This is a genomic window from Halomonas sp. HL-93 (genome assembly GCF_900086985.1).
Taxonomy (GTDB): Bacteria; Pseudomonadota; Gammaproteobacteria; order Pseudomonadales; family Halomonadaceae; genus Vreelandella.
Genome location: NZ_LT593974.1, coordinates 1 through 112,964 on the forward strand (window position 1 = coordinate 1; position 112,964 = coordinate 112,964).

Genomic DNA, 112,964 nt, shown 5'->3' on the forward strand with positions numbered 1-112,964 from the left:
CGGCCAACGCCATTACCGCCGTGGGCGGGCTAGGCACCATGGTGTCGGCGTTTTTCAATCTGCACAGCACTTGCATTGCTGCGCCAATGACAGGCGTATGTTCCTCGCCAGAAGCGGGGACCCATGATAAGCGTTGGGTAGCGGCGGTGATCGCCGGGGCCATCTTTATCGTTGCCGCGCCTTTTTATGGCTATGTGGTGAGCTTGCTGGAGGCAACGCCGGGCTACTTTATTGCCATTATTGCGGGCTTGGCGCTAATGCGTGTAATTACCTCGGCAATGGCCATCGCCTTTTCCGGCAGGAAGCATGAAGTGGGTGCGCTGTTTGCTTTTTTGATCGCCGCCTCAGAGATTCAAATTTTTGAAATTGGCGCAACCTTCTGGGCATTGGTGCTAGGCGTGGTGGTGTCGATGATGTTTGAAACGAAAGACTTTGATTTTGTGCTGAACCGTGGTGTCGTCAAGAAAGCGAGTGACACACCCTGACCTGCCGCTATTGATGGTGGTTATCCTCCTTGGCCCGCGACTAGTGATAGCGAGCGGGTCTTTTTTGTGCGCCCTTACCCTCTTCGCGTCCTGTCGCGGTGTTACCCAATAAAATATCCGCGACCGATGAGCACCGCTTGCCAGCTTGGGTGATGGGCAAATAGTAAACTCAATGTTATTGGGGAATTTGTTGCATGCAGCTTTACAAGGACGCTTCGATACCCGCGATTACGGCTGGCTTCGTGGCGGTTCTCGTGTCTTACTCGGGTCCGCTGGCTATCTTTTTTCAGGCGGCCCACAGTGCGGAAATTTCGAGTGCCATGATGACGTCTTGGGTTTGGGCGATCTCCATTGGCGCAGCTATTTCAGGAATTTTACTCAGTCTGTGGCTCAAGGTGCCGGTGGTGACCGCTTGGTCGGCCCCCGGTACGGCACTGCTGGTGACCTTATTTCCAGGACTTTCGCTCAACGAAGCGATAGGTGCTTATTTAACCGCTTCGGCGGTGATTTTCGTGATTGGTATTACCGGTTCTTTTGACCGGATTATTCAGATGATTCCGCCGGGTATTGCCAGTGCAATGATGGCGGGCATCCTGTTTCAGTTTGGGGTAGGGGTGTTTGATTCATTGGAAAGCGTGCCCGCGCTGGCGATTAGCATGATCATTGCCTATCTGGTCTTCAAACGTTTGACCCCGCGCTACAGCTTGGTGCTACTGCTGGTGGTGGGCGTTGTGTTGGCGGTGGGGTTGGAGGGAGCCAGTTTGCAGGGTGTCTCTATCCAACTGGCCGAGCCACAATTCATCCGCCCCGAATGGACCTGGAATGCCACCTTGAGCTTGGCCATACCGCTGGTACTGGTGAGCTTGACGGGACAATTCTTGCCCGGCATGGCGATCCTGCGTACCTCTGGCTACTCAACTTCGGCCAAGCCGATTGTCACCGTCGCCAGTATGACCTCCTTTATGACCGCTTTTTTTGGTGGCATCACAACAGTGATTGCGGCGATTACAGCGGCGATATGTACCAGTAAAGAAGCCCATGAAGACCCGGATAAACGCTATGTAGCTGGCGTCGCCAACGGCGTTTTCTATTTGGTGGGTGGGTCCTTTGCAGGGACGATTGTAGCGCTGTTCACCTCATTGCCAGGCGAGTTCGTCGCGGTGCTGGCGGGCCTGGCACTGATTGGCGCGATTACCAGTAACCTGAGCGCCTTTGCTGCCCATAAGGACCATCTGGAGGCCTCGGTTATTACCTTTATTGCCACGGCCTCCGGCATCAGCTTTTTAGGGCTTGGCTCGGCCTTCTGGGGTGTCATTGTTGGGGTTCTTGCTTACAACGTACTGCATCGTCGCTTTACATCTGGTTGAAAGTGCAAAAGAGGTAACACCTTTCTGACAGTCGAAGATACGAGGTATTTTGCCCCACTGGGTGACGCGGTCGAAGCGAGGACCTTCAACAGCGATTAGGGATAGCGTCCGGAGCGGCGATTTTCGACCAGCACTTCTAAAATCGCGTTGGCCTCCTTCATAAGAGGCGAGGGTTTTTCACCGCGTCGGCGGCTACAGATCACTGGGGTTACAAGGGTTTTGTCTGCCAGCGTAATATAAGTAATGCCCTCGCGCTGAACGCGCTTGACCTGCTCGGGCACCAGGGTGATGCCGATGCCGGAGGCCACCAGGCTGAGCGCTGTCTGCAGTTCGTTGGCCTCTTGCACGACCTCTACCTTTAATCCCTGTCGGCGGAAAATGCCAAGTATCATGTCCGCCATGCTCGGGCGAGGCTTGGCCGGGAAGAGAATTAGCGGGTAGCGCGCGAGTTCTTCACAGCTCGGGGACGTGCCTTCTAAAGGGTGACCATTAGGTAACGCTGCAATTAACGGCTCATCAAAAAGAATCTCTTGTTCGACGTCAGGGTCATCGAGTCGTAAACGGCCAAACCCGATATCAATACGGCCAGCTTTGAGGGCCTGAATTTGCTGGACAGTGGTGAGCTCTGCTAAAGAAAGCTCGACATTATCCTTTTGGCGCAGGTCGCGCACCATCATCGGCAACTGGCCATAAAACACGGAGGGTACAAAACCAATGCCAAAGAGCATACGTTTGCTGCGTGCCATGCGGCGCGTAGCATCAATGGTTACGTCGACTTTTTCTAATATTTGTAGCGCATGCTGCTGAAAAAATACGCCAGCGGGGGTCAAGCGCAGGCCCCTCGTGCTGCGCTCAAATAGTTCAGCGCCTACTTCTTGTTCCAGTTGTTTGATTTGGCGAGATAAAGGCGGCTGCGACATGTGCAGGCGCTCGGCTGCGCAGGTGAGGTTAAGCTCCTCAGCAACGATACAAAAATACCTCAAATGGCGCAGTTCCATGATACCTCCAGGGTATGAGCGGCTGCTTAAACAATATTGGTTTTATCATTTTGTTGGCAGCAGGCTATTTATCGTTGGATGGCAAGACAACGCCGCTGTTGCGTCAGATTCACTTGCTGGTCTTATCATACAATTTTTCGACCGTTAGCGATGAAATGCTGTCTAGCGAAAAAACGTACTGACAAAACAAACCTACTAAGAAGGTAATTTCATTATGTATAACCGTATTCTCGTTCCCATTGATGGTTCGGAAAATGCAAAGCAAGCACTATCCGTCGCTTGCAGGCTGTTGGGCCAAAACGATGCAACGCTTTATTTGCTGCATATACCCCAAGCGCTGGCCTACGAGGCTACCTTGGTATGGGGGGTAGGCGCACTTAATGCTGAAACCTCCCTTGACGAACGCCGGAAGGCAGGCGAGCAGTTACTTGAGCAAGCGCTCGCGTCAGCGCGCGAGCAAGGTGCTCAGCAGGCTGAAAAGCATCTTGTACAAGGTGACCCGGTGAGAGTGATTTTGGATACTGCCAACGAACTGAGAGTCGATACGATTGTTATGGGAAGCCGTGGCCTAAGCGATTTGGCTGGTGTCATGATTGGCAGCGTTTCCCACAAGGTAAGCCATTCCGCGAAGTGTCGGGTCATCACCGTCAGCCAGTAGGGCCATGCTGGTATTAAGCCAACAGCTCTCCTGCATATTGAAGTGTGCCTGAGTCCACGCCACCGCTTGGTGCTTTGTTCATGCACCAGGAAAAAATTGCGTTTAATGAAATAAACGTTGATAAATTCGCTGGATGAGGTAGTTGTGACGGCCTGAATGGGCATTTTTAAAGGGCATCGCAATGGCAAAGATTTTCAAGGAATTCCGTGAGTTTGCTGTGAGAGGCAACGTCGTGGATATGGCCGTGGGTATTATCATTGGCGGGGCATTTACACTGATCGTGCAAAGCCTGGTGGCCGACGTGATGAATCCGCTAATCGGTTTGCTGGTGGGCGGTATTGATTTTTCGAACCTGTTTATTGTTCTGCGCGAGGGGGTTACCGATGGCCCTTATGCAACGCTTGCCGAGGCCCAGGCCGCGGGGGCCGTGACCTTGAACGTCGGGCTATTTGTCAACGCGGTGGTCAGTTTTACGATTGTTGCTTTTGTGGTGTTTCTACTGGTGCGTACCATCAATCGCTTAAAACGTGAAGAAGCAGTGGCGCCAGCAAGCCCTACGGAGCAGCCCTGCCCTTATTGCTTGATGATCGTGCCCATCAAGGCAACGCGCTGCGGTCATTGCACGGCGATGTTGCCGGGGAGTGACGCCGCTGGGCACCAGGCAGACAGCTGAGCGTTTTACAAGCCATAAAAAAGGTGCCGGGGGGCACCTTTTTTAGTGGCAACGGGCCGTCACTAAGCGCGCTTGGCGGCTTTTTTGTCGCCCGGCTGGCTGTCGCTTGCATCGCTGGGTTGGGGTAGCGAAGGCAGCGATTTCGCCAGCATTTCCACGCTGTGGCGGTAGTAAAGCTGGCTCTTGTTATGCTCGCCTAGGCTTGCATAGAGGCGGGCAAGTTCGGCACACACCACGCCGCTGGGGCGCTGGCGCTGGCTGGCCTCAAAGTACTCTTGTGCTTTGGTCCATTTGCCGGTGCGTAGCGACAGTCGACCGCAGGCAAGCAGCAACTCAGGGTCGTTGGGCCGCTCCTGAAGCCACTTTTCGGCCTTGGCAAGCTGGCGCCCTGGATCAACATTCAACAGCCCATAGCGTTTCACAAGGCGGGCATCCCAGTGGTGGTCGAGGGAATGGTTGAGTAACCGCTCGGCAATGGTGTCTTCGTTGGCCTGCAGCAGTGCTTCGGTGTAAAGCACGATGAGCTCGGTCTTGCCGCGCAGGTAGTCGGGCATGTCGGCCCATAGGCTGCGTACGCGTTCGATATCGCTGGGGTTTTTGGCCTCGAAGATAATCAATTCGCGATAGGCCTTAAACTCAAGCTCCTCGCGTTCCTGCGGTGAAATCAGCTTTTGCGCCGCTAAACGGGGGATCAATCGACGTAGCCCTTCCCAGTCGTTGACGCTCAGGTACACCTGTTTAAGCAGCTTGAGCACCTGCGGGTGATTGGAAAGTTGCTTATCCAGTCGGTTAAGAATCGCAAGCGCTTCTTCGGGCTGTTGGCGGTCGATTAATAGCTGGGCTTGCATTAAGCCAATTGCCGTATCGGCGCCCTCGGTGGTCAGTTGGGCCTGATTGATGTGTTCCTGCGACTGGGTATAGCGTCCTTGGTAGTGTGCCGCCAAGGCAGCCGATAGGTAGTTGACCAGCGGGGTGCTGGAGTCGTCGGCGGCTTTGACCAGGGTTTTTTCGGCGCGCTTCCAGCGTCCTTCGGTCATGGCCACTAGGCCGCGAACGGTACGTTTCATGGCGCGACGGTTGCGGGCGCGGCTATTCCAGGTGCGAAAACGGCCGACCGGGCGAATCATGCCGCTTAGCAGACGCAGCACAAAATGCACCACCAGGAAGGCGGCTAACAGCAGTACCAGACCGAACCAAAAGGACGTTTGTACGGAGGTATCGCCGACGCGGATCAACCAATAGCCGGGTACCGACATCATCAGGTGTCCGAACAGCGCGCCAATGGCGAGCCCGGCAACAATTAGCAGGATGAGCTTTCTCATGACTCACCTCCCTCTTGTTGACGCGACTCGTGACGGTTCTCGATAAACTCCGCCATGGCCTGTTGTGAGGCGCTGATATCCGGCAGTTCGGGTTCAACGGTCACCTCTTTGAGCTCTTCAAGGCGTTCGATAACCCGCTGGGCTTCTTCGCGAGAGGTATCGTAGTAGCCATCGATCAGATCTAACGCCTTATCGATACTTGCTTCATAGAGCGACTGCTCTTCTTTGAGCAGGGCTAACTGTGACTGTTCGAGGATCAAGCGTAGGCTTTGGCGCAGATAAGACTCTTGTTCCGGCGTGACGAGCGCTTCAAGGGCTTCGTCATGGTGACGGATCATTACCAAGTCTTTCAGCTCTTCGCCTAAGCGAGCCAGCTGGCGTTGGAAGGTGCCCGTGGGAGGTTCTTCAATGCTCGATGTGACGGCACTCTCTTCCACGTCTTGGGAAAGCCGCAATCCAGCCACGCGCTCTTGCTGGGCATTGAGAGCCAGGTAAACCCCGGTGCGGTCCAGGCGGGGAACGGCGTCAAGCGCGGCCAGCTCGTTGGCGATTTCACGCCGAACGGGGGTCAGCGCGGGATTATCGGCATCTACTAAGCGTGCATCGGCAGTGCGCAGCAGTGCAGCGGCACCTTCAACGTCACCCTCTAACTGTAAACGTTGATTGGCAAGGCGCAGCAAATAGGCGGCCTCGGCATGCAGCCAGTCACGCTCATCGGTTTCCTGCTCTTGAGAGAGCTGGTCCAGTACGTCGTCAAGGGTGTCGTCGACGTTGCTACGGTAGTCGGTGAACTCATCGCGCAGGTCGCTCACGGTGTTATCGAGCGCTTGCTCGCGCTCGGCTTCGCCGCTTTCAAGCTGTGAGGCAAGGTCGTCGACGGACTGCTGTGAGGCGCTGCTTTCGGCGCGCTCGGTGAGCTCATTGAGGCGTTGCTGCTGGGCTTCCAAACGCAGCCAGCCCTGCCAAGCGATCACGCCCACGGCGATGGCCAGTAACACCACCAGGACTATCGCGAAACCGCCTTTCCCCTTGCCGCCGCCAGTGGTCGTGGTGGTTTGGGGGGGAGGGCTTTGCTTGCTGCCCGATGAGGACGTTGAGGATGAAGCCGCTGCACTGTTGGAAGACTTATCCTGTGTGGAGGACGTCGTCTTGGGCTTGCTGGCAGGTGGCGTAGTTTTCGTCCCATTGCTTGACTGGCTCGCCGTTGATTCGTTTTGCTGGGCGGAGCTTGTGGGCGTACTTTGTTTTTTTGCCTGTGTTGTGTCCTGGGCCGCGTTTTTGGCGCTTTTTTGACGTCGCCGTGAGCGCTGGCCATTGGATGAGGAAGCAGGCGTCTGCGGCGACGTTGAGGCGGACGTTTCTGTCGTGGGGCTGGAATCGTCGCCCCTACTATCAGAGGGGCTGGTAGCCGGGGAATCGGTCGTGGAAGATGACGGCGGGGTCGCCTTGTGCTCATCGACGTTATTCGCCGCGTTTTTCTGGGTGTCGTCCTGATCGCTTGTTTGTTTGCTCATCTGTCGCTAGCCCTTGTTAAGTTCCTTGATCGACATCGGCACCCGCTGGGTCTAGGTCCGAGCCAACGCGGCGATTAACGCCGGTGGTGTGGCTCCTGACGCCACGATGGGGGCACAAAACCCCAGTCTTTCAGCCAGTGTAGCCAAACGGCGACTGGAAACGATTAGCGGTTGGTTCAACGCTGCCGGTTGGCACCATTTTGCCAGATGTTCTAAGAGTTCGCCGCTGGTGACGATCAACGCCCGGTAATTGCCTGCGGCAAGACGGGCTTGCATGGGTCCCGTGGGTGCCAGCAAGCGGCGTCGATACACGGCCAAGGGCGTTACCCGGGCGCCCCGCTCGGCAAGCGTATCGGCCAGCAGCGAACGCCCGCCTTCCCCTGCCACGATTAGGACGCGTTGTTGGCTTAGCGCTTGAAGCGAAGCTAGACGAAGCAGGGATTCGCTGGTGTCCTCGCCATCGCTCGACGGTGGAACATGTACCCGAACCCCTAGCTGTTCGTAAAGCATCGCCGCAGTACTTTGCCCCACGCTGTAGTAGTCAATGCCAATCGGTAACTGTGGCCAGTAGCGATCAAGCGCCTCGCTCAAACAGTCAGCCGCAAAGGGGCTGATGACGACTATCTTATGGTACTGATCAATATCTAGCCAAACTTGGCGCATGGCGGCGTCTTCAGGCAACGCCTGGAGCTGCATCACGTCAAGCACTTCAACGTTGCTGCCCTCGCGGCGCAGCGCTTCGGCAAGGGCCGCCCCGCGTGACCCCGGGCGGGTGATAAGCACCGGTAGCGTCATACGTTGTTGCCGTACACCTCGGCCAAAATCTTACCTGCCCCTTGATCCAGCAGTTCTTCGGCAATTCGGATACCCAGCGCTTCTGGCTCATGCATTGAACCGCTACCTTCCGCGCGAAGCACCTCAGTGCCTTCCGGGTTGCCCACAAGGCCGCGTAGCCACATCGTTTCGTGCTCGAGGTTAAGCACCGCATGGCCGGCAATGGGCACCTGGCAGCCGCCTTCAAGGCGCGTATTCATCGCTCTTTCCGCGCGAACGCGTGTTGCGGTATCAGCATCGTCTAACGGCGCTAGGAGTGCAATTAATTCAGGATCATGAAGACGGCATTCAATGCCCAGTGCGCCCTGACCGCAGGCAGGTAAGCATATTTCAGGTGGCAGGGCTTGAGTAATGCGGGCGTCAAGGCCTAGCCGTTTGAGGCCCGAGGTCGCCAGGATAATCGCATCGAATTCGCCGCTATCCAGCTTGCCCAGACGGGTTTGCACATTGCCGCGCAGGTTCAGGATGCTGAGGTCGGGTCGTGCCTCACGCATCTGCAGGCCACGGCGTAGGCTGGCTGTACCCACGCGCGCGCCTTCCGGTAGCTCGTCTATACTGTGGTAATGGTTTGAGACAAACGCATCGGTGGGGTCGGCGCCTTCTAAAATTACCGACAGGCCCAAGCCTTCGGGAAAATGCATGGGCACGTCTTTCATGGAATGAACGGCAATATCGGCACGCCCATCCAGCATGGCGTCTTCCAGTTCTTTAACAAATAATCCCTTGCCGCCAATTTTGGAGAGTGGCGTGTCGGTGATCTTGTCACCCTTGGTTGATAGTGGCACAAGCTCCACCTCAAGCCCGCTGTGCACCGCCATCAGGCGGTCGCGAACATGCTCTGCTTGCCACATCGCCAGTTGGCTTTTCCGCGTGGCGATGCGTAATTTGGTGATAGATGCCACGTTATTCTCCTTATTGCCGCTTACACGGCGCGTCAAACTATGATAATTCTCATCATAAAGCACCCGGCGACACAGTAAAAATAGCCAACGCCGTAGGCGGCCTTATATGCGCCCCACGTTGCTTACCCTAGGATACCCTATGACGCCCGCCGCACCGCATGGACAGCTGGATCAGTTTTTCTTGCTCTCTCATGATTTATTTTGTTGCATCGACCTGGAAGGGCGGTTGCTGCAGGTAAACCCTGCTTTTGAGACCCTACTGGGGTATTCAGCCGACGCGTTGTTGGGCAAGCGATGCGGCAAGGTGATTGATGAGCGTGACCATGGCGTCATTGAGGCAATGCTTGAGCGCTTAACTCAGGGGCAGGAGGTTGCCACCTTCGAAGTGCGGGCGCGTTCGGCCTCGCAGGTGCTGCACTGGCTGGAGGTCGCCCCGTCCCTGGGCGAGGGGGTTGTTTACGTGGTGGCACGGGTGGTGACGGATCGCAACGCCACTGAACATCAGTTAAAACTGTTGGAACGAAGCGTTCAGTCAAGCACCAACGGCATGATGATCGTGGATGCGGTACATGCCGACCTGCCTATTGTATATGTTAATACTGCCTTTGAGCGAATCACCGGCTTTAGTCGCGCCGAGGCGCTGGGCCGTAACTGTCGGTTTTTACAAGGCGAGGGCACCGATCCCAACACAATCAAACAGCTTCGTCAGGGCATAGCGGCCGAGTCCGAAGTGCATGTTGTGATTCGCAATTACCGGCGTAGCGGCGCGCCGTTTTGGAACGACCTTTACATCTCCCCAGTGCGTGATGAGATGGGTCAATTGACCCATTTTATTGGCGTACAAAACGATATTTCCGAGCAGCGCGAGTACCAAGCTCAGCTTGCGTATAACGCTAGTCACGATGCCCTCACAGGGCTACCGAATCGCATGCTGTTGACGCAACGCCTAGAGCAAGGGTGCTTGGTAGCGCGCCGCTATAAGCGCCATATGGCGGTTCTATTTATCGACTTGGATGACTTTAAGCCCATCAACGATACCCTCGGGCACGATGTAGGCGACTTCATCCTGGTGGAGGTCGCCAAGCGGCTGGAGGAGGAACTGCGCCCCTGGGATACCGTGGCCCGCTTCGGTGGCGATGAATTCGTGGTGCTGCTGCCGGATCTGGCCGCCCCAAATGATGTCATTCAGGTGGTGGAGCGGATCCTCAAGCGTCTAGCGACTCCCTACTGGCAGCGCGGCAGTGAATTGCGAATTACCGCGAGTATCGGCGTGGCGATCAACGATGGCTCGATCAGCGACCCGCCCCAGCTCATTCAACAGGCCGATTTGGCGATGTTCAAAGCCAAGCGGCGCGGGCGTAATACCTGTCAATGGTATACCGAGGATCTCAACCGCAAAGTCAGCGAGCGGGTTAGCCTGCGTAACTCGCTGCAGCAAGCGATTGAGCAGCAGCAGTTTGAGCTTTATTTTCAGCCGCAAATGCATGGGCCCAGCGGTAAGGTGGTGGGCGTGGAAGCGCTGATCCGCTGGTCGCTCCCCGAGCGCGGTTTCGTTCCGCCGGGCGATTTTATTGGCCTGGCAGAAGACACCGGGCAAATCATCCCGATTAGTGACTGGGTACTCGACACCGCCTGCCGCGTCGCCAAACAGCTCAATGAGCTGGGCCTTGGGCGCATTACCATGGCAGTGAACGTCTCGCCGATGCATTTCCAACGCCCGGGCTTTCTGGAAACGATTGAACGAGTGCTGGAGGAAAGCGGCCTGGCCCCGGACCTGCTTGAGCTTGAGCTGACCGAAGGCGTGCTGATGGATAGCGCGGAGCAGGCCATTCAAGCCCTGCAGAACATACGGCAGTTGGGCGTGCACATCGCGTTGGATGATTTTGGCACCGGTTTTTCTAGCCTGAGTTACCTGAAGCGCCTGCCCATTAACAGAATCAAAATTGACCGTTCATTTGTGCGGGATGTGATTACCGATCGCTACGATGCTGCCATTATTGACGGCGTTGTTGCCATGGCGGGAAAAATGGGGCTAGAGGTGCTGGTCGAGGGCGTGGAAACCGCTGATCAGTTTGCCTATCTTGCTCAACACCAGTGTGACTATTTTCAAGGCTACTACTTCGCTTACCCCATGCCATTAAACGTTCTGCTGGCTTTTTTAGCGTCACCCCCTGCGGTGACTACACCATAGGCTTGGATGCCATCGTTATAAAAACGGCGTGCCGCTCCCCACGGCGACTCTGTTACACTTTCCGCTATCGACTTTAATTGTTTTGTCAGCAGGATATGCCTCCGATGAGCCAAGCTACGAACCAGTCTTGGGGCGGTCGCTTCAGCGAGCCCACCGACGCCTTTGTTGAACGCTTTACCGCGTCCGTCAATTTTGATCAGCGCCTGGCGCGCCAGGATATCCAGGGCTCTATTGCCCACGCGACCATGCTGGCCCGCGTCGGTGTACTCACCGATGACGAACGCGACGCCATTATTAATGGCCTGAGTGAGATTAAAGGCGAGATCGAGCGTGGCGAGTTTGAATGGTCGGTGCCGCTGGAAGACGTGCACATGAACATCGAAGCGCGGCTGACAGACAAAATCGGCATTACCGGCAAAAAGCTGCACACTGGCCGTTCGCGCAATGACCAGGTGGCCACCGACATTCGCCTGTTCATGCGCGACGAAATCGATGTGATTGAAGCCGAACTGATCCGCCTGCGTGAGGGCATGATTGAGCTTGCCGACCGCGAGGCCGAGACCATCATGCCGGGCTTTACCCACTTGCAAACTGCCCAGCCGGTAACCTTTGGCCACCATCTGCTTGCCTGGCATGAGATGATCGCCCGCGATCACGAGCGCTTGCTGGACTGCCGCAAGCGCATCAACGTGATGCCGCTGGGCGCCGCCGCGTTGGCTGGCACCACCTACCCGATCGACCGCCATGTCACGGCAGAACTGTTGGGCTTTGATCGCCCGGCGGAAAATTCGTTGGACGCGGTCTCCGATCGTGACTTCGCCATCGAATTCACCAGCTTTGCCAGCATCCTGCTGATGCACCTGTCGCGCATGAGTGAAGAGCTGGTGCTGTGGACCAGCGCCCAGTTTGACTTCATCGACCTGCCCGACCGCTTCTGCACTGGCTCGTCGATCATGCCGCAAAAGAAAAACCCAGACGTGCCCGAGTTGGTGCGCGGCAAGACGGGCCGCGTGTATGGCCACCTGATGAGCCTGCTGACGCTGATGAAGTCCCAGCCGCTGGCCTACAACAAAGATAACCAGGAAGATAAAGAGCCACTGTTTGATGCTGTGGACACCGTGCGTGACTGCTTGAAAGCCTTTGCCGATATGGTGCCCGCCATCGAGCCCAAAAAAGCCAGCATGTTCGAAGCGGCGCGCAAGGGCTTTTCCACGGCCACTGACTTGGCCGACTACCTGGTGCGCAAGGGTGTGGCCTTTCGTGATGCCCATGAAATCGTCGGCCAGTCAGTGGCCTACGGCCTAAAGACTGAAAAAGACCTGTCAGAAATGACGCTTGATGAACTCAAGCAGTTCTCGGCGACCATTGAGCAGGACGTGTTCGAGGTGTTGACGCTTGAAGGCTCTGTGGCCGCGCGTAATCACATCGGCGGTACCGCCCCCGACCAGGTGCGCGCTGCTGCCCAACGCGCCCGTGAAGCCTTGGCGTCGGTGAAGGAGAATACACAATGAAAAAAATCGCCTTACTCGCCGTGGTCGCGCTGCTGCTCGTGGGTTGCGGGCAAAAGGGGCCGCTCTATCTGCCCGATGACGATAATGTCGATCAGCAGGAGGGTTAAGTGGATCATTTTAACGACCGTGACGGCCTGCTTTTCGCTGAGGATGTCCCGCTTGACCGTATCGCCGAAACCTACGGCACGCCATGTTACGTCTATTCAAAAGCGACGTTAACGCGCCATTTTCGCGCCTACACCGAAGCGCTGGGCAGCCACCCGCATTTGATTTGTTACGCGGTGAAGGCCAACTCCAATATCGCCGTGCTGGGGCTTTTAGCCAAGCTTGGGGCGGGTTTCGATATTGTCTCGCTGGGCGAGCTTGAGCGTGTACTCAAGGCCGGAGGTGATCCGGCTAAAGTGGTGTTTTCCGGGGTCGCCAAGCAGCCCCAGGAAATGGCCCGTGCGCTTGAGGTGGGCATCAAATGCTTCAACGTCGAATCACGCCCCGAACTTGAGCGGCTTAACGCTGTGGCGGGCGAGCTGGGCAAGGTGGCGCCGGTGTCGTTGCGGGTCAATCCCGATGTGGATGCCGGCACCCATCCGTATATTTCCACCGGCCTTAAAGACAACAAGTTCGGTATTCCCGTTGATGACGCCCTGGCGGTCTACGAACTGGCGGCGAGCCTGCCCAACCTCAAGGTCAAGGGCCTGGATTGCCATATTGGTTCGCAGCTCACCGAAACCGCGCCATTTCTGGACGCCCTGGAGCGGTTGCTGGTGCTCATGGAGCGACTGCGCGAGCGCGGCATTGAGATCGACCATCTGGACCTGGGCGGCGGTCTTGGCGTGCCCTACCGCGATGAAACGCCGCCCCACCCGTTTGACTACGCCAGCCAATTGCTTAACCGGCTATCGCGCTGGGAAGGCGGCGGGCAACTGACATTGTTGTTCGAACCGGGTCGTTCGATTGCCGCCAACGCCGGGGTGATGCTGACCCGCGTAGAGTTTTTAAAGCCCGGCGAAACCAAGAGCTTTGCCATCGTTGACGCCGCCATGAACGACTTGATTCGCCCGGCGCTTTATCAGGCGTGGCAGGCCATTGTGCCGGTGGACACGCGCCATCAGCGCGAAACTGCCACCTACGACGTTGTGGGCCCGGTGTGTGAAACGGGGGACTTCCTCGGCCAAGAGCGCGAATTGGCGATTGCGGCGGGCGATTTGCTTGCCGTGCGTTCCGCCGGTGCCTACGGGTTTGTCATGGCCTCCAACTACAACAGCCGCCCGCGCCCCGCCGAAGTGATGGTGGACGGTGAGCACTGTCACCTGGTGCGTGCCCGTGAAACGCTGGAAAGCTTGTGGGCCGGCGAAGCGCTGCTGCCCGAAGGAGCCTACTAATGCTGTTGCACTTCACCAAAATGCACGGTTTGGGCAACGACTTTATGGTGGTCGACTTGGTCACCCAGCGGGCTAGTCTGCGCAATGAGCAAATCCGTCAGTTGGCGGATCGGCGCTTTGGTGTCGGCTTTGATCAACTGCTAGTGGTGGAGCCGCCCCGCGACCCAGATATGGACTTTCGTTACCGGATTTACAACGCCGACGGCAGCGAAGTCGAAAACTGCGGTAACGGCGCACGCTGTTTTGCGCGCTTTGTGCGCGAGCAGCGCCTGACCCACAAGCATGAAATCTGTGTGGAAACCGCGGGTGGCCCGCTGGTGTTGAATGTACAGCACGACGGTATGGTGCGAGTCGACATGGGCCAGCCGCGTTTTAACCCGGCGACTGTGCCGTTCGACGCGCCTGGTGATCAACCGTTACACGACGTTGAGGTAGACGGGGAAACGCTGGCGATGAGTGTTGTATCGATGGGCAATCCTCACGCGGTGATACAGGTTGAAAGCGTTGATGCCGCGCCGGTGGCGCGCCTCGGTCCGTTGATTGAAGCGCATCCGCGCTTCCCCAGCCGAGTGAACGTAGGCTTTATGCAGGTGCTGTCCGCCAGTGAAATTCGTCTGCGGGTATTTGAACGCGGCAGTGGTGAAACGCTAGCCTGTGGGACGGGTGCCTGCGCCGCAGTCGCCAGCGGTATTCGCCAGGGGATATTAAAAAGCCCGGTACGGGTGCATTTGCTTGGCGGTGAACTAAGCATCGAGTGGCCGTCACCCGAGTCACCGTTGATCATGGTAGGCCCGGCAACCCGTGTTTTCGACGGCCGGGTGGTGATTAACTAAGCTGCCACAGCGCTTGCTAACCGGCGATAAAGCGAACAGTCTTTCATTAACCCAAGGAGAACGGCGATGTCTCAAGCCCCCGAACCTCGCAAAACGCTCGACCCGGATCAAGTCGCGTTTTGGCTGGCTCGTCATCCCGATTTTTTTGTGGGTCGGGAAGGGTTATTGCAGCAATTGCAAGTTCCCCATCCGCATATCGACGGGGCGGTGTCGCTGCTTGAACGGTTAGTGATCGATTTACGCCAACGCGCTGAAACCGCCGAAGGGCGTCTTGAACATTTGCTGGAAACCGCCCGCCATAACGAGGCCCAGTACCGCCGGCTGCGCGAAACACTGCTGGCGCTGGTGGAAGCCGATACCCGTGATGCTCTGGCCCAGGCGCTGGCCACGCAGCTTAGTGAGCGCTTCAACACACCCGCCATGGCGCTATGGTGCCCCGCCACCTTGAGCGATAGCGAACCCTCGCCGCCGCAGCCGCCGCGCCACGTTCTGGACCAGCACGCGGGCGCACGACTGTCGGCGCTGCTGGATGGGCGCACAAGCCGTTGCGCCAAGCTCAGCGTGAGCGACTGGAAGTGTTTATTGCCCCACATCAAGGCACCTCGTAAAGCAGGCTCGTGCGCGATCTCCCGGCTTTCGGCGGGTGAACCGTTGGGCTATCTGCTGCTCGCAAGCCCCGATGCGGAGCAGTACCGCGCCAGCATGGATACGCTGTTTACCGAGTATCTGGGCGACATCGTCGCGCGGCTGCTGATTCGCCTAACCCCGCATGAATGACACCGCAGTACGCCATTACGCGGAGGCGTTTCTGGCCTCGCTGGCGCGCCACTCAAGCCCGGCGACCGTTGCCGCGTATCGTCAGGATATCGCCTCGCTCGTGGCATTTATTGATCGCCAAGCGGATGAGGCGCCTGGGCTATTTGATCAGCACTTATTGCGTGCGTTTCTGGGTGCGGAGCGACGCCGGGGACTCGCGCCGCGCAGCTTAGCGAGGCGACGGGCGGCGCTATCGCGCTTCGCCGGTTACTTGGTGACGCAAGGGGTCATCGACGATAATCCGCTGGACTTGGTGCGTACCCCCAAGCAACCCAAACACCTACCCCGCCCGGTGGATGTGGATACGCTGGCGCGCTTTCTGGATACGCCACACGATGACTCGCCATTGGCGCGTCGTGATCAGGCGATGCTGGAGCTGCTGTATTCAAGTGGGCTACGCTTGGCGGAGCTAGCCGGGCTAGACATCGACGCCTTGCAGGAGCGCCGCGTGCGCGTGCTGGGTAAGGGCGGCAAGCCGCGTCAAGTGCCAGTGGGCCGCCGAGCCCAGCAGGCGCTGGCGGCGTGGCTGAGTGCTCGGCCGAGTCTGGCGCGTGACGATGAAGCGGCGCTGTTTGTCGGCCAGCGCGGTGCACGCCTAGGCCACCGGGCGATCCAAAAGCGCTTGGCGCAGCTTTCCATCGAGCGGGGGTTGCCCGAACACTTGCATCCCCATCGACTGCGCCACTCATTTGCCAGCCATTTGCTGGAATCTAGCCAGGACCTGCGCGCGGTGCAGGAGTTGCTTGGCCATGCCAACCTGTCGACCACCCAGGTCTATACGCGGCTTGACTGGCAACACTTGGCGACCAGCTACGATGCCGCGCATCCTCGGGCGAAACGCCGCCCCTCACGGAGCGAGCCATGACCCCTCTCAAGGCGATTACCTTCGATTTAGATGATACGTTATGGGATAACAGCGGCGTGATGGCACGCACGGAAACCGGGCATTACGGCTGGTTGCTGGAAGCCCTTGAGACGTGGTTGGCCGAGCGCCGCTGGTCACCCGTGGTGTTACGCTTTGAAGACGGGTTACAGGACTACCTAAAGCGCCGCCAGCAGTTGGCGGTTGAGGTGCCCGAGCGGCGCGGAGACTTCACTTGGTTGCGTTTGCGCGCACTGGAAGGCCAGTTAGAAGCCCAGGGCCTGCCGCGCAGTGCTGCCCAGCTGTGGGCGGCAGCGGCAATGAACGAATTCCATCGCCTGCGCGTGCAGGTGACGCCCCACCCAGAGGCCGCCGAGCTATTGGCAGCCTTGAGGCAACGCTATCAGCTAGCGGCAATTACCAACGGCAATATCCATCTCAAACGCCAACCTTTAGCCAGCTACTTTCATGTGGCGATTGCTGCCGGCGAGCTTTTGACCCCTAAGCCCGACCCTTCGGCGTTTCTCACCGCACTGGCACGTCTTAACGTCGCGCCGCAAAACGCCATGCACGTGGGCGATTCGTGGGAAGAAGACATAGTACCGGCACAGCGGCTGGGTATGCAGGCGGTGTGGGTTAGCGAGACGCGCTTTGATGCGTTGCCTGAGGGTATCCACCAGATTGCACATATCAAGGAGCTGCCGGGTGTGCTGGCAACGCTCAACGCCTCTTATTGAGGCGTTTGCAGCCATTGATCCAGGCGTTGAGCCAGAGTATCGACGCCATCGCGCTTGAGCGACGAAAACAGCTGAACCGATACCAGGTCCTCCCACTCTTTCAGGCGTGAACGCACCTTCTGCAGCGCTGCATTGGCGGGGCCTTTCTTAAGCTTATCGGCTTTGGTAAGTAGAATATGCACCGGCATGTCGCGCTGATCGGCAAACTCAAGCATCATTTGGTCAAACTCGGTGAGCGGGTGGCGTACATCCATTAGCAGCACTAATCCGCGGAGGCTGAAGCGGCCGCGCAGATAGTCAGACATGTGCTGCTGCCACTCCAACTTGACGGTTTCGGGCACTTTGGCGTAACCGTAGCCAGGCAGGTCGACCAAGCGACAGGCCTCGTTGTTCATTAGGCTAAAAAAGTTGATCAACTGGGTGCGCCCCGGTGTGCGCGAAGTACGGGCAAGCGCTTTCTGCTGGGTGAGCGCATTGATTGCGCTGGACTTTCCCGCGTTCGAGCGTCCTGCAAACGCCACTTCGGCGCCGCTATCGTCCGGGCAGAGGGCAAGCGTGGGTGCGCTGATCATAAACTGTGCGGTGGGGTAATTAAGTCGCACAGCTGGACTATCATGGTAGGAAGGCATGGCATTGATCCTGACAAACAAAGATAAAAAACAAGAAATAAGGTGGCCATGAATGCGCGATGACATTTCTGCTATTCGGGGGGCTTCGCTATACTGCACGCAGATGGGTGTCTGTGACCTAAGGGTAGTGTACCACTGTGCTCTGCCGGGCAGCGACCAACGCATCAGCTTGTGCGTCGTGCGTGGTCTTCGATAATACTAACCATAATGGGATTGCGATGAGAACGTTACTGGCAAGCTTGGCCATTATCTTGGGTGCCGTGGGAACCGCCACAGCGAATCCTCGAGCAGATGCCGATGCGTCTGCTGGTGAATCCCTGGCACAGCCCTGTGCGGCTTGCCATGGGCAAGCCGGCATTAGTTCTACGGGTACGTTTCCACATTTGGCGGGTCAACAAATGTCCTACCTCGCCAAGCAAATCATGGATATTCGTGATGGCCACCGTGAAGTGCCGCAAATGGAGGGCCAGGTGGATGACTATGAAGACCAGGACGCCTGGGACGTTGCGGCATTTTACGCCGAGCAGGAGCCTCATTTAGGCCAGGCCGAGGATGATGCCGAACTGCTGGCCCGTGGTGAAGCGCTATATCGGGCAGGTGATCAAGAAAAAGGCATTCCTGCCTGTAGCGCTTGCCACACCCCTACCGGTGGGGGAATTGGCAGCGCGGCTTACCCGGCGCTCTCGGGGCTGCAAACCGATTATACGATTAGCGCCCTGCAAGATTTTGCCGCTGGTGATCGGGATAACGACCCCAATGGTGTGATGCGCGACATCGCTACGAAAATGAACGATGACGATATGCAAGCGATTGCGAATTATCTGCTTGGTTTGAATTAAACGGCCACCCTCAATAAGCTCATGGTTTTCATCGTTTGTATGGTCAAGCGCGGAACCCCAACTGAGCGTTGGGGTCATACTGATCGCTTTCCCACGGAGAATAGTCACTATGTTGAAAACATTGATGGTCGCGGTTGCTGGATTGGGTTTGTCGGCTGCGGTCGGTGCCCAGGAGTTGGTTGAAGGCGAGCAATACGAAGCCCTTGAGGAGCCGGTAGAGACCCAGGTAGAGGACGGGCAAATCGAAGTGCTTGAGGTTTTTTGGTTCGGCTGCCCGCATTGTTATGGCCTGCAACCCCACGTTAACGAGTGGTATGAAGCCCTTGATGACGACGTGACGATTGAAAAGATGCCCGCGACCATGGGTGGCGATTGGAACACTCATGCCAATGCGTTCTATGCCGCTAAAGAGTTAGGTATCGAGGAAGACCTACACGCTGACTTCTTTGACGCGATTCACCAAGACGAGCGTTCGCTGACAGAGGAAGATGATATCGCCGCTTTCTTCTCCGATTATGGTGTCAGTGAAGATGAAGCCAAAGAAGCGCTAACGGCGTTCAACGTACGTAGCAACGTGAATAAGGCCAATAGCCGTATGCGCGATATGCGCTTGATGGGCGTACCCGCAATTGTGGTCGATGGCCAATATGTCGTCACACCGAGCAGCGCCGGTAGCCTGGAAAACATGCCCAGCGTCGCCGATGATCTGGTCGAGAAAGTGCGTGAAGCGCGCGATGAGTAACGCCGTTTAACGCCGTATTCGGCATGGGATTTAGCATGAGTGAGTTGGAGGCTCGTAAGCCGTTGCTAAGCAGCGGCCATTTGCGTCTGTTAACGTTTAATCTCCAGGTAGGCATCCAAACCTCGGCGTACCATCATTACGTGACGCGCAGCTGGCAGCATTTTTTGCCCCATCCCCGCCGGTTGCAGCGACTGGAGCTGATGGCCGAGGTGATGGGCAAGTTTGATGTGGTCGGGCTACAAGAAGTTGATGGCGGCAGCTTTCGCTCAAGCCGCATCAACCAAGTTGAATACCTGGCCACTAAAGCGGGCTTGCCTCACCATTTTCAGCAACTCAATCGCAATCTGGGGCGCATTGCCCAGCATAGCAATGGACTGTTGTCGCGGTTGGTTCCCAGTCAAGTAGAGGAGCACCGCTTGCCGGGCGCGATGCCCGGGCGCGGTGCTATTCATGCTCGCTTTGGAGAGGGGCCGGATGCACTGCATATTTTTGTCGCGCATTTGGCGCTGAGTCACCGCGGGCGTGTGCGGCAGTTGAATTACCTTAGCGATATTATTCAGCCGCTGCGCCATGTGGTGGTGATGGGGGATTTGAACTGCACGCCGGACCAACTTCACGCCCACGAGCGCTTCAATGACTCGCTGCCGCTACACCCAGTGAAGCCCCTGCTTAGCTACCCTTCCTGGCAGCCACGGCGCGCACTGGATCATATTCTGCTTTCCCAATCTCTTGAGGTGGCGGACGTGCAGGTGTTGGATCACCTGTTCTCTGATCACCTGCCGATTGCCGTTGATTTGCCGCTACCCGAGGCGTGTTTGGCGGCGATTCGCTCAAGCGTTTAATAATAAGCACATCTGGCTGCGCGCGGCCGCTGCATTGTCTGCGTATATGCGCTATTGTCTGGGTCGCTGACTCCCCTTAGCCGTATTACGCGAGACACCTCCATGTCGGACACAACACAAATACCTGCGTTTATTGGTGCGCTGGACCGCGCTTCAGAGTGGTTCGGGCGCACCCTTGCGTGGCTGATCATCATTATGATGTTAATTCAGTTCGCGATTGTACTACTCCGCTATGCCTTCAGCGTGAACAGCATTTTTATGCAAGAGCTGGTGATGTACATGCATGCCAGCGTCTTTATGCTCGCTGCCGCCTATACCTTTCGCCACGATGGCCATGTGCGGGTCGATATCTTTTATCGAGGCATGTCGCCGCGCCGCCAAGCATTAATCAATATCGCCGGTATTATAACGCTACTGATGCCGGTGATGATCTTCGTCATCGCCTCCAGTCTGGGTTACGTGGCCAACTCCTGGCGCATCATGGAAACCTCTTCAGATCACGGTGGTATTCCGGCCGTCTTCGTACTGAAAACCTTAATACCGCTGTTTGCATTGTTAATGATCGTGCAAGGCGCGATTGAGATTGTACGGAATGGCTACGTGTTGGCTGGCCGAATAGCGCCGCCTGCCAAGGATGATAACCATCTTGAGGAGCGCGTTTGATGCTCGAGTTCATGCCGATTATTTTATTTGCCGCCATCTGCATTGTGTTGATGTTCGGTTTCCCCGTCGCGCTTTCATTGGCGGGCACAGCGCTATTATTTGCCGGGATGGGGCTTGGCCTGGAAGCGATGGGCATCGATGCCAACTTCGATAGTGGCTATCTTGCCGCCTTGCCTAACCGGCTCTACGGCATTATGACCAACCAAACCCTGTTGGCAGTGCCACTGTTTGTACTCATGGGCGTGTTGCTTGAGAAATCTAAAGTGGCGGAAACGCTGCTCGATGCCATGGCGTTGCTGTTTGGTGCCATGCGCGGCGGTTTGGGCATTTCGGTAACGCTGGTGGGCATGCTGATGGCCGCTTCCACCGGCATCGTGGGGGCCACTGTGGTTACCATGGGCTTGATGTCACTGCCTACCATGCTGAAACGTGGCTACAGCACCTCGCTCGCGACGGGCACCATCTGCGCCACCGGTACGCTGGGGCAAATTATTCCGCCTTCTATCGCGCTAGTATTGCTCGGTGATGTGTTGTCATCGGCGTATCAGCAAGCCCAGTTGGATATGGGCATTTTTAGCCCCAAGACGGTATCGGTGGGCGATCTGTTCATGGGCGCGCTGGTGCCAGGGTTACTCCTGGTCGTGATGTACATGATTTACGTAGCGCTCGTGGCGTGGCTGCGTCCCAGTATGGCGCCTGCGGCGGATCGAAAGGAATTGATGGAGGAGCTTGGCCACACCACGGGGCTGGGCATGCTGCTGCTCAAAGGTTTGGTGCCGCCAGTGGTGCTGATTGTGGCAGTGCTGGGGTCGATTTTGAGCGGCTTTGCCACGCCCACCGAGGCTTCGGCGGTCGGTGCGTTTGGTGCTCTAGTGTTGGCACTGGCCTACCGCCAGCTCGACATGGCCACCTTAAAGGATGTACTGCGCTCGACGACCAACGTCACTACCATGGTGTTTCTGATTCTGATCGGCGCGGCGCTGTTCTCGCTGGTCTTCAGGGCCTACGGTGGCGAGCACATGGTCACGGAGCTATTCGAGGGCATGCCTGGCGGCGTAGTGGGCGCAACGATTATCGTGATGCTGGTGATCTTTCTACTCGGCTTCATTCTCGACTTTATCGAAATCACCTTTGTGGTGGTGCCCATTGTCGGGCCGATTTTACTTGCCATGGGCCTCGATCCGATTTGGCTGGGTATTATGATCGCGATTAATCTGCAAACGTCCTTCCTGACGCCGCCATTTGGTTTTGCACTGTTTTATCTGCGCGGAGTGGCACCCCCGTCGGTGTCCACCTCAGCGATTTATCTCGGCGTTATTCCGTTTATTCTGATGCAGCTGGGCATGTTGCTCCTACTGGCGTTCTTTCCCCAGTTGGCGACGTGGCTGCCCACGCAGTTTGGCTAACCGATGATAGGTTGAAACGCGGTGCTGCTATCAACGCAAGTAAGTGGCAGTCTTACCATCATTATTAAAACAACCGATTGATTTTGCAGTAAGCCGCCCAGTGCTGGGGTCGTACCCGGCGCTGGGCGGTGTTTTCCCTACCCATAAAAGAAATAATAGAAAGTAGAGGGTTCTTGCATGAAAGCTAAAACGCTTCCCGTCGCCATTGCCATGACGACCGCTATGTCCGCCAGTTTGCTGGTGGTTTCAAGTATCGATAACCACGCCCAGGCGCAAGAAGAGGAATTTCGTTGGAAAATGGTCACCTCCTGGCCGAAAAACTTCCCAGGTGTGGGCCAAGGCCCTGAACGTCTCGCGGAGCTGGTTGATGAAATGTCGAATGGCCGCTTAACCATCGAAGTGTTTGGTGCTGGTCAACTGGTGCCGGGGTTTGAGGTATTTGACGCCGTTTCCGACGGCACCGCCGAGTTGGGTCACTCCGCTTCCTATTACTGGAAAGGTAAAGCCCCGGCAGCCCAGTTCTTTGCTGCCGTACCGTTTGGCATGAATGCTCAGGAAATGAACGCCTGGCTGCACTTTGGCGGCGGCATGGAGTTGTGGAACGAGCTTTACGATGAATTCGGCGTCGACGTATTGGTGGCGGGTGCCTCAGGCGTGCAAATGGGCGGCTGGTACAACAAAGAGATCAATTCGGTTGATGATCTCGATGGCCTGAAAATGCGCATGCCCGGTCTGGGTGGTGAAGTGATGAACCGCATGGGGGTGGCGATCGTTAATATGCCGGGCGGCGAGATTTTCACGTCGCTACAGTCGGGTGCGATTGATGCGACCGAGTGGATTGGCCCGTATAACGATCTGGCCTTTGGACTGCACCAGGCGGCGGATTACTACTACTACCCGGGCTGGCACGAGCCGACCGTGATGTTCGAAGCCATCGTCAATGAAGAGGCGATGGCCGAACTGCCCGCGGACCTGCAGGCGATCCTGACGACGGCCATACGCGACGTCAATGCCAACGTGCTGGATGAGTATACGGCACGTAACAATGATGCGCTGGAAACGCTGGTCAACGAGCATGAGGTTGAGCTGCGCCGCATTCCTGACGACGTGCTGGCCCAGGCGCGCGAGCATTCGGAAGATGTCATCGCGGAACTGGCAGAATCCAGCGAGCTGGCGACACGGATCTACGAGTCCTACCGGGCTTTCCAGGATAAGGTCGAGGATTACCACGCGATCTCTGAGCAGGCTTACTACAACGCTCGTAACCCCGAAGGCGATAACGCGCAATAACGCGAGTATTAGCGCGCAATGCTATGGCCGCCTACGGGCGGCCATTTGCGTGTTTGGGGCAGCACAAAAGGCTCAGCTTGGGTATCCTAGATGAATATTGATTACTTTGCCGAGGGGCACCATGTCTACCGATACCCGCTTGCGTAATGTGCTTACCATTGCTGGCTCCGACCCGTCAGGTGGCGCTGGGCTGCAGGGTGATTTGAAAACCTTCTCGGCACTTGGTGTCTACGGCACGAATGTGATCACCGCAGTGATCGCCCAGAATACCTGCGGCGTGGCCTCGGTATACCCGGTGTCGCCCCAGGTGATTCGCGAGCAGTTGGAAAACTTGCTCGACGATGTCGAGATCGATGCGGTCAAGATTGGCATGGTCGCCAGTCGCGACGTGGCTGAGGTGATCGCCGACGTGCTGCGTCGGTGTCGGCCGCGTTGGATCGTCCTCGACCCGGTGATGGTGGCCAAAAGCGGCGATATTCTGGTCGATAATGACGGCATCCGCGCGGTGCGCGATATCCTCGTGCCGCTGGCGGACGTGATTACCCCCAACCTGCCCGAAGCTGCGGTGCTGCTTGACGCATCATCGCCCACCGGTCTGGATGAAATGGAGGCAATGCTGCCTGGCCTAACGCAGCTTGGCGCGCCTTATGTGGTACTCAAAGGGGGTCATCTGCGTGGCGAGACCTGCCCTGACTTGCTGGCGACCCCCAGCGAGCACCGCTGGTTGCCCGCATCGCGTATTGACACCGAGAATTTGCACGGCACCGGCTGTGCGCTGTCGTCGGCGATTGCCGCCTGCCTGGCCAAGCTCCCGCCAGATGCTGAGACAGATGCGCCGGTCGCCGCCATTGCTGAGGCCAAACAGTGGCTGCATGCTGGCCTGGAAGCCAGCGTAAGGCTGAATGTGGGTCACGGGCGCGGCCCGGTGCACCACTTTCACGCTTGGTGGTAAGCACCCCAGCGCTTCCAGCCAGTTAATGCGGCTTGCCTGGCTTGCGCAATAGGCCATTGCGCACCATGCTGAAGGGTGTTCGCTTGCAGGCTGGCTAAACAAGGCTGAGTTGCTCGGCCGAGGAGCGTTTGCGATGACCCGTACCGTGCTGTTTGCCACTGACCTCTCCGCCGATAATCGTGCCGCCTTTGCTAGGGCGTTGCGCTTGGCTTATGCCGACGGTGCTCAACTCGATATTATCCACGTGCTTGACCCCTATTTACCTCGACGCGTGTTTCACGATGTTGAAGCAGCGGTGGTGGATGATATCGCCGCAACCCTCAAAGATATTCGCGAAGATTACGCGCTTGAAGAACCCAAAACGCTGATCCAGACCGTTGCCGGAGCGCCGTACGTCGAGATCATTCGCGAAGCCCACGAGCGTCAAGCAGATCTGGTGGTCGTGGGCATGCACCGCAAACGTGGCCAGAAAGACCTGCTCGCGGGGGCCACGTCGATGCGCATTATCCGCAGCGCCCCCTGCCCTGTGGTGGTTGCTTCGCAGCCGCCAACCCAGCCCTGGCGTTCGATACTGGTGCCGGTCGATTTTTCCCTGACCGCTCGTCATAGCCTGCGCGAGGCCTTGCAACGTTTTCCTGACGCCTCCTTAACGCTTTTGCATGCATGGAGCTTACCGGGAGAGCGCGAACTTGGCTCGCATCCTTACTATGCCCAATGGCGCGATCATGAGGTGGCGCGACTGCGCGAACGGCTCGCCCAGGAAGTCGACAGCTTGATGAACGAACTGGCGGGCGTGCCTGACGTTGAATTAGTGCTGGAGCATGGCCCACCGTGCGATGTCTTGAGTGCATATATCAAGCGTCACACCCCTGACCTGGTGGTGATCGGTAGCCGAGACCAACCGCATCATGCGAGCCAATTGACCGATATGCTGTTAAGTGAGCCTCACTGTGACGTAATGCTGTGCAGAGCATAGCTATACGGAACTTTTATTTAATTAATGTGTAGTATAGGTACCGTATTGTAATATCAAGAGGTGCCTGGCTATGCCTTCACTAAGCAATGTTTTTATAACTAATGCTTTTATAAGCAGGGTTTTTATAAGCATAGTTTTTATAAGCAATAGTTTGATGCGGCGAATGTCTCGCGTCGCGGTTTGGCTGGTCGGCGGTCTGTTGTTGCTCGGCTCCCCTATGCTCTGGGCGCAAACGGTGAGCGAAGAGGGTGAACGCTTCGAGCGAACCGTGGAAGAAAACGGCCAGCGCTATGAGCTCATCGGTAGTGGTGTTTTCACCTACATGATCTGGACCGCCTATGCCGGGGCGTATTACCAAGCAGAGGGGGAAACGGATCCACAGCCGCAAAGCGACATTCCCCGCCGTCTGGAATTGGCCTATTTCCACGGCATCGAAGCTGAAGAGTTTGCCGACGCCACCACAGAAACATTGCAAGATACGCTTAGCAGCAGCGACTATAGCGCGCTAGAACGTGATCTTGAGGCCTTCAACGACAGCTATCGCGATGTTAGCCCCGGTGATCGCTATGTGCTGAGCTGGGATGGTGACGATTTGCGGCTAGTGCTCAATGGCGAAACGTTGTTTGAAGGCGGCGATGCCGACTTGGCCAATGCTATGTTTGGCATCTGGCTAGGCGAAGAACCGCTTGGGGAAGACTTCCGCGACGCATTGTTAGGTCGGTAATCACGCGCCCGCAAGCACGTTATACTGATGTTTTTGCGAGAGTGGCATAGCGTGAAAGCACTGATTCAGCGGGTAACGCGGGCAAGCGTCGAGGTTGAGGGCGCCACGGTTGGCGCCATCGACCATGGGCTGCTGGCACTGGTGGGGGTCGAAAAGGGCGATAGCGAAGCGGCGGCTGACAAACTACTGCACAAGCTGCTTCACTACCGTGTATTCAACGATGCCGACGGTAAGATGAACCATAACCTTCAGCAGGCCGGTGGGGGATTGCTGCTGGTATCGCAGTTCACCCTGGCCGCTGAGACGCATAAAGGGTTGCGGCCCGGTTTTTCAAGCGCCGCGCCCCCCGCGGAAGGCGAGCGGCTATTTAATTATCTGGTGACGCAGTCACATAACGCCTGGCAATACGTGGCCACCGGCGAATTTGGTGCCAATATGCAGGTCTCGCTGGTTAACGATGGGCCGGTAACGTTTTTATTGGAAAGCTAGCCTTCTTCACTGGTCAGCAGCTCGGCTTCCATTGCCTCTAAGGCTTCTTCTGCGGCCAGCCATTCGGCTTCGGCATCGTTGAGGCGCGTTTTGATATCGGCTTGGCGGGCCAGGATGTCGGTTAGTTCCGCTTTACGCGCTGCATCGGTATACAGCGCAGGGTCGGCCAGCGTTTCTTCTAACGTCACCAGCGCCGCTTGTTCGCGCTCCATCGCCTTTTCTGCCTGGTCGCGCGCTTTTTTCAAGGGGCGCAGCTTTTCGCGTAGCCCGGCGGCGGCCTTACGCGCTGCCTTACGTGCTTCGCGGTTATCGCCGCTTGGCTGCTGACCTTGGCGCTCGCTTTTTTCGCTACGATTATCGCGGCGGCTTTCTTCCAGGCGGGCCTTTAACCAGGCCCGATAATCGTCCAGATCGCCGTCAAAGGGTTCAACACGGTGGTCGGCTACCCGCCAGAATTCATCTACCGTAGCGCGCAACAGGTGGCGGTCGTGGGATACCAAAATCACGGTGCCCTCAAAACTGGCCAGCGCCTGGGTGAGCGCCTCACGCATTTCCAAATCCAGGTGGTTGGTGGGTTCGTCCAACAACAACAGGTTGGGCTTTTGCCATGCCACCAAAGCCAACGCCAGGCGTGCCTTCTCACCGCCTGAAAAAGTGGCGACCGAGCCAAAGGCATCGTCGCCTTTAAAACCAAAGCCCCCCAGAAAATTGCGAATATCCTGGTCGCTGGCAGTAGGCGAAAGCCGCTGTACATGCACAAACGGCGTAGTCGAGACGTCTAGCCCTTCCAACTGATGCTGAGCAAAATAGCCAATGGCCAGATGCTCGCCAGGTACGCGTTTGCCCTCCAGCAGTTCGAGCTCGCCGGTAAGCGATTTGATCAGCGTTGATTTACCCGCGCCGTTGGGGCCTAAAAGACCGATTCGGCTACCCGGTAACAGGGTGATGTTGACCTTTTCCAATTGGGCGACATCGCCTGCGTCGCCGCTATAGCCCAGTGTGGCTTGGTCGAGTACCAACAGCGGGTGCGAGGTTTTATCAGCCGCAGGCAGGGTAAAATGAAAGGGCGAGTCAACGTGGGCGACGGCAATATCTTCCATGCGCTCGAGCATTTTGACGCGGCTTTGTGCCTGTTTTGCCTTGGTCGCTTGAGCACGAAAGCGTGCGATAAAACGCTCTATTTCCTCGCGCCGAGCCTGCTGCTTGGCGGCTTCGGCCTGCTGAAGCGCGAGTTTTTCGCCACGGGTGCGTTCAAAGCGCGAGTAGTTGCCGCGGTACAGCTCTAGCGTTTGATGATGCATATGGACGATGTGGTTACACACGGCATCCAGGAAATCACGGTCGTGGGAAATCAACAGTAGCGTGCCGGGATATCGGGTAAGCCACTGCTCCAGCCACAGCAGTGCATCCAGGTCCAAGTGGTTGGTGGGCTCATCCAGTAGCAGCAGGTCGGAGGGCATAAACAGCGTGCGGGCCAGGTTGACGCGCATCCGCCAGCCGCCAGAAAATGCCGACAGCGGGCGACTGAGATCGGTTTGTACAAAGCCTAGCCCGACCAGCAATTGCGCAGCGCGCGACGCCGCGCGATAACCATCGAGGGTTTCAATCAAGCCGTGTAGTTCGGCTTCGCGGTGGGCTTCACCCGCTTCTCTGGCGGCCAGTAAGTCAGCTTCAGCTTGGCGTAGCGCCAGGTCACCATCGAGGACATACTCGATAATCGGTCGATCCAACGCATCGACTTCCTGGGCCATGTGCGCGATACGTTGCCCGCCACTTAACTCAACGTCGCCCTGGTCAGGGCCGAGCTCGCCTAGCAGCAGTTTAAAGAGGCTCGATTTGCCTGCACCGTTAGCTCCGATAATCCCCGCTTTCACCCCATCGGGTAGGGTGAGGTCGGCGTTGTCGAGTAGCGTTTGCGTGCCGCGTTGCAGGGCGACTTGGCGCAGTGCGATCATGCGTTCTCCCGAAAAGGATGGGTCATACGATGTCAGAGTCTACTACGCTTGATTCTACCCGATTCGCAGCGTTACAGCAGATACCGCTGTGGGATTTTGCGTTAGCTTTTTATGCGCGTCCTGGGGTGGAGCAGGCGTGTTTGACGCTTCAGGATGAAGCCGCGGTGGATGTATGCGAGCTGTTGTTTCATGGCTGGCTTTTTGCCCATGGGCTGGATGCTATGCCTCAGCCTTTATCGGCGCTGCGCCGGGAACGCCAAGAATGGCAGGCTGGGGTTACCGACGTGTTGCGTACCTTGCGGCGCAATTTAAAGCATACCGACTCGCCTAGCGAGACCATTACAACCCTACGCGAACGGGTTAAACAGGCGGAGCTGCTCGCGGAACGTGAAAACCTTCAACGTTGGCAAACATGGGCCTGGGACGCTGATCAGCCTTTTATGCGTTTGAGAAATATGCCGAAGACGCCGCATGATACTGGGAGATGGCTGCAAAAACGCCTTTTATTGCCACACAATTTGGTATTGCGTGGTTTTGAGCCAAAAGCCGAACAGACCCTTCAGCGCGCCTTCAGTGTGCTAGGTCAGCAGCTTGACCCCTTACAGCGAGCGCGCTAGCCTAAAATTAACTGCTTTTGAATAACCGACTGTTATTCGGCCTTTAAGGCGTGAAATGCTACAGAGTGTTTGCGCCATTGCGAATAACAATAGCGCGTTGCCTAACGCGCCGATCAAAGCAGATTTCTGCGCACTCGTACAGCGCGCTTACCACTGCAAGGGGAACACCGCATGAAGGCAAGCAAATTAGTCACGACGGCGAGCATTGGCGCACTGTTAGTTGGTATGTCGGCCTCAGCTCAGGCAGAAAACTGGCGCTATGCCCACGAAGAATATGAAGGCGACGTACAAGACGTATTTGCCTACGCATTTAAAGATTACATTGAAGAAAACTCTGACCACACTGTTAAGGTTTACCGCTTTGGCGAGTTGGGTGAATCTGACGACATCATGGAGCAGACCCAAAACGGGATTCTTCAGTTCGTGAACCAGTCGCCCGGTTTTACCGGTTCACTGATTCCTGAAGCGCAAATCTTCTTTATTCCTTATCTGCTGCCCACCGATGAAGAAACCGTTTTAGAGTTCTTCGACGAGAGCAAAGCCATCAACGAGATGTTCCCAGAGCTTTATGCGGAGCAAGATCTCGAACTGCTCAAGATGTATCCAGAAGGTGAGATGGTGATCACCACCGATGAGAAGATCAGCTCGCCGGACGACCTGGATAACAAGAAAATCCGCACCATGACCAACCCGTTGCTGTCGGAAACCTACGAGGCCTTTGGCGCGTCGCCAACGCCGCTGCCTTGGGGTGAAGTCTACGGTGGCCTGGAAACTGGCGTGATTGACGGCCAGGAAAACCCGATTTTCTGGATTGAGTCTGGTGGTCTGTACGAAGTGTCTCCGCACCTGACCTTCACCGGCCACGGCTGGTTCACCACCGCCATGATGGCTAATCAGGAGTTCTACGACGGCTTGTCTGACGAAGACAAAGAGCTGGTTCAAGAGGCGTCCGCTGAAGCTTACGACCACACCATTGAGCACATCAAAGGTTTGGCCGACGAAGCACTGGAAAAAATCCAGGAAGATTCCGATGAAGTAACGGTAACTCGCTTGGACGAAGATCAGATCCAGGCTTTCCGTGACCGCGCGCCGCAGGTTGAAGAAGAGTTCCTGGATATGACCGGTGATCGCGGTAAAGAGCTGCTTGAGCAGTTTAAAGCCGATCTGGAGGCAGTATCCAGCGACGACGAATAAGTAGTCCTCGCTGAGAAAGCATTGTAGTTGAAGCACCTAGGGCGGCCAGCGGCCGCCCTTTTCATATAATAGATGGGAACATTAATTTGTTAGGGTGAATTAACCTTCGTCCATCTAGCGTTGAACCAGTAACGTCGGGTTACCGCTAGGCTAGACATATTAGTTTTGGGTGGCTCGACAACCCAGCGTTTAGATCGGTTTGGAAACGTGAAATCGGCAGTATTAAGGCTGCTGTGATTAAAGGAGTCCGGCCATGACCGAAGATGAGTCTGAAAAAAACTACCGCTCTGGGTTGCCAGGCATCCTTGGAATATTAGATACCACGATCAGCAAAATCGAGTCAGTAATTCTGGCGCTTGGCGTGTTATTGATGGCGCTGAATACCGTTACCAATGTGGTATCTCGCTTTGTGTTTGGTAACAGCATCATGTTCTCAGAGGAGCTCAACCGCATTCTGATTATCATGATCACCTTCGCGGGTATTGGCTATGCGGCGCGGCACGGGCGGCATATTCGCATGTCGGCGATCTACGATGCGCTACCCACCGGGGGGCGCAGGGTGTTAATGATAGCCATTGCCCTATTCACCTCGTTGGTGATGTTCTTTTTGTTGTATTACTCGGTGGTCTACATCCACGGTATGTACAGCAAAGGGCGCGTGCTGCCTTCCTTGGGGATGCCGATTTGGATTATTTACCTGTGGGTGCCTCTGGGTTTTTTCATTACCGGGGTCCAGTACCTGCTAACGGCAATCAAAAACATGACCTCCCGGGATGTATGGCTGTCTACCGGGGTGGTGGATGGCTACAAAGATACCGAAACGGAAGTCTGACGCAGGGCACAACTTAAGGAAATCGCAATGACGACAATAATGGTCTCTACGATGATTGTCCTGCTGTTGCTGGGCTTTCCAATGATGATCCCGTTGATCACCGCCTCGGCCATTGGCTTTTTCATGATGTTCGACGGGTTTGGCCAAATGGATACCTTGATTCAGCAGATGATGGCGGGTGTTCGTCCGGCCTCGCTGATCGCGGTGCCGATGTTCATTCTGGCGGCGGACATTATGACCCGCGGCCAGTCGGCCGGTCGCCTAATCGACATGGTGATGGCGTTTATCGGCCATGTAAAAGGTGGGTTGGCTGTTAGTACAGCGGCATCGTGTACGCTGTTTGGTGCTGTTTCAGGGTCAACCCAGGCCACCGTGGTGGCGGTAGGCTCGCCACTGCGCCCGCGCATGCTAAAAGCGGGGTATTCGGACTCGTTCACCCTGGCGCTGATTATCAACGCCAGCGATATCGCCTTTTTGATTCCGCCCAGCATCGGGATGATCATTTATGGGGTAATTTCGGGCACCTCCATCGGCGAGCTTTTCATTGCCGGTATTGGTCCCGGGTTGATGATCTTGCTGATGTTCTCCGCCTACAGCATGGTATATGCGACGGTGAAAAACGTACCCACCGAGCCAAAAGCCAGCTGGAGAGAGCGCGGCAAAGCCGTCCAGCAGGCACTGTGGCCGCTGGGCTTCCCGGTGATTATTGTGGGCGGTATTTACGGCGGTATTTTCAGCCCCACAGAAGCCGCTGCCGCCTGCGTGCTGTACGCCTTCTTTCTTGAGTTTTTGGTGTTCCGTTCGCTGAAAATGCACAACATCTACGCGATTGCAAAATCCACTGGCCTGATTACCGCCGTGGTATTTATCTTGGTAGCGGTGGGCAATAGCTTCTCGTGGATTATTTCGTTTGCGCAAATTCCTCAGACCATTCTTGAGGCAGTGGGCGTGAATGATGCAGGCCCCACCGGCGTCTTGATTGCTATCTGCGTGGCCTTCTTTGTGGCCTGTATGTTTGTCGACCCGATTGTGGTCATTTTGGTGTTAACGCCGATTTTCGCCCCGGCCGTTGAGGCCACTGGGCTCGACCCGGTACTGGTGGGTATCTTGATTACCCTGCAGGTAGCGATTGGCTCGGCAACGCCGCCCTTTGGCTGCGATATCTTCACCGCGATTGCCATCTTCAAGCGCCCTTATTGGGACGTGATCAAAGGCACCCCACCGTTTATCTTTATGCTGATTTTGGCGGCGGCGTTGCTGATTATGTTCCCGCAGATTGCACTGTTCCTGCGCGATGTGGCCTCTGGCTAACGGGCGGAAAGGAGAACGCCAATGTTTAACCGCATTTTAGTGCCGGTGGATGGCTCCAAGGGCGCCCTAAAGGCACTTGAAAAGGCCGTTGGCCTGCATATGTTAACCGGCGCGGAGCTGTACTTACTGTGTGTGTTCAAACACCACAGTTTACTTGAAGCGTCGCTTTCCATGGTGCGTCCCAACCAACTTGATATACCCGACGATGCGCTAAAAGAGTACGCCACAGAAATTGCTGTACATGCTAAATCCCATGCGATTGAAATCGGTGCTGACAGTGCCCGTGTACGCGCCTTTGTTAAAGGCGGTAGGCCATCGCGCACAATCGTTCGCTTTGCTCGCAAGCGTGAGTGTGATCTGATCGTCGTTGGTGCCCAAGGCACCAACGGCGATAAAAACCTGCTGTTGGGCAGTGTCTCCCAGCGGGTGGCAGGTGCGGCCCACTGCCCGACCATGGTGGTGTAACGGCGCTATTCGATAAATAGTTTGTGGCTAACACCCGTCACCTCGGCAGATGCAGCTTGGGTCGGCGGGTGTTATTCTTTTGAGAACCTCCCATTAAGGTGCCTTGCACCGCAAAAAAGGTGTTTTATGAAAGTAGCGATTTCGTCAACGGCGTTGATTAGTCTACTGCTGGTAGCTCCCTTAGCCGCTGCTGCACCGGAAACAGAAGAAGAGCGTTTAGCCTATAGCTTGGGCGTTACAATTGGCGAAAGCATGCAAGCCGATATCGAGGATCTGGATATCGATACCTTCACCGACGGCATGCGCGATGTGTTTGAAGGCAAGGATCTAGCGCTCGATGAAGCTCAAATGAGCGAAGCCATTATGGCCTTCCAAGAGCAGTCAATGGCGGCCCGCGAATCTGAAGCGGCTGAGGCAAGTGAAGCAAACCGTGAAGAAGGCGAAGCCTTTCTCGCCGAAAACGCCGAGCGCGACGACGTCACGGTGATGGACTCAGGGGTGCAATACGAAGTGCTTGAGTCTGGCGATGGCGAGTCTCCCGGCTCGGAAGATACGGTCGAGGTCAATTACGAAGGGACCCTGTTGGATGGCACGGTGTTTGATAGTTCCTTCGAACGGGGCGAATCAGTCAGCTTCCAGGTCAATCAAGTGATTGAGGGCTGGCAAGAAGCACTCCAGGAAATGAGCGTGGGGGATACCTGGATGCTGTATATTCCCGCTGACTTGGCCTATGGCGAAAGCGGCCAAGGGCCGATTGGCCCGAATGAAGTGCTGACCTTCCGCGTTGAACTTCTGGACGTTGAGTAATTTATGCCCTTGCCGTCGCGTCTAACCCCGCGTTGTTTAGCACGTGGGTTGCTGCTGCTCAGTAGCCCTCTAATGGCGACGGCTACCCAGGCAGCCCCCGAGGCTTTGGCCGCCTTAGGCGCTGGTAAAGACGCCGTCAGCGTGGTCGGGGTTTCGTCCGGCGGTTACATGGCCACCCAACTGGCGGTGGCCTTCCCGGAACGCTTCAGCGCGGTGGGTGTGTTGGCCGCAGGCCCTTGGGGCTGCGCGGAAGGGTCATTAAGCCGAGCGCTAAATACCTGTATGTCGACCGCAAGCGGCGTGCCGTCTCTGGATAGGCTTGAAAATCGCCGCCGCCGTTATGAATCGGCCCAGCAGGTCGGCCCGCGGGAAACGCTCAGTCAGCTAAGGGTTTTTTTGTGGCACGGTGAAGACGACGATGTCGTGGAGCCTGAGGTAGGTGATTTATTGGCGGCCCAGTGGGAGCGCTGGCTGGCCACTAGCGAGCAACTGCGCGTGGTCCGGCGCGATGATACAGGCCACGGCTGGCCGGTGCGCTTACGGGCCGAAATGCCGTCTCCCCAGTCCCTAGGCGACTGCCAGCAAGGTGGGGGCAGTTACTTACTTGCCTGCGATGACGATGTGGCCGGGGAGATGCTGAGCTTTCTGCACCCCGATCGTGACGCAGATAGAGAAGGCCAGGGAGAATTACGCGCCTTTGACCAATCTGAATTTGCCGTAAGCGGCATGGCCGATAGCGGGTTTGTTTACACGCCCGAAGGGTGTGAGCAGGGCGGCTGCGACGTCACGCTGGCGCTTCACGGCTGCCAAATGAACGACGATGCGTTTGTGCGCCATAGCGGGCTCAACGACTGGGCGGCGACGCATCAGCAGATTGTGCTTTATCCCCAGGCAAAGAGCAGCATGATGAACCCTCAGGGTTGCTGGGACTGGTGGGGATACGCCGAGGGTGCCTCGCAATTAACTCCGCTGCACGATACGCGTGAAGGCGCCCAGGTTCAGGCGTTGATGGCTATGCTGGGTCGCTTGCAAACACCGTCTGACCGGCAGGATTAACCATCCAGTGCCTGCTCCAGCGCAGCGCTAAGTCCTTGGGGAGTCGGGGAATACAGCACGCGTTGTAAAACGTCGCCATCACGATTGACTAAGTAAAGCGACGAACTATGGTCGATGGTGTATTCGATGGCGGAATCGGGCGCCTCAACGCGCCGCGTGATGACCCCATAACGGGACATCACATCATCCAGTTCGGACTGGTTTCCCCTGGCCCCGATAAAGTCTTCACCGAAAAACGCCAGATACTCTTCGAGCCGTTCCAAGGTATCGCGTTCCGGGTCAACGGTGACCATGACAGGCACTACCTGTTCGCGTTGTGATGTCGAAAGCTCAGCCAGTGCCTGGCGTTTCACCGACTGCGTCATGGGGCATACGTCAGGGCAATATGTATAGCCGAACGACACCAGGGCAACTTGGTCGTCGGCAAGCTGGGAAAGCGAAAAATCGCCTTGGGTGGATGGTAGTTCAATCTCACCGCCGGGAGGTATGTCGCTTTGCGGAGATAGCGTGGCCTTGTAGAGTGCGACGCCACTCGCAACGACCAGTGCGGCGGCGCCGACACCAAGCCATAATTTTGGAAAGGCCATGGTATCTCCCTGCAGGCGGTGTACCAGCATCTGCTGGCGACTGGACAACTATTCTCATAGTAACAGTAAACCCGTGACTGTCACGGCGAGGTCGAACAAAAGGATAAGGTACTCCATTGGAAAGCATTAGCGGTGCCCTTGGCCCCTTGTTTCTATTGATATTACTGGGCGCGGCACTGGGCGTTAAACGCTGGCCCAGCGATACGTTCTGGCCGCATATAGAGCGGCTGATCTATTTTGTGCTGTTTCCTGCCATGCTGGTGGCGACGCTGGCAACAGCGGATGTAAGCCAAGTGCCCGTTACCCGCCTGGCCCTGGTACTGCTTGGCGCGATGGCCATATTTGGCGTATTGCTGTGGCGGTTGAGAACACAGCTGAAGTTGACGCCAGCGGCGTTTACGTCGGTGTTTCAAGGTGCCGTGCGATTCAATACATACGTAGGGGTGGCCGGGGCGGCGGCTTTGCACGGCAGCGCAGGCGCTACCACTGCCGCCGTTGCGGTGGCGCTGATGGTGCCGGTGGTCAACATCATGTGCGTGGCCAGCTTTGTGGCCGCAGGTACGCTGGGTAACACCAGCCTCGGCAAAAGCATTATGGCGCTGATCAAAAACCCTTTGATTCTGGCGTGTTTACTGGGCATTGCGCTGAATCTTTCAGGCATAGGGCTTCCGGGTTGGAGCCACGCTACCGTCGACCTATTAGGCCGCGCTGCTTTGCCGCTTGGTCTGGTCGCTGTCGGCGTGGCGTTGCGCCCGGCCGCGCTGCTGCGTGTTGACCGCGGTGTGCTGGCCACTAACAGTGTCAAGCTGATACTCATGCCGGCACTGGTGCTGGGGCTCTCTTGGCTAGTAGGTCTGGATACGGTGAGCCGTGATGTCGCGTTGCTGTTTGCCGCGCTGCCTACCGCTACGTCGGCGTATATTTTGGCCCGCCAACTGGGCGGCGATGCTGAATTGATGGCGGCGATTATTACCGGTCAAACGCTGTTGGCGATGCTGACGCTGCCCGTTTGGCTTCAACTGGCGAGCGGATGAAAAACTAAATAAAAAATATTCGTGTTTGTGTTGACGCGGTAAATGAGAACGATTACATTGTGGTTGTGGCGTTTGATGAGACGCCACAGACCACGACAGAAAGCGACAGTTTCCTGTCATGGTTTCTCCCTCTCATTGCTAGTCACGGTCTTTTGCCGCTCCTTTGGAGCGGCTTTCTTTTTTCTAATCTCTGTTAGTGCCTCTCTTCTTATGCTGCCTCTTTGGCTACTTATCTTCGCTTAGCAGCTGATTTTAAACGCATGCATAGCTGAAACGTTTCTAACGCGGATAGGGCGTCATTGCTGAGGCGTGTTTTGGCGTCTACGTTTTAAAAGTGGCGCCTGAACGCGCTTTCTGACATGCATACTAACGGAGGAGTTTGCCATGAATGATACCCAAGATCTTTTCCCCACTCGCTTGGAACGAAAGTTGGGAATGTTTGAGCGCATCGACCCAGTGGTATATGGCGATGAGTCTCAGCTTGCGAATGGCCCATTGGACAGGTCGCAAATTGATGAGTATGAGAGAAAAGGCTTCCTCTCATTTGAAGGGTTTTATGATGCTGACGATATGCAGGCTTTTCTTCAAGAGCTACGTGAGTATGAAGACGATGCTGATCTGAAGCTCTCCGAAGGGACTATTCTTGAACCAGGGCGTGAAGAGATACGCACGGTGTTCGGTATCCATCAAGTATCAAAACGCTTCCAGCGCCTGACTCGAGATCCAAAGTTGCTGGCGATCGTTAAGCAATTGCTGGGCAGTGATGTCTATATCCATCAGTCACGGATCAACTATAAGCCAGGGTTCAAAGGTAAGGGGTTTGAGTGGCATTCGGACTTTGAAACATGGCATAGCGAAGACGGCATGCCGCGTATGCGTGCGCTAAGTTGTTCAATCGTCCTCACTGACAACGGCGAGTTTAACGGTCCGCTGATGCTGATTCCCGGCTCGCACCGGTACTTTGTTCCCTGTGTGGGACGAACGCCGGAAAATAACTACAAAGAGTCGCTGAAAAGCCAAGAGGTAGGGGTGCCGCCCGCGAGCAGCCTTCGCGAGATAATGCTTGAAAACGATATTGAAGCACCCAAAGGCCCAGCAGGGTCTCTGGTAATTTTCGAAAGCAATACCATGCACGGCTCCAATATCAACATGTCCTGCTGGCCAAGAAGTAACCTGTTCTTTGTCTACAATAGTGTTGAAAATACACTTCACGACCCTTACTGCGGTAACCGGCCTCGCCCAGAATTTCTGGCCAACCGCACCGAGTGGGAGCCCCTTGAGCCCCTTCAGGAGTAACCTCTTGTACATTGCCGTATTGAGCGCAAAACCTGACGGTGGCAATTGCTGACTTGCGCCAATACGGCACTTCGCGAGATTTTCGAGATTTTGAACCGCCTTCTGGACGTTGATCAAAAAATGACGCGCCTAGGATACGCACTTACAGGCCCCCTGATGCAGCAGGGGGTCGCGAATGCTAGATGTTTACCTTCCCTTCATGATTTTCTAATAAATAACGTTAGCTCCAAGGTATGAGCAAAAAATACCCCGAAACCGCCCACACTCCCTTAGCAGAGTGCGGCGCTGACTATAAACGCCTAAGTCGCTGTTAATGGTTGAATTGCGTGATATGAGGCTGCATAAGCGTCGCGCTTAGCCTATGGGAGAGGTGGTTAAACTTTGGTTGTATTTTGCGATGGCCGACTTGCTTAACCCGACGGGGGCGATTAGTTTTTAACTTGTATGATGTATGACAACTAAGAGGTTGTCACGATTTTAAGCCTCGCGAATGGGTGTTGGCACACTTCTACGAGGGAAGCATGAGGATGGTGGCGTGAAGTTTTCCAAACAAGACGTAATACAAGCGATCGGTGATGGCCTACTCTCGTTCCCGATCACCGACTTCGACGATAACGGCCAGTTCGATGAAGCCAGCTACCGCGAGCGGCTTGCCTGGTTTATTAGCCACGACATTTCAGCGGTATTCGTGGCCGGCGGCACCGGTGAGTTTTTTAACCTATCGCTGGAAGAATACCGCCAGGTGGTACGTGCAGCTGTCGATGTGGTCGATGGCAAGCTCCCGGTGATTGCCAGCGCGGGGTTAAGCGTGGCCTCGGGAAAAGCCTTCGCCAGAGCCGCGGAAGAAGCCGGCGCCGACGGCATTCTGCTAATGCCGCCCTACTTAACCGAATGCCCACAGGAAGGCCTGGTGGCCTATGCAAAGCAAATTTGCGACGCCACACCGATCAACGTTATCTACTACAACCGGGGTAACGGCATCCTCAACGCGGCGTCTGTCCAGACGTTGGCCGATGCCTGCCCGAACTTGATCGGTCTGAAAGACGGCAAGGGCGATATTCAAGCGCTGAATAAAATCATCAAGACTGTGGGCGACCGTCTGACCTATATCGGTGGCGTGCCTACCGCCGAGATTTTCGCCGAAGCGTATCTGTCGATTGGCGTTAACACATACTCCTCGGCCGTCTTCAATTTTGTTCCCGATATGGCGGTGGCCTTCTATCGAGCCCTCCGTGCTGGGGACAGCCACATCGTTAAGCAAATTACCCAAGAGTTTTTTATTCCGTTTATCGATTTACGGGATCAAAAAGCGGGGTATGCCGTGAGCCTGGTTAAGGCGGGTGCCGAGATTATCGGTCGCCCGGCCGGAGACGTTCGCGCGCCATTGACGATGCCGTCTGCCGACGAGTGTCGGCAATTAAAGCAACTAATCGATAATACGAAGTAAAAATCCTTATCAAACCGCAAAGTGATAACAAATTAACAACGAGCGAATGAGGTGAAGTTATGATCGTATCCAAAAAAATGATGACAGGCGTAGGTTCGGTAGCGCTTATGGCGGCAATAAGCGCCAGCTCTGGTACTGTCCTGGCCCAGGAACTACGCGGGAATGTCCGCGTTGTCATCGGCTCTACGTCGACCGGGGCAGACACCTATCAGAACTCCAGTTTCGTAGTGGACAAGCTAGCCGAGCATCTAGATATCAACATGAAGGTCGATGCGGTTGGGGCGAACGCGGCATTTCGCACTCTGGACCGAGATCCGCGCGGTAATACCCTGATGATCTTCCATGATTATGCCTATTTAGGCCACTTATACGGCGTGGAAGGCTTCAGCGATATCTTCGAGAAGTACGCCATTGGGCCTGCCGTATCTATTAACCCAGGCAATGCTTATCTGGTACCCAAGGACTCGCCCTACGAGAATCTGGAGGACATCATCGCTGCCGCAGGTGAAGGCGAGACAATACGTGTTGCGATCCAGCCGGGTGGCGTTTCCGAGATCGGTTTTAGCGCTTTGAAGAACGCTATCGCCATTGAGCATCCGGGGCAGGAAGATAATCTGGTCGCTGTGAACACAGGCTCCCAGTCGGACAAGAATCAGCAGCTGTTCGATGATCAAGTCGACGTTATTAATGGCTCCGTGCAAGCTAACGAGCAGTTCACTCGCTTGCCTGAAGATGATCAAAAGGCCATGCGTTTCGTTTGGTTGACGGCGAGTGAGGAAACCATAGAACAAGCGCCTGAAGATGGGCTGGGCGAAACATCGCGTGAACAGTTGTTGGAGTATGTTGAGCCTAACGTCAACGTCACCATGGGCGATGACGAAAGTTTCACTTTCGATAAGGAGTTCTTCTTCCTTTATAACAAAGACATGGACCCTGCTATCGTTGAGCAAATCGATGAGGCGCTGGCCGAGATCTACGATGAGGGCGAGATTCAGGAAACCCTGAAAGACAGTTTCTTCATCCCCAACTTCATGCCATCTGATGAAGCTGAAGCGCACTTTAAAGAGAAGGCAGAGCGTTACGCAAGTATCATCGAAAACATCAAATAAATCCTTTGGGCACTGGTGGCTTAGTTCTACCAGTGCCCTTTCATTCAGGTAGAACCGATAGAGAATAATACAGAGACAGGGTGTCTCCTGCTTATTTCCGGAGCGATTATGGAATCAGGTATATCAAGTCTGCTCAGCATCTCGGTCGATTTCGAGAACTCGCATTTGTTCTTCCCAACCATTATCAGTTGGATCATGGCCGTTTTGTTTGCCATTGTTCTAGTGGCAAAAGTAGCTCCTTTTCTAGTTGCTGTTAAGAGAGGAGAACGTTCTCTGCCTATTGTAGGTGAACCCATGGATGGATGGCGTTTTTTCGGCACGCTTGCGCTGATCGTCGCTTATTTCTATCTAATGGCTGTAGTGGGCAATCTATTCCCCTATACAGGGTATGGTTTTTTATTTGTTTCAATATTGTTCGTTCTTTTGATGTCTCTTATGTATATGCATAAGTGGACAAAGAAATCGCTCATTATTGTGGTCATTAATGCCGTTGTTGCACCTAGCTTAGTTTGGTTGATCCTTGCCAAGCTGTTTGCTATTACCCTGCCGTGATTAAAGCGAGTGCCCTATGGAATTCTTATCCTTATTTGACATAACTTTCTTTTTGCTGGCCGGGTTTGGCACGCTAGTCGGCATTATTTTTGGCGCAATTCCTGGTATGACCGCTACTATGGCGGTCGCCGTATGTTTGCCGCTAACCTATGCTCTAGGACTTCATAACGGTCTGGCTTTATTACTTGGTTTGTATGTGGGAGGCATCTCGGGTGGCATGGTGCCAGCGGTACTCATCAATATTCCCGGCACACCATCATCTATCACTACTACTTTCGATGGTTACCCGATGGCGCAAAAAGGGGAGGGAGAAAAGGCCCTGCGAATTTGTGTCATTGCTTCTGTTTTTGGTGGCCTGCTAAGTGCCGCAGTGCTTTTTCTCTTTGCGCCTTTATTGGCGGATTTTTCGATTAAGTTCTCCTATGTAGAGAAGTTCTTGATAATCCTGCTGGCACTGAGTGTCATCGCCTCGCTGTCAAACAGCATGCTGGTGGGCATTTTTAGTGGTGTGATTGGCATCTGGCTCAGCCTGATTGGTGACTACAGCACGACTGATGGTGGTAACGGCAAGACTCGCTTGATGTTTGACTTTATGGAGCCTTACCTCTTTGAAGGGTTTTCTCTGTTGCCCGTGCTGATAGGGATTTTCGGTATCTCCACAATTTTTTTAGAGGCTGAAAAGGGTGTTAAAAGTGAAGTGTCTGGAAAAAGCGTGAAGGTTAGTAAAGATTCTGGTTTTTCTTTATCAATCTTCAAAGGTAGCCTGACAAACCTTACCCGTTCTTCTTTTATAGGCACCTTTGTCGGCTTGTTGCCAGGCGTGGGTGGCAGCGCCGCCTCAGTGTTAGCGTATACCCAAGAGAAAAACTTGGCGCGTGACTCTTCTCAAATGGGTAAAGGGGCTCCCCAAGGTATTATTGCGTCAGAGTCAGCCAACAATGCGTTAACCGGCGGTGCACTGATTCCATTGTTATCGCTTGGGATTCCAGGTGACTCTACCACAGCGGTTCTAATTGGTGCTTTCACGTTGCAGGGTATTCAGGTAGGACCATTGTTCATTCCTGAAAATACTGAAACATGGTACGTCATGATGACGGCATTAGTGTTTGCCAATATCGTCATGTTTTTCCTGATGTTCTATGCCATCAAGCACATTGCCAAGGTCGTGCTGGTGCCCAAGCATATTCTCTTCCCCATTATTGTGATGATGTGTGTTGTGGGTGCTTACGCCATCAATTACGGCATTATGTTCGATGTCTGGACGCTGCTGATTTTTGGTGTAGTGGGGTACTTGATACAGAAGGTTGGATTGGAAGTGGCACCTTTGATCATTGGTTTTATCCTCGGTAGCCAAGCAGAGGTCTACTTTGTCAAAAGCCTTGAGTCGGCTGGCACATTTACCACCTTCTTCACTAAAAGCCCCATTGCCGTAGTGCTGTGGCTGCTTATTCTTGCCTCCGTGGTGTTCTCGCTCATGATGAGCCGGAAAAATCGCGCCAAGCATCAACATAACGCTGTGGGCTAGTACGAATATTAAACAGGAACGCTCATGACAAATGTTGAAAGCAAAATCATAAAAGTACACCCCGACGATAATGTCGCCATCGTGGTAGAGGCTGAAGGCATCGCAGAGGGCCAGGTGCTAGGCACCGGCGGCTTGGTTGCTAAAGGGCGCATACCCCAAGGGCATAAGTTGGCGCTCACTGATATTGCGGATAATGCGCCTATTATTCGCTACGGTGAAATTATTGGTCATGCGCTTGCCGCTATTGCCAGAGGGGAGCACGTTGATGAATCCAAAGTGCGCCTACCCACAGCACCTGCTTTAGAAGAGTTGCCGCTGGCCACTCGCCCGGCCCCTGATGTTGAGCCCCTTGAAGGCTATACCTTTGAAGGGTTTCGCAACCCCGATGGCAGTGTGGGCACTAAGAACGTGCTTGGGATCACTACCAGCGTGCAGTGTGTAGCGGGCACTGTGGATTATGTGGTGGAACGCATAAAGCGTGAATTACTACCACGCTACCCCTATGTTGATGATGTCGTAGGGCTCAACCATAGCTATGGATGTGGCGTCGCTATCAACGCGCCTGCGGCGATTATCCCCATTCGCACGCTTAAGAACATTGCCCTAAACCCGAACTTTGGCAATGAAGTGATGGTGATCGGCTTGGGGTGCGAAAAACTCCAGCCTTCAACGTTGCTCGATGACCAGCCCGTCAAAATTTATCAAAACACAGAAGCGGCGGATCCTGATGCCAATGTACTGAGCCTTCAGGATGAGAGCTTTCAGGGTTTTGGTGAGATGGTCGAGGGTATCCTGGCCATGGCTGAACGCCATCTGGAGCGTTTGAATCGCCGCCGTCGTGAAACCTGCCCCGCCTCTGAACTAAGCATCGGTATGCAGTGCGGTGGCAGTGATGCTTTTTCAGGGGTGACCGCCAACCCTGCAGTTGGCTTTGCGACCGACCTGATTGTGCGAGCCGGGGGCAGCGTTATGTTCTCGGAGGTCACCGAAGTACGTGATGCTATTCATCTGCTGACGCCTCGCGCGATTAACCAAGATGTCGGAAGGGCGCTTATTGAGCAGATGGCATGGTACGACGACTATTTGGCTCAAGGGCAAGCAGACCGCAGTGCTAATCCCTCGCCGGGCAATAAGCGCGGTGGACTCTCCAATGTGGTCGAAAAAGCGCTGGGCTCAATTATCAAATCAGGTAATTCCCCCATCGCAGATGTTATCGGGCCGGGTGAACGGCTGAGGCGCAAAGGGCTTACGTTTGCCGCCACCCCCGCCAGTGACTTCATTTGTGGAACGTTGCAACTGGCTGCCGGGATGAACTTGCAAGTGTTTACCACTGGTCGTGGTACACCTTATGGGTTGTCCATGGTGCCGGTGCTCAAGGTTTCCACCAATTCTCGGCTAGGCCAGCGCTGGCACGACATTATTGATCTGGATGCTGGGCGTATTGCGACGGGCGAGGCCAGCATCGAAGAGGTGGGTTGGGAGCTGTTCCACCTGATCCTCGATGTGGCGAGCGGGCGTAAGCAGGCTGCTGCCGACCGGCTGGGTATTCATAACGACTTGGTTCTATTCAATCCGGCGCCTGTGACCTGAAATTAATCGGTATGCCATCAGGTGGTCTCAATTATTTACGAGGTAAAAGCTGATGTTTCCTTCTATTAAGAAAATGCGTGTGGTGCCGGTAGCGGGTTATGACGGTTTCCTATTGAACTTGAGTGGTGGGCATGCGCCCTGGTTTATTCGCTGTGTGGTCATACTAGAGGATGATGCCGGTAATCAGGGGGTTGGCGAAATCCCTTCAAGTGCTGGCATTCTTAAGGGGCTCGAGCAATGCCGGTCCCTTATACAAGGCTCTAAAGTTAGTGATATTAAGCAGACGCTAAATAAAGCGCGCTTACTGTTAGCCAAAAATGGGCGAGAAGAGCGAGGCCGCCAGACATTTGATTTACGCGTTGCCGTACATGTCATTACGGGCCTTGAGGCGGCGTTATTTGATCTGTTTGGACAAACGTTGCAGATACCTGTTGCCGATTTACTTGGTCAATATGGCCGTCAACGCGATGAGGTTGAAGCGTTGGGCTATTTATTCCTGCTCGGTGATCCAGCAAAAACCGATTTGCCTTATCCCAAAACGAGTACCCCGAAAGACGCCTGGGACGAAGTGCGCTATCAGGAAGCGTTAACCCCGGATGCAGTCGCAAACCTAGCTAAAGCGGCTTACGAACGCTACGGCTTCAAGGACTTTAAGCTCAAAGGCGGTGTGTTGCGTGGCGAAGAAGAGGCCGATTGTATCCGCGCTTTGCATGATGCCTTCCCTGAGGCGCGCTTGACCCTTGATCCAAACGGCGCCTGGACGCTTGACGAGGCGGTCAGGGTACTAGACCCCATCAAGCACTTGCTTAGTTATGCTGAGGATCCTTGCGGCCAAGAAGAAAGCTACTCAGGCCGAGAAACCATGGCCGAGTTTAAAAAGCGTACCGGGCTGCCCACCGCGACCAATATGATTGCAACTGATTTTAAGCAATTGCAGTATGCCGTTCAGCTCAATGCCGTGGATATCCCGCTCGCCGACTGTCATTTCTGGACCATGCAGGGAGCCGTATCGGTAGGTGAGCTTTGCAATGAGTGGGGGATGACCTGGGGGTCACACAGCAACAATCACTTCGATATTTCGCTGGCCATGATGACCCACGTGGCAGCCGCCTGTCCGGGGGAAATCACCGCTATTGATACCCACTGGATTTGGCAAGATGGCCAACGTATCACCAAGGATCCGTTCCAGATACGTGACGGGAAAATACAGGTGCCTTCAACGCCAGGCCTTGGCGTTGAGCTGGATGAGGACAAGTTGATGGAAGCCCATCGACTCTATCAAAGCCTCGACGTTACCCAGCGCAACGATGCCGCGGCCATGCAGTTCTTAATTCCAGGGTGGGAGTTCAATCCCAAAAAGCCTGCGCTTGTTCGCTAAACATTAATAATCGGTTGCATCCACACCTTTTAAAAATTAGTGGAACATGCGAATAGTTACTAGTCTTTGCCATTATAGGCGAATGATATATTAAATATTATTAGATATACTGAGGTTAAGCTTCATGGTTATTAGTACTCATACTCCTACGATTGTTGAGTATCAAGTTATTCCAGTTGCTGGTCGTGACAGTATGCTGCTCAATATTGGTGGTGCGCATGCCCCTTTTTTTACTCGCAACATTCTTGTTCTTAAAGATAGTTCAGGGAATCTGGGTGTTGGCGAAGCGCCTGGTGGGGAAACTATTCTGCACTCGCTTGAAAAAGCCAAACCTTTTATTGAAGGGCAATCAATCGGAAAGCTGCGCTCGATAGTGGCTTCTGTTAGTAAGCAAGGTCAAATGGCTGATTTTGAGGCTTTTGGTAAGGGAGCGTGGACGTTTGAGTTAAGAGTAAATGCAGTTGCTGCCCTTGAAGCGGCTTTACTCGATCTTATGGGTAAGCACCTTGGTGTACCGGTGGCAGAGTTACTTGGGGAAGGTAAACAGCGTAACAGAGTTGATGTGTTAGGTTACCTATTCTTTATCGGTGATGGAAGCGCTACTCCACTAGATTTTCGGCAATGTAGAACATCTAAGGGCCACGAATGGTATCGGATGCGGGATAAAAAGGCGCTTACATCATCAAGTATTGTCGAGCTTGCTCAGGCCGCACAAGATAGATATGGTTTTCGTGACTTTAAACTTAAGGGCGGGGTGCTGGCCGGAGAAGACGAGATTGAAGCAGTTACTTCTCTTTCAAAAGCCTTTCCAAACGCTCGCACCACGATTGACCCAAATGGTGCATGGTATCTTGAAGAAGCAATACAATTATGCCGTGGTATGAAGGATGTTTTGGCTTATGTAGAAGACCCTTGTGGTGCAGAACAGGGATTCTCGGGGAGGGAGATATTATCGGAATTTCGTCAGGCCACAGGTATACCGGTAGCTACTAACATGGTGGCAACCAACTGGCGGGAAATGGCGCATGCTTTAATGCTGCGATCAATAGATATTCCACTCGCGGATCCTCATTTTTGGACATTATCCGGCGCCGTTCGTGTATCGCAGCTCTGTGCCAATCACGGCATGGTGTGGGGATCGCACTCTAACAATCACTTTGATATTTCGTTGGCAATGTTTGCTCATGTTGGGGCTGCTGCAGTGGGAGAAATTACGGCGCTTGATACACATTGGATTTGGCAAGAGGGAGATGTCCAGTTAACCAAAAAGCCACTTGAAATTATCAATGGCAGCATTGAAGTTGTTGATGAACCTGGCTTGGGGGTTGAAATTGATATGGAAGCTGTCATGCAGGCTAATAAGCTTTATCGTTCGCTATCTAGCGGGGCGAGAGATGACTCAAAGACAATGCAATACTTGATTAATAATTGGTCTTTCGATGCCAAAAAACCCGCGCTTGTCCGCTAAATATTAATATTCGGTCGTATCCACACCTTAGTATCCTCCGGCTATAGAGACCGGGGTATTACCATACTAATTTTATGTAAGCGATCCAATAAACCCATCTACCTAATCTCGTGAGGGCTGATCACACTGGTGATCTCTTTGGTTTTGGAGATCGTCATGACCTGTGAACTCAACCCCACTCAGGCCTTTTGGTTGGGCCATCTCTATCATGCCTCAGCGCTGAATATGCCGTTAAGTGATTACGCCGACTCACAAGCGTTACCCCTCACCGACCTGCTGACATGGGAGAAGCGGTTAAGCGTGCAAGGCTTGCCGGTGCCACCACGCTGCCGTCCCGCGCGGTTTTTGTCGGTGGAGGTGGTGACATGATCCGCCCTGGTACCGACCTGACGGTTTATTTATGCCGCGAACCCGTGGATATGCGCAAGCAAATCGATGGGTTGGCCTTGCTGGTCCAGGAGGCCATGGACTTGAACCCGTTCGATCAGGCGCTGTTTGTGTTCGGCAACCGCCAACGCGATAAGGTGAAGCTGCTATTCTGGGAACGTAACGGCTTTGTGGTGTGGTACAAGCGCCTGGAGCGCGAGCGATTTAAATGGCCAACGCATCTGGAAGGCGACACGGTGACGCTGACCGGTCAGGAACTGAACTGGCTGCTGGATGGCGTTAACCTTAAGGCCATGCAACCTCATAAAGCGTTGTATTTTCAGCAGGTTGGTTAGTTTTTTCTCCTGTCTCAGCGGTGTTTTTGGTATACTCGGTAGTATGCAAAACGCCGATTCTTCCTCGCCAACGATCTCCCAGCTTGAGCGCAAGCTGGCCGCTGCTGACGCTGAAAATGCGCGGCTATTGGCGTTGATGGAGAAAAAAGAAGCCCAGTGGGAAGCCACCAAACAATCGCTGTTTGAACAGTTCCGGCTGGCCCTGGAGCGTCAGTTCGGTCCTTCCACCGAGAAGTATCAGGTGGATCAAAAGGACCTGCTGATCAACGAAGCCGAAGTGGCGGTTGACGAGGAAGACGGCGACACCGACGCAGCGGACAACGAGGCGGTTAATGACACCGTGGCCGAGCCCACGGCGCCGGCGAAGAAACGCCGCTCTCGGGGTGGCCGGGTAGCGTTGCCGCCCGAGCTTCCACGGGTTGAGGTGGTGCATGATCTCCCTGAAGAGGCACGTCACTGTCAGGATGATGGCACCGCGCTCACGGTCATCGGCGAAGAAGTGAGCGAGGAACTGCACGTCGTGCCCGCCTGGGTGGAGGTGATCCGTCATGTGCGACGTAAGTATGCGTGCCGAACCTGCGAAGACGGCGTCAAGACTGCCCCGGCGCCCGCTAAGTTACTGCCGAAAAGCAATGCCAGCGCCACGCTGCTGGCCTATGTCGCCACCGCCAAGTACCAAGACGCCTTGCCGCTGTATCGGCAAAGCCAGATTTTTGCCCGCCATGGGGCGGAGATCCCCCGCAATACGCTGGCCCGGTGGATGGTGCAGGCCGGTGAACGCATCGCCCCGCTGATCGAGACGCTACGCCGACACCTGCTCCGTTCCCTGCTGATCCATATGGATGAAACGACGCTCCAGGTGAACCAAGAAGCGGATCGCAAAGCCAGTGCCACCTCTTACATGTGGGTGCAGCGCGGGGGGCCGCCAGGCCAACAGGTGGTCTTGTTCGATTATGACGCCAGCCGTGCCGGGCGAGTGCCTGTGCGCCTGTTGGGTGACTATGCAGGTCGCTTGGTCACCGATGGCTACGAAGGCTACGCCGAGGTGGTGCGTCGCAATGGGATCACCCAGGCGGGCTGTTGGGCACATGCACGGCGCAAGTTCGTCGAGGCGCAAAAAGTGCAGCCCAAAGGCAAAACCGGCAAAGCGGACTGGGCGCTGAACCAGATCCGTAAGCTGTACGGCGTGGAAAAACAGGCCAAAGCACTTGAGCCCGAAGCACGCCACAGGCTGCGTGAGCAGAAGAGCCAACCCTTAATCGCTCAACTGCGCACCTGGCTCGACAAGTCACTGGCGCAGGTGCTGCCTAAAAGTGCGCTGGGAAAAGCCCTGCACTACCTGGATCATCAGTGGCCGCGCCTGACCCGGTTCCTCGATGATGGCCTGATCCCGCTGGACAACAACCCGGCCGAAAATGCCATCCGCCCGTTCGTCGTCGGCCGCAAAAACTGGCTGTTCAGCCATACGCAGAGCGGCGCTCACGCCAGTGCGGCGATCTACAGCCTGATCGAAACCGCGAAAGCCAATGGCCTCTCGCCCTACGACTACTTACAACACGTCTTCAAGACACTGCCCACCCTCAACGATGATGAACTGACGACGCTGCTGCCCTGGCAGTGGAAAGAGACCTTACCGGTCTAAGCGAAGCTTGCATAGATGGGGTTTATGGCGCGCTTACAATTTTATTATCAGATAGTTATCTCTTGCTCTGCGGTTTTTTAAGCAATTCGCGGGGTTAAACTTTGGTCGTGTTTTACCCATCGCGACTTGCCTAACGACAGGCGTGTGACTAGCTTTCATTTGTATGATGTATTACAACTGCTGCTTTGCGTAGAGTCTAACCTCGACGCGACGCACTTGGACAAGGACGGCATGAGGATGGTGGCGTGAAGTTTTCCAAACAAGACGTAATACAAGCGATCGGTGATGGCCTACTCTCGTTCCCGATCACCGACTTCGACGATAACGGCCAGTTCGATGAAGCCAGCTACCGCGAGCGGCTTGCCTGGTTTATTAGCCACGACATTTCAGCGGTATTCGTGGCCGGCGGCACCGGTGAGTTTTTTAACCTATCGCTGGAAGAATACCGCCAGGTGGTACGTGCAGCTGTCGATGTGGTCGATGGCAAGCTCCCGGTGATTGCCAGCGCGGGGATAAGCGTGGCCTCGGGAAAAGCCTTCGCCAGAGCCGCGGAAGAAGCCGGCGCCGACGGCATTCTGCTAATGCCGCCCTACTTAACCGAATGCCCACAGGAAGGCCTGGTGGCCTATGCAAAGCAAATTTGCGATGCCACACCGATCAACGTTATCTACTACAACCGGGGTAACGGCATCCTCAACGCGGCGTCTGTCCAGGCGTTGGCCGATGCCTGCCCGAACTTGATCGGTCTGAAAGACGGCAAGGGCGATATTCAAGCGCTGAATAAAATCATCAAGACCGTGGGCGACCGTCTGACGTATATCGGTGGCGTACCTACCGCCGAGATTTTCGCCGAAGCGTATCTGTCGATTGGCGTTAACACTTACTCCTCGGCCGTCTTCAATTTTGTTCCCGATATGGCGGTGGCCTTCTATCGAGCCCTCCGCGCTGGGGACAGCCACATCGTTAAGCAAATTACCCAAGAGTTTTTTATTCCGTTTATCGATTTACGGGATCAAAAAGCGGGGTATGCCGTGAGCCTGGTTAAGGCGGGTGCCGAGATTATCGGTCGCCCGGCCGGAGACGTTCGCGCGCCTTTAACGATGCCAACGATGGCAGAGCGCCAAACACTTGCGCGCATCATTGAAAGCCAGAAAAGCAACTAGTACTTAACAATAACTGACGCTAAGAGGAAACATCATGCATAACTACAAATCTAATATTAAGCGCCTTACTCTTGTTTCTGTGGGCGCACTCAGCGTGCTCTCGTTATCTGTTCAAGCGGCTGAATGGCGAGGCTGGAATATCCATCCTGAGGGTTATCCTAACTCTGACGCGCTGGAGTCGTTTGCTGAAAAAGTGGCAGAACGTACCGAAAACCGCATTGAGCCACGCGTGTACCACAATGCCGTTTTAGGCGATCAGCCTGATGCGATTGAGCAAACGCGTAATGGCGCTCTTGATTTCGCTAACTTCAACATGGGGCCAATGGGGCCGATCGTAAAAGAGACCAATGTGCTCTCGCTGCCCTTTTTGTTTACCGGCCGCGAGCATATGTATGAAGTGATGGATGGTGAGATTGGCGACCGGTTTGCCGATGCGTTGGAAGAAGAAGGGTTGGTCGCGCTGTCCTGGTTTGAGTCCGGCGCACGCAGCTTATATAACACCGAAAAAGCGATTGAGACGCCCGAAGACGTAGAGGGTTTGAAAATTCGGGTAATGAACAATGACCTGTATGTCGACATGATTGAGGCATTGGACGGTAACGCAACCCCCATGTCATACGGTGAAGTTTATCAATCTTTGACAACCGGGGTGCTGGATGGCGCAGAGAATAACTTTCCATCATTTGAATCAAGTAACCACTACGAGGTTTCACAATATTATTCGTTAACGGAGCACTTGATTATTCCTGAGTGCCTATGTATTGCAAAATCCAAGTGGGACGAACTCTCAGACGAAGATAAAAAGATTGTTGAAGAAGAGGCCTTAGCCGCTGCTGAGTTACAGCGTGAGCTATGGTCCGAAGGCTCAAAAGAAAGCCGCAAGATTGTAGAAGACGCTGGTGTTGAAATTAACGAAGTCGAAGACAAAGAAGCATTCCAAGAAAAGATGCAGCCTCTTTATGATGAGTTTATCGAAGAGAATCCAGATCTCGAGTCGTTGATTACCGATATTCAAGACACGATCTGATTATCAGGACATGCCCCCTGGCGTTTTTCCAGGGGGCAGTAGGAGGCTAATGTGAACGACATCTCCGAGACTCATCCAGACCCGGCCGATAAAGAGCCAAGCTTGCTAGACAAAGTGCTAGACGGGGCAGCTAGGACCTGTTTAATCATTGCAGGTGTTTTATTAGTGTTGCTGATTATTTTATTTGGTTGGCTTGTGTTTGGACGCTATGTACTAAATAACACGCCAACGTGGGTAGAGCAGGCGTCACTATTAATTGTTGTTTATATTACTTTTCTTGGGGCAGCAGCAGGCGTAAGAAATAATAGCCACTTAAATATTGAGTTTATTCGCGAAGGACTTCCCGCCTTTTGGAACAAGCTTTTCCATGCCATCGCTGATTTGTTTGTTATTGGTTTTGGCATCTTTATGACTCATCAGGGGTCGCTGTTGGTGCTTAACAACCTGGAGCGTGCCATCCCAATGATTGGTTTGTCTGAAAGCTGGAGAGCTGCGCCATTAGTCATTTGTGGTGTGCTGATGGTGGTGTTTGCGACTGCCGACATGTTGGGAAGAGTCACTAACAGCCGTCTTAAATAAGGAGTCATCATGGGCCTCGCTATTCTTTTCGGGCTGTTTTTTTTAGGCCTTATTGTAGGTGCTCCCGTCGCCTTCGCGGTTGGTTTGGCGGCAGCCGTCACCTTTATTTATGAGGGCCTGCCTTTATTTGTGGCCTTCCAGCGCATTTTGTCGGGCATCTCAGTGTTTTCGCTGCTGGCGATACCGTTTTTTATCTTTGCGGGTGAATTGATGCTTCAAGGCGGTATTTCAGTGCGCCTTGTGCGTTTAGCATCTGCCATGGTGGGTAAAGTCAGAGGCGGTTTGGGCCTAGTGAATGTCAGCTCATCAATGCTGTTCGGAGGGATCTCAGGCTCGGCGGTGGCGGATACATCCGCGCTGGGTTCATTGCTGATCCCGGTGATGAAAGAAAAAGGTTATGACGCCGACTATGCGGTCAATGTCACGGTGACCTCTTCCGTGGCCGGTGTCGTGATTCCCCCAAGCCACAATATGATCTTGTACGCCGTGGCGGCGGGTGGAGGCATTTCAGTCACCCAGCTATTCATTGCCGGCATAGTGCCAGGGATTTTAATGTGTTTGATCCTGGCAATTGCAGCCTACCTTGTGGCGGTAAAACGCGGCTATAAAGGGGAGGAATTTCCTGGCTGGCAGGCGTTGTTATTTAGCCTTGTTGCTGCTGTGCCTGGCTTATTAACGGCCGTCATTATTGTGGGAGGCGTACTCTCAGGCGTATTGACGGTGACCGAATCAGGCGCGTTTGGGGCGATCTACGCCATTCTCGTGACAGCATTCGTTTACCGTGAGCTACGTTGGGAATCCTTTAAAAAAGCTGTCTATCAAGCCGTTAAAACCACCGCACTAGTAATGATCTTAGTCGGTTGTGCGTCCGCGTTTTCCTACTTATTGGCGCTTTATAACGTCCCGGAACTCCTGATGGACGCGTTATCGGCCATTTCCGATAACCCCATTGTCATTCTGTTGATGCTCAACCTGATTTTGCTAGGGCTAGGCATGATCATGGACATGGCAGCGCTGATTTTAATCTGTACGCCTATTTTCCTGCCAGTGGCAACACAGTCGGGCATGGACCCTATTCAGTTTGGTGTAATGCTGATGATGAATCTCGGTTTGGGGCTATGTACGCCGCCAGTAGGCGCTTGCCTTTATGTTGGGTGCGTGGTGGGCAAAATTCGTATTGAAAAAGCGGTTCGCACGATCTGGCCCTTCTATTTAGCTCTGTTTGCAGCGTTGATGCTGGTGACTTACGTCCCCGCTGTTTCGCTTACGCTGCCCGGTTTTTTTGAGTAGTTGTGCCGTTTACCCCCGCTTTTAATAAGGAATCTGCGATATGAAGGTGCAGTCCATTCGCACACACTTGCTGGATTACGCGCTCGGCACCCCTTTTGAGAGTGCTTCGATGCAGTTTTCCAGGCGTCAGCACTGCCTGGTCGAGATTATCTGTGACGATGGCACGGTGGGTTGGGGCGAGTGCCTAGGCCCGGCCAAGCTCAACGCCGCTGTAGTGGCGGCTTATGCGCAAAACTTAGTCGGGCAAGATCCACTACAAACAGAGCATATTTGGATAACTCTCTATAACCAGTTGCGTGACCAGGGTCAGCGCGGGCTCACCGTGACGGCATTGAGCGGTATCGACATCGCGCTTTGGGATATCAAAGGCAAGCACTTTGGCGTGCCGATTTCCACCCTGCTAGGCGGCAGGGTGCGAGAAAGCGTGCGTGCTTACGCGACCGGCTCATTCCGGCGTTACGGGGTTGATCGTGTAACGGACGTGGCTGAAGAGGTAGCCGGTTATCGCCGTGAGGGATTTCATGCGGTGAAGGTGAAAATTGGCTTTGACGTTGAGGAAGACCTTGCGGTGATTGCCGCCGTCCGTGAAGCCATCGGCCCTGATATGCGCCTGATGATCGATGCCAACCATGGTTACGACGTGTTGGAAGCCGTGGAGGTGGGCCAACGTGCGGCTCAATGGGGCGTCGATTGGTTTGAAGAGCCGGTGATTCCCGAGCAGCTATCAGCGTACCGCGCCGTGAAAGCAGGTCAGCCTATACCGGTGGCTGGCGGCGAAACGTGGCATGGTCGCTACGCGATGCAAGCGCCGCTTGAAACGCGGGCGGTGGACATCGTTCAGCCAGATATCTGTGGCGTTGGCGGTTTTACCGAGATACGTCGCGTGGCCGATATGGCGGATTTGCACGGCGTGCGTCTTATCCCCCACGTGTGGGGGACGGCGGTGTGTATTGCCGCCAGCCTGCAATTTATGGCGGCGTTATTACCTAACCCGCCGCGGCGTGAACCACGCCCGCCCATTCTCGAATTTGACCGTACGGAAAACCCTTTCCGGCAAGCCGTGGTGAAAACCCCGATCGAACACCACCAAGGTATTGTGAAAATACCCGACGGCCCAGGGTTGGGTATCGAAATTGATCGCCAGGCACTTGAAACCTATGCCATGAAGGAGGTGTAAGTTGGCCCTCATTCCAGATAATACCCGGCCGCTCGACGGCCCTAAGCCAGCGTTAGCAACGCCGCCGGGGGCAACCGACTGCCATATCCATCTCTATCTCCCGGGCTACGAGGCACAGCCCGGCGGGCCTCAAATACCGGAGCTTGCAACCGTTGAGCACTACCGGCGCGTGCAGAAGCGTTTGGGCCTTGAGCGCGTTGTGGTTACCCAGCCGAATGCTTATCAATTTGATAATGCCGCCCTGCTTGAGAGCCTGAAAATACTTGGCCCGAGTGTGGCACGAGGCGTTGCCGTGGTAAGCCCCGATACACCCGTACAGAAGCTTGAGGAGTGGCATGCGGCGGGAGTCCGCGGGGCGCGCATTATGAACTTACCCGGTGGGGCGGTGACAACCGAGCAGATGCATGCGGTAGAGCGGCTTATTCGCCCGTTCGGCTGGCACTTAATGGTCCAGTTCAATGGATGCTATATCGATGATTACCTGGCGGACCTCAAGCGCATAGAGTGCGATTATATCATTGATCATATAGGTAAATTCATGCCCCCAGTGGGAGCAGATGACCCTCGCCTCGACGCTATTGTGGAACTGATGGACAGGGGCAATGCCTGGTTGAAAATTTGCGCGGGCTACGAGGCCAGCCAACTGGGCGGGCCTGATTACGAGGATGTAGGCCCCATCGCCAAACGCCTCGTGGCGCACGCGCCCGAACGCACACTATGGGGCAGTAACTGGCCGCATGTTGGAGTTCCGAGAAGCGAATACCCAGATGACGCTGAACAGCTTGATGTTCTTTTAGCCTGGGCAAGCGAGCCTTTCCGGCAAAAAATATTGGTCGAAAACCCGGCCCGCCTTTATGGCTTTTAAGTGATTTATCACGGTGTGTGGTGTGATTGATATATTTTATTCAAGGAGAACAACATGCTTGAACGTCTTTTAGTGACCGGCGCGGCAGGTGGTTTAGGTAGCAGCTTGCGTCCCCATCTGGCAACGCTAGCCAAACGGGTAAGGCTTTCAGATATTGCAGATTTGGGCACCGCCGATGCGCATGAAGAAGTCGTGCAGGCTGATTTATCTGACCCCCAGGCAGTAAATGCATTGGTAGAAGGCTGCGATGGGATTATTCACTTAGGCGGTATGTCGGTAGAGAGCCCCTGGGAGGCCATTCTCAGCGCCAATATTATGGGCACCTACCATCTCTACGAGGCAGCCAGAAAGCAGGGCAAGCCCCGCATCGTGTTTGCCAGTTCGAACCATGCTATCGGCTTTTATCCACGCACCACGCGAATTGATACCGACGTCGCGCACCGGCCTGACTCTCTCTACGGCGTCTCCAAGTGTTTTGGCGAAGACCTGGCCAGCCTGTATTTCCACAAGTTCAATATTGAGACGCTAAGTGTACGCATTGGCTCATGTTTCCCTGAACCAGCCGACGCGCGAATGATGGCCACCTGGATGAGCGTCGAGGACTTTATGAGCTTGCTTGAACGCGCTTTTGTCGCGCCCAAGCTTGGCAATACAGTGATCTATGGTGCTTCCCATAACCGAGAGTCCTGGTGGGATAATGGTAAGGTCGCCTTTCTCGGTTGGGCGCCTAAGGACAGCTCCGAGCCCTGGCGTGACAAGATCAACCAACAGCCTGCTCAGGATCCGGATGATCCGGCGGTTGTGTATCAGGGCGGCAAGTTCGTCGCTGCTGGCCACCCTGATGATGCCTGAAAATAGCGGGAAACTAGGCTAGGAGTGGATATGCAAAAAATGGCGAAACTCTCGCTCGATGAGGCCTGGGCCTTGAGCGTCAGCCTTCTTGAGGGTCATGGGTTTGCGGCTGTTCACGCATAGGCGATTGCCCGCCGCGTGATGGCCGCACAGCGCGACGATTGCCACTCGCATGGTTTATACCGGCTTATCGAGCAAGGGGGCTCGCCTGCCGTCTCAGCGTCGTCACGAAGCAAGGCGTCGTAGCCAGCTTGAAGGCGTTGAAATTCCGGCTGAGCTACATGAAGCATTGACAAAGCTGCTTAACGCGGTGGCTCAATAGCCTCGCTGATAAAGAAAACGGCTAGGCTTACAGACGAACAGCCTTCAGCCAGCTCAACAACTTATCTACGTTATTGGCAGGGTACTAGGTACCGTGCGGATAATTTGGCAAAAGGGGATCATCATGTCGACGGACCTAGCAAGCTTTAACGTCCACAAAGTCGCCAAGCAGGGTAGTCTTTCTACCCATGTCGCCGACCAGCTTGAATCGCTGATTGTGCAGGGCGATATCCCGGTGGGTGAAAAGCTGCCCACCGAGAACCGCTTGTGCGACTCATTTGGCGTTAGCCGCACGGTCATTCGCGAGGCGATCACCCATTTGAAGTCGCTGGGGATGGTGGAAACCCGCCGTGGCGTAGGTACCACCGTACTGCGCGCAACTGCGATTGAGGCGCGCCCCGCCGAGCGTATCAACCCCACCACGGTGGCCGATATTCTCCACGTGTTGGAACTGCGCCTAGCCATGGAGCCCGCGGCGGCAGAGCTTGCCGCGCTGCGCTATGACGATAACGACGAGAAACGTCTGAAGCAGACCCATGTGGCTTTCATCGACGCCCACGCGGCGAAGTCCCAAGCGCGGGTGGAAGACTTTGAGTTTCACCATGCCATCGCCAAAGCCACCAAAAATCCCATCTTCGATACTTTTTACGAGCAGCTTAGCCAGAGCGTGATCCCCCGCGCCAAGCTGCTGAGTATCGATATTAATCCGCAGGCCGCGGAGCGCTATCTGGAGCGCGTTCACGAAGAGCATACCTTCATTCTTGAAGCGATCTTGTCTCGTGATCCTGACGCGGCCAAAGAAACCATGTTTCAGCACCTTAATCGGGCACGGAACATGTACGCGCAATATCAGCCAACCAAAGGGAGTGAATGATGACACTGCAAGGCACATCGCTGATTGGGCAGCAAGCAGTCAAAGGAAGCCGCGCGGTTATCCAAGCCGTGAACCCAGCCACAGGCGAGACACTGCCCCCTGAATACACCGGTCTCGGTCAAACGGAGGTGGAGCAGGCCTGCGCGCTGGCAGAGGAAGCCTTCGATAGTTACCGTGAGACCACACTAGACGCTCGCGCTACCTTCCTTGAGACCATTGCCAGCGAGATCGAAGCGTTGGGTAGTGAATTGGTCGAACGCGCCATGGCCGAAACCGGCCTGCCTCAAGCCCGTATCGAGGGCGAGCGCGGCCGCACCTGCGGCCAGTTGCGCCTGTTTGCCTCCGTGGTACGCGCGGGTGAGTGGCTGGACGTACGCATCGACCCGGCGCTGCCAGATCGCCAACCAATGCCGCGTGCCGATCTACGTCAGCGCCATATCGGCCTGGGGCCGGTAGCGGTGTTCGGTGCAAGCAACTTCCCGCTGGCCTTCTCGGTTGCCGGTGGCGATACCGCCTCGGCGCTCGCGGCGGGTTGTCCGGTGATTGTCAAAGGCCACTCGGCGCATCCGGGCACGTCCGAGCTGGTCGGCCATGCCATTCAAAAAGCGGTGAAAGCCTGCCAACTCCCCGAAGGCGTCTTTTCGCTGCTGTTTGGCGCGGGCAATGAGATTGGCCAGGCGCTGGTGGCCGACCCACGCATTCAGGCGGTCGGCTTTACCGGTTCGCGTAGCGGCGGAACCGCACTGATGAAAACCGCGCAAGCCCGCCCTCAGCCGATCCCCGTTTACGCTGAAATGAGCAGTATCAACCCGGTGTTCCTGCTCCCCGAAGCGCTTAAGGCACGAGGCAAAGCCCTGGGTGAAGCCTTTGTAGGCTCGTTGAACATGGGTGCCGGTCAGTTTTGTACCAACCCTGGGCTAGTGATCGCGGTCAAAGGCGCCTCGCTGGACGCCTTTATCGACGCCGCCCGCGATGCGGTAACGCAAAGCGGCGCGCAAACTATGCTGACACCAGGCATTCACCGTGCCTACCAGCAAGGCGTTGAGGCCCTAAGCGGCGAAGGCAAGGTGCGCGAAATCGCCCGTGGCCAAAGCGGCGGTGACTATCAGTGCCAAACCGGCTTGTTTGCCACCTCGGCGAGCGACTTCCTTGATTCAGAAGCGCTTCAAGCGGAAGTATTCGGCGCTAGCTCGCTGGTGATCGAGTGCAACGATGCAGCAGAAATGAAGCAGGTGGCCGAGCAGCTTGAGGGCCAACTGACCGTAACATTGCAGATGGACGATGCCGATATTGACGCGGCCAAAGCGCTGTTGCCTACCCTGGAGCGTAAGGCCGGGCGGATTCTCGCCAATGGCTGGCCAACGGGTGTTGAGGTGTGCCATGCCATGGTGCACGGCGGTCCGTACCCGTCTACCTCTGACAGCCGCACTACCTCGGTGGGCAGTGCGGCGATTAAGCGCTTTTTGCGCCCGGTCTGCTATCAGTCGCTGCCAGCGGCGTTGCTGCCGGAGGCCCTGCAGGAAGACAACCCGCTTAAGGTCAGCCGCCTGGTGGACGGCAAACGCGAAGCCTAAGCAAGCCCATGGCGCTATCTGAAAAGCGCCGTTAGATAAGTACTCAACTAAGCGGCCTGCGGGCCGCTTTTTATTGCTTTTTTGTTTAATAGGTCAGGTAATGACAATAAATGGCATCTTAATGCGAGATAATTTTTTACCCGCTAAACTGTCACTGCGATAAAAGCCAGTCGCGAAATTTCATTAAAGGAGAAAAATCCCGTTTTTCGGGTGGGTATAATAAATAATAACAACGGCTGCTATTGAGGCTGCTGACTAATGGAATCGTCAATCTTCCCTCCTGGAGCTCTTCCTCTACCAAGCAACGCGCGACTAAGGCAATCCCAATACCGGCTGTCGCCGCCTGTATTAAATGGGTTGAGAACTCAAAGTGTGGCCCGAGACGCATGTAAGCGAGTGGTAAACGCTGAGCAGTAAACCATTGATGCCAAGCTTCTGACCTAACCGCAATCTGTAGCAACAAATGATGACTAACATCAATTGGTTGTTTAATAGGGTGTTTTGCAAGAAGGCTTGGGCTCGCGACGAGCACCATTTCTTCCTTGATTAATGAATGCGACACCAGCCCGGGCCAAGGCTCAGTGCCTACATTAATGGCAGCATCCATGCCTGATTCGGCAAGGTCGTACTCGCCTATGCGTGTGTGGATATGGAGCATGATGCCTGGATGATGTTGGTAAAACATCGCTAGGCGGGGTAGCAACCAGCGCGAACCAAACGTTGGCAGTATGGCAAGGTTGAGTGAACTCACTCCCTTTCGGAAAGCGCTTACGCGGGCCGTGGCCCCGTTAATACGCGCTAATGCGGAAGCAATGTCATGTGCATACATCGACCCAACGTCTGTTAGCTGGATGCTCTTGCCTTGACGTTCAAATAGCCTCACCTCCAGCTGGTTTTCAAGTGCTTGAATTTGGCGGCTAATAGCACTTTGGGTCAGGTTGAGCTCACTCGCAGCCCGGGTAAAGCTTTGGTGCCGAGCGGCGGCATCGAAGGCCAGTAGCATCGACATAGAAGGAGAGAGTCGATGTATATTCATTCGGAAACCTCATGAATAGGCTGAATAATGGTTGATTGTTGGAGGGTGGGGTGCTCTTTAAAATGACGTCACATCATTTAAGCATGTCTGGGTGAAATAATGGCGTCTTCAGCTCCAACAAGTAAAAAAGTAGCTCCTTGGCCCTCTTTTCTGGCCTCTAGGCGATTATCGCGTATTTATTGCCTTGATGATTTTGAGCCAGCCGCTAGACGACATTTGCCGCGGCCAATTTTCGGCTATATCTCAGGCGCGGCTGAAACAGAAGCTTCTTACCGCGATAATCGAGCCGTTTTCGAAGAATATGGATTTATGCACCGCGTATTACGCGACGTAAGCAAGCGCGAGACATCAGTCACATTATTCGGAAAAACGTATTCAGCACCTTTTGGTATTGCGCCAATGGGCATTTCATCCTTGTCCGGTTATCGAGGTGATCTCGCCCAGGCTCAAGCGGCTGAGCAAGCGGGCATACCGATGATCTTAAGTGGGTCATCTTTAATTCGCCTGGAGGAAGTCGTAGAAGCCGCGCCTGATACATGGTTTCAAGCTTATTTGCCTGCCGAGGTGAGTGACATCAATCGTTTGGTTGATCGAGTCGCTCAGGCGGGCGTAAAAACATTAGTCATCACCGTAGACTCGGCGGTAGTGCCTAATCGTGAGAATAATCTTCGCACCGGCTTTAAAACGCCACTTAAACCGAATCTAAAACTCTTTTGGGATGGTGTGACACACCCGAGCTGGAGCCTAGGCACTTTTTTACGCACGTTGGCGTGTCACGGCATGCCCTACTTTGAAAACAATGCCGCCGAGCGTGGGTCCGCGATCTTATCCCGCAGTGCGGTACGTGACTTTTCTGGCCGAGAACACCTAAATTGGGAAACGTTGCGGAGTATCAGACGTCGATGGCAAGGGCAACTGGTAATTAAAGGGTTGCTGCACCCCGAAGATGTTGCCCTGGCAAGGGATCTTGGTGCGGATGGCGTCATCCTCTCAAATCATGGGGGACGTCAGTTGGATGGGGCTATTTCGCCGATGCGTGCACTCCCAAAGGCCATGGAAGTCTCAGGCGATATGAGCGTGATGGTCGATAGTGGTTTTAGACGGGCGACGGACGTCATCAAGGCACTGGCACTTGGCGCCAAGTTTGTATTTATTGGACGACCCTTCAATTATGCGGCCTCGGTAGGCGGTGAAGCTGGGGTACAGCATGCCATCGGATTATTAATGTCCGAATTACGGGCGGACATGGGAATGCTAGGCATTAATCAATTGCATGAGCTACATCCTTCAATGCTGGTGCATCTGACTCGGCCAACGTCTGATAATTAGTACCTGCCTGTGGCGAGTTTGGTCGCTGTAACATAGAGCCCGGTTACTTTGATCACTGCCGTATTGCGTTATGGGGATTTGCCACGCAAGCTGCGGTGAACGTGCCCTTCAAGGAGACCCCAATGCAGCTCTACCTGAACGCGACGTCGCCCTACGCCCGTGTAGCTAGGATTTGCCTGTATGAAAAGCAGTTGATCGAGCGCACCGAACTTTGCTGGTGCGACCCCTGGGCGTCGGATAGCGATCTGTTACAAATTACCCCGCTTAGCCGTATCCCCACGCTGGTGACCGATGAGGGCGAGGTGCTCACCGAGTCGCTGCTAATAGCGCTTTACCTAGACGCCCAAGGCGAGGGTGAATCTCTGCTGCCGCAAGCGGCTCTCGCGGAAACCCTGGCGTTCGCCGGGCTAGGACACGGCTTAATGGAGGCGGCGTTCAACGTGGTCATTGGCCGCAAGCACGGCGGCCATGAAGTCGATACAACGCTATTGGGCAGCCGTCGCTTAAAAGCCATTGAGCGCACGTTGGTCACCCTGAATGCGCACCCCAGCGTGCTGGCGGGTAATGCCGAGCGCACCCTGGGGGCGATTGTGGTGGCTGTGGCGCTGGCTTACATTAGCTTTCGCTTACCGGCCTTTGATTGGCAAAACCGCTTTCCGACGCTGCATGCCTGGCAGAGCCAGGTAGTGGAGAGCGAAAGCTTTGCGCTCACGGCGTTTGAATAGCTCGAATTAGTGGCAGCGCTGGTAAATCAAATCCCACACCCCGTGACCGAGCTTTTCGCCGCGCGCTTCAAACTTGGTGAGCGGTCGAAACTCCGGGCGCGGCACATAAGGTGCCGTGTCAGCGCTGGCGGTATTCTCATAGCCGGGGGCGGCGTCCATCACCTCGGCCATCCACTCGGCATAAGCCTCCCAGTCGGTGGCCATGTGCAGGGTGCCGCCAGGCTTTAGGCGCGTGCGGATAAGCTCGACAAAGGCCGGCTGCACGATGCGCCGTTTATGGTGTTTTTTCTTCGGCCAGGGGTCGGGGAAAAACAGCTGTAGCGTGGTCAGCGAGCCCTCTGGCAGGCACTGTTCGAGCACCGCCAGGGCATCTTCACGGTAGACGCGCAGGTTGTTGAGGCCGCGCTTATCCGCTTCATCCAGCAGCTTGCCCACGCCTGGGGCGTGTACTTCAATGCCGATAAAGTCGGTTTCCGGGTGGGTTTCTGCCTGCTCAATCAGCGAATTACCCATGCCAAAGCCAATTTCCACCACGCGGTGCGCTTGGCGGCCAAAGAGCGCGTCTAAGTCCTGGCGGCCGTCGGCAAGGGTAAGACCAAAACGTGGCCAAACGTCTTCTAATCCACGGTTTTGAGCCTGGGTCATACGACCAGCGCGGATAACGTAGCTTTTAATACCGCGGCGGTGCAGCGGTGCATCCGCGCCTTCCGGACCGGTGGTGGGAGCACCGCTATTATGTGATTCCGTCATGGTGTCTCGACAATCAGTTAACCGTTAATACGGCCAGCAAAAGGGGTAGAGGGGTCGGCCGATTGGCGGCGCGGCATGCGGCCCGCCAAGAAGGCATCGCGGCCGGCTTCCACCGCAAGCTTCATGGCGTTGGCCATGCGCAACGGGTCACGGGCATGGGCAATCGCGCTGTTCAGTAATACGCCGTCGCAGCCCAGCTCCATCGCCATGGCCGCGTCTGAGGCGGTACCAATGCCGGCATCTACCAGCACCGGCACGCGGCTTTGTTCAACGATCAAGCTGACGTTGTGCGGGTTTTGAATACCGTGGCCTGAACCAATCAGCGAGCCCAGCGGCATGATGGCGCAGCAACCCATGGCTTCCAGCTCGCGTGCCACAATGGGGTCGTCGCTGGTGTAGACCATGACGTCAAAGCCGTCAGCGAGCAGCGTTTCGGCGGCCTTGAGCGTTTCGACCACATTGGGGTAGAGCGTGGCTTCGTCACCCAGTACTTCCAGCTTGACCAGATTATGGCCGTCAAGCAGCTCGCGGGCCAACCGGCAGGTGCGAACGGCGTCTTTGGCGGTGTAGCAGCCTGCGGTGTTGGGCAGCAGGGTATAGCGCTTGGGCGAGACCACATCCAACAGGTTGGGCGCCTCTGCATCCTGGCCCAGGTTGGTGCGGCGCACCGCAAAGGTGACGATCTCAGCGCCGCTTTGGGCAATGGCTGCGCCGGTTTCGTCGAAGTCTTTGTACTTGCCGGTGCCGACCAGCAGGCGAGAGCTGAAGTCGCGTCCGGCGATGGTGAACGGGGTGTCGGTTAGCTGGGTCATGGTATTTCCTCTATCCGCCGCCAATGGCGTGGACGACTTCTATTTGATCGCCATCGGCCAAACGGGTGTCGGCAAGCTGGCTTTTGGGCACAATTTCTTCGTTGATTTCCACGGCGATACGGCGCCCGCTTAGGCCTAGTTGTTCCACTAGGTCAGCGGCCGTCGCACCCGCAAGAAGGGAGTGCGGGTCACCGTTGAGCGTGAGCTGTATCAACTCATTAGGGGTAGACATAAACTGGGCGCGTCCCATTGTGTGCAACAAAACGTGTGGGCTAAACGTCCTCTATTGTAGCGGTTTCGAGCCGCTCAAGGTATGTGGCAAGGTTAAACAGTGCAGCAAAATTGCCCAGAAAGTGCAGAAAGGAGACAGACGTGCAGCAGGCAGATAAAGCGTGGTGGTGTGGCGTCGCCATTTCGGGTGCGCTAATGGTCATGTTGGGCGCTTACGCCGCCCACGGCCTGGAGGCGCGTGCCGGTGCCGAAATGGTCAGCGCGGTAGAAACCGGCGTACGCTACCAAGCGTGGCATACGCTGGCCATGCTGGCGGTGTTGGTATGGCGTGGAAGTACCCCAATAGCTGGCCAGCGTTGGGTACTGGCGTTTTGGGCGCTGGGCATCGCGGCCTTTTCAGGCTCGCTGTACCTGATGGCGTTGGCGGGGCTGAACCTGGGTATCGTTACCCCCATAGGTGGGCTTTTGCTAATGATCGGCTGGCTGGCATTGGGGGTGGTGGCGATGCTCGCTCACCTACCCACTAACCATTAAACCTTTAGCACACTCACCCCATAATCCAAAGGGTTGACGATGCCCTCAAGCTTGCCAATCTGCGATATGTCGTCTTGGGTGATAACGCTATGGATGTTGGTGTCAGGAAAGCGTAAGTTTTTGACGACGTTAACCTGACTTGGCATGCCTTTGCTGTTGATATCCATGACCCAGGCAAGAAAGCCGCCCGAGAACTTGGCTAAGCTACCAATGGGGTACAAGCCATATACTTGGATGTACTCCACTAACACTGTCTTGTCGTAGGCCGTCCCGGTCTCATTAATCCTGCGGTAGGCGTCAATCGGTGGGCGTGGAGGTACCCCGTTTCGCGCGTGAAGGAGTTTGTTAATCGCCTTGATCAAAGAGACTAGACGAACGACCTCCGACAGTTCTTCACCACGCTTGCCTGCCGGATAGCCCGAGCCATCCAGGCGTTCGTTGGCATTCTCAATCACGTCTCGGCACGTGGGGCTGGGCTCCCAGCCTAGCTCACTCAGCTTACTGCGTAATGTTGCCACATGGCCGCTAAGGATGTCCTTTTGGGCGGGGCTCATATTGATCTTGAGTGATGGAAGGTCCGCGCTGATCAGCATTGGCTTGCCCATGGTGTGTAATAAGGCCCCCAGAACAGCCTCACGCACCTTAGCGTCATGCGGGTCGCGGGTTAACATGATGTCAGTCAGCTGTCCGGCGACTTGCACGGCGTGTCTTACCCAGTCTGGCTCATTGCGTAAAAACGCCAGGGCATAGAGAAATGTTTTACGATCCTGCTGTACAAGGTAACGCAGGGTATCAACGCAATCGTAAAAAATATCGGCCGGAAACAGTTGGCGAGTCTTCATGTACATCAGCCCCACTTGCAGCTGATGTGATATGTCCATCACACCTCGTTCCATGGGGGTTTGGCGAGCGCGTTTATCACGTTCCTGGGCTTCTCGTTGCTGGATTTTCTTCTCCTTGGTACCAGGAATAAACAGGGGGGAGTGATAAACCATTTTGTCATTCGTTCCGGTACGGTAGGCGGCCTCTCGTTCTGACTCATTCACGTAGTGGTACAGCATTTCAGCCTGAGATGTCGAAAGATTGTAAAAATGAATACCGACCGCCGCATAGCCATGATTACCGAAAGGACGTATATGGCGGATTTTGCCTTCGGCAAAAAAAATATCACCGTTGGGAAACTCCAGCGTCACCCCGGGAATTACCTGATCGACATCAATGGCGACACTTTCCGCTAGATCAATGTCGACCATGCAACCGCCGATAGACAGGTTACGTAGCCTGCCCGGCACAGTGAGCTCATGTGGATAAACCTCGATACCGACACGGGTCTGCATACCCAAAATGAACGGGATACGAACAGAACCTCGGTTCTCTTTGACGAAAACCGAATCCGGCAACTGGCACTCCAAGCGATACAAGGTACTGTCTGCTTTGAGCAGTTTGACGGCGACATTGCTCAAGCTGTAGGTCTCGCGTTCAATCGCGTGATGTCCTTTCAGCGCCTCCAAGTCAAAGCTTAGGCTGTCGCAGGTTAAGTAGCGCTCGATATCCGCTCCGGCGTATTCCACTTCCAGCACCATGCGGCCGTTACCCAGGTTCAGCTCAATCACCTCGGCCTTCAGGGCATAGGGCATATTCCTGGAATAAATAGATAGCTCGTGGGTATGCTGAAGCAGTGAGCGAATCACGCTTGCTGAGGGGTTTTCATGCAGGGTAGGAACCGTCATTAAAAAAGCCTCAGTTATTAATTATTATTTGCCTACTTTAAGATATAGGTCTTTTTCTTTAATAGGAAAGACTATATAGACTTTAAGTAGCAGGGCAATCACTCCCACTGTAAATTTTTGTCCCTCAGATACAATGGAGTTCCAAGGGAGGGGGGCTCGTCAATATGAAACCTGCGGTATCCATTGAGATGGTCACGGCTACTATTTCTTGGCGATTATTTTGCCAATATTTAATACAGACCTCGACATAGCCTGGCTTGAAATGAGGATGAGTGCTTGTTTTTTGTATTGTCTGCAGTCAAGCCTTACTCACGCGATCAGCATGCGCAGCGGCATCCATAGGCCCATTGCCACCATCACCAGGTTTTCGGTCAGCGATACAAAGCCTAGCGGTACGTTGCTGTTGCCGCCCACGCAGGCGCATTTGAGTTCGCGCTTGTCGATGTATACCGCTTTGAACACGGATGCCGCTCCGACGGTACCTACGAACAGCGCCAACGGTGCGGCGAGCCAAATAAGCGCTCCGGCAAGCATCAGCAGACCCGCGAGTGTTTCGGCGTAGGGATACAGGTAGCTGTAGGGGACGTAGCGCTGGGCAAGCAAATCGTAGTTGAGAAACATATTGCTGAAGCTTTCCACGTCTTGCAGCTTTTGCAGACCCAGCAGGACCATCGCTGTGGCAACGGCGTACTCGGGCATACGCGCTGTGAATAGCGCGCCCTGGGCGGCCCAACTAATCGCAAAGCCAATCAGCAGCGCAGTAGCGAAAATCGCCAGTACCGGGCGGTAGGTCGTGCCCTTGGTGTTAGGCACGCTCATCCCCAGGTGCTTACGCAACGCCTCATAACCGCCGATGCGTTCATCGCCGATATATACCTGGGGCGTGGTGTCGACGTTCTCCCGGGCTTTGAAGGCGTCGATTTCATCACGTGAAGTTAGGGGGTGGTCATCCACCTCAAAGCCTTTGCGCTTAAGTAAATCAACGGTCTTTAAGCCAAACGGGCACAAATGATCGGCGGTTTTCATCCGGTAAACCCGCGCGGTTTGCTGCGTTGATGGTGCCACGGCAACCTCCCTATTGATGCTTTCACTAGGCTATAAGCGTAGTGCCTGGGGTTGCCTTTAGGTCAAGTTTTGGTAGGTAGTTATAGTTTAGAGGTGAGTTGGCGGCTCGTTTTTACGCAATGCCGCCTGCGAGTAACGCCATGGAAAACGTTTCTACTGGGACAGGACGGCCAAACAGAAAACCCTGGTAAATACTGCACCCTAAGTTGGCAAGTACCATGCGCTGGTCTTCGGTTTCCACGCCTTCGGCAATGACACCCAGCCCCAGGCTCTCGGCGAGCGCCACGATGGTGGCCGCTATCGGAGTGGCCTGCATGTCCCGGGTTAAATCCCTGACGAAGGTAATGTCGATTTTCAGCGTATCCAGCGGTAACAGCTTGAGGTAAGCAAGGGAGGAATAGCCGGTGCCGAAATCATCCAGCGCAAAGCTGACGCCTCTTTGCTGCAGCTGCTGCATTTTGTGGATGGTGCCATCGGGGTCGCTCAGCAGTAGCGATTCGGTAAGCTCCAGCGTCAATCGCTCAGCGGGCGCATCATACTGCTTGATGACCGCCAGCACCTGGTCGGCAAAATCGGGCTGCTGAAACTGGCGAATACTGACGTTCAACGACAGTTTTAAATGGCGAAAGGCGGGTTGATGGCGCCACTCCCCCAGCAGGCGGCAGCCCTCCTTCAATACCCAATCCCCGAGTGGCAGAATAAGCCCCGTTTCTTCGGCCACGGGAATAAAGCGGCCGGGTGAAATCATGCCGCGTTCCGGGTGCTGCCAGCGTACAAGCGCCTCGGCGCCGATCACCTGCCGATGGAGGTCTACCTGCGGCTGCAGGTAGAGGCACAGTTCGTCGTGGTCAATGGCGTATTTCAGCTCGCGCTCAAGGGTCAGGCGCTCTTCCAGTTCATCTTCTTGCGCCTGCTGAAAGAACTGGGGCTTTCCATCCCGCTGGCGCTTGGCTTCCAGCAGTGCCAGGCCCGCCCGCTTGAACAGCTGGGCGGCCGGTGCGCTTTCCTGAGAGCGGAAAACGAGCATCCCCACGTTGAGTCGGCAGGGATAGGTGTGGCCCTGAAGTAGATAGTCAGCCGTCAGCGCGGTGATGATCGCGTTGATGCGCTGCTGCGTTTCGCGCTCGCCACCGGCGCAGTCGCGGGCGGCAAGCTCGCCTACCAGCGCGAATTCGTTGCCATCCAGGCGTGCTACGTATAGTCCGGCTCCCGACCATTGGTGCAGTCGCCTGCCCAACTGACGCAGCAGTTCGTCGCCAATGTCCTGGCCCAGACTGTCATTGAGTACCTTGAAGCGGTCAATATCGAGCAGCGCCAGAAAGGCATGCGCGTCGGGTGAGGCGGGATGTTGGGCGAACGCGGCTAAGTGTTCCTGCAGCGCCCGGCGGTTGGGGAGCTCCGTGAGCATGTCGTGGTAGGCGAGGTAGCCAATGCGCTGCTGGTCGCGCTGCTCTTTTGAGCGGTCGCTTAAGAGCGCGACATAATCGCGGTCGTCGCTATTCGCATAGGTGACCCGGCTGACGTTCAGCCACGCCGGGAACCCGGTACCGTCCGCCCGCAGGGCAGTGATCATCCCACCCCACTGGCCTTTTTCATCCAATGCCTCGCGGATGTGCTGACTCAGCGTCTGGCTATTCTCGGCGTAGGCAAGCTTTGATACGGACAGCCCCATCAATTGATCCGAACGCAGCCCTACCTGGCGTTCAAACGCCGCGTTGCATAGGCGAATACGGGCCTGCTCGTCCAGCAGGATCACGCAATCCTGAAGCGAGGAGACGACTTCCAGTAGTCTGGTGTGGGTCATGTGTTCATGGCGTTCGCTGGCCTGAAGCCGCCGTTGCACGCGGGTCGCTATCAAGGTGAGTAGGGCGGTCATTACCGCCACACCGCTGATCAGGTAGATAAGCCAGTGAGAGGCGGGTGATGAAGACGGGGTGTTGGCGGCCTCCGGCAAGGGTAAAAACCAGGCGGCCTGCATGGCGACATAATGCATGCCGCATACCGCAATGGAAACGCACAGGGCGGCAATGAAAGCGCAGGTTCGGGAGCGTTGCATGCCCCACTCATGCTGGCAGAGGCGGTAGGCGTAGACGCTCAGCATCCCCAAGCCGATCGCCACGAGCAGCGACACCAGGAAAAGGCCCAGGGCGTGATACAGCTCGGCGGGCGCCCGCATCGCGGCCATGCCGCTATAGTGCATTACCCCGATACCCAGCCCGAGGCTTAGCCCGGCCAGCATCAGGGCGCGATGTGAAGGGGCATCGCGGGCAAGTACCTGCATGGCAATAAAGCTGCCAAGAATGGCGGGAATGATCGACAGTAAGGTAGGCACCGGTGCGTGGCTGACCTGAAAATCAAGCCGGTAGGCATGCATGCCGATAAAGTGCATGCTCCAAACGCCCAGCCCCATGGCGCTGGCCCCTGCCCAGAGCCAGGCACGCCGCCACGCCGGGTGTGAGCCTTTGCTCACCAGCTTGATGATATCCAATCCCGCGTAGGATGCCGCCAGCGCCACCAGCCATGAGAGCAATACCAGCGAGGCGGCGTGCTCCCCCTGAATGGCATTCAAGGATTGAGGATCGGGCAAGATATTGAATGGCATCTAAATACGAACAACCCATTATGTATTGTAAAAATCAGCTGTACTGGCAGTAACGCTGGCGTGGTGATGGGTCGCTGGGGCGATGGGCAAAAAATTGCCCGCTTAACGCCATTGGAGACTAACATGAATAACGCCCCAGCGGCGTCGTTACACCGTTGGGGCGTCAGAGAAGGCGGTTCAACGCAGGGGGGTTGACGGCGGGGTCAGAACATCAGCTTGACGCCCGCGACGACGCCGGTATCTTCGGTGCTGTCGCCGCTGGCGCGGGACAGGTCGGCGGTGTCGCCGTATTCTTTCTCCCAGTAGGCACCCACGTAAGGGGCGATCCGGCGGGTCACTTCATAGCCTAGACGTAGCCCGGTGCGAACCGAGTTAAGCCCTTCGCCGACGCCAAATTCTTCCACCTCACTGGCGGCCACGGCAATTTCCGTGCGCGGCTGCAGATAAAGCCGTTGGGTCAGGCGTAAATCGTATTCGCCTTCAAAACTTGCCGCCACGTCACCTTCATCGCTGACTTGCATGGCCAGGTCGGTTTCAATGCCGTAGGGCATCACGCCTTGCAGGCCCACCACCCCGTAGGTGCGTTCGGCATGGTCATCAGAAAATACGCCGCCCTGGTAGCCCACACCGCCCTGTAACTCCCAAAAGTCCGCAACCAGGCGGCTATACAGGAGTTCCAGAGACTCAAACTCGGCGTCTTCGCCGTCGCCCTGGACGTTCTCGCCTTCCGATTTGAGGTACACGCGATTGATATCGCCGCCGTACCAGCCTTGGAAGTCCCATACCACCGCCTCTGGGCCCTTGTCGGGTACGGTGTATTCCAGTCGGTCGAACAGACCCATGCCCATGTTGTGTTCCTGCATGGGCGCGGGCCAGTCATCCGGGGCGTCGTAGCCGTCTTCGGCGTGTGCTGTGGCGGCGGCCAAGGCCAGCAATGTGCTGGCAAAGGTTACGTAGCGTTTGGCGTTCATATGGCCTCCTTAAGAAACTTGCACAACGCGGAACATGCCAGCGTCCATGTGGTAGAGAAGGTGACAGTGGAAGGCCCAACTGCCCTCGGCATCCGCAGTGATCAGCGCTGACACCCGCTCGCCGGGCTTGACGTTCAAGGTGTGCTTGCGCGGAATCAGCTCGCCTTGGCCGTTTTCCAGTTCCATCCACATGCCGTGCAGGTGGATGGGATGCTCCATCATGGTGTCGTTGACCAGGATCAGGCGCAGGCGCTCGTCCTTTTCAAAGTGAATAGGGCCGTCTACTTCGCTGAATTTTTGGCCGTCGAACGACCACATGTAGCGCTCCATGTTGCCGGTCAAATGCAGTTCCAGCTCGCGGCCGGGCTCGCGGCGGTCGGGCCAGGGCGTAAAGGCTTTTAAGTCGCGGTAGACCAGCACGCGGCGCTCGTCGGGGTCGATGCCAATACCCGCCTGGTCGTAGCGCGAGCCAGGCTGGGCTTCGCCAGCCACCAGCATGCCGTTGTCGCGGGTCTTGGCGCTTTCTTTCTCCATCCCGCTGCTGCCGTGGTCCATGTCACCGTGGTCCATGTCCTCCATGTCACTGTCCGACATATTGGAGTGGTCCATGCCCTCCATGTCACTGTCTGACATATTGGAGTGGTCCATGCCCTCCATGTCACTGTCCGACATGTTGGAGTGGTCCATACCCTCCATGTCGCCGTGATCCATGCCGTGAGCACCCATGGCCTCCATGCCACGGTCGGCAATCTGGCGGCGCTCCGGAATCTCCGCCTGCATGCCTTCGCGAGGGGCGAGAGTGGCGCGGGCGTAGCCGCTGCGATCCATGGATTCGGCGAAAATCGTATACGCCTGATCGTCTTCAGGTGACACCAGAACGTCGTAAGTCTCGGCAACCCCGATGCGAAATTCATCCACGGGCACCGGTTGAACTGGCTGCCCGTCGGCGGCCACCACGGTCATTTTCAGCCCGGGAATACGCACGTCGAAGTAGGACATGGCCGATCCGTTAATCACCCGCAGCCTTACGCGCTCGCCTGGCTTGAACAGCGCGCTCCAGTTTTCCTCGGGGGAGTGACCGTTGAGCAGATAGGTATAAGTGCTGCCGGTAACGTCGGCAATATCCCGCGAACTCATGCGCATCTTGGCCCACATGCCGCGCATTTCGGCAGTCTGAGACAAGCCGTTTTGGCGAACGTCGGCGAAGAAATCGGCCACCGTGCGTTCCTGGAAGTTGTAATAGCCCTCCATGGTTTTCAGGTTACGAAACACCGCCATGGGATCTTCGAACGTCCAGTCGGTAAGCAACAACACGTGCTCGCGGTCGTAACGGAAGGGTTCGCGTTCGGCGGCGTCAATAATCAACGGCCCGGCGTGGCCAAGCTGTTCCTGCATGCCAGAATGGCTGTGGTACCAGTAGGTGCCGTTTTGGCGCACCGGGAAGCGGTAGGTAAAGGTTTCGCCGGGCTCGATACCAGCAAAGCTGACTCCCGGCACGCCATCCATCCCTGCAGGTAGAATTAGCCCGTGCCAGTGAATCGAGGTGGGCTCATCGAGCAGGTTGGTAACGCGCAGTACAGCGTCCTGGCCTTCTTTCAGGCGTAAGAGGGGACCCGGGCTGGTGCCGTTAATGCTGAAGGCGCTAGCGGTCTTGCCGTCAATCTGGAGACTTTCACGGCGGATGGCCAGCGCTATCTCAGGCCCTTCTTCAACGCCTTTGGAATAGACGTTGGAGCGGCCCCAGGGGGTAGCCCAGGCGGGGCTCATGCCCAGGGCGGCAGCCGAACCCAGCCCCAACGCCGCGCTGCCTTTCAGCACCTGGCGGCGTGAAAGCGGGTGACGGATAATGGTCGAACGCGACATGTGAAACTCCCCTCAATGATCAATAGCATCATCATGGGGGAGTAAGCTGAATCAAGGCTGAAAAACCGTCAGGAGGGCTTAACGTCCGGCAATGGCAGGCGGGTAACAACCCGCAGGCCGCCTAGCGGGCTGCGCTCGAACCGGCAGTGGCCAGCGTAACGCGCCACCAATTGGTCCAGGATGGCAAGTCCCAGACCGTAGCCGGGGTGGCGCTCATCCAGCCGCGTGCCGCGCTCGCCGAGGCGTGCCATGTCCTTGTCGGCAACGCCGGGGCCGTCATCATCGATTGTCAGGGTCAGGGCCTCAGAGGTGGCGCTGACGTGGCATCGCACCTCGCTGGCGGCCCATTTGCCGGCATTATCCAGCACAATGCCTAGCATCTCGGCGTAATCGTGAACGTCGATGGGTACCTGCTCGCGGTCGTTGAGCGACGTTGTCAGGGCGAACGAGGGCTGCGGGTAGAGGCTACGAAACATGTCCATCAGCCGTTGACTGTCACGCGTCAGGTGCGTCATGTGTCCCGCATGGGGACCGGCAATGCGCGCGCGACGCAGTTCGGCATCCAACTGAGCGTTGATGTCCTCGATGCGCATCAGTAGCTTGCGGCGGCGTTCGTCGTCTATGGGTCGGCCACCTCTGAGCACCTGGGTGATTGCTGCCAGCGGGGTTTTGAGGGCATGGGAAAGGTTAGCGACCGACTCCCGCGAGCGCTGCAGGCGCAGGTCGATATCGTCCATGAAGCGATTGAGCTGGGCGACGAGGGCGTCAAGTTCGGCGGGGGCGGTGAGTGATAGGCGCTGGCGCTCGCCTGCCTGCAGGGCTTCCAACTGGTGGCGTAATTGCCAGAGTGGTCGCAAGCCGCGATTGACGGCCAGCATATTGAGCGTGACCAGCACCGCGAGCAGACCTGCCGCAATGCCGCCGACCCACCAGTGAAGGGTGGCCAGGCCCGCTTCGACCTGGGAAAAGTCCTCCCCAATCAGCAGTACGCCAGAGGTGTCTTGCCACTCGAAGTGGCGGCGATAGACCAGCAAATGGTCCCCCCTGTGTTTCACCTCAATCAGCGCATCACCGTCATCGTCAAGCAGCGGGGCAAGCTGGCGCTGCCAGATCGGATCAGAGGCGCTGATGTCGTCATCCAGACGTAGCACATAGAGGTGATGGAATACCTGATAGCCTTGGCTGGCCGAAGCAAGCGATGCGGGGACCGCCAGGCGGTCTTGCTCGAGCTGATCTACCGCGTGGTCGGCTTCACGCATGAGGCGCTCGCCCAGAAAGTCCTTGGCCAGGTTCTGCAGAAACACCCCGTGCAACAGCCATGTCAGGCCGACCACCAGCAGTGCGACGCCGCCTAGCCAGGCCAGCAGTCGAAAGCGCAGGCTACGCTGATCAATGTGAAGCAAAGAGATACCCCTGGCCGCGGCGGGTCTGGATGATCGACTTGCCAAGATAGCGGCGCAGCCGGGCTACGTACACCTCGACCAGGTTGGGCGCCGCTGCGTCCTGCTCAAGTGCGTAAAGCTGCTCCAGCAACCGTTCTTTGGAGTGAATGCGGTCAGGGTGGTGCATCAAGTACCGGAGCAGACGAAACTCAGTGGCGGTCAGCAAACGCCACGCGCCGCCGTTGCTTGAAACGCGCTGACCGGCTTCATCCAGGGACACACCATTGAGCGTGATAACCTGGGATAACTGGCCGGATTGCCGACGTAGCAGGGCTTTCAGGCGGGCCATGAGTTCGGCTTCGTGGAAGGGTTTGGTGAGGTAGTCATCGGCACCGGTTTCCAGGCCAACCACCTTGTCTTCCCAGGTATCGCGCGCAGTGAGTATCAACATAGGGATGGCATGTTTTTGCTGTCGCCACTTGGCGAGCAGCTCAAGTCCCGAGCCATCCGGTAGCCCGAGGTCAAGAATGGCAAGCGCGTATTCTTCGGTGCTCATGAACGACGTGGCCGCCTTGATTGAGGCGGCCACATCGACAAGATAGCCGTTGTCTTTCAGACTCTCCGCAAGGCTTTCCGCCAGCAGGTCATCGTCTTCTAACAGCAACAGTTTCATCGTATCGCGTCACAAGTTGATATCGCCGTACATGCCGGACTCGTAGTGTCCTGGAATGTTGCAGGCATATTCAAGGCGCTCGACGTTTTCTGGGGCTGTCCACACCAGTGTTTTGGATTCGCCTGCGCCAATGGTCACCGATGGCATTTGACCGCCATGCTCGCCTTCGGCCATGTCGTGGCCGCCGTGGTCACCATGGTCGCCATCCATTTCCTGCATCATTTTACGATGTTCTTCTTGTGCGGCTTTGTCGCCAATCACAAATTCATGCTCCACGTTACCAGTATTGTTGATTTCGAACTCGACAGTTTCGCCTGGTGCGATATCCATCTCCTCGGGGTCGAACCACATGTCGCCTGCTTCAACGCTGATGGTGCGTTCAACATCGGCGGCGTTGGCCTCGGTGTGGTCGCCACTATGCTCGCCTGAAGCCCAGGCGGTGGATGCCACACCGCTCAAGGTTGCGGCGAAAAGGGCTAGCGTAAGGGATGATTTGCGCATAGGGGTAGTCTCACAAAGAAAAGTTTAAAAAGCTCACTGTAAGTTTATAAGCTATCAACCTGAACGGAGCCTGAAACCCACGCCGCCATATTGATCCGCATCAAGCAATACGCGGCCTCCACTGCCGTCGCTTGACCTTGGGGTAACCCATAGGTTGTAAGCTTTAAACGAACATGTTCATCAAGCGACTGTCAGGAGGCTATCATGATGAATGCAGATTGTTTCGCGCTGATGGGGTCAATGGGCTGGTTGGGCTGGCTCATGCCACTTACAGTTCTGCTACTCGCTGGGCTGGGTATCGCTTCGCTGGCCAAATCCCTGTTCAGCCGGACGAATTGATCACGTCGTTACCACTGAGGAAATGCTCATGAATCGAAAAACTGCCTCGCTATGGGTGTCGGGCGCGCTATTGCTGGGCGCCACCACGGCGCATGCCGCATTGCCTGATGAAGCGACGATGTACAAAAATCCGCAGTGCGGCTGTTGCGATGAATACGCGCGCCACCTGGAAGAGCAGGGCGTTGATGTAAAAATTGTCGATAACGCTGAGCTGGGCGAAATCAAGCAGCAGGCAGGAGTCCCCCCACGGCCTAGGGTCGTGCCACACCATCGAGATAGGCGACTACTGGATTGAAGGCCACGTGCCCATGGAGGCTTTACAAGCGCTATTTGAAGAGCAGCCCGATGTGGACGGCATTGGCCTGGCCGGTATGCCCACAGGTACACCGGGCATGCCCGGGCCGCAGGAAGAACCCTACGACGTCTACGCATTTAGCGATCAGGAAGATGAGCCATTCATGACGCTAGAGCCGTGAAGCAGGTTAGGCGTTATCCGGCAGCACGTAGCTTGCGGTGACGTGGATCACCGGCTTGGATTCATCGGCGGCGGAGACAATCGACACTTCGCCAACGGCCAAGCGGCGGCCGAGCTTGAGCAGCTTGGCGTGGGCAATGATGTCGTGATCGCCCGATGCTGCGCGTAAAAAGTGGCAGTTTAAATCGCTGGTCACGGCCATCGGTTCCGGGCCGATCTGCGCCAATATCGCCACGTACATAGCCACATCGGCAAAGCCCATCATGGTGGGGCCAGAGACGCGCGGGCCAGGGCGCAGGTGTTCATTGCCAATCGCCAAGCGCATGGTGGCGCTCATCTCGCCCACACTTTCGATCCTGCCCATTCGCTGGGGGAAGACCTCGTCAAGAAACTGTTCGATCTGTTCGGCGGTCATCACCGTCATTCTTGTTTTCCTCATAAAAAAGCCCCGAAGCGGTAGCCTCGAGGCTGATTTTGCTATCAGGCGAGTTTACTTCGCCTTGTGCACCTGACGCCACTCGTGGAGTAGCGGCTCGGTGTAGCCAGAAGGCTGCACGCGACCTTTGAAGATCAGGTCCGAGGCTGCCTTGAAGGCGGTTGAGCCTTCGAAGTTAGCGCTCATGGCAGTGTAGGTGGGGTCGCCGGCGTTTTGCTCGTCCACCACCTTGGCCATGCGCTTGAGAGTTTCTTCCACCTGCGGCGCATCGACAATGCCGTGGTGCAGCCAGTTGGCAATGTGCTGGCTGGAGATACGCAGCGTGGCGCGGTCTTCCATCAAGCCGACGTTGTGGATATCCGGCACTTTCGAACAGCCGACGCCGTGCTCTACCCAGCGTACTACGTAGCCGAGAATACCCTGGCAGTTGTTATCCAGTTCCTGCTGCTTCTCTTCATCGGACCAGTTGGCGTTTTCCGCCACTGGCACGGTGAGTAGGTCATCCAGGTAGTCAGGTTCGCCCAATCCTTCCAGCTCACGCTGAACGTCTGTAACGTTGACCTGATGGTAGTGCAGCGCATGCAGCGCCGCCGCCGTCGGCGAGGGCACCCAAGCAGTATTGGCGCCCGCCTTCGGATGGCCGATTTTCTGCTCCAGCATGTTATGCATCAAATCGGGCATCGCCCACATGCCTTTGCCGATCTGGGCGCGGCCACGCAGGCCACAGGCAAGGCCAACCTGCACGTTGTTTTTCTCGTAGGCGGTAATCCAGGCGGCGCTCTTCATGTCGCCCTTGCGCACCATCGGGCCTGCTTCCATAGCGGTGTGCATTTCGTCGCCGGTACGGTCGAGGAAGCCGGTGTTGATAAACACCACCCGCGACGCGGCCTCAGCGATACATGCCTTGAGGTTGACGGTGGTACGGCGCTCTTCGTCCATGATGCCCATTTTCAGGGTGTCGCGGCTCATGCCCAGGATATCTTCGACGCGGCTAAACAGCTCGTTGGCAAACGCCACTTCTTTAGGGCCGTGCATCTTCGGCTTGACGATATATACCGAGCCGGTACGCGAGTTGCGCGGCTGGTCGGCGTCTTTCTTCAGGTCGTGAAGCGCCAGCAGCGAGGTCACTACCGCATCGAGAATGCCTTCCGGTAGCTCGTTGCCTTTATCGTCCAAAATCGCCGGTGTGGTCATTAAGTGACCCACATTACGCACGAACATCAGCGAACGGCCGGGTAGCGTGACGCTGCTACCATCGGTGGTTTGCCAGGTGCGGTCGGCGTTAAGTTTACGGGTAAAGGTCTTGCCACCTTTGTCGATCTTCTCTTCAAGATCGCCCTTCATCAGGCCTAGCCAGTTACTGTAAACGCCTACTTTGTCTTCTGAATCGACAGCGGCAACGGAATCTTCGCAGTCCATGATCGCGGTGAGTGCGGCTTCAACGACCACGTCTTTAACGCCTGCCGGGTCGGTTTTGCCGATGGAGTGGTTGGCGTCGATCTGGATTTCCAGATGCAGGCCGTTGTTGCCCAACAGGATAGCGTCAGGGGCGGCCGCATCACCGGTGAAGCCAATCAACTTGCCAGCGTCTTTCAAGCCCGTGTCACGGCCGCCTTCCAGTGTAACCACCAAGTGCTCATCGCGAATGGCGTACTTCACCGCATCGCGGTGGGAGCCAGTGGCCAGAGGTGCCGCGCGGTCCAATACGCCGCGGGCGTAGGCGATAACTTTTGCGCCACGCTTGGGGTTGAAGCTGGTACCTTTTTCAGCGCCGTCTTCTTCGGAAATGACATCGGTGCCGTAGAGCGCGTCATACAGGCTGCCCCAACGTGCGTTGGCGGCGTTGAGCGCGTAACGTGCGTTGCTCATCGGCACAACTAACTGTGGCCCGGCCTGAACCGCCACTTCGCGGTCAACGTTGGCGGTGGTAGCGCTCACGTTAGCAGGCGCGTCAACGAGGTAGCCCGCATCCTTCAGAAAGCGGCGATAGGCGGGCATATCCGCGACTGGGCCAGGGTTTTCGCGATGCCAAACGTCTAACTTTTCTTGAAGGACATCACGTTCTTCAAGCAACTGACGATTTTTTGGTGTTAAATCGTGAAATAAGGCGTCGACGCCTGCCCAGAAGGCGCTTTCGTCGACGCCGGTGCCGGGCAGTGCGTGGTCTTTGATAAAACGATCTAGGTCGGCTGCCACCTGTAAACGGTGACGCGTGATACGCTCGCTCATGGAGACTCTCCTGTTAAGGTGGCTGTGACGCCGTATTGCTAGGCTGATGGCCCGTCACAGTCAGATGAACATGCATTTAAAATCTATTTGTGGAAAATAATTCCATATATGTTCGGGCATGTAAACAGCGTAGACCTTAAAGCGCCATTATGCTCGACCAAATGATAAGGCAAAGCGTCATGGGTCAATGGCTGACCAATGGCCAATGAGCGGTTAAGGGATAGCGGTTAAGGAGAGGTGCGAATGCGCGAGTTCGATCATTTAGAGGCATTGTTTCGTCGCCACGCCGGCGACTCAGCACTCTCCCGCTTGGTGCCTGGTGATACTCTTGCTTCGGCGATGAACGACTATTTTCAGCACTACGGCTTAGAGACGCTGCGCCGTGACACCCGAGAAGTATACGCCGGATTTATTGATACCGGGCGTTTTGCATTGTGGTGCCAAGTATGGAGCCCACCGACCCCGAGAGGCACCGCCTTTGTCGTGCACGGTTACTTCGATCACTTAGGGCTTTATCGTCATCTGCTGGAGCGCTTGTTGGATAGAGGCTGGCGCGTCGTGCTTTGGGATTTGCCTGGTCACGGGCTATCCAGTGGGGCGCGGGCGGCCATCGATGACTTTGACGACTATCAACACTGCCTGACGCATGTGCAAACTATCCTGTCACAGCAGTCCATGGCGCCCTCGCCCTGGCTGGGCGTGGGGCAAAGTACCGGCGCTGCCATTCTGGCCACCGATGCGCTGAACCGACGCGACGCGGCTGGCTGGGATGGGCTGGTGCTGTTGGCGCCGTTGGTTCGGCCATGGGGCTGGAGCCAGGCGAGCTGGCTGCATCTGATCGCTAGTCCGTTCGTCAAAGCGCTGCCGCGCAAGTATCGACCTAACTCCACTGACGAAGAATTTACCGAATTTTTACGCGAGCACGACCCCTTGCAGCCCAATCAGTTAAGCGTGGCCTGGATTACGGCCATGCGACGTTGGATACCGCGGTTGCTGGCCCGCGACCCGCTTAATTTGCCCGTGATGATTTTACAGGGCGAACAAGACGTCACCGTGGATTGGGAGTGGAATCTGGCAATTCTGGAAGAAAAGTTTCCTGGCGCCCAGATATATCGCCATCCCGAGGCACGCCACCATCTGGTCAACGAAGCAGAGCCGATTCGCCGCGCGCTGTTCGACGCGTTGGATGCGTTCGTTGACCAAGTGGCGGTGGCCAAGGCTGCGGCGTCCGCCAAAGGGTCGTCTTCATCGTAAAAGCAGGTGATAACTTTTAACTATTAGACGCTTTATATAGATGAGGTTAATGCTATCGCCTAATGCCTGTGCGAAACTCGTTGTGGTTTATTTACCTTAGCTGATGTTTTATCAGGAGTGTGCGATGATACATAACCCACCGAAAGTGCTGGTGTTTGCCGGCAGCGCCCGTGAAGGTTCACTCAATAAACAGCTGGCCCAACTCGCTGCAAAGCGTATTGACGCATTGGGTGGCCAAGCGACCTTCATTGATTTAAAAGATTATCCCTGCCCGTTGTTTGACGAAGACATTGAAGCGCAAGGCATGCTAGATAATGTGCTGAAACTGCGCGCTATCCTCGCCGAACATCAGGCGGTGTTTATCGCCTCTCCCGAGTACAACGGCTTTATTACGCCGCTACTCAAAAACACCTTGGACTGGCTATCCAGGCCTTACGGCGACACCCCAGGCCTTGGGCTTTTTGCCGGCAAGTGGGCAGCGCTGGTGGCGGCATCACCCGGTGGACTAGGCGGTATTCGCGCCATGCCGTTGGCGCAGCAGCTACTGGCCAACCTAAGCCTGACCGTGTTACCACAGCCGCTATCGCTTCCCCAGGCGGGCAGTGCATTCAACGACAGCGGCGCGCTGCATGATGCAGCCACCGGCCAAAAGCTTGATGTACTCTGCCAGCGCCTGGTCGATTCGCTGGCCAAAACGCACGGCTAAGTGCCTTTCAACAACCTATCCAACTGCCGGTAGCCGATGGCTTCGATCAAGTGTGGTTGGATAGGCTTGGGTTCGCCCTGTAGGTCGGCCAGCGTCAGCGCAACGCGCAGCACGCGGTGGTAGGCGCGGGCGGAGAGCTTGAGCTTTTCCAACACCCCGGCAAGCCAGGCGCGCTCCTCGTCGTTTAGCGCGCAGGCGGTTTCCAGCGCTTTACCACTCAGTTGGCTGTTGAGCGCGCCTCTTGCCATTTGCCGCTTACGGGCGGCCATCACACGCTGGCGAACGGCTTCTGACGATTCTCCCTGGGTTTGCGCGGTGAGTTGTTCTGGCGGTAGCGCCGGGACTTCCACCTGCAGGTCGATGCGATCCAGCAGCGGACCGGAAAGTCGTGCCTGATAGCGCTGGATTTGGCTGGCGGTGCACTGGCATCGCTGGCGCGGGTCGCCTAGATGCCCGCAGGGGCAGGGATTCATCGCCGCCACCAGCTGAAATTGCGCCGGATAGCGGCGCTCGTGGCTGGCGCGGGCGAGATGGATAGCGCCGGTTTCGAATGGCAAGGGTATATACCAAACTTACATTGATAGCCTTGGTCTAGGGTATAAATCATTGTTTAAATTAGCTTTTCTTCTATTTTGTAGCTTTAATATAGTATCGCTATCCTTCTGCCATTCTTTCCGCCAAAAATCTATCAGTCCGCTTTTCCTATCATCTAGCTCTCTGCTCTTCTCTGTGAACTTTCCATCCTCAAAGCGTCTAGTGCTTAAAATTATATGAACGTGCGGGTTGTCGTCGTTCTTGCCTTTGTGAATTGCGAATTCATAAGCGACAAGGTGCTTTTTCTGTATTTTTTTACAGAAGTTGCGAGCTAATTTTCTAGCTTCTTTCTCGTCAATGTTTTTATCTAATGAACAAAGTAACTCGCGTTGTATAGTCGCGTCTTTTCGCTTTTCTGCTTTTTCAACTGTATTCCACAAATGTTCGCTGTCTCTAAATTGCTTGTCTGTTTCATAATGAACAACATCTTTTTTATATTCAAAATTATATAATTGCTTTGTCTGCTCACAATACAATTCTTGTCCTGTTCTATATGCTGATGCTTTAATAGCACTATGGCCTTTCTTTCTGCTAAATGCTTTCGCTTCAAAACGACAAAATGCTTTCATAAAATATATACCCTCTTTATTATTCTTATTGATACATTATAACATATTTCTAATATATAAGTATGTTCTGCTCGCTTTTGACCTTTGTTTTATTTGTATATTCATTGAATATATAAAGCCCCTGCTGGGCCTTCGGAGAACACGGGCATTGGGACAATGCATAACCGTGCCTTAGAGACACATACGACAACTGTAAAGTTGCGGGATATAATATATAACAATGCTCGAAAATATATCATTTTTTAACGTGCAAGCGTTAAAAAATCAATAACAAAGCAGAACTTCTATATATAAAAAATGCAAATAAAACTTGACTTTTTAGTATAATAGTGTTACACTATATCATAACAAAACAACAATAAGAAAAGGAGCTTACATATGAGCGATTGTTGCGAAAGATATACAGATAAAGAAACTAAACAATGCGTATTGTGCGGTTGTCACTCTAAAAATGATGATGACTTTCAAGCTGTTGTTGAATACTTAAATACAAACTTTAATAATAAAAATGGAGAATTAAAATGATTATAGAATTACAAGAAGTTAACAAACACCCAACAAAAGATTTTCTTATCGCTACTTATTGGATACAGCACGGAAACGATCTATATCCAACCAAATTTAATAGCATAGTTTCTGAGCAGTATAAACCTGGACAGTATGAGATAGATTTTTCAAAGTCTACATACAAAAATAGGTATGGTCAGTTAACAATTGGAAACCTCGTTCTAAACGAAGTTTAAAAGGAGAATAATAATGGCTGAATCTTCTACATTTATGATGCAAATTGCAGGTGGTATTTTGTTAGCTTATTTTGCGGGTTTCAGCTTTTCAGTTTCTAAGAAATTACTCAATATGATGTAGTTTTTAGGATGGTAAGCGTGGGGCTTACGACCGTTCTAGGCGGTTCCCTAGTAATCATAAGAAAAGGAGTTTTCATTATGGAAGAAGGTGATACAAGTGCAGTTGAAACTATCGTTCTTGATAATATCTCAAGCATTGAGTCATTAGTTACAGTTGCTGTTCCAGCACTATTAGCTATTGTCGTTGTGATGGTTGGATTCAAGTATGGTAAGAGATTGCTTAACAAAGCTTAATACCAGGGCGGGCATTGCCCGCCTTTTTTATTAAACTACAAAACAAATTTACCCGTTAAAAGGGGCCCCTTTGGGGTAAAGTTTAGACGGGAAACTACACAAAAAAATAATAAAAGGGATTTTAAATGACAAACGAGGAAATAATACAGCAGTTAACAGATTCAAACATTTTATTAGCACAGTCTAATGATGCATTAGAGATGTCTGTATATGCTTTAATTGCGGGCCTTGTTGCTTTCGCCTTTATATTGGGAACTAAGGCGGGGTAAAACAATGATTAAAAAAATCCTTACTCTACTATTTATATTAACTATTTTATACTCGCCTAGCATTTTCGCAAATGCTGCTGACTATGATGCTTGCACAGGTCAAGAAGAAATAAGGTTTAGCGATGATGGTCCCGCTTCTTATAATATATATATGGGTATTCCACCTGTTGCTTTTGAAAGTGAAGGTTGCTATTTGGTTCCTGATTCAGATTCTGAGTGGAGTCACGGTTTAGATGATTACAGTTATTTTTTATTTAATGTAACTAAAATACCTGATGAAGAAGGCGATGGAACAGGAACAGGTACAGATGACACAGGCGACGACACAGGCACAGGTGATGAAGAGGATGATGGGACAGGGGCAGGTGAAGAGGAAGACACAGCACAGTATGCTTGTCAGTCTCTCACTTTTGATTCATTAGACAGTACTGTTGATCGTTGTTTTGATTTAGAAGATAATTATAAAATTAATTCTTATTCTGATGTTTTATCATCAAATGCTGATTATTATATGTTGCCTGTTTTTAGATTTACTAATCCTAAAAATTTTGGTAGTTATATTGATGGTAATCTTTCTAAAAAAGTTTTATATGAATTAGATTCTTCTTGTCCTGACTTAACATTAAATGATTCTGGTGCTTATCGTGTCGCTGTTAGCTCTTATGGTTATGTTAAAGGTTTTTATTCTTCAGGTTCTTCTATTACTAAAGGTGCGTATAAGTGGCCCAAAGGTTCTACTCATTACTGTTCAGGTCTTGATTCTCGTTTAAATCCCACTTCTTTTAGTGATTTTATAAATAGAATTAGCACTGAAGTTATTTTACCTAGTCTTGATGAGTCAACACCTTCCGAAGATGATGAATGTGAAATTGATGGCGTTCCTTGCGATGAATATGTTGATGACGACACAGGAGACGATACAGGCACAGACGACGGCACTGGCGATGATACAGGCACAGGAGACGACACAGGTGCAGACGACGGCACTGGCGACGATACAGGCACAGACGACGGCACTGGTGGTGACACAGGCACAGGAGATGACACAGGAGACGAGACAGGCGGAACAGGAGGTGGCACAGATGAAGGCACAGGCGATGATGGCACTGATGAGGAACAAGGAGATGGTAACGGTGGAGACTGTTACACGATAGACGGTGAAGAAGTTTGCGATGATGGTTCTGATGTTGATGTTTATCAATTAGCTGATGCTATGAAAGATGCCTGGGATGATGCTTTGCCTGATTTTCAAGAGTTGCCGGGTTATCAGTTTTTGTCCGGTTTTAGAGTTCCTGAAACTGACTTTGAATCTTGCCCTGCTATTGAGTTTTCTTTTTTAAGTCGTCTAGGTTTAGATGAAGAACAATACTCTTTCAATGTTCCCTGTTTTATTTATCAATTACTTAAAACTATGACATTAGTTTTTGCTATGTTTTTATCTTTAAAAATACTATTCAGAGGGGGTGAATAAATATGCCATTATTTTTAATAATTCCGCTAGTTGTGGCTGGCTCTTCAGGTCTTTTATTTTTAGTTGATTATTTTATACCGGGCACTGTTTACAGTTTAGCTTATACAGTTACTTCAACAATGCTTGATTTTGTTCAGTATCTTTTAAGTTTTATCGATAGTGATGTTTTGATGACTTATACAGTCCATAATTTACTTCTACAAGTTCCTGAACCTATTCTCCAAGCTTTTAATGCCATGGGTTTGCCAACAGCTTTCAAGATAATATTAACAGCTTATTTAATAAAGATTGCTTTAAGAATAATTGGCTCTTTTATACCATTTTTTAAGTTTAACTAATAATAAAAAGGATTTTATATGATTACACTAATAGAAGGATTGCCAGGGGCTGGTAAAAGCTACGAAGCAACTACAAAACACGTATTACCTGCTCTTGTTAGAAAAGCAGGACAAGAGAAAGATAAAGGCAAGTTTCAAGCTTTAAAAGACAGTTTTCTTGCTTTCTTTCCAAAAAAGAATAAAGCTGATGATGATGAAGCTCGTTATATAGTTACTAACCTCCCCTTAAATCTTGAATATATTGAACAACAAGGTTATGACACGAGCTATATAATAAAGCTAGAAGCTAAAAGAATTAACGGCGTTGCACATCGTCCCTTCTCTTTTCTTTCTGATATTACTGACTATGAAAATATGAAAGTTAAAGAAAATGGTCTTGGACCTCTATATATTATTGATGAGTGTCAAATTGTCTTTCCTTCTTCCTCTCCTTCTGATGATACATACAGAGACTTTGAGAATTGGTTTACTGAACATAGACATTCAAGTTCTGATGTTGTTTTAATAACTCAAAACTGGGATCAAATCAATAAAAAAATTGCTAAACTAACACAAGTAAAAAAGAGGCTTAAAAAATTAAATAATTTGTCTTTAAATAATTCTTATAAAGCTTTTTATTTTGATAATGTTCGTTTGTCTTCTGCTAATTCTACATATAGACAAGAAATGAGAAAATATAAAAAAGAGTATTTTGGTTTTTATAGTAGTTATACGAAGGGTGGAAACGGTGAAGCAGGTATTCAAGACCAGAAAGCTGTCTGGCGAAACTGGAAAGTTTATTTTGCTGTTGCATTTATAGCTTATGCAATATACAAAGCTCTTGGCATTGATACTTCTATTTTTACAGGTCAACAAGATGAAATTGTTGAAAGTAATTCAGATACTGAGTTAAAACAGGAATTATCATCTCGTTCTTTAAAAGCTGAGCAAGCGATATTGAATGCACCGCCTCCTTCATCTGAGTCATTGCCTTCTCCCGAGCCTGAACAGTGCGAACACCCGCTTTCTGATTATGATTTTACTTATAGTCATACAATAGACGAAAGGCACTATTTCGATGTTTATAAAAATGGTTCTTCTTTACTTACTGTTGTTAGTTCTACACAATTGAGACACCACAACTATATATTAAGCTCTATTTATTTTGAAGATGTTAAAGATGTTTATAAAAAACAATATAAAGACCCTGGCACTGCAAGGATGGGGGAGTCGTTAGTTAAAAATGTAAAAGTCTACGAGAAAGCAGACATATTCAGTGCAGTTTTAAAATATAAAGATTGTCCTGATTTTTCTTCTGTGATTACTCATATAAATGACAAACAATATAGTAACTCCTCTGTTTCTGATTTTGATTCAACTCCTATTTCTGACGATGAAAATGGAAACCAACAAGGTTCATTATTAGATGTTTTTAATCAATAATTATTTCTATATGTAAATGAGAACTATCTAAATTGTTTTTTAACTATTATGTTTTAATTTATAATTTATTCGTATTTTATTAAGTTTAAAAGCTTTGTTTATTACATCGCTTATTTTTATGCCTGTTTTAAATCAATCTTTATATTATCATTTGCTAATAATTATCATTAACTGATGCTAATATAAATCATTCCTTTTATTTATAATATTAAAATATTGCGCGAATTATGTTAACTATCACAATTAAATCAAAAAAGCAAACAAATGAAGGGATTTATATGTTATAATGTTTTTACATAATAAAAAAGGAGAAAGATAATGTTATTATTCAAAGAAATGTCAGACGAAAGAAAAAAAGAAGTTATTGAGTTTATTATAAATAATAAAAATGAAAAGCCGGAGGTTATTGCTAAGCGTTTTAATTTAAAAACTCCAAAAATCAAGAGCTTACAAAGAAAGCATTTGAAGAAAGCTTCTACGTATGGTTTTTAATAAATAAAATATGTCTTCTTTACATAATTTTAATTATATAAAGAAGATGTATAAAGTTTTGCGTGAATAGTGTTAATTTTACCAAGTAATTAAATATATTTAACAAATGAAGGGATTTATATGTTATAATATATAAACAATAAAAAAAGGAGCTATATATGTTTAGTAAAAAAGACCAAGTTGTTCATAGCAAGTGTGCAGTTATTAACTTTGTTTGTGAAAAGATTGACCTAGATTCTGATGATTTTTCCGAATTATTATCTTTAATAAATAAGTTGCGTGATGACTCTTTGGAGTACGGTTCTCAAAATAATAATAGAGGTTAATAAAATGAATACAGAATATAAAAAAATAATTGAAAATGGTTTTAGTATTTTACCAAAATCTGGTCGTGATGGTTCTGATAAACTTTATTTATTAAAAAATAATATTTTAGTTGATTATGTAGAGTTTAAAAATAATCGTAGAATTAGCACAGTCGAAGACTTTAAAAATACAAGAGTAAATACACATAGAGATTTAGCTATGTATAAATTAAATAATAATATAAGAGATGGTTTATATAATTAAAATAAAAGGAGAAGAACATGGACGTTCTAACACAAAAACAAAAAAGAGAAATCAGAACAATTGAAGAAATCGAAGAGATTGAAATTGATGAAGTTGATGAGTATTTAATGAATGATATTCTTTCACTTGTCGCAGACAATATGCGTCCTTCTGACATTCAATAACTAGGGCGAAGCCCGTAAAAACAACAACAAAAAAGGAGAAGTAAAATGAGTGATTTTATAGATGAATATGATGAGTTTGAAGAAGAAGAAAACCACAGAAGGGAAATGGTTAATAAGTTTATTAGAGAGAATTCTCATCTATGTAGTGATTATAAGTCTTTACTTAGTGAAGCTGAGGCTTATGCCTCTAACTGTTTGTAAGGGTTTTTGGAGGGCGAAAGCCCTCCACCCTTGGAACAGATGCTATATCATAGGCCACCTAGAAAAAGAACTTAAAAAATGTATTTAAATAAACGGAAAAAGGAGTTTCCAAAATGTTAAAAGAAAAAAATGAAAAAATTGTTGAAAGATATTATCTTCAAAACCTAGCTTCAAAGATTTGTTATATTGAAGGTAAGAAAGAAGGTTTAAAGTATCCACAGAATTTTAACAAAGTTTCACAGTGTCGTGTTGCTCGTTATTCCAAAGATTCTGATATATCAATATTGAGGTCTAAGGAATATGGCACCTCTCACTATGGCGGTTTGGTCGTGTGTGCGGGTGCTTGGGTTTGCCCTGTGTGTGCCCCTATCATACAAGCGAAAAGGTCTGAGAGAGTTTCACAGGCTTTCCACTGGGCACATAGCCTAGACCTTCGAACTGATGCTATTTACATATCAAAAGAAGAACATGCTCGCAGAGCTTTTGAAGATTCACAGTTTGAAAATGGTTTTATATTTAAAAAGAAACGTCGTCAGTTTATGCCTACTCCTGAGCTTTTGACCAAAAACTTAAAGGTTGCTTTGATTACTTTCACAACTCCACATAGTCGCACTGATACTGTTGATACACTCTTTCCAAAGTTTCAAAGTGCCATGGCTTTCATGAAAGAGCATCGCAGATATAAAGACTTTAAGAAAAGCATTGGATATGTTGGTGAAATCACAGCCACTGAAATGACTTTTGGCGAAAATGGTCCACATATTCACAGACACGTTCTTTATTTTATGGATGACAGATATAAAGATCAAACTGATAATCAAGAGTTTGCTGATGAAGTTTCTGAAATAGTTCTTAAAGATTTTTTTGATAGAGCTTGGGGTTCTGCTCTTCAGAAGACTGGTCTTCTTCAAAATTTTGGAAGTAAGCAATATGCTGACTTCTTGGCACATGGTATTGATGTTATACCAAGAGCACACGAAACAGACTATCTCACAAAAGCAGGAACAGAAGAGTGGGGGGCTGATGCTGAGATCACGAAGCAATCAAGTAAACAAGGTAAGAAACATGGTCGAACACCTTTCCAGATTCTCGCTGATTCCGCTAAATCTGCCAAAGATTCTGAAACCTTTCTTGATTATGTAAAAGGCACCAAAGGCAAGGCACAGTTAACCTTTTCGGCTGGTTTTAAAAACTTGATTGGTCTTGATGAACTTTCTGATGAAAAGCAAGACGAGCTTGATGCTTCTGAATCTGATGACCCTGCCGACCTTTTGGCTTCACTTGATTATTCCGATTGGTCTTTTGTTGTTAAGTCTAAGAATAGAGGTCAATTGTTAAGAATCGCAAGCGAACAGGGAAAAGAAGGTATTGATGCTTTTATTCAATCATTAAAAGAAGGCAAGCAAGAGCTAACTGATGAAGAACTATTCTTCAAGCACTATGAAAAGCTCCTTTCATTGTATAAAGCCTATCCTAATACCTACGTTAACCCTGAGCTTCACAAAAACAGTGAAGATATGAAAGCCTTTGTCGTTGACCACTATTCAACAGATATTGAAGAAATAGAAAAGAATAATATTGGTTTTGAAGATAAAACAGAATATACAAAAAAAGAAAAAGAAGTTTCTGACTTTTCAAACGTATATATTTTATCAAAAGAAGAAGAAGAAAGAGCAAACAGTCAATCTTTTAAGAATATGATCAAGTCCATCACTCTTTAATATTAAAGCCCCCGAAAGGGGGCTATAATTTATATATACTCTGCTAGATTTTTCATCTCGTATTTTTCAAGTAAAGTGTCATTTCTTAAATCAAACTTTCTCGCTTTTACTGAATATCTTTCATTATCTATATAAATACTTTGCTCGACTGTCCTTTCTTTACGTCTATATTCAACGAAAACTTTTATATTTCTATCTTTTAAAAACTTGTTTAGTTTTAACCTTCCTTTTTCTGTATAAACTAACTCTTTTAATTCATCGAAAGAGTATATATTTAACGATTCAATTTTTTTAATTTCAATTTTATTTAATTCGTCTTTTAGTTTTTCAACCTCTTTTTCAATTATTGACATTTTCTTAAATATATACGTTGGTGCGTTCTCTGCTAATTCTTCCGCTGTATTTTCTAGATTTTTTAATATTGCTTTTTTCTTTTGTAGCTCGTTGTTTTTATCATTAAATAATTTCTTATCTTCCTGTTTTTCTTCTGTTCGCATAATTTCATATATTAACTTGTCTTTTTCATCTACATCATCTTTAAATTGTAGTCTTATTTCTAACTCTGCGAGAAATAAAGCAATAACATATTCAGCCCTTAAGGATTGGTCTTCACAACCTGCTCTTTTTTCTTTTTTCGTTTCACAAGAATAATAACTATACCAAACCCCTCTCGGATTTTTGTTTTTCATAAAAATCATTGTAGAACCGCATTCTTTACATTTAATACAATTTTTAAAAATATTCAAATGACCTTTAGCTTTATTTCCATATTCTTTTTTTGTTTCTCTTTTTTTCATTGCTTCTCTTGCTTCATAAAAAGCGGTTTCACTCACTATCGGTGGATAGTAATTCTCAATATATCTTTCGTGAACTTTCTTTTTGTTTTCTCTTTTTTGTGCTCTGTATACACCACGAATATATTGATTGTGGAAAAAGTGCCCTATATGGTGCGGTTTCCAACTTCTCTTGCTCCATTCGTTTAATTTTCTAATTGTCGCACTAACACCTTCGTATTTTAAATTTTCAATTATAAACCTTATTTCTTTAGCTTCTTCTTCTATGATCTTGAACTTTCCATCTACAATTTCCAGTCCATACGGTGTATTTATAGATGTTGAAAAAATCTTCCCCTCATCTTCTGCTAGCTGTTTCGCTTTATCCCATGCTGATTTCCTTCTTCTGGATTTTGTTTCCGATTCGTCGTTGCTTCTTTTCGCTATGAGTCCTATCATCAGATAGTTTTCAAGATCTCTCTCTTTGTCTTCATAGTTATAAAGTCTTTCGTCTATTGTTGTGTATATTTTAATTCCTTTCTCAAGTATGTCTTGTAATATCTTTGCTGTTTTGTTTAGTTCTTGTCTACTTATTCTGTCGATTGATTCGATGACTAGAAAATCGCCTTTCTTTATTTCTTCATTTTCGATTTTTTCTAATATCTCTGAAAAACGTCCTTTCTTGATGTTGTCGCCACTGTATGACGATACCCCTTCGTCTTTGAAAATCTCTTCAACCTTCACGTTGAAACGTCTCTCAAAAGCTTCCAGCGGGCTTATCTGCCTTTCTACACTGTCGCCATCCCCTTGAACCGCTGATGAATACCGAACGTATGCTATCGCTTTCATATCCCTGGCTCTTTTGCTGTAAATATTGTTTGATTATACACCCCACCCTTCTCCAGCGGTTGGCGTAATACCTCCAGCACGTGGCGGGAAAATTCCGGCAGCTCATCCAGAAACAGCACGCCGTGGTGGGCCAGTGATATCTCGCCGGGCTTGGGCTTTGAGCCGCCGCCCACCAGCGCGGCGGCGCTAGCGCTGTGGTGGGGTTGCCTGAAAGGCCGTTGGCCCCAGTCGGCCTCCAGCGGCAGTCCGCACACCGAGCGAACTGCGGCGACTTCCAGCGCATGCTCTTCGCTAAGCGGCGGTAAGATGCCAGGCAGGCGGCTGGCAAGCATGGTTTTGCCGGTGCCCGGCGGGCCAGCGAACAACAGGTTATGGCCCCCAGCGGCGGCGACTTCGAGCGCCCTCCTGGCCTGTTGCTGGCCACGAACGTCGGCCAGGTCGGCCATTGGTTCAGTGGTTTTCACCGACGCCGGCAACTGGTGCGGTGGGATTTTTTCCTGGTTGAGCAGATGGGCAACCACCTGCCAGAGCGTATCGGCAGGAAGCACCGGTAAGTCGCCCGCCAGCGCGGCTTCATCGGCGCAGGCGCGGGGGATGATTAACGCCTTTTTGGCACGCCGCGTGGCCAGCGCAAACGGCAAGATACCGGGCACGGCGCGCAGCTTGCCGTCCAGCGCCAATTCGCCCGCGCACTCCATGCCTTCTAAGGCATCGACAGGAATCTGCCCAGAGGCGGCGAGAATGCCCAGCGCAATGGGTAGATCGAAGCGGCCGCCCTCTTTGGGTAAATCGGCAGGGGCAAGGTTGAGCGTAATGCGCCGGGTGTTGGGAAAGTCAAAACCGGCGTTGACCAGAGCGCTGCGCACCCGTTCGCGGCTTTCTTTGACGGCGGTTTCCGGCAGGCCGACTAACGTCAAGCCGGGTAGGCCGTTGGCCAGATGCACCTCTACGTGTACCGCCGGTGCGTCCAGGCCGACCCCGGCCCGTGTCGCCACAATGGCAAGCGTCATGCGCGTTCCCTCGCTGGTTATTGATTACCTTATGCTTATTAACCTACCGCATTTGTTAGGGGGTGGGTAGCTAGGCGCGCGCTACGGCATAGCGCGCTATCACTGAGGGGTTAGCGTATGGCGGGGCGCGTCCTTTAACGCAGTGACCAATTCCCGGCCGAAACGCTGGGCCGAGGGCAGCGCACCGAAGCTCCATACGGGCGGTAGGCGTAGAAGTCTGTCGTGTTTAACGCTGGGCAACTGCTGCCATAGGCCGCTTTCTTCGAGCTGTGACTCGACTCCAGTGGGCATTGGGTCGACGATAATCAAGGTGGCGTCCGGGTAGCGCGCGAGTTCTTCGACCCCAACCAGCGAAAAGCCCCAGGCGTTGGTGGTTTCCTCCCAGGCATTGGGTAGCTCCAACTGCTCCAGTACCGCGTTATAGAGGCTGTTGTCACCAAATACGCGTACGTGGCGGGCATCCATAAACTGAATCATCAACAGCGGCGCTGTGTCGGGTCGCTCTTCACGCAGCTGGGCCATCAGCGCTTGTGTCTGCTCGATCAGTTGTTCGGCTTGGGGTTCGCGGTCGGCCAGTTCGCCTATCTTCTCAGTGATGGTTTGCATTTCCTGCCAGGTTTCGTTGCCAGGGGCGTATAGCTCGATGGTGGTGACCGGCGCGATGCGTTCCAGTTGTGGCGTCAACCCAGCAAACATGGGTGAAATCAGGGTGCGCTCAGGCTTCATTTGGGCCAGCAGTTCCAGGTTAGGCTGGCTGCGTAAACCGAGGTCAGCGATGTCATCCGGCAGCCGTGGCTCGCCCACCCAGTCGTGATAGTCATCTTTTTGAGCACTACCCCCCAAAGGCGCCTGGAGGGCCACCAGCGTTTCGGCGACTGTCCAGTCGATGGTGGCCAGCTGTGCTTGGGCGGGCAAGGCGCCGAGCAGACACACAGTCAGCAAGCCCATACGGGCGAGCAGGGAAGACATAGCGGAGCAGCGCATGATAACGGCTTCAATAGAAAATAAGGCCTGTATTTAAACGATAATCTTTATTGTTTGCAAACCCGTATTTATGGAAACAATGCCCAGGCAAGGAGGCCTGGGCGGTATTAACGCTTAATGATATTTAGAATCGGTAATGCACGCTGGCGGTGATGCCGCGTTCAGCGCCGAAGTAGCAGTACTCAAGGGAGTTACACGAGGCCACGTAGTCTTCATCCAGCAGGTTGCTGGCGTTGAGGCGTGTTTCGACGCCTTGCATGCCTACCTCGCTAAGATCGTAGCCCAGGGTGGCGTCTACCAGGGTGTAGTCAGGCACCCTTTCCGTATTGGCGCGGTCGGCGGCGATATCGGCGAAGTGGCGTACGCCTGCGCCAATGTCGGCGCCACTCAGCCAGCCGTCGTTAAATGCATATTGTGTCCACAGCTGGACCTGATGGCGCGGCGAATAGATCGCGTTGTTGCCTTCGTTGCCGTCATCGCTTTTGGCGTAGGTGATGTCGGTGAAGCTGTAGCCTGCCTGGAGCGACAGCGCATCGGTGAGCTGGGTACGTGCTTCCAGCTCGATTCCCTGGGATTCGATCTCTCCCACCGCGCGGTATGGGTCGTTGGGCTGCTCCTTGGTGGCCACGTTTTCCTGGCTAATGTGAAAGAGCGAGGCGCTGTATTGGCTGTCGCTGTCGCTGGGCTGGTATTTGACCCCGGTTTCCCATTGCTCGCCTTCCATGGGCGCCAACAGGTCGCCGTCGGCATCCACAAAGCTGGTGGGTGTGAAGGCCGTTGAGTAACTCAGGTAGGGGGCGACGCCGTTCTCAAACAGGTAAACCGCCCCGGCCCGGCCGCTGAACTGGGTATCATCAAGCGCGCTTGCTTGCCCCGAGTCCTGGTTGGTATTGCGGATATCGACCCAGTCGTAGCGCCCGCCCAGGGTGAAGCGCCAGTTATCGAGCGCAATTTGGTCTTGCAGGTAGACGCCGGTTTGCTCCAGCTCGTGGCGCTCGTTGGTCGGCGGGTACATTGCCGTGGGTTCTGCACCGTAAGTCGGGTTGAAGGCATCCAGCGAAGGAAACGCGCCTGACGGCCAGCTGACGTCATTATCGCGCTGCTGGTAGTCGACCCCGGCCAGCACGGTATGCTCCATAAAGCCATCATTGAGGTTGGCTTCAAGCTGATTATCCACCGTCCAGGCGTCGAGCGACTCCTCGCTGCCGGAGTAATAGCGTAGTAACTGATCGGAGTCGGGCGCTTCCCAGCCAAAGCCGTAGACCTGGTTCAGCGTCACGTCGGAGTTGAGGTAGCGTAGCTGCTGGCGAGCCTGCCACTGATCATTAAAGCGGTGCTCCAGGGCGTAGCCCACCATGCGCTGTGTGCGATCGTAGGCGTCGTAACCCTCTTCACCGTCAAAGAAGGTATTGCTGATTTTACGGCCATTGCGCGCTTCCACGGCACCCTCATACGGCACGCCGGAGTGGTAGCCACCTTCGGGCTCGTCTTGCAGATAAGCGTCCAGCGTCAGGCTGGTATCGTCGCTTATATCCCAGGTGAGCGAGGGCGCAATGGCGTAACGTTCCTCTTCGGTGGGGCCAAATTGCGTATCAGCAGCGCTGGCAATGCCCACTAAACGGTAGGCCACGCGCTGTTCCTCACCCAGCGGGCCGGTCAAGTCAAAGGCGGCGCTGCGCTGGTTGTTATTGCCCACGCGAAAGCGTAGCTCTCCGCCGGATTGGAAGTCGGGTCGCTTGCTATTCATGGCAACGACGCCGCCCGGCGAGGCCTGCCCGTAGAGCACCGAGGCCGGGCCTTTGACCACTTCAATACTGTCTAAAAACCACGGATCGACCCGCAGCGAACTGTGCGAGTTGGTGTCGCCGATGAGTTTCAGTCCGTCCAGAAAGGTATTGCTCAAACTGCCGTCGGAGAAACCGCGCAGTACCAAGTAGTCAAACCGGTTGGAGGCACCTACCTGATTACTGTAGACGCCAGGGGTGTAGTCGGTTGCTCGCTGTACGGTGCTGATGCCGCGTTTATCCATGTCGTTTCGAGTAACAGTTGAAACGCTTTGGGGTGTTTCGATCGATGGCGTCTCGACCTTGGTGGCCGCCTGCTGGGCGGTGACGGTGACGGTAGCTAACGTTTCATCGTTGCTTGATTGTGCAAACGTAAAGGGTGCTGACCCGCTTGCCATAGCCACAGAAATGACCAGCAATGATGGGCGAAAGCGGCAAAGTGAAATTGGCATAATGTGGTCCCCTACTAATTTTAATAATGAGAATTATTACTTTTAAATGCAGGGGAAAGGTATGCGGTCTGCCAAATTGGCTATGCGCAACGCCAAATTCATCTGGCGACGCGCTGGGTGGCGACTTCGTTAGGGGCGATACCAAAGCGGCGACGAAAGGCTGTCGCGAAGTTGGTGGCGTGGCGATAGCCGCAGGTATGCGCGACCTGTTGAACGCTCATGCCGCGTTGCAGATCCTGATACGCCTTGGCCAAGCGGCATTGGCGCAAGTGATCAAATATTGAACAGCCGTATTGGGTGCGAAATTTATGACGCAAGCTGCTGGGGCTCATGGCGGTTTCCCGCGCAAGGTCGTTGAGACAATAAGCGCGTGAGGGATAAGCCGCTAACTGAGCGTGAAGAATAGCCAAACGCTGCTCGTCGCGGGCCGAAATGCCGCGCATTGTCTGTGCTGCCAGCGGCTCGGCTGAGTCTTGCTGGCCATGGTGAGGCAGCCCATCGCCCAACAGTTGCAGTGCTAGCCCCTGCCAAATCAGTGGCTGGCGCCAGTTGGCCAGCGGCTCGGCGGCGGCATGGCGTAATGCCTGAGCCAAGGCTGCCGACAAACGCCAAGGGTATAACCCCGGCGCGGTGGGTAACGGGGGCAAATCCAGCGAGGTGGTAGCGAGCACCGCCACGTTCACCGTATGCAGCCGGGTCTGGGCGGGCTGGAAAACAGTCAGTGGCTGCTGGGGTGTGAAATGGGCGCACATACCGTCGCCCGCGTTAAGTTGAAAGCGCTGAGAACCCAGACGAGCACTGATATGACCCTCCAGCACGACGCTGATAAACCATGGCGCAGTCTGGCGCGAGGATGAACTATAGGCGCAGTTCACGCATAAGTCGGAAAGCGTTAAGTGCATTGCCTGAGGGAGCGCAACATCGCGTACGCTGCCGGTTGCCACGCTCGACTCAGCGGGCGCATTGCGCACCCGATAGTCGATACCGAAACGCTGGCCTAGCTGGGCAAGTGTCCCCGGCGTTAGCTCGTAAAGCGGTTGGCTGGCCCGAGCGTCTAAGGTGGCGGTGGTCATACGTGCATCACGGTAGCGGTGAAAAACAGCGATGCATCAAAATAGGGCATTGGCTCGGTGGTAACCGCGCAAATCCTCTGTGCACCGCTTAAGTCATGGGATGCAAGTTACGTTACCATGCACGCAACAATAGTCAATGATAGTTATTCGCATTTATTTTGAAGGCTTGGACGAGCTGCTGCCACCTTCTGGGTGCGCATTGTCGTCATCTTTCTGAGGCTCTACCGGCAGCGGCGGTGCTTCGGCTTCTATGGGGGTTGACGCATTTGCTGCTTGGGCATCCACCGCGGCTTCCAAGCTGGCCACCTGGCGTTCTAGTGCCTCTACCCGCGAGCGGGTGCGCTGCAGTACGTCCATCAGAATATCGAAGTCCTCGCGGGACACCAGTTCCAATCGGTCAAAGGCACTGCGCACGACCTGATGAACACCCTTCTGAATGTCTTCAGGCGCTTGGGAGGCGTTTTGCAAGCGGTCGCCAATTTGCTGGGCGAGTCGGCTAATACGGTCTTGAGGGGCCATGGCTCTACTCCTAAATGTCGGTGTCACGATACGGATGACTGATATTCAGGATACGCAACCCAGGCGGGATTCGCATGTTTCTTACTTCAATTATTCTTGCGCCCTACTTATGCATCAAAGTGGAGCGCTTGCGTTTTGCATGTGTTCAGTTTTGGTGCAATACCCGGGTTGGCAGCGCGTAATGGCGGTGTTATTAGCCGTAGCGCTCTATTTGGTTATATTTAAAATATTGAAATCCATAACAAAAAAAACAGGTGGCACGGTATGCGCATTAGTGGAGCAGGCACTTTTTTCGGGCGGCTGCGCCGCTCCTTAATCCAGCAGGGGAGATTCGGGATGAAACTCATCACCGCCATCATCAAGCCATTCAAGCTCGACGACGTTCGTGAGGCACTGGCCGACAACGGTGTTCAAGGCATTACCGTCACCGAAGTTAAAGGCTTTGGTCGTCAGAAAGGCCACACCGAGTTATATCGCGGTGCTGAATACGTGGTCGATTTCTTGCCTAAGGTAAAAGTTGAAGTCGCCGTAGATGACGGCCGCCTCGAAAGCGTGCTCGATGCAATTTGCAGCGCGGCTAACAGCGGCAAAATCGGTGACGGCAAGGTATTCGTTACGCCGCTTGAAGACGTTATTCGGATTCGGACGGGTGAACGCGGTGCAGACGCCGTTTAAATCTGGCTTTTCGGATCATTTCTTTAGTTCAACGGGGAACTTACAATGGAAGAGTTGACTGATATTAGCTACGCGCTTGATACGTTTTACTTTCTGATCTGCGGCGTGCTGGTGATGTGGATGGCCGCGGGCTTCTCCATGCTGGAAGCAGGCTTGGTACGCTCTAAAAACACCGCTGAAATTCTAACCAAGAACATTGCGCTGTTTGCGATCGCCTGCACCATGTATCTGCTGGTGGGCTACTACATCATGTATTCCGGCAATGCCGGTGGCTTCCTGCCCAATCTTGGCTTTTTAATCGGCGCTGAAAACAGCGCGGATGCCGTGACGGCCGGTGGCGACGACGCGCCTTACTACTCCATGCGTTCCGACTTCTTCTTCCAGGTGGTGTTCGTGGCGACCGCCATGTCGATTGTGTCGGGTGCCGTGGCTGAGCGTATGAAACTGTGGGCCTTCCTGGCGTTCGCCGTGGTTATGACCGCTGTGATCTACCCGGTATCAGGCTACTGGACCTGGGGTGGCGGCTGGTTATCTGAAGTCGGCTATTTTGACTATGCCGGTTCGGGCATTGTGCACCTTGCCGGTGCGTCTGCGGCGCTCGCAGGTGTGATCGTGCTGGGTCCGCGTAAGGGCAAATACGGTAAAGATGGTTCCATCCATGCGATTCCGGGCGCCAACATGCCGCTGGCCACGCTGGGTACTTTCATTCTATGGATGGGCTGGTTCGGCTTTAACGGCGGCTCTGAACTCAAGCTGGCGGCCATTGACTCGGCCAACAACGTTGCCCAGGTGTTTGTGAATACCAACGCCGCGGCTGCGGGTGGTGTGATTGCCGCGCTGATTCTTGCCAAACTGTGGTTCCGTAAAGCCGATCTGACCATGGCGTTGAACGGCGCGCTGGCTGGTTTGGTGGCGATTACCGCTGACCCGCTCTCGCCTTCAGCCCTTGGTGCGACGATTATCGGTGCCATTGGTGGCCTGATTGTAGTTGCCGCCATCGTTACGCTGGATAAAGTGAAACTGGATGACCCGGTTGGTGCCATCTCCGTTCACGGTGTCGTAGGTATCTGGGGTGTGCTTGCCGTACCGCTGAATAACGGTGATGCAAACTTCGGTGCGCAAATCATCGGTATCCTGGGCATCTTCGGCTGGGTCTTCCTGGCGAGTCTGGTGGTCTGGCTGATTCTCAAAGCGATCATGGGTATCCGGGTGAGCGAAGAAGACGAATATGAAGGCGTCGACATCGCCGAGTGCGGTCTTGAAGCCTACCCCGAATTCGGTATTAAGAAATAAGTGGGCAGCATCAAAAAGTAATTCGATGCTAACCAAGTGAGCCCGAGTGCTCGTCTATGGCCTCCCTTCACGGGGAGGCTTTTTTTATTCTCCGCCGGTAGCGGTGTATGCTGATAGCTAACGGATAACGGGCGGGACTTTAGCGCTCGCTATCTTTTTATCTACCACCATGGCTACCCAGCTAGAGGATCTCGCAATGAAACTAATCTCTGCCATTATCAAGCCGTTTAAGCTTGATGACGTGCGCGAATCGCTCTCCGACATTGGCGTACAGGGCATTACCGTTACCGAAGTGAAAGGGTTTGGTCGCCAGAAGGGCCATACCGAGTTATACCGGGGCGCTGAGTATGTGGTCGATTTTCTGCCCAAAGTGAAGCTTGAGGTCGCCGTCGACGATGACATGGTTGAGCAGGTCATCGAAGCGATTACCCAGGTGGCGAATACCGGCAAGATTGGCGATGGCAAGATTTTTGTCATGCCGCTTGAGCAAGTGATTCGTATCCGTACCGGCGAGACCGGTAAAGACGCAGTGTAACCACCGCCGCGCGCCAGAACACAAACCCCCCGCCAAACGGTGCTATTGCGCACCGCTTGGCGGGGGTTTTTAATGAGCGGCTAAGCGTTGAAAGGATTATTTTTCGACGAAGGCACGCTCAATCACATAGTCTCCAGGCTCGCCCATGCGCGGCGAGATATTCAGGCCCAGTTCGTCGAGCAGCGCGCTGGTATCATCCAGCATGGCGGGGCTGCCACAGATCATCGCCCGGTCCTGGCGCGGGTCGATGGGCGGCAGGCCGGTGTCTTCAAACAGCTTGCCGGTGCGGATGTGGTCGGTCAGGCGGCCCATGGTATGGAAGTCTTCGCGAGTGACGGTTGGGTAATAAACCAGCTTTTCAGCGATTTCTTCTCCCAGGTACTCGTGGGCGGGTAGTTCTTTAGTGATAAAGTCGGCGTAGGCCAGCTCGGAGACTTCGCGCACGCCGTGGACCAGTACGACTTTCTCGAACCGCTCGTAGACTTCCGGGTCCTGGATCAGACTCAAGAAGGGCGCAAGGCCGGTACCGGTCGACAGCATGTAAAGGTTGCGGCCGGGTAGCAGGTCGTCGGTGACCAGCGTACCGGTCGGCTTGCGGCTGACCATGATCTGATCGCCGACCTTCAGGTGTTGCAGACGCGACGTGAGCGGGCCGTCGGGTACCTTGATGCTGAAGAACTCAAGGTGGTCCTCGTAGTTGGGGCTGGCAATCGAGTAAGCGCGCATCAGCGGCTTGCCGTCGACTTCCAGGCCGATCATGACGAACTGGCCGGTTTTGAAGCGCAGGCTGCGTTCCCGGGTAGTGCGGAAGCTGAACAGGGTGTCGTTCCAGTGATGAACGCTGAGTACGTCTTCCAGGGCGAACTTACTCATGCCAATTCCTCCGTCGGGTGACGCTAGCCACGCCACAATATGCTTAAAAAGAATAAAAAATATGTATTAAGTTGCCGACAAGTCTAAGCAAAGGGTGGTATATCTGTTAAGTAAATTATATTGATAACGGATATCTTCAAAATCGATATAGGCGGGTTTCATGCACTATACCCTGCGTCAGTTGGAAGTCTTCGTTGCCGTTGCGCAACACGAAAGCGTGTCCCATGCCGCGCGCTCGCTTGCCATGTCGCAGTCGGCGACCAGCACCGCCCTGGCAGAGCTCGAGCGTCAGTTCGACTGCCAACTGCTCGACCGCATCGGCAAGCGCCTCAAGCTCAATGCGCTGGGCTTTCAGCTGCTGCCTAAGGCCGTTGGGCTGCTTGACCGAGCCGAGGAGGTGGAGGAATTACTGCGCGGTCAGCAAGGCGTGGGGTCGCTGGAGGTTGGCGCTACCCTGACCATTGGCAACTATCTGGCAACGCTCTTAATCAGCGATTTTATGCAGCGCTATCCCGGCAGTCGCGTGCGTCTGGCGGTGCGCAATACACGCCATATCATCGAGGGTGTTCGTCAGCACTCGCTGGACCTTGGGTTGATCGAAGGGCCCTGCGATGACGACATGATCATCAGTCAGCCGTGGGTCGAGGATGAGCTGTGCGTGTTCTGTTCGCCACGCCACCCACTGGCGGGCAAGACCCATCTGGAGCTTGAACAGTTGCTGCGGGAGGACTGGATCATGCGCGAGGAGGGGTCGGGTACGCGGGTGACTCTGGAGCACGCTGCGCGCCATCGCCGCAGTCGCTTCAATACGCTGCTTGAACTTGAGCATACCGAAGGCATTAAGCGCGCGGTGGAGTCAGGATTGGGAATTGGTTGTGTCTCGCGGCTGGCGCTGCGTGATGCGTTCCGGCGGGGCAGCCTGGTACCGCTACCCACGCCGGAACTGGATCTTAAGCGTCAGTTCACCTTTATCTGGCATCGCCACAAGTACCTCACCACCGGCGTGCGCGAGTTCCTGCGGCTGTGCCGGGAGATGACCGCTGGCGCCAAGCGCAGCGATGACATCCCCCTGCCGCCGATCCCTTAACGACGCGTTTCAGGTGCCGGTAACGCCGACCCGTGACGGTCTGACTCCAGCGTAAACCCACCGACCAGCTCGGCCAGATAGTCGGCCTGGTCTTTCAACTGCTCGGCGGCGGTCGTCGACTCCTCTACCAGCGCCGCGTTCTGCTGGGTCATTTGATCCAGGTCGGTGACCGCAATGCTGACCTGGCTGATGCCATCATTTTGCTCGCCAGCCGCGGTGCTGATATCACCCAGCATCTGAGTGACCCTAGAGACGCTTTCGGCAAGCTCGTGCATGGCCGCCTCGGCGTCGCGCACCATTTGGGTGCCGCTTTCGACCTTCTCGGTTGAGGCATCAATTCGCTGACGGATATCTTTGGCCGCGTCGCTGGCACGTGACGCCAGCTGGCGGACTTCATTGGCCACCACGGCAAAGCCGCGGCCCTGTTCGCCCGCCCGGGCCGCTTCCACCGAGGCGTTCAGCGCCAGCAGATTGGTTTGAAAGGCAATCCCATCGATGACGCTGACGATGTCCTGAATTTCCGACGATGTGGTGCGGATAGCATCCATCGTGGTCACCACCTGTCCGAAGGCCTCGTCGGTGCGTCCTGCCAGCTGTGAGGCGGTTTTGGAAAGGCCGCTGGCTTCCTGCGAAGCACTGGTGGTGTGCGCGACGGTGCTACTGATTTCCTCCATCGCCGACGATGTTTGCTGCAAACTGGCGGCCGCTTGTTCGGTACGCCGGGAAAGGTCGCGGCCGCCTTGAGTGATTTCATTGGCGGCGTGATTGACCGATTCGCTGCTGCGTCGGACATCCAATAAAATGGTCTGGATTTTATCGGCAAAGGCATTGAACTGCTCGGCCACCGCCGCGCTTTCGTCGCGGCCTTGCACCGGCAGGCGTTGGGTGAGGTCGCCGTTGCCCGAGGCGATCGCCTGCATACGGCTGGCAAGGCGCTTCAGTGGGCGAGAGATGCTGTTGCCCAGCAGCCAGCTGGCCACCAGGCCCAGAAAGGCGATGATCAACCCCATGCCAATCATGCCGAGTGTCGAGGCCTCGCGCTGGTCTTCCAGCTGTGTCTCCAGGTCATTGAGACCGGCAAGGACGGCGCTTTCAGGCAGTCGGATCATCAGCACCCAGGGGTTACCGCTGTCATCCACCGAGAAGGGCCAATAGAGTTCGGTCATGCCCTGGTCCGTGTTTAGCCTGCGCACCTTCTCCCCTTGCTGCGCCTGGGCGATGCCGGCCTGAAGGTCTTCATCCAGCTCGTTTTCAGCGAGCTTGCCGAGCAGGTCAGGCGCGCTGGTATGGGCGGCCAAAGCTCCGTGAGAGGCGATCAAGGCGATTTCACCCGCGCCGTCGTAGAGCGACTGATTGGCTTCTTCCAGCAACCCCTGAATGAATTCGACCGACAGGTCGACACCGGCGCTGCCGCGGAATTCACCGTCGACCAGGATGGGCGCATTGAACGACGTGACCAGTAAGGTCTCGCCGTTGTAGTCGTAGAGGTGAGGGTCGACCACACAGGTACGCTTCGTTTCCTTGGGGCACAGATAGTATTCCCCGCGCCGAATGCCATCGGCATCGCGCTCCTGATTTTCCATGTCGCTGCCCAGCGCCAAGACCTCGATATCGCCGCTTTCGGTGCGATACCACCAAGGCATAAAGCGACCATCGGGGCCGTAACCTTGATCTTCGCGGCCGGTATAGCGGTCATCGTTGCCAAAGGCGTTGGGCTCCCAGCCAATAAAGGCGTCGAGCAGGTCGGGATTATCCACCACGGTCTGACGCACAAGCCGCGACAGCTCGCGACGGCTCATGGTCATCAACGGCTGACCCTCGCCGTCTTCCTGGCCCAGCATGGCATTGGTGTTCGCCAGGCTTTGAGCAAGCGTGAGGGCGTGCTCGAGCTCGCCCTTGATTTCCTCGGTCTGGGCCGACGCGGTCGCCGCCAGGCGTGCCTCTATGTTTTGTTCGAGCAGCGCTTTCGTCTGATTTTCAACCAGGGCCTGGGAGCGGGCGTTGGCAATCACCGAGTAGATGACCAACGCCGCCACGACCAGCAGGATACAGCCACCGACAAGCGTGGCGATGAGGGTGCGGACAGACTTAAATGTCATTGTTGTTAGTTCTCTCTATGCGCGTGAGCCGCATGCTACGGCTGTGAAACGGAGGTTAGAAGGCGGCCACCTTGAGCACCTGAACCACTCGACAGTTTGAATCGGCTGATGGTCTCAGCAAGATGGTCGGCCTGATCCTTGAGCTGTTCAGCGGCGGTGGTCGATTCTTCCACCATGGCCGCGTTTTCCTGGGTCATGCGGTCAAGGTCGGCAACCGCAATGTTTACCTGGCCGATACCGTCGCTCTGCTCGCCGGCAGCGGAGGAAATCTCGCCCAGCACATCGGTCACGCGGGTGATGTGGTTGACGATGTCTGCCATGGTTTCGCCGGCGCTTTGCACCAGTGTGGTGCCGTTGGTGACCTTGCCTTGGGAATCCTCGATCAGGTGCTTGATGTCGTTGGCCGCATCGGTACTGCGTTGGGCCAGCTTGCGGACTTCTTCGGCCACCACGGCAAAGCCACGGCCCTGCTCGCCGGCGCGGGCGGCTTCCACCGAGGCATTGAGCGCTAGCAGGTTGGTCTGGAAGGCGATGCTGTCCATCAGAGTGACGATCTCGCCGATCTTGCCTGACGACTCGGCAATATCGTCCATGGTCGAGGTGACCTGGGAGACAACCTCGCCGCCGCGACCGGCAACGTCCGAGGCGGCCTTGGCGAGCTGGTTGGCTTCCTGGGCGGACGATGAGGTGTGCTCGACCGTGCTGGTAATCTCCTCCATAGACGCGGAGGTTTGTTGCAGGCTGGAGGCGGTGTTTTCGGTCCGCCGGGATAGGTCCTGACCGCCGGTGGCGATTTCGGTGGCGGCGTTGTGAACCGCTTCACTGCTGGTGCGAACATCCTGCAGCACCGTGTCCATGGTGGCCACAAAACGGTTAAAGGCGGCGGCGATCTGGGTGATCTCGTCGTTACCCTCTTCCGGCAGACGCTGGGTAAGGTCGCCTTCACCCGAAGCGATATCGTTCATCGCATCGCGGGCCGACAAAAGACGGCGCAGTAACCATTTGAGTAGCAGGCTGAGGACCACGGCGGTAATGCCGGCAACGATCAACAGCGTGATAAGCGACGTGCTGGCAATCCCGCGTAGCCCAGCGGTGGCCTCACGCTCGTCCATCGCCACCATGAGATGCCAATCGCTGTTGCCGCCCACGGCGCTACCTTGCAATAACGTTTCACGGCCCTCAAGCGTCAGGGCATGGGGCTCGTCACTGCCAGCAATCTGCTTGATATAACCGGCATCCAGCTGTTCGCTGAGCGCGCTAGAGGGTTCCAGGGTCAGCTCGGCGTTAGGGTGAGCGACCAAGGTCCCGTCGCCGGTGGTTAAAAAGCCAAAACTCGAAGGTGTCGGGGCGATGCTGGCGACAATGTCGATCACGTCTTCAATGCTGATATCAGCGCCCACCACGGCAGCCAGTTCGCCGTTTTGGTAGTAAGGGCGAGCAAAGGTCACAATTAATCCGCCACTTTGCGCGTCCACATAAGGGGCGGTAATGATCGTGTCCTCTGCGTCGACGGCGTCTTGGTACCAGGGGCGTTGGCGCGGGTCGTAATCACTGGGAGGCTCCCAGCCATCCGAAAAAACAGCGTCAGAGGTCTCGGGGACAGCCATGTAAGCCGAAATGAAGTTGCCAGCGTCTTCCAACTGGCGCAGTGCTGACAATGGGGCGTCGCTCTCAACGGCATCTTCCATGCTGGCGAGCATGCTGTAGCGGGCGTTAAACCATTCATCAATCGCCTGGGTATTACCGTTGGCGACTGCGTTCAGGTTGCGGGACACCTGTTCAGTGTTGTGGTGTTTGACGGTGATGTAACTGGCAATGCCATTGACTACCAGGGCAAGGGTAATCGCCGCTAACGTGGCGATTAACAGTTTAGCGCGCAGGGATGAAAACATTGATCGCTCTCGTGGCTTGATGCGTTTCAGGGCGTGGCCCTGTCATGAGGTCGCATCAGCTATCGGCGAGAGCGATCGTTTCTTTAGTCCAATAAGCGGTGGATGTCGTCGCTGGGTTAGCGCAGGTCGCTAACGGCAGTTTGAATATCTGTCAGCGACGCTTTGCTCAGGTCCTTGGAAAGGGTATGAATCACAAGCTTTTGCGTGGGGCCATCGAGTTTGTCGCGCAGCAGGCCTAAAAATTTGGGTGGAGCGACCATAATTAGCTTCTCTAAGCTGTTATCTACTCGAGCACTATAAAGGTGGTTGGCGACCTGTTTGGCGAACAGTTCGTTTTCATGCTTCGAGGCAGTGTCCTCGTCGCCGGAACTGCGCGCGCTGGTCGAACTTGATTCGTGAACATCGGCGCCTGGGCGGTCGGTGACCAAATCGCCCTCGTGAAGGCGTCCTTCGGCATGTACCAAGCTTTCCTGCTCGGTGAGTGTTAACGCTTCGCGGGTAAAAATGCGCGCGCGAGCGGCATCAGCGACAACAATATAAGTGGTCATCGTGACGCGTCCTCCTTGTCGTTAGTGGTCACTTAACCATGGCAAGCGTTAAGCGCTAGGTCAAACTTCGAGCACGCTTCTAGACAGGCCTTAGGGCCTTGCCTATGGTGGTGGTCGGCTTTCTCGGAGTTTTGCCATGCCCATATTGTCGCTCGTTGCGCCCCAGCATTGGCGCAATTGCTATCTATTAATGCGCCACGGCCATAGCCAAGCGAATCAGCGGGGCGTGATCGTCAGCTCGCCGGCGCGCGGCGTGGAGGACTTCGGCCTTTCTGGTCTTGGCGAGCAACAACTTGCCCAGTTGGTGGCCGATTGGCAGTGGCCAATACCAACCCGCGTGGTGCATTCGGATTTTTTGCGTACGGCGCAAACAGCGGCACGGATTGCGGAGGCGTTTGAGTTAGTACCAAGCGTCGATACGCGCTTACGAGAGCGCTATTTTGGCAAGCTAGAGGGGCAGAGCGACGATCACTATCCTAACGTATGGGCATTGGACGCCCAAGACGCTGAGCATCAACACCATCAGGTAGAAGCGGTAAGCGCGGTGGCAACGCGTATGCAAGCGGTGATAGCAGATTGGGAGCAGCAGGTTAGCGGAGAAACCATCGTGTTAGTCAGCCACGGTGATCCGCTGCAAATCCTGCTTACGGCGCTAGCCGGAAAGCCGTTGAGCCAACACCGTGAGCAGACCGCATTGCTGCCCGCCAGTATGACGCTGATAGGGCGTTAGGCGCTGCCTTCAGTCGGTGGAATCCAGGCGATCATATCGACTTCCACGTCGGCACCACCGGCAAGACCCGTGACGCCAATACAGGTGCGTGTGGGTAACGGTTGGGGGAAGTAGCTGGCATAGACCTTATTGACCTCGTCAAAATGGCCCATGTTGGTAATAAACACGCGGGACTGCACCACGTATTCGAAGCTGCTGCCTACTTCCTCCAGCACAATCGCCAGATTCTGCATCACGCGGTGGGTCTGTTCGGTGAAAGTGCCGAGCAGCATTTCGTTGGTTTCCGGCACCGTCGGCATTTGCCCGGTAATGAACACCAAATCACCCACGCGGCAGGCGTGAGAAAATGGCGCGATAGGCTGGGGCGCACGGTCGATAAATAGCTTTTCCATGGTGTCGCTATCCTTTGTAGATTGTTTTAGCCGCTTGTTTAAAAGCCTTATAAGCATCATGGGCCTCAAGTGAGGCCCATGATGTTGTGTTTATCCACAGCTGTTTTGGTGCTGGGGCTGTGGATTAATGCCCGAGGATCTGGCTTAAGAACAGCTGGGTACGTTCGGACTGGGGGTTATTGAAGAACGGCTCAGGTGCGTTTTCTTCAATAATTTGCCCTTGGTCCATGAAAATCACCCGGTCGGCCACGGTTTTAGCGAAGCCCATTTCGTGGGTGACGCACAGCATGGTCATGCCTTCCTCGGCCAGCTCCACCATGACATCCAGTACTTCTTTGATCATTTCGGGGTCGAGGGCGGAAGTCGGCTCGTCAAACAGCATCACGTCGGGGTGCATGCACAGCGAGCGGGCAATCGCGACCCGCTGCTGTTGACCGCCGGATAGCTGGCCAGGGTATTTTTTGGCTTGCTCGGCAATGCGTACCCGCTCCAGATACCGCATGGCCTGCTCTTCGGCTTCTTTGCGGGGCTTTTTTTGCACCCACATCGGCGCAACACAGCAGTTTTCCAGCACCGACAGATGGGGGAACAGGTTGAAGTGCTGAAACACCATCCCGACGCTGCGGCGAATCTGCTCAATACGTTTAACATCCTGGGTCAGCGGTACACCGCCCACGGTGATCTCGCCTTTTTGGTGCTCTTCAAGGTGGTTGATACAGCGGATCAGTGTTGATTTACCCGAGCCTGAGGGGCCACACACCACGATACGCTCGCCACGCTTGACCTCCAGGTAAATGTCACGCAGGACGTGAAAATCGCCGAACCATTTATTGACGTTATGCATCTCAACCATCAGGTCGGACGCGTTGGTGGCTGCTTGTGTCATGTTGATATCCTACTCAAAATCAAAAAAAGCGGCGTTAGGCGTTGCGGCCAAGCCTATTGTCTATGGCCGGTGTTGAGCTTGCGTTCCAGGTACTGGCTGTAGCGCGACATGCTGAAACAGAAAATCCAGAACATAAACGCGGCAAACACATAGCCTTCCAGGGAAAAACCCAACCAACGCGAGTCGGAGAGTGCCGCTTGCACAATCCCCAATAAATCAAACAGCCCAATGATCATCACCAGCGTGGTGTCTTTAAACAGCGAAATGAAGGTGTTGACGATGCCGGGAATCATCATCTTCAGCGCCTGGGGCATGATGATCAGTCCCATGCGTTTCCAGTAGGTCATACCCAGCGCGGCCGCCGCCTCTTCCTGCCCTTTGGGAATGGCCTGCAAGCCGCCGCGGATCACCTCGGCCATGTAGGCGCTCTGGAAGAGCGTCAAACCGATCAGCGCACGTACTAAGCGGTCGACGCCCATGCCCGAGGGCAAGAATAACGGCAGCATGACCGAGGCCATAAACAGGATAGTGATGAGCGGAACGCCCCGCCAAAATTCGATGAAAATGACGCAGAAGCTTTTCACGATAGGCATGGACGAACGCCGTCCCAGGGCGAGCACGATACCGATGGGTAACGCGCCGATCATCCCGATGCTGGCCAGCAGCAGGGTCAGCATCAAGCCCCCCCAGCGGTTGGTGGACACGCGGGGGAGATCGAAATAGCCGCCGTACAACAACACGAAAGCCACGACCGGAAAGGCTACCAGGGCAAAGACCGCTACCCAGCGCTTAAACGGCAGACGGGGAATGGCCATCCAGGCAATCAGTGTAAAGAACATGGCAAAGATGATATTGGCGCGCCAATATTCATCGCTTGGGTAGAGCCCATATATGAACTGGTGGAAGCGGGCGTTAATGAACACCCAGCAGGCGCCAACCCGTGAGCAGTCTTCACGGCTGCTGCCGACCCAATCGGCATCGATAAACGCCCATTGGACAGTCGGTACGACCAGCAGGTAGAGCACAAACAGGCCCAGCAGGGTGAAGAGGCTGTTGATGGGGCCATTGAACAGATTTCCGCGAAGCCAAGCAATGGGCCCAATCGTGCCTTTCGGCGCCGGCTGCTCGGGTATCATATCTTTGTTATGAATCATAAGGTTGCCTCCGGCCTAGCGTTCGACGAGCGCAACGCGAGCGTTGAACCAGTTCATGAACATGGACACCAGCAAGCTGATGATCAGATAAACCGCCATGGTCATGGCAATGACCTCGATCGCCTGGCCGGTCTGATTCAGCGTGGTGCCGGCAAATACCGAGACGAGATCGGGATAACCGATGGCGGTGGCCAGCGATGAGTTCTTGATCAGGTTGAGGTACTGGCTGGTGAGTGGTGGAATAATCACTCGCATGGCCTGGGGAATTACTATCAGGCGCAGCACCAGCTTACGCGGCAGGCTCAGCGCCTGGGCGGCTTCCGTCTGGCCATGGGGAATCGCCTGAATACCGGAGCGCACTATCTCGGCGATAAACGAGGCGGTGTAGATAGTCAGGGCCAGCCAAAGGGCGAGGAACTCAGGAATTACCGTGATGCCGCCGCGGAAATTAAATCCCGTCATTTCAGGCAGTTCCCAGGTAACCGGGACGCCGGTGACCAACAATACCAGCAGCGGAAAACCGAAAATCAGTGCCGGAACAATCCAGCCCACAGGTAAACGTTGCCCTGTCGCTTCGTGCCGCCGCTTATTCCAAACCACCAGCGCGATACTGGCGACGATGGCCACCACAAAGGCTGCCGGTATCAGCCCAAACCCCGACTCAAATAACGGTTCGGGGATGTATAGGCCGCGCACGTTGAGAAAGAAGGCTTCACCAAAGGTCAGGCTTTCGCGGGCGTTGGGTAGGGCGCGCAGAACGGCGAAGTACCAGAAGAAAATCTGCAACAGCAGCGGGATATTTCGGAACGTCTCGATATAGGCGTTGGCCAGGCGCGCCAGCAGCCAGTTGGGTGAAAGGCGCGCAATGCCGACAATAAAGCCGACAATGGTAGCGGCCAAAACCCCCAGGCCGCCTACCATCAGCGTATTGAGCAGTCCAATGACAAAGGTTCGGCCGTAGGTGCTGTCTTTGGAGTATTCGATCAAGGTTTGGCCAATACCAAACCCTGCGGTTCGCTCAAGAAAACCGAACCCGGTCCTGATACCGCGTTCGGATAGGTTTTCCTGAACATTACCGATAATAAATAACAGGAAAGCCGCAACGGCTGCGACGACCAAGAGTTGAAAAATAAGCGCGCGCTTTGCGCGGTCTCGCCAAAACGGCGGCTTTTGGCCTGCCGGGCGAGCATTAGGTCTTACCGACATGGGTGGCGTCTCCGCGATACGGAAGGTCAATCAGAAGGCCCGCCTATACCTTTGAAACAAGGGATGGCGGGCCGGGGTCAAGCGAGACGCTTAGCGAATCGGCGGTGCGTACTGAATGCCGCCTTCGGTCCAGAGCTCGTTAATACCGCGCTCAATTTCCAGCGGTGAGTCCTTGCCCACGTTGCGGTCAAAGCTTTCGCCGTAGTTACCCACTTGGCTGATGATTTGGTACGCCCAGTCGGCGTCTAGGTCCATTTCTTCGCCGTAGTTGCCGTCTTCACCCAGCAGTCGGGCGATGTTGGGGTCTTCAGATTCCAGCATGTCGTCAACGTTGTCGCTGTCCACGCCGTACTCTTCGGCGTTCATCATGGCAAATAGCGACCATTTGACGATGTTGAACCACTTGTCATCGCCTTGGCGAACCACTGGTCCGAGTGGCTCTTTAGAGATGACGTCGGAGAGAATCTCTGAACCCTCAGGGTCGTCAAGTTGAATACGCAGAGCAGCAAGCTGAGAGGTGTCAGATGTCAACACGTCACAACGGCCGGCTTCGTACCCGCCAACGGTTTGCTCAGAGGTATCGAAAACGATCGGGTCGAATTCCATATCGTTGGCGCTGAAGTAGTCGGCCAGGTTCAGTTCGGTAGTAGTACCCGACTGGATACAGATTGACGCGCCGTCGAGCTCGTCAACGCTGGAAACGTCCAGGTCTTTGGACACCATGAAGCCTTGGCCGTCGTAGAAGGTGACGCCGGTGAAGTTGAGACCCAGCGTTGTATCACGGGTAGTGGTCCAGGTGGTGTTACGCGACAGCACATCCACTTCGCCGGACTGCAGTGCTGTGAAGCGCTCAACTGCATTCAATGAAATGTAGTTGACCGCTTCCGAGTCACCCAGAACGGCAGCGGCTACTGCACGGCAAACATCAACGTCAATGCCTTCCCAGTTACCATCGTCGTCAGGTGCAGAAAAGCCGGGTAGGCCGTCGCTTACGCCACACTGCACTTCACCACGTTCGATGGTATCTTCGAGCGTATCGGCTTGAGCCGTCGCCATGCCGGCTAGTGTCAGCGAGCCAGCCGATGCCAATAGCGCCAGGTGTTTTTTCTTCAACATGTAGGTTCCCTCGAATTATTTGAATATCGTTATGCATGCCGTAGCATGTCTTTAACCTAGCAAGGAAGATGCCAACAGGGGTACTAGCGGTAATTCAGCGCTTTTCAACGCTAATCAACGAATTCGAGACGAACGTCTAGGTGCAAAAATCACGACTATCTACTTTGCCTGCACCGTTGTGGCGCAGGCAAAGAGAACGATAGTCTAAAACGGGTGTTTGGCGGGGTTATTCAGTTGCGAAAGACTTGCGCATGAACGGCGGCAAAGAAAGCGCCCCGCGGTGGGCCTCCACCGTATAGTATTCAAGCGGCATGTCGTGGTGGGCCGCTTCTTGTTCGCGGAAGTTTTCAACGTTGGTGGCTTTGCCCGCCAGCGTCACACTCCACCAACCCGACGGATAAACCGGCTGTGGGAAGGGTAGCGTCGCCACGCTCTCAAAACCCGCTTCGCGCATATCGTGGCGTAGTTCGCGAATAATGGAGCCGCTGTGGTAAAGCGGCGATTCGCTTTGCTGTACCATGACGCCGCCATTTTTGAGGATGCGGTGGCAGCGCTTCAGGAAGTCGGTTTTAAACAGCCCTTCGGCGGGCCCCACGGGGTCAGTCGAGTCGATAATCAGCACATCGATGCTCTCATCGGGTGCATTGTCCACCCACTTGACACCATCATCGAATAGCAATTCGGCACGGGGGTCGTTATTGGACGCCACCAGTGCGGGGAAAAAGCGCTCTGAGGCTTTGGTGACCTCTTCGTCGATATCGATCTGGGTGACATGTTCAACGCCTGGGTGACGCAGCACTTCTTTCAGCGTGCCGCAGTCGCCGCCACCAATAATCACCACCCGCTTGGGGTTCTGATGAGTAAATAGCGCTGGGTGAGCAATCATCTCGTGATAGAGAAAGTTGTCGCGATCGGTCAGCATCACGCAGCCGTCCAGCACCAGCAGGTTGCCGTAGGTTTCAGTGGCGTAGACTTCCAGATGTTGATAGGCGCTATGTACATCCAATAGTTTATCGGTAATTTTCAGCGAGAAGGCGCTGCCGTGGCTATCGAATACTTCGGTAAACCACTGCTCGTCGCGACATTCACTCATTGTTGGGCTCCTGGGTACGTATCATTCGATTGGGTCGCGATGCCCCGATGGTATTGCGGACTAAGATCGTGCAGCGCCTCCATAAAGGCGGTGACGTGGTCAGGATTCGTGAACTGGCTGATACCGTGCCCCAGATTAAAAATATGACCGGGGCCGTGGCCATAGCTTTCCAGCACGCGGGCAACTTCGGCGCGTATAGCGGAAGGCCGGGCAAACAGCACATTGGGGTCCAGATTGCCCTGCAGGGCAACTTTATGGCCAACGCGAGCACGGGCATCGGAAAGCTCGGTGGACCAATCGATACCCAAGGCATCGGCACCGGCGCAGGCGATGTGTTCAAGCCATTGGCCGCCGTTTTTGGTGAAGAGAATGACCGGTACCTGGCGTCCGTCGTGCTCGCGAATCAAGCCAGAAACAATTTGCTCCATATAGCGCAGCGAGAACTCA

The 112,964-nt window shown here is 54.1% G+C and carries 113 protein-coding genes and 3 pseudogenes (1 of these 116 running past the window's edge); 75 read left to right on the top strand and 41 right to left on the bottom strand.

What is annotated here, in order from left to right:
• Positions 1-38 precede the first annotated feature (38 nt).
• Complete coding sequence (locus tag GA0071314_RS00005) at positions 39-485, top strand: benzoate/H(+) symporter BenE family transporter (protein ID WP_231896569.1); 447 nt, start codon at positions 39-41, stop codon at positions 483-485.
• 194 nt (positions 486-679) lie between these two features.
• The gene (locus GA0071314_RS00010; protein ID WP_074394733.1) at positions 680-1,852 is read left to right on the top strand and encodes a benzoate/H(+) symporter BenE family transporter; all 1,173 of its coding nucleotides are present in this window, start codon (positions 680-682) and stop codon (positions 1,850-1,852) included.
• A 95-nt stretch (positions 1,853-1,947) separates the two neighbouring features.
• Here GA0071314_RS00010 and GA0071314_RS00015 read toward each other — a convergent pair whose 3' ends face one another.
• The gene (locus GA0071314_RS00015) at positions 1,948-2,850 is read right to left on the bottom strand and encodes a LysR family transcriptional regulator (protein WP_074394734.1); all 903 of its coding nucleotides are present in this window, start codon (positions 2,848-2,850) and stop codon (positions 1,948-1,950) included.
• 214 nt (positions 2,851-3,064) lie between these two features.
• On the opposite strand from GA0071314_RS00015, the gene GA0071314_RS00020 reads away from it, so the two are divergent.
• Both GA0071314_RS00020 and mscL read left to right on the top strand, forming a co-directional pair.
• Positions 3,065-3,508 carry a universal stress protein gene (locus GA0071314_RS00020; RefSeq protein ID WP_074394735.1) on the top strand — a complete coding sequence of 148 codons (444 nt, stop codon included), beginning with the start codon at positions 3,065-3,067 and terminating at the stop codon, positions 3,506-3,508.
• A 181-nt stretch (positions 3,509-3,689) separates the two neighbouring features.
• Positions 3,690-4,181, top strand: a complete 492-nt coding sequence (gene mscL / locus GA0071314_RS00025) for a large-conductance mechanosensitive channel protein MscL (protein WP_074394736.1) — start codon at positions 3,690-3,692, stop codon at positions 4,179-4,181.
• 62 nt (positions 4,182-4,243) lie between these two features.
• Here mscL and GA0071314_RS00030 read toward each other — a convergent pair whose 3' ends face one another.
• The 4 genes and pseudogenes from GA0071314_RS00030 to hemC form a co-directional block, all read right to left on the bottom strand.
• Entirely contained in the window at positions 4,244-5,503 is a 1,260-nt protein-coding gene (locus tag GA0071314_RS00030; RefSeq protein WP_074394737.1) for a heme biosynthesis HemY N-terminal domain-containing protein, read from the bottom strand.
• Positions 5,500-7,017: a uroporphyrinogen-III C-methyltransferase gene (locus GA0071314_RS00035; RefSeq protein ID WP_074394738.1), complete on the bottom strand. Its 1,518-nt coding sequence runs from the start codon at positions 7,015-7,017 to the stop codon at positions 5,500-5,502. Before GA0071314_RS00035 ends, GA0071314_RS00030 begins: the two co-directional genes overlap by 4 nt.
• A 16-nt stretch (positions 7,018-7,033) precedes the next feature.
• Positions 7,034-7,812 (bottom strand): annotated as a pseudogene (locus GA0071314_RS00040) (uroporphyrinogen-III synthase).
• Positions 7,809-8,753 (bottom strand): hydroxymethylbilane synthase, encoded by a 945-nt coding sequence (hemC, locus tag GA0071314_RS00045; protein WP_074394739.1) that lies wholly within the window; start codon positions 8,751-8,753, stop codon positions 7,809-7,811. The pseudogene GA0071314_RS00040 and the gene hemC overlap by 4 nt, the downstream one beginning before the upstream one ends.
• A 139-nt stretch (positions 8,754-8,892) precedes the next feature.
• On the opposite strand from hemC, the gene GA0071314_RS00050 reads away from it, so the two are divergent.
• The 8 genes from GA0071314_RS00050 to GA0071314_RS00085 all read left to right on the top strand — a co-directional run bounded on the left by GA0071314_RS00050 (position 8,893) and on the right by GA0071314_RS00085 (position 17,082).
• Entirely contained in the window at positions 8,893-10,944 is a 2,052-nt protein-coding gene (locus GA0071314_RS00050) for a putative bifunctional diguanylate cyclase/phosphodiesterase (RefSeq protein ID WP_074394740.1), read from the top strand.
• Positions 10,945-11,048: 104 nt separating this feature from the next.
• Complete coding sequence (argH, locus tag GA0071314_RS00055; protein ID WP_074394741.1) at positions 11,049-12,455, top strand: argininosuccinate lyase; 1,407 nt, start codon at positions 11,049-11,051, stop codon at positions 12,453-12,455.
• Complete coding sequence (gene lptM, locus GA0071314_RS00060) at positions 12,452-12,562, top strand: LPS translocon maturation chaperone LptM (protein ID WP_082925969.1); 111 nt, start codon at positions 12,452-12,454, stop codon at positions 12,560-12,562. Before argH ends, lptM begins: the two co-directional genes overlap by 4 nt.
• Entirely contained in the window at positions 12,563-13,834 is a 1,272-nt protein-coding gene (gene lysA, locus GA0071314_RS00065) for a diaminopimelate decarboxylase (protein WP_074394742.1), read from the top strand.
• Positions 13,834-14,667 (top strand): diaminopimelate epimerase, encoded by an 834-nt coding sequence (dapF, locus tag GA0071314_RS00070; RefSeq protein WP_074394743.1) that lies wholly within the window; start codon positions 13,834-13,836, stop codon positions 14,665-14,667. The genes lysA and dapF overlap by 1 nt, the downstream gene beginning before the upstream one ends.
• 66 nt (positions 14,668-14,733) lie before the next feature.
• Complete coding sequence (locus GA0071314_RS00075) at positions 14,734-15,444, top strand: DUF484 family protein (protein WP_074394744.1); 711 nt, start codon at positions 14,734-14,736, stop codon at positions 15,442-15,444.
• Positions 15,437-16,348 (top strand): tyrosine recombinase XerC, encoded by a 912-nt coding sequence (locus GA0071314_RS00080; RefSeq protein WP_074394745.1) that lies wholly within the window; start codon positions 15,437-15,439, stop codon positions 16,346-16,348. Before GA0071314_RS00075 ends, GA0071314_RS00080 begins: the two co-directional genes overlap by 8 nt.
• On the top strand, positions 16,345-17,082 hold the full coding sequence (locus GA0071314_RS00085; RefSeq protein WP_074394746.1) for an HAD family hydrolase: 738 nt from the start codon (positions 16,345-16,347) through the stop codon (positions 17,080-17,082). Before GA0071314_RS00080 ends, GA0071314_RS00085 begins: the two co-directional genes overlap by 4 nt.
• On the opposite strand, the gene yihA is transcribed toward GA0071314_RS00085, so the two are convergent.
• The gene (gene yihA / locus GA0071314_RS00090) at positions 17,076-17,711 is read right to left on the bottom strand and encodes a ribosome biogenesis GTP-binding protein YihA/YsxC (RefSeq protein ID WP_074394747.1); all 636 of its coding nucleotides are present in this window, start codon (positions 17,709-17,711) and stop codon (positions 17,076-17,078) included. The two genes, GA0071314_RS00085 and yihA, sit on opposite strands and share 7 nt — an antisense overlap.
• A gap of 218 nt (positions 17,712-17,929) precedes the next feature.
• Between yihA and GA0071314_RS00095 the strand changes: the two genes are divergently transcribed.
• The 10 genes from GA0071314_RS00095 to dtd all read left to right on the top strand — a co-directional run bounded on the left by GA0071314_RS00095 (position 17,930) and on the right by dtd (position 26,634).
• Positions 17,930-18,550 (top strand): c-type cytochrome, encoded by a 621-nt coding sequence (locus tag GA0071314_RS00095; RefSeq protein WP_074394748.1) that lies wholly within the window; start codon positions 17,930-17,932, stop codon positions 18,548-18,550.
• A 109-nt stretch (positions 18,551-18,659) separates the two neighbouring features.
• A complete protein-coding gene (locus tag GA0071314_RS00100) occupies positions 18,660-19,292 on the top strand; it encodes a thiol:disulfide interchange protein DsbA/DsbL (protein WP_074394749.1) in 633 nt (210 codons plus the stop codon).
• A gap of 35 nt (positions 19,293-19,327) precedes the next feature.
• Positions 19,328-20,134: an endonuclease/exonuclease/phosphatase family protein gene (locus tag GA0071314_RS00105; protein ID WP_074394750.1), complete on the top strand. Its 807-nt coding sequence runs from the start codon at positions 19,328-19,330 to the stop codon at positions 20,132-20,134.
• A 102-nt stretch (positions 20,135-20,236) separates the two neighbouring features.
• Positions 20,237-20,797 (top strand): TRAP transporter small permease subunit, encoded by a 561-nt coding sequence (locus tag GA0071314_RS00110; protein WP_074394751.1) that lies wholly within the window; start codon positions 20,237-20,239, stop codon positions 20,795-20,797.
• On the top strand, positions 20,797-22,203 hold the full coding sequence (locus GA0071314_RS00115; RefSeq protein WP_074394752.1) for a TRAP transporter large permease: 1,407 nt from the start codon (positions 20,797-20,799) through the stop codon (positions 22,201-22,203). Before GA0071314_RS00110 ends, GA0071314_RS00115 begins: the two co-directional genes overlap by 1 nt.
• Positions 22,204-22,380: 177 nt before the next feature.
• Positions 22,381-23,493, top strand: a complete 1,113-nt coding sequence (locus GA0071314_RS00120; RefSeq protein WP_074394753.1) for a TRAP transporter substrate-binding protein — start codon at positions 22,381-22,383, stop codon at positions 23,491-23,493.
• 121 nt (positions 23,494-23,614) lie between these two features.
• Complete coding sequence (thiD, locus tag GA0071314_RS00125) at positions 23,615-24,445, top strand: bifunctional hydroxymethylpyrimidine kinase/phosphomethylpyrimidine kinase (protein WP_074394754.1); 831 nt, start codon at positions 23,615-23,617, stop codon at positions 24,443-24,445.
• 133 nt (positions 24,446-24,578) lie between these two features.
• Positions 24,579-25,421: a universal stress protein gene (locus GA0071314_RS00130; protein ID WP_074394755.1), complete on the top strand. Its 843-nt coding sequence runs from the start codon at positions 24,579-24,581 to the stop codon at positions 25,419-25,421.
• 154 nt (positions 25,422-25,575) lie between these two features.
• Positions 25,576-26,145, top strand: coding sequence for a chalcone isomerase family protein (locus tag GA0071314_RS00135; protein ID WP_074394756.1), 570 nt, complete (start codon positions 25,576-25,578; stop codon positions 26,143-26,145).
• A gap of 51 nt (positions 26,146-26,196) precedes the next feature.
• Positions 26,197-26,634, top strand: a complete 438-nt coding sequence (gene dtd, locus GA0071314_RS00140) for a D-aminoacyl-tRNA deacylase (RefSeq protein WP_074398357.1) — start codon at positions 26,197-26,199, stop codon at positions 26,632-26,634.
• On the opposite strand, the gene GA0071314_RS00145 is transcribed toward dtd, so the two are convergent.
• Positions 26,631-28,589: an ABC-F family ATP-binding cassette domain-containing protein gene (locus GA0071314_RS00145; protein ID WP_074394757.1), complete on the bottom strand. Its 1,959-nt coding sequence runs from the start codon at positions 28,587-28,589 to the stop codon at positions 26,631-26,633. The two genes, dtd and GA0071314_RS00145, sit on opposite strands and share 4 nt — an antisense overlap.
• A gap of 29 nt (positions 28,590-28,618) precedes the next feature.
• Here GA0071314_RS00145 and GA0071314_RS00150 point away from each other — a divergent pair, with 29 nt between their 5' ends.
• The 7 genes from GA0071314_RS00150 (at position 28,619) to GA0071314_RS00180 (ending at position 34,871) form a co-directional block, all read left to right on the top strand.
• The gene (locus GA0071314_RS00150; RefSeq protein ID WP_074394758.1) at positions 28,619-29,206 is read left to right on the top strand and encodes a TIGR02444 family protein; all 588 of its coding nucleotides are present in this window, start codon (positions 28,619-28,621) and stop codon (positions 29,204-29,206) included.
• 171 nt (positions 29,207-29,377) lie between these two features.
• Complete coding sequence (locus GA0071314_RS00155; protein ID WP_074394759.1) at positions 29,378-30,400, top strand: TRAP transporter substrate-binding protein; 1,023 nt, start codon at positions 29,378-29,380, stop codon at positions 30,398-30,400.
• Positions 30,401-30,653: 253 nt separating this feature from the next.
• Positions 30,654-31,232 carry a TRAP transporter small permease gene (locus GA0071314_RS00160; RefSeq protein WP_074394760.1) on the top strand — a complete coding sequence of 193 codons (579 nt, stop codon included), beginning with the start codon at positions 30,654-30,656 and terminating at the stop codon, positions 31,230-31,232.
• A gap of 27 nt (positions 31,233-31,259) precedes the next feature.
• Complete coding sequence (locus GA0071314_RS00165) at positions 31,260-32,543, top strand: TRAP transporter large permease (protein WP_074394761.1); 1,284 nt, start codon at positions 31,260-31,262, stop codon at positions 32,541-32,543.
• A 21-nt stretch (positions 32,544-32,564) separates the two neighbouring features.
• Complete coding sequence (locus tag GA0071314_RS00170) at positions 32,565-33,008, top strand: universal stress protein (protein WP_074394762.1); 444 nt, start codon at positions 32,565-32,567, stop codon at positions 33,006-33,008.
• 126 nt (positions 33,009-33,134) lie between these two features.
• Positions 33,135-33,815, top strand: a complete 681-nt coding sequence (locus GA0071314_RS00175; RefSeq protein WP_074394763.1) for an FKBP-type peptidyl-prolyl cis-trans isomerase — start codon at positions 33,135-33,137, stop codon at positions 33,813-33,815.
• Between the two features lie 72 nt (positions 33,816-33,887).
• Positions 33,888-34,871, top strand: coding sequence for an alpha/beta fold hydrolase (locus tag GA0071314_RS00180; RefSeq protein WP_231896485.1), 984 nt, complete (start codon positions 33,888-33,890; stop codon positions 34,869-34,871).
• Here GA0071314_RS00180 and GA0071314_RS00185 read toward each other — a convergent pair.
• Positions 34,868-35,458: an SCO family protein gene (locus GA0071314_RS00185; protein ID WP_074394765.1), complete on the bottom strand. Its 591-nt coding sequence runs from the start codon at positions 35,456-35,458 to the stop codon at positions 34,868-34,870. The genes GA0071314_RS00180 and GA0071314_RS00185 overlap by 4 nt on opposite strands.
• A 116-nt stretch (positions 35,459-35,574) precedes the next feature.
• On the opposite strand from GA0071314_RS00185, the gene GA0071314_RS00190 reads away from it, so the two are divergent.
• From GA0071314_RS00190 to GA0071314_RS00290, 21 genes are all read left to right on the top strand, one after another.
• Positions 35,575-36,492, top strand: a complete 918-nt coding sequence (locus GA0071314_RS00190; protein WP_074394766.1) for an AEC family transporter — start codon at positions 35,575-35,577, stop codon at positions 36,490-36,492.
• Between the two features lie 384 nt (positions 36,493-36,876).
• The gene (gene thpD, locus GA0071314_RS00195) at positions 36,877-37,788 is read left to right on the top strand and encodes an ectoine hydroxylase (protein ID WP_074394767.1); all 912 of its coding nucleotides are present in this window, start codon (positions 36,877-36,879) and stop codon (positions 37,786-37,788) included.
• A gap of 535 nt (positions 37,789-38,323) precedes the next feature.
• Positions 38,324-39,235, top strand: a complete 912-nt coding sequence (gene kdgD / locus GA0071314_RS00200; protein ID WP_074394768.1) for a 5-dehydro-4-deoxyglucarate dehydratase — start codon at positions 38,324-38,326, stop codon at positions 39,233-39,235.
• Positions 39,236-39,294: 59 nt separating this feature from the next.
• Positions 39,295-40,344: an ABC transporter substrate-binding protein gene (locus GA0071314_RS00205; RefSeq protein ID WP_074394769.1), complete on the top strand. Its 1,050-nt coding sequence runs from the start codon at positions 39,295-39,297 to the stop codon at positions 40,342-40,344.
• Between the two features lie 108 nt (positions 40,345-40,452).
• Positions 40,453-40,896 (top strand): tripartite tricarboxylate transporter TctB family protein, encoded by a 444-nt coding sequence (locus tag GA0071314_RS00210; protein ID WP_074394770.1) that lies wholly within the window; start codon positions 40,453-40,455, stop codon positions 40,894-40,896.
• Between the two features lie 16 nt (positions 40,897-40,912).
• The gene (locus GA0071314_RS00215) at positions 40,913-42,421 is read left to right on the top strand and encodes a tripartite tricarboxylate transporter permease (protein WP_074394771.1); all 1,509 of its coding nucleotides are present in this window, start codon (positions 40,913-40,915) and stop codon (positions 42,419-42,421) included.
• 24 nt (positions 42,422-42,445) lie between these two features.
• Positions 42,446-44,011 carry a galactarate dehydratase gene (garD, locus tag GA0071314_RS00220; RefSeq protein ID WP_074394772.1) on the top strand — a complete coding sequence of 522 codons (1,566 nt, stop codon included), beginning with the start codon at positions 42,446-42,448 and terminating at the stop codon, positions 44,009-44,011.
• A 52-nt stretch (positions 44,012-44,063) separates the two neighbouring features.
• Entirely contained in the window at positions 44,064-45,389 is a 1,326-nt protein-coding gene (locus tag GA0071314_RS00225; RefSeq protein WP_074394773.1) for an enolase C-terminal domain-like protein, read from the top strand.
• A gap of 124 nt (positions 45,390-45,513) precedes the next feature.
• The gene (locus tag GA0071314_RS00230; RefSeq protein ID WP_074394774.1) at positions 45,514-46,857 is read left to right on the top strand and encodes an enolase C-terminal domain-like protein; all 1,344 of its coding nucleotides are present in this window, start codon (positions 45,514-45,516) and stop codon (positions 46,855-46,857) included.
• A gap of 156 nt (positions 46,858-47,013) precedes the next feature.
• Positions 47,014-47,226, top strand: coding sequence for a hypothetical protein (locus GA0071314_RS00235; protein WP_074394775.1), 213 nt, complete (start codon positions 47,014-47,016; stop codon positions 47,224-47,226).
• The gene (gene tnpB, locus GA0071314_RS00240) at positions 47,223-47,579 is read left to right on the top strand and encodes an IS66 family insertion sequence element accessory protein TnpB (protein WP_074394776.1); all 357 of its coding nucleotides are present in this window, start codon (positions 47,223-47,225) and stop codon (positions 47,577-47,579) included. The genes GA0071314_RS00235 and tnpB overlap by 4 nt, the downstream gene beginning before the upstream one ends.
• 43 nt (positions 47,580-47,622) lie before the next feature.
• Entirely contained in the window at positions 47,623-49,221 is a 1,599-nt protein-coding gene (gene tnpC / locus GA0071314_RS00245) for an IS66 family transposase (RefSeq protein ID WP_074394777.1), read from the top strand.
• Positions 49,222-49,466: 245 nt separating this feature from the next.
• Positions 49,467-50,384, top strand: a complete 918-nt coding sequence (kdgD, locus tag GA0071314_RS00250; RefSeq protein WP_074394778.1) for a 5-dehydro-4-deoxyglucarate dehydratase — start codon at positions 49,467-49,469, stop codon at positions 50,382-50,384.
• Between the two features lie 34 nt (positions 50,385-50,418).
• The gene (locus tag GA0071314_RS00255) at positions 50,419-51,411 is read left to right on the top strand and encodes a TRAP transporter substrate-binding protein (RefSeq protein ID WP_074394779.1); all 993 of its coding nucleotides are present in this window, start codon (positions 50,419-50,421) and stop codon (positions 51,409-51,411) included.
• Positions 51,412-51,462: 51 nt separating this feature from the next.
• Positions 51,463-51,990 carry a TRAP transporter small permease gene (locus GA0071314_RS00260; RefSeq protein WP_074394780.1) on the top strand — a complete coding sequence of 176 codons (528 nt, stop codon included), beginning with the start codon at positions 51,463-51,465 and terminating at the stop codon, positions 51,988-51,990.
• 9 nt (positions 51,991-51,999) lie between these two features.
• The gene (locus tag GA0071314_RS00265; RefSeq protein ID WP_074394781.1) at positions 52,000-53,280 is read left to right on the top strand and encodes a TRAP transporter large permease; all 1,281 of its coding nucleotides are present in this window, start codon (positions 52,000-52,002) and stop codon (positions 53,278-53,280) included.
• Between the two features lie 40 nt (positions 53,281-53,320).
• Positions 53,321-54,457 carry a mandelate racemase/muconate lactonizing enzyme family protein gene (locus GA0071314_RS00270; RefSeq protein WP_074394782.1) on the top strand — a complete coding sequence of 379 codons (1,137 nt, stop codon included), beginning with the start codon at positions 53,321-53,323 and terminating at the stop codon, positions 54,455-54,457.
• A 1-nt stretch (position 54,458) separates the two neighbouring features.
• Positions 54,459-55,322, top strand: a complete 864-nt coding sequence (locus GA0071314_RS00275) for an amidohydrolase family protein (RefSeq protein WP_074394783.1) — start codon at positions 54,459-54,461, stop codon at positions 55,320-55,322.
• Between the two features lie 54 nt (positions 55,323-55,376).
• Complete coding sequence (locus tag GA0071314_RS00280) at positions 55,377-56,174, top strand: NAD-dependent epimerase/dehydratase family protein (protein ID WP_074394784.1); 798 nt, start codon at positions 55,377-55,379, stop codon at positions 56,172-56,174.
• A 445-nt stretch (positions 56,175-56,619) separates the two neighbouring features.
• A complete protein-coding gene (locus GA0071314_RS00285) occupies positions 56,620-57,369 on the top strand; it encodes a FadR/GntR family transcriptional regulator (RefSeq protein WP_074394785.1) in 750 nt (249 codons plus the stop codon).
• Positions 57,369-58,943 (top strand): aldehyde dehydrogenase (NADP(+)), encoded by a 1,575-nt coding sequence (locus tag GA0071314_RS00290; protein ID WP_074394786.1) that lies wholly within the window; start codon positions 57,369-57,371, stop codon positions 58,941-58,943. Before GA0071314_RS00285 ends, GA0071314_RS00290 begins: the two co-directional genes overlap by 1 nt.
• 151 nt (positions 58,944-59,094) lie before the next feature.
• On the opposite strand, the gene GA0071314_RS00295 is transcribed toward GA0071314_RS00290, so the two are convergent.
• Positions 59,095-59,979 (bottom strand): LysR substrate-binding domain-containing protein, encoded by an 885-nt coding sequence (locus GA0071314_RS00295; protein ID WP_074394787.1) that lies wholly within the window; start codon positions 59,977-59,979, stop codon positions 59,095-59,097.
• A 99-nt stretch (positions 59,980-60,078) separates the two neighbouring features.
• Between GA0071314_RS00295 and GA0071314_RS00300 the strand changes: the two genes are divergently transcribed.
• Both GA0071314_RS00300 and GA0071314_RS00305 read left to right on the top strand, forming a co-directional pair.
• On the top strand, positions 60,079-61,308 hold the full coding sequence (locus GA0071314_RS00300) for an alpha-hydroxy acid oxidase (protein ID WP_074394788.1): 1,230 nt from the start codon (positions 60,079-60,081) through the stop codon (positions 61,306-61,308).
• A 122-nt stretch (positions 61,309-61,430) separates the two neighbouring features.
• Entirely contained in the window at positions 61,431-62,033 is a 603-nt protein-coding gene (locus GA0071314_RS00305; RefSeq protein ID WP_074394789.1) for a glutathione S-transferase family protein, read from the top strand.
• Between the two features lie 6 nt (positions 62,034-62,039).
• Here GA0071314_RS00305 and trmB read toward each other — a convergent pair whose 3' ends face one another.
• Genes trmB through thiS form a run of 3 tightly spaced genes read right to left on the bottom strand, consistent with a single transcriptional unit; the run spans position 62,040 to position 63,827 of the window.
• On the bottom strand, positions 62,040-62,783 hold the full coding sequence (gene trmB, locus GA0071314_RS00310; protein WP_074394790.1) for a tRNA (guanosine(46)-N7)-methyltransferase TrmB: 744 nt from the start codon (positions 62,781-62,783) through the stop codon (positions 62,040-62,042).
• A gap of 17 nt (positions 62,784-62,800) precedes the next feature.
• Positions 62,801-63,595 (bottom strand): thiazole synthase, encoded by a 795-nt coding sequence (locus tag GA0071314_RS00315; RefSeq protein ID WP_074394791.1) that lies wholly within the window; start codon positions 63,593-63,595, stop codon positions 62,801-62,803.
• A 10-nt stretch (positions 63,596-63,605) separates the two neighbouring features.
• The gene (thiS, locus tag GA0071314_RS00320; RefSeq protein ID WP_074398359.1) at positions 63,606-63,827 is read right to left on the bottom strand and encodes a sulfur carrier protein ThiS; all 222 of its coding nucleotides are present in this window, start codon (positions 63,825-63,827) and stop codon (positions 63,606-63,608) included.
• A gap of 140 nt (positions 63,828-63,967) precedes the next feature.
• On the opposite strand from thiS, the gene GA0071314_RS00325 reads away from it, so the two are divergent.
• A complete protein-coding gene (locus tag GA0071314_RS00325) occupies positions 63,968-64,360 on the top strand; it encodes a DUF423 domain-containing protein (RefSeq protein ID WP_074394792.1) in 393 nt (130 codons plus the stop codon).
• On the opposite strand, the gene GA0071314_RS00330 is transcribed toward GA0071314_RS00325, so the two are convergent.
• The 8 genes from GA0071314_RS00330 to GA0071314_RS00365 all read right to left on the bottom strand — a co-directional run bounded on the left by GA0071314_RS00330 (position 64,357) and on the right by GA0071314_RS00365 (position 75,147).
• The gene (locus tag GA0071314_RS00330; protein WP_074394793.1) at positions 64,357-66,090 is read right to left on the bottom strand and encodes a PilZ domain-containing protein; all 1,734 of its coding nucleotides are present in this window, start codon (positions 66,088-66,090) and stop codon (positions 64,357-64,359) included. The two genes, GA0071314_RS00325 and GA0071314_RS00330, sit on opposite strands and share 4 nt — an antisense overlap.
• Positions 66,091-66,399: 309 nt before the next feature.
• Positions 66,400-67,155, bottom strand: a complete 756-nt coding sequence (locus GA0071314_RS00335; RefSeq protein ID WP_442905909.1) for a MauE/DoxX family redox-associated membrane protein — start codon at positions 67,153-67,155, stop codon at positions 66,400-66,402.
• A 112-nt stretch (positions 67,156-67,267) separates the two neighbouring features.
• Positions 67,268-69,757, bottom strand: coding sequence for an EAL domain-containing protein (locus GA0071314_RS00340; protein WP_074394794.1), 2,490 nt, complete (start codon positions 69,755-69,757; stop codon positions 67,268-67,270).
• Positions 69,758-69,960: 203 nt separating this feature from the next.
• Positions 69,961-70,728, bottom strand: coding sequence for a copper resistance protein B (locus GA0071314_RS00345; protein ID WP_027337195.1), 768 nt, complete (start codon positions 70,726-70,728; stop codon positions 69,961-69,963).
• Positions 70,729-70,737: 9 nt separating this feature from the next.
• Entirely contained in the window at positions 70,738-72,591 is a 1,854-nt protein-coding gene (locus GA0071314_RS00350; RefSeq protein ID WP_074394795.1) for a copper resistance system multicopper oxidase, read from the bottom strand.
• Between the two features lie 68 nt (positions 72,592-72,659).
• The gene (locus GA0071314_RS00355) at positions 72,660-73,994 is read right to left on the bottom strand and encodes an ATP-binding protein (protein WP_074394796.1); all 1,335 of its coding nucleotides are present in this window, start codon (positions 73,992-73,994) and stop codon (positions 72,660-72,662) included.
• A complete protein-coding gene (locus tag GA0071314_RS00360) occupies positions 73,981-74,646 on the bottom strand; it encodes a response regulator transcription factor (protein WP_027337192.1) in 666 nt (221 codons plus the stop codon). Before GA0071314_RS00360 ends, GA0071314_RS00355 begins: the two co-directional genes overlap by 14 nt.
• Before the next feature lie 9 nt (positions 74,647-74,655).
• On the bottom strand, positions 74,656-75,147 hold the full coding sequence (locus GA0071314_RS00365) for a cupredoxin domain-containing protein (RefSeq protein WP_027337191.1): 492 nt from the start codon (positions 75,145-75,147) through the stop codon (positions 74,656-74,658).
• Positions 75,148-75,351: 204 nt separating this feature from the next.
• On the opposite strand from GA0071314_RS00365, the gene GA0071314_RS19850 reads away from it, so the two are divergent.
• Genes GA0071314_RS19850 through GA0071314_RS19930 form a run of 3 tightly spaced genes read left to right on the top strand, consistent with a single transcriptional unit; the run spans position 75,352 to position 75,962 of the window.
• On the top strand, positions 75,352-75,486 hold the full coding sequence (locus GA0071314_RS19850) for a hypothetical protein (protein WP_269449421.1): 135 nt from the start codon (positions 75,352-75,354) through the stop codon (positions 75,484-75,486).
• A gap of 28 nt (positions 75,487-75,514) precedes the next feature.
• Complete coding sequence (locus GA0071314_RS19695) at positions 75,515-75,781, top strand: hypothetical protein (RefSeq protein ID WP_231896486.1); 267 nt, start codon at positions 75,515-75,517, stop codon at positions 75,779-75,781.
• Between the two features lie 13 nt (positions 75,782-75,794).
• Positions 75,795-75,962, top strand: coding sequence for a DUF411 domain-containing protein (locus GA0071314_RS19930; protein WP_331710467.1), 168 nt, complete (start codon positions 75,795-75,797; stop codon positions 75,960-75,962).
• A gap of 6 nt (positions 75,963-75,968) precedes the next feature.
• Here GA0071314_RS19930 and GA0071314_RS00375 read toward each other — a convergent pair whose 3' ends face one another.
• A complete protein-coding gene (locus GA0071314_RS00375) occupies positions 75,969-76,385 on the bottom strand; it encodes a PaaI family thioesterase (RefSeq protein WP_074394797.1) in 417 nt (138 codons plus the stop codon).
• A gap of 66 nt (positions 76,386-76,451) precedes the next feature.
• Positions 76,452-78,626: a malate synthase G gene (locus GA0071314_RS00380; protein WP_074394798.1), complete on the bottom strand. Its 2,175-nt coding sequence runs from the start codon at positions 78,624-78,626 to the stop codon at positions 76,452-76,454.
• A gap of 243 nt (positions 78,627-78,869) precedes the next feature.
• Here GA0071314_RS00380 and GA0071314_RS00385 point away from each other — a divergent pair, with 243 nt between their 5' ends.
• Both GA0071314_RS00385 and GA0071314_RS00390 read left to right on the top strand, forming a co-directional pair.
• Complete coding sequence (locus GA0071314_RS00385) at positions 78,870-79,880, top strand: alpha/beta hydrolase (RefSeq protein WP_074394799.1); 1,011 nt, start codon at positions 78,870-78,872, stop codon at positions 79,878-79,880.
• Positions 79,881-80,004: 124 nt separating this feature from the next.
• Positions 80,005-80,586, top strand: coding sequence for an NADPH-dependent FMN reductase (locus GA0071314_RS00390; protein WP_082934160.1), 582 nt, complete (start codon positions 80,005-80,007; stop codon positions 80,584-80,586).
• Here the strand turns inward: GA0071314_RS00390 and GA0071314_RS00395 are convergent.
• Both GA0071314_RS00395 and GA0071314_RS00400 read right to left on the bottom strand, forming a co-directional pair.
• Positions 80,583-81,140 (bottom strand): annotated as a pseudogene (locus GA0071314_RS00395) (ATP-binding protein); the annotation flags it as partial. The gene GA0071314_RS00390 and the pseudogene GA0071314_RS00395 overlap by 4 nt on opposite strands.
• An 18-nt stretch (positions 81,141-81,158) precedes the next feature.
• Positions 81,159-81,749: a MobA/MobL family protein gene (locus GA0071314_RS00400; protein ID WP_074394800.1), complete on the bottom strand. Its 591-nt coding sequence runs from the start codon at positions 81,747-81,749 to the stop codon at positions 81,159-81,161.
• Between the two features lie 378 nt (positions 81,750-82,127).
• On the opposite strand from GA0071314_RS00400, the gene GA0071314_RS19370 reads away from it, so the two are divergent.
• The 12 genes from GA0071314_RS19370 to GA0071314_RS00425 all read left to right on the top strand — a co-directional run bounded on the left by GA0071314_RS19370 (position 82,128) and on the right by GA0071314_RS00425 (position 89,494).
• Positions 82,128-82,274, top strand: a complete 147-nt coding sequence (locus GA0071314_RS19370; protein WP_156524073.1) for a hypothetical protein — start codon at positions 82,128-82,130, stop codon at positions 82,272-82,274.
• Positions 82,275-82,690: 416 nt separating this feature from the next.
• The gene (locus GA0071314_RS19375; protein ID WP_156524074.1) at positions 82,691-82,846 is read left to right on the top strand and encodes a hypothetical protein; all 156 of its coding nucleotides are present in this window, start codon (positions 82,691-82,693) and stop codon (positions 82,844-82,846) included.
• A gap of 125 nt (positions 82,847-82,971) precedes the next feature.
• Positions 82,972-83,115: a hypothetical protein gene (locus GA0071314_RS19380; RefSeq protein ID WP_156524075.1), complete on the top strand. Its 144-nt coding sequence runs from the start codon at positions 82,972-82,974 to the stop codon at positions 83,113-83,115.
• 4 nt (positions 83,116-83,119) lie between these two features.
• Entirely contained in the window at positions 83,120-84,586 is a 1,467-nt protein-coding gene (locus GA0071314_RS19385; RefSeq protein ID WP_156524076.1) for a hypothetical protein, read from the top strand.
• A 2-nt stretch (positions 84,587-84,588) separates the two neighbouring features.
• On the top strand, positions 84,589-84,924 hold the full coding sequence (locus GA0071314_RS19390) for a DUF2523 domain-containing protein (RefSeq protein ID WP_156524077.1): 336 nt from the start codon (positions 84,589-84,591) through the stop codon (positions 84,922-84,924).
• Between the two features lie 18 nt (positions 84,925-84,942).
• Positions 84,943-86,346: a zonular occludens toxin domain-containing protein gene (locus GA0071314_RS00415; protein ID WP_074394803.1), complete on the top strand. Its 1,404-nt coding sequence runs from the start codon at positions 84,943-84,945 to the stop codon at positions 86,344-86,346.
• A 318-nt stretch (positions 86,347-86,664) separates the two neighbouring features.
• Positions 86,665-86,838 (top strand): hypothetical protein, encoded by a 174-nt coding sequence (locus GA0071314_RS19395; RefSeq protein ID WP_156524078.1) that lies wholly within the window; start codon positions 86,665-86,667, stop codon positions 86,836-86,838.
• 158 nt (positions 86,839-86,996) lie between these two features.
• Positions 86,997-87,164 carry a hypothetical protein gene (locus GA0071314_RS19400; RefSeq protein WP_156524079.1) on the top strand — a complete coding sequence of 56 codons (168 nt, stop codon included), beginning with the start codon at positions 86,997-86,999 and terminating at the stop codon, positions 87,162-87,164.
• 4 nt (positions 87,165-87,168) lie between these two features.
• Positions 87,169-87,408 carry a hypothetical protein gene (locus tag GA0071314_RS19405; protein WP_156524080.1) on the top strand — a complete coding sequence of 80 codons (240 nt, stop codon included), beginning with the start codon at positions 87,169-87,171 and terminating at the stop codon, positions 87,406-87,408.
• A 17-nt stretch (positions 87,409-87,425) separates the two neighbouring features.
• The gene (locus GA0071314_RS19410) at positions 87,426-87,572 is read left to right on the top strand and encodes a hypothetical protein (protein WP_156524081.1); all 147 of its coding nucleotides are present in this window, start codon (positions 87,426-87,428) and stop codon (positions 87,570-87,572) included.
• Between the two features lie 45 nt (positions 87,573-87,617).
• Positions 87,618-87,773 (top strand): hypothetical protein, encoded by a 156-nt coding sequence (locus GA0071314_RS19415; protein WP_156524082.1) that lies wholly within the window; start codon positions 87,618-87,620, stop codon positions 87,771-87,773.
• A gap of 113 nt (positions 87,774-87,886) precedes the next feature.
• Positions 87,887-89,494 (top strand): hypothetical protein, encoded by a 1,608-nt coding sequence (locus GA0071314_RS00425; RefSeq protein ID WP_074394805.1) that lies wholly within the window; start codon positions 87,887-87,889, stop codon positions 89,492-89,494.
• 29 nt (positions 89,495-89,523) lie between these two features.
• Here the strand turns inward: GA0071314_RS00425 and GA0071314_RS00430 are convergent, their stop codons facing one another.
• The 6 genes and pseudogenes from GA0071314_RS00430 to GA0071314_RS00455 all read right to left on the bottom strand — a co-directional run bounded on the left by GA0071314_RS00430 (position 89,524) and on the right by GA0071314_RS00455 (position 96,938).
• A complete protein-coding gene (locus tag GA0071314_RS00430; RefSeq protein ID WP_074394806.1) occupies positions 89,524-91,116 on the bottom strand; it encodes a recombinase family protein in 1,593 nt (530 codons plus the stop codon).
• Between the two features lie 35 nt (positions 91,117-91,151).
• Positions 91,152-92,126, bottom strand: a pseudogene (locus GA0071314_RS00435) (YifB family Mg chelatase-like AAA ATPase); the annotation flags it as partial.
• 99 nt (positions 92,127-92,225) lie between these two features.
• A complete protein-coding gene (locus GA0071314_RS00440; protein WP_231896488.1) occupies positions 92,226-93,095 on the bottom strand; it encodes an ABC transporter substrate-binding protein in 870 nt (289 codons plus the stop codon).
• 139 nt (positions 93,096-93,234) lie between these two features.
• Positions 93,235-95,346 carry a TonB-dependent siderophore receptor gene (locus GA0071314_RS00445; RefSeq protein ID WP_074394809.1) on the bottom strand — a complete coding sequence of 704 codons (2,112 nt, stop codon included), beginning with the start codon at positions 95,344-95,346 and terminating at the stop codon, positions 93,235-93,237.
• 98 nt (positions 95,347-95,444) lie between these two features.
• Positions 95,445-96,419, bottom strand: coding sequence for a helix-turn-helix transcriptional regulator (locus GA0071314_RS00450; protein WP_074394810.1), 975 nt, complete (start codon positions 96,417-96,419; stop codon positions 95,445-95,447).
• A gap of 153 nt (positions 96,420-96,572) precedes the next feature.
• The gene (locus GA0071314_RS00455; protein WP_074394811.1) at positions 96,573-96,938 is read right to left on the bottom strand and encodes an accessory factor UbiK family protein; all 366 of its coding nucleotides are present in this window, start codon (positions 96,936-96,938) and stop codon (positions 96,573-96,575) included.
• Between the two features lie 336 nt (positions 96,939-97,274).
• On the opposite strand from GA0071314_RS00455, the gene GA0071314_RS00460 reads away from it, so the two are divergent.
• The 3 genes from GA0071314_RS00460 (at position 97,275) to glnK (ending at position 99,441) form a co-directional block, all read left to right on the top strand.
• Positions 97,275-97,613 carry a P-II family nitrogen regulator gene (locus GA0071314_RS00460; protein ID WP_027337181.1) on the top strand — a complete coding sequence of 113 codons (339 nt, stop codon included), beginning with the start codon at positions 97,275-97,277 and terminating at the stop codon, positions 97,611-97,613.
• Between the two features lie 45 nt (positions 97,614-97,658).
• A complete protein-coding gene (locus GA0071314_RS00465) occupies positions 97,659-98,906 on the top strand; it encodes an ammonium transporter (protein WP_074394812.1) in 1,248 nt (415 codons plus the stop codon).
• 196 nt (positions 98,907-99,102) lie between these two features.
• Complete coding sequence (gene glnK / locus GA0071314_RS00470; protein ID WP_066320813.1) at positions 99,103-99,441, top strand: P-II family nitrogen regulator; 339 nt, start codon at positions 99,103-99,105, stop codon at positions 99,439-99,441.
• A gap of 96 nt (positions 99,442-99,537) precedes the next feature.
• On the opposite strand, the gene GA0071314_RS00475 is transcribed toward glnK, so the two are convergent.
• A complete protein-coding gene (locus tag GA0071314_RS00475; protein ID WP_074394813.1) occupies positions 99,538-100,314 on the bottom strand; it encodes a ferredoxin--NADP reductase in 777 nt (258 codons plus the stop codon).
• Positions 100,315-100,474: 160 nt separating this feature from the next.
• Between GA0071314_RS00475 and GA0071314_RS00480 the strand changes: the two genes are divergently transcribed.
• Positions 100,475-101,401, top strand: a complete 927-nt coding sequence (locus tag GA0071314_RS00480) for a LysR family transcriptional regulator (RefSeq protein WP_027337177.1) — start codon at positions 100,475-100,477, stop codon at positions 101,399-101,401.
• Here the strand turns inward: GA0071314_RS00480 and GA0071314_RS00485 are convergent.
• From GA0071314_RS00485 to GA0071314_RS00495, 3 genes are all read right to left on the bottom strand, one after another.
• Entirely contained in the window at positions 101,398-103,500 is a 2,103-nt protein-coding gene (locus GA0071314_RS00485; RefSeq protein WP_074394814.1) for a methyl-accepting chemotaxis protein, read from the bottom strand. The two genes, GA0071314_RS00480 and GA0071314_RS00485, sit on opposite strands and share 4 nt — an antisense overlap.
• 35 nt (positions 103,501-103,535) lie before the next feature.
• Positions 103,536-105,392, bottom strand: a complete 1,857-nt coding sequence (locus tag GA0071314_RS00490; RefSeq protein WP_074394815.1) for a methyl-accepting chemotaxis protein — start codon at positions 105,390-105,392, stop codon at positions 103,536-103,538.
• Between the two features lie 116 nt (positions 105,393-105,508).
• On the bottom strand, positions 105,509-105,940 hold the full coding sequence (locus GA0071314_RS00495; protein ID WP_074394816.1) for a host attachment protein: 432 nt from the start codon (positions 105,938-105,940) through the stop codon (positions 105,509-105,511).
• Positions 105,941-106,076: 136 nt separating this feature from the next.
• On the opposite strand from GA0071314_RS00495, the gene GA0071314_RS00500 reads away from it, so the two are divergent.
• On the top strand, positions 106,077-106,670 hold the full coding sequence (locus GA0071314_RS00500) for a histidine phosphatase family protein (RefSeq protein WP_074394817.1): 594 nt from the start codon (positions 106,077-106,079) through the stop codon (positions 106,668-106,670).
• On the opposite strand, the gene GA0071314_RS00505 is transcribed toward GA0071314_RS00500, so the two are convergent.
• The 7 genes from GA0071314_RS00505 to hemE all read right to left on the bottom strand — a co-directional run.
• Positions 106,667-107,062 carry a RidA family protein gene (locus tag GA0071314_RS00505; protein ID WP_074394818.1) on the bottom strand — a complete coding sequence of 132 codons (396 nt, stop codon included), beginning with the start codon at positions 107,060-107,062 and terminating at the stop codon, positions 106,667-106,669. The two genes, GA0071314_RS00500 and GA0071314_RS00505, sit on opposite strands and share 4 nt — an antisense overlap.
• Before the next feature lie 124 nt (positions 107,063-107,186).
• Positions 107,187-107,948 (bottom strand): amino acid ABC transporter ATP-binding protein, encoded by a 762-nt coding sequence (locus GA0071314_RS00510; RefSeq protein WP_269449422.1) that lies wholly within the window; start codon positions 107,946-107,948, stop codon positions 107,187-107,189.
• Positions 107,949-108,001: 53 nt separating this feature from the next.
• Complete coding sequence (locus GA0071314_RS00515) at positions 108,002-109,102, bottom strand: amino acid ABC transporter permease (RefSeq protein WP_074394819.1); 1,101 nt, start codon at positions 109,100-109,102, stop codon at positions 108,002-108,004.
• 15 nt (positions 109,103-109,117) lie between these two features.
• Positions 109,118-110,308, bottom strand: coding sequence for an amino acid ABC transporter permease (locus GA0071314_RS00520; RefSeq protein ID WP_074394820.1), 1,191 nt, complete (start codon positions 110,306-110,308; stop codon positions 109,118-109,120).
• 90 nt (positions 110,309-110,398) lie between these two features.
• A complete protein-coding gene (locus GA0071314_RS00525) occupies positions 110,399-111,424 on the bottom strand; it encodes an amino acid ABC transporter substrate-binding protein (RefSeq protein WP_074394821.1) in 1,026 nt (341 codons plus the stop codon).
• A 226-nt stretch (positions 111,425-111,650) separates the two neighbouring features.
• Entirely contained in the window at positions 111,651-112,517 is an 867-nt protein-coding gene (gene speE / locus GA0071314_RS00530) for a polyamine aminopropyltransferase (protein WP_074394822.1), read from the bottom strand.
• Positions 112,514-112,964, bottom strand: partial view of a uroporphyrinogen decarboxylase gene (gene hemE, locus GA0071314_RS00535; RefSeq protein ID WP_074394823.1) — the 3' end only. 665 nt of this gene lie beyond the right edge of the window; the window shows 451 of its 1,116 coding nt (coding positions 666-1,116); the start codon falls outside the window, past its right edge; it ends in the stop codon at positions 112,514-112,516. The genes speE and hemE overlap by 4 nt, the downstream gene beginning before the upstream one ends.

Excerpts from the sequence above, each read along its gene's own strand:
- GA0071314_RS00035 (WP_074394738.1), bottom strand. The coding sequence starts at position 7,017 with ATGAGCAAACAAACAAGCGATCAGGACGACACCCAGAAAAACGCGGCG.
- garD (WP_074394772.1), top strand. The coding sequence starts at position 42,446 with ATGACAAATGTTGAAAGCAAAATCATAAAAGTACACCCCGACGATAAT.
- mscL (WP_074394736.1), top strand. The coding sequence starts at position 3,690 with ATGGCAAAGATTTTCAAGGAATTCCGTGAGTTTGCTGTGAGAGGCAAC.
- GA0071314_RS00510 (WP_269449422.1), bottom strand. The coding sequence starts at position 107,948 with ATGACACAAGCAGCCACCAACGCGTCCGACCTGATGGTTGAGATGCAT.
- GA0071314_RS00500 (WP_074394817.1), top strand. The coding sequence starts at position 106,077 with ATGCCCATATTGTCGCTCGTTGCGCCCCAGCATTGGCGCAATTGCTAT.
- GA0071314_RS00110 (WP_074394751.1), top strand. The coding sequence starts at position 20,237 with ATGTCGGACACAACACAAATACCTGCGTTTATTGGTGCGCTGGACCGC.
- GA0071314_RS00080 (WP_074394745.1), top strand. The coding sequence starts at position 15,437 with ATGAATGACACCGCAGTACGCCATTACGCGGAGGCGTTTCTGGCCTCG.
- GA0071314_RS00450 (WP_074394810.1), bottom strand. The coding sequence starts at position 96,419 with ATGACCACCGCCACCTTAGACGCTCGGGCCAGCCAACCGCTTTACGAG.
- GA0071314_RS00365 (WP_027337191.1), bottom strand. The coding sequence starts at position 75,147 with ATGCGCAAATCATCCCTTACGCTAGCCCTTTTCGCCGCAACCTTGAGC.
- GA0071314_RS19410 (WP_156524081.1), top strand. The coding sequence starts at position 87,426 with ATGGACGTTCTAACACAAAAACAAAAAAGAGAAATCAGAACAATTGAA.
- GA0071314_RS00130 (WP_074394755.1), top strand. The coding sequence starts at position 24,579 with ATGACCCGTACCGTGCTGTTTGCCACTGACCTCTCCGCCGATAATCGT.
- GA0071314_RS00385 (WP_074394799.1), top strand. The coding sequence starts at position 78,870 with ATGCGCGAGTTCGATCATTTAGAGGCATTGTTTCGTCGCCACGCCGGC.
- GA0071314_RS00005 (WP_231896569.1), top strand. The coding sequence starts at position 39 with ATGGTGTCGGCGTTTTTCAATCTGCACAGCACTTGCATTGCTGCGCCA.
- GA0071314_RS19390 (WP_156524077.1), top strand. The coding sequence starts at position 84,589 with ATGCCATTATTTTTAATAATTCCGCTAGTTGTGGCTGGCTCTTCAGGT.
- GA0071314_RS00170 (WP_074394762.1), top strand. The coding sequence starts at position 32,565 with ATGTTTAACCGCATTTTAGTGCCGGTGGATGGCTCCAAGGGCGCCCTA.
- lptM (WP_082925969.1), top strand. The coding sequence starts at position 12,452 with ATGAAAAAAATCGCCTTACTCGCCGTGGTCGCGCTGCTGCTCGTGGGT.
- GA0071314_RS00305 (WP_074394789.1), top strand. The coding sequence starts at position 61,431 with ATGCAGCTCTACCTGAACGCGACGTCGCCCTACGCCCGTGTAGCTAGG.
- GA0071314_RS00115 (WP_074394752.1), top strand. The coding sequence starts at position 20,797 with ATGCTCGAGTTCATGCCGATTATTTTATTTGCCGCCATCTGCATTGTG.
- GA0071314_RS00165 (WP_074394761.1), top strand. The coding sequence starts at position 31,260 with ATGACGACAATAATGGTCTCTACGATGATTGTCCTGCTGTTGCTGGGC.
- GA0071314_RS00315 (WP_074394791.1), bottom strand. The coding sequence starts at position 63,595 with ATGACCCAGCTAACCGACACCCCGTTCACCATCGCCGGACGCGACTTC.
- GA0071314_RS19400 (WP_156524079.1), top strand. The coding sequence starts at position 86,997 with ATGTTTAGTAAAAAAGACCAAGTTGTTCATAGCAAGTGTGCAGTTATT.
- GA0071314_RS00075 (WP_074394744.1), top strand. The coding sequence starts at position 14,734 with ATGTCTCAAGCCCCCGAACCTCGCAAAACGCTCGACCCGGATCAAGTC.
- GA0071314_RS00360 (WP_027337192.1), bottom strand. The coding sequence starts at position 74,646 with ATGAAACTGTTGCTGTTAGAAGACGATGACCTGCTGGCGGAAAGCCTT.
- GA0071314_RS00430 (WP_074394806.1), bottom strand. The coding sequence starts at position 91,116 with ATGAAAGCGATAGCATACGTTCGGTATTCATCAGCGGTTCAAGGGGAT.
- GA0071314_RS00010 (WP_074394733.1), top strand. The coding sequence starts at position 680 with ATGCAGCTTTACAAGGACGCTTCGATACCCGCGATTACGGCTGGCTTC.
- GA0071314_RS00295 (WP_074394787.1), bottom strand. The coding sequence starts at position 59,979 with ATGAATATACATCGACTCTCTCCTTCTATGTCGATGCTACTGGCCTTC.
- GA0071314_RS00135 (WP_074394756.1), top strand. The coding sequence starts at position 25,576 with ATGCGGCGAATGTCTCGCGTCGCGGTTTGGCTGGTCGGCGGTCTGTTG.
- GA0071314_RS19370 (WP_156524073.1), top strand. The coding sequence starts at position 82,128 with ATGAGCGATTGTTGCGAAAGATATACAGATAAAGAAACTAAACAATGC.
- GA0071314_RS19930 (WP_331710467.1), top strand. The coding sequence starts at position 75,795 with ATGGAGGCTTTACAAGCGCTATTTGAAGAGCAGCCCGATGTGGACGGC.
- GA0071314_RS00380 (WP_074394798.1), bottom strand. The coding sequence starts at position 78,626 with ATGAGCGAGCGTATCACGCGTCACCGTTTACAGGTGGCAGCCGACCTA.
- GA0071314_RS19395 (WP_156524078.1), top strand. The coding sequence starts at position 86,665 with ATGTTATTATTCAAAGAAATGTCAGACGAAAGAAAAAAAGAAGTTATT.
- GA0071314_RS00120 (WP_074394753.1), top strand. The coding sequence starts at position 22,381 with ATGAAAGCTAAAACGCTTCCCGTCGCCATTGCCATGACGACCGCTATG.
- GA0071314_RS00255 (WP_074394779.1), top strand. The coding sequence starts at position 50,419 with ATGCATAACTACAAATCTAATATTAAGCGCCTTACTCTTGTTTCTGTG.
- GA0071314_RS00180 (WP_231896485.1), top strand. The coding sequence starts at position 33,888 with ATGGCGACGGCTACCCAGGCAGCCCCCGAGGCTTTGGCCGCCTTAGGC.
- GA0071314_RS00390 (WP_082934160.1), top strand. The coding sequence starts at position 80,005 with ATGATACATAACCCACCGAAAGTGCTGGTGTTTGCCGGCAGCGCCCGT.
- GA0071314_RS00085 (WP_074394746.1), top strand. The coding sequence starts at position 16,345 with ATGACCCCTCTCAAGGCGATTACCTTCGATTTAGATGATACGTTATGG.
- GA0071314_RS00095 (WP_074394748.1), top strand. The coding sequence starts at position 17,930 with ATGAGAACGTTACTGGCAAGCTTGGCCATTATCTTGGGTGCCGTGGGA.
- GA0071314_RS00345 (WP_027337195.1), bottom strand. The coding sequence starts at position 70,728 with ATGAACGCCAAACGCTACGTAACCTTTGCCAGCACATTGCTGGCCTTG.
- GA0071314_RS00230 (WP_074394774.1), top strand. The coding sequence starts at position 45,514 with ATGGTTATTAGTACTCATACTCCTACGATTGTTGAGTATCAAGTTATT.
- glnK (WP_066320813.1), top strand. The coding sequence starts at position 99,103 with ATGAAACTAATCTCTGCCATTATCAAGCCGTTTAAGCTTGATGACGTG.
- GA0071314_RS00100 (WP_074394749.1), top strand. The coding sequence starts at position 18,660 with ATGTTGAAAACATTGATGGTCGCGGTTGCTGGATTGGGTTTGTCGGCT.
- GA0071314_RS00290 (WP_074394786.1), top strand. The coding sequence starts at position 57,369 with ATGACACTGCAAGGCACATCGCTGATTGGGCAGCAAGCAGTCAAAGGA.
- GA0071314_RS19375 (WP_156524074.1), top strand. The coding sequence starts at position 82,691 with ATGGAAGAAGGTGATACAAGTGCAGTTGAAACTATCGTTCTTGATAAT.
- GA0071314_RS00485 (WP_074394814.1), bottom strand. The coding sequence starts at position 103,500 with ATGACATTTAAGTCTGTCCGCACCCTCATCGCCACGCTTGTCGGTGGC.
- GA0071314_RS00490 (WP_074394815.1), bottom strand. The coding sequence starts at position 105,392 with ATGTTTTCATCCCTGCGCGCTAAACTGTTAATCGCCACGTTAGCGGCG.
- GA0071314_RS00020 (WP_074394735.1), top strand. The coding sequence starts at position 3,065 with ATGTATAACCGTATTCTCGTTCCCATTGATGGTTCGGAAAATGCAAAG.
- GA0071314_RS00455 (WP_074394811.1), bottom strand. The coding sequence starts at position 96,938 with ATGGCCCCTCAAGACCGTATTAGCCGACTCGCCCAGCAAATTGGCGAC.
- GA0071314_RS00480 (WP_027337177.1), top strand. The coding sequence starts at position 100,475 with ATGCACTATACCCTGCGTCAGTTGGAAGTCTTCGTTGCCGTTGCGCAA.
- GA0071314_RS00160 (WP_074394760.1), top strand. The coding sequence starts at position 30,654 with ATGACCGAAGATGAGTCTGAAAAAAACTACCGCTCTGGGTTGCCAGGC.
- GA0071314_RS19695 (WP_231896486.1), top strand. The coding sequence starts at position 75,515 with ATGAATCGAAAAACTGCCTCGCTATGGGTGTCGGGCGCGCTATTGCTG.
- GA0071314_RS00375 (WP_074394797.1), bottom strand. The coding sequence starts at position 76,385 with ATGACGGTGATGACCGCCGAACAGATCGAACAGTTTCTTGACGAGGTC.
- GA0071314_RS00400 (WP_074394800.1), bottom strand. The coding sequence starts at position 81,749 with ATGAAAGCATTTTGTCGTTTTGAAGCGAAAGCATTTAGCAGAAAGAAA.
- GA0071314_RS00285 (WP_074394785.1), top strand. The coding sequence starts at position 56,620 with ATGTCGACGGACCTAGCAAGCTTTAACGTCCACAAAGTCGCCAAGCAG.
- GA0071314_RS00270 (WP_074394782.1), top strand. The coding sequence starts at position 53,321 with ATGAAGGTGCAGTCCATTCGCACACACTTGCTGGATTACGCGCTCGGC.
- GA0071314_RS00520 (WP_074394820.1), bottom strand. The coding sequence starts at position 110,308 with ATGTCGGTAAGACCTAATGCTCGCCCGGCAGGCCAAAAGCCGCCGTTT.
- GA0071314_RS00340 (WP_074394794.1), bottom strand. The coding sequence starts at position 69,757 with ATGCCATTCAATATCTTGCCCGATCCTCAATCCTTGAATGCCATTCAG.
- GA0071314_RS00265 (WP_074394781.1), top strand. The coding sequence starts at position 52,000 with ATGGGCCTCGCTATTCTTTTCGGGCTGTTTTTTTTAGGCCTTATTGTA.
- GA0071314_RS00425 (WP_074394805.1), top strand. The coding sequence starts at position 87,887 with ATGTTAAAAGAAAAAAATGAAAAAATTGTTGAAAGATATTATCTTCAA.
- GA0071314_RS00280 (WP_074394784.1), top strand. The coding sequence starts at position 55,377 with ATGCTTGAACGTCTTTTAGTGACCGGCGCGGCAGGTGGTTTAGGTAGC.
- GA0071314_RS19385 (WP_156524076.1), top strand. The coding sequence starts at position 83,120 with ATGATTAAAAAAATCCTTACTCTACTATTTATATTAACTATTTTATAC.
- GA0071314_RS00150 (WP_074394758.1), top strand. The coding sequence starts at position 28,619 with ATGTCAGAGTCTACTACGCTTGATTCTACCCGATTCGCAGCGTTACAG.
- dapF (WP_074394743.1), top strand. The coding sequence starts at position 13,834 with ATGCTGTTGCACTTCACCAAAATGCACGGTTTGGGCAACGACTTTATG.
- GA0071314_RS00300 (WP_074394788.1), top strand. The coding sequence starts at position 60,079 with ATGGCGTCTTCAGCTCCAACAAGTAAAAAAGTAGCTCCTTGGCCCTCT.
- thpD (WP_074394767.1), top strand. The coding sequence starts at position 36,877 with ATGAATGATACCCAAGATCTTTTCCCCACTCGCTTGGAACGAAAGTTG.
- yihA (WP_074394747.1), bottom strand. The coding sequence starts at position 17,711 with ATGCCTTCCTACCATGATAGTCCAGCTGTGCGACTTAATTACCCCACC.
- GA0071314_RS00505 (WP_074394818.1), bottom strand. The coding sequence starts at position 107,062 with ATGGAAAAGCTATTTATCGACCGTGCGCCCCAGCCTATCGCGCCATTT.
- GA0071314_RS00050 (WP_074394740.1), top strand. The coding sequence starts at position 8,893 with ATGACGCCCGCCGCACCGCATGGACAGCTGGATCAGTTTTTCTTGCTC.
- speE (WP_074394822.1), bottom strand. The coding sequence starts at position 112,517 with ATGAGTGAATGTCGCGACGAGCAGTGGTTTACCGAAGTATTCGATAGC.
- tnpC (WP_074394777.1), top strand. The coding sequence starts at position 47,623 with ATGCAAAACGCCGATTCTTCCTCGCCAACGATCTCCCAGCTTGAGCGC.
- GA0071314_RS00465 (WP_074394812.1), top strand. The coding sequence starts at position 97,659 with ATGGAAGAGTTGACTGATATTAGCTACGCGCTTGATACGTTTTACTTT.
- GA0071314_RS00015 (WP_074394734.1), bottom strand. The coding sequence starts at position 2,850 with ATGGAACTGCGCCATTTGAGGTATTTTTGTATCGTTGCTGAGGAGCTT.
- GA0071314_RS00210 (WP_074394770.1), top strand. The coding sequence starts at position 40,453 with ATGGAATCAGGTATATCAAGTCTGCTCAGCATCTCGGTCGATTTCGAG.
- trmB (WP_074394790.1), bottom strand. The coding sequence starts at position 62,783 with ATGACGGAATCACATAATAGCGGTGCTCCCACCACCGGTCCGGAAGGC.
- GA0071314_RS19415 (WP_156524082.1), top strand. The coding sequence starts at position 87,618 with ATGAGTGATTTTATAGATGAATATGATGAGTTTGAAGAAGAAGAAAAC.
- GA0071314_RS00525 (WP_074394821.1), bottom strand. The coding sequence starts at position 111,424 with ATGTTGAAGAAAAAACACCTGGCGCTATTGGCATCGGCTGGCTCGCTG.
- GA0071314_RS00415 (WP_074394803.1), top strand. The coding sequence starts at position 84,943 with ATGATTACACTAATAGAAGGATTGCCAGGGGCTGGTAAAAGCTACGAA.
- GA0071314_RS19380 (WP_156524075.1), top strand. The coding sequence starts at position 82,972 with ATGACAAACGAGGAAATAATACAGCAGTTAACAGATTCAAACATTTTA.
- GA0071314_RS00445 (WP_074394809.1), bottom strand. The coding sequence starts at position 95,346 with ATGCCAATTTCACTTTGCCGCTTTCGCCCATCATTGCTGGTCATTTCT.
- GA0071314_RS00515 (WP_074394819.1), bottom strand. The coding sequence starts at position 109,102 with ATGATTCATAACAAAGATATGATACCCGAGCAGCCGGCGCCGAAAGGC.
- GA0071314_RS00030 (WP_074394737.1), bottom strand. The coding sequence starts at position 5,503 with ATGAGAAAGCTCATCCTGCTAATTGTTGCCGGGCTCGCCATTGGCGCG.
- GA0071314_RS00155 (WP_074394759.1), top strand. The coding sequence starts at position 29,378 with ATGAAGGCAAGCAAATTAGTCACGACGGCGAGCATTGGCGCACTGTTA.
- GA0071314_RS00215 (WP_074394771.1), top strand. The coding sequence starts at position 40,913 with ATGGAATTCTTATCCTTATTTGACATAACTTTCTTTTTGCTGGCCGGG.
- GA0071314_RS19850 (WP_269449421.1), top strand. The coding sequence starts at position 75,352 with ATGATGAATGCAGATTGTTTCGCGCTGATGGGGTCAATGGGCTGGTTG.
- GA0071314_RS00145 (WP_074394757.1), bottom strand. The coding sequence starts at position 28,589 with ATGATCGCACTGCGCCAAGTCGCCCTGCAACGCGGCACGCAAACGCTA.
- GA0071314_RS00350 (WP_074394795.1), bottom strand. The coding sequence starts at position 72,591 with ATGTCGCGTTCGACCATTATCCGTCACCCGCTTTCACGCCGCCAGGTG.
- GA0071314_RS00235 (WP_074394775.1), top strand. The coding sequence starts at position 47,014 with ATGACCTGTGAACTCAACCCCACTCAGGCCTTTTGGTTGGGCCATCTC.
- tnpB (WP_074394776.1), top strand. The coding sequence starts at position 47,223 with ATGATCCGCCCTGGTACCGACCTGACGGTTTATTTATGCCGCGAACCC.
- GA0071314_RS19405 (WP_156524080.1), top strand. The coding sequence starts at position 87,169 with ATGAATACAGAATATAAAAAAATAATTGAAAATGGTTTTAGTATTTTA.
- GA0071314_RS00175 (WP_074394763.1), top strand. The coding sequence starts at position 33,135 with ATGAAAGTAGCGATTTCGTCAACGGCGTTGATTAGTCTACTGCTGGTA.
- GA0071314_RS00105 (WP_074394750.1), top strand. The coding sequence starts at position 19,328 with ATGAGTGAGTTGGAGGCTCGTAAGCCGTTGCTAAGCAGCGGCCATTTG.
- GA0071314_RS00475 (WP_074394813.1), bottom strand. The coding sequence starts at position 100,314 with ATGAGTAAGTTCGCCCTGGAAGACGTACTCAGCGTTCATCACTGGAAC.
- argH (WP_074394741.1), top strand. The coding sequence starts at position 11,049 with ATGAGCCAAGCTACGAACCAGTCTTGGGGCGGTCGCTTCAGCGAGCCC.
- GA0071314_RS00495 (WP_074394816.1), bottom strand. The coding sequence starts at position 105,940 with ATGACCACTTATATTGTTGTCGCTGATGCCGCTCGCGCGCGCATTTTT.
- GA0071314_RS00185 (WP_074394765.1), bottom strand. The coding sequence starts at position 35,458 with ATGGCCTTTCCAAAATTATGGCTTGGTGTCGGCGCCGCCGCACTGGTC.
- GA0071314_RS00225 (WP_074394773.1), top strand. The coding sequence starts at position 44,064 with ATGTTTCCTTCTATTAAGAAAATGCGTGTGGTGCCGGTAGCGGGTTAT.
- thiD (WP_074394754.1), top strand. The coding sequence starts at position 23,615 with ATGTCTACCGATACCCGCTTGCGTAATGTGCTTACCATTGCTGGCTCC.
- GA0071314_RS00205 (WP_074394769.1), top strand. The coding sequence starts at position 39,295 with ATGATCGTATCCAAAAAAATGATGACAGGCGTAGGTTCGGTAGCGCTT.
- GA0071314_RS00460 (WP_027337181.1), top strand. The coding sequence starts at position 97,275 with ATGAAACTCATCACCGCCATCATCAAGCCATTCAAGCTCGACGACGTT.
- GA0071314_RS00330 (WP_074394793.1), bottom strand. The coding sequence starts at position 66,090 with ATGACGGTTCCTACCCTGCATGAAAACCCCTCAGCAAGCGTGATTCGC.
- thiS (WP_074398359.1), bottom strand. The coding sequence starts at position 63,827 with ATGTCTACCCCTAATGAGTTGATACAGCTCACGCTCAACGGTGACCCG.
- GA0071314_RS00440 (WP_231896488.1), bottom strand. The coding sequence starts at position 93,095 with ATGTCTTCCCTGCTCGCCCGTATGGGCTTGCTGACTGTGTGTCTGCTC.